Origin of the sequence: Acidilobus saccharovorans 345-15 (assembly GCF_000144915.1) — an archaeon.
In the GTDB taxonomy this organism is placed as follows: Archaea; Thermoproteota; Thermoprotei_A; order Sulfolobales; family Acidilobaceae; genus Acidilobus; species Acidilobus saccharovorans.
In genome coordinates this window covers 283,625-398,967 of the sequence record NC_014374.1, presented here as the reverse complement: position 1 = coordinate 398,967, position 115,343 = coordinate 283,625, and the positions used below count along the sequence as shown (strand labels likewise).

The 115,343-nt window shown below is 52.9% G+C and carries 109 protein-coding genes and 5 tRNA genes (2 of these 114 running past the window's edge); 63 read left to right on the top strand and 51 right to left on the bottom strand.

Going from position 1 to position 115,343, the window contains the following annotated elements:
• The 3 genes from dcd to proS all read left to right on the top strand — a co-directional run.
• Positions 1-248: the 3' end of a dCTP deaminase gene (gene dcd / locus ASAC_RS02040; RefSeq protein ID WP_013266313.1), read on the top strand. The gene continues 304 nt to the left of window position 1, outside the view; 248 of the gene's 552 nt are visible here — the last part of the coding sequence; its start codon lies off the left edge, out of view; the stop codon is at positions 246-248.
• Positions 249-354: 106 nt separating this feature from the next.
• Positions 355-765 carry an ATP synthase subunit c family protein gene (locus ASAC_RS02035; RefSeq protein WP_013266312.1) on the top strand — a complete coding sequence of 137 codons (411 nt, stop codon included), beginning with the start codon at positions 355-357 and terminating at the stop codon, positions 763-765.
• 62 nt (positions 766-827) lie between these two features.
• Positions 828-2,276, top strand: a complete 1,449-nt coding sequence (proS, locus tag ASAC_RS02030) for a proline--tRNA ligase (protein WP_013266311.1) — start codon at positions 828-830, stop codon at positions 2,274-2,276.
• A 156-nt stretch (positions 2,277-2,432) separates the two neighbouring features.
• Here proS and ASAC_RS02025 read toward each other — a convergent pair whose 3' ends face one another.
• Entirely contained in the window at positions 2,433-3,104 is a 672-nt protein-coding gene (locus ASAC_RS02025; protein ID WP_013266310.1) for a protein-L-isoaspartate(D-aspartate) O-methyltransferase, read from the bottom strand.
• Positions 3,105-3,186: 82 nt separating this feature from the next.
• On the opposite strand from ASAC_RS02025, the gene ASAC_RS02020 reads away from it, so the two are divergent.
• Together ASAC_RS02020 and ASAC_RS02015 are read left to right on the top strand one after the other, a co-directional pair.
• Complete coding sequence (locus tag ASAC_RS02020) at positions 3,187-3,654, top strand: DUF371 domain-containing protein (protein WP_013266309.1); 468 nt, start codon at positions 3,187-3,189, stop codon at positions 3,652-3,654.
• A gap of 85 nt (positions 3,655-3,739) precedes the next feature.
• The gene (locus ASAC_RS02015; RefSeq protein ID WP_048812735.1) at positions 3,740-5,953 is read left to right on the top strand and encodes an elongation factor EF-2; all 2,214 of its coding nucleotides are present in this window, start codon (positions 3,740-3,742) and stop codon (positions 5,951-5,953) included.
• Between the two features lie 64 nt (positions 5,954-6,017).
• Here ASAC_RS02015 and ASAC_RS02010 read toward each other — a convergent pair whose 3' ends face one another.
• The gene (locus tag ASAC_RS02010; RefSeq protein WP_013266307.1) at positions 6,018-6,725 is read right to left on the bottom strand and encodes a hypothetical protein; all 708 of its coding nucleotides are present in this window, start codon (positions 6,723-6,725) and stop codon (positions 6,018-6,020) included.
• Positions 6,726-6,799: 74 nt separating this feature from the next.
• Here ASAC_RS02010 and ASAC_RS02005 point away from each other — a divergent pair, with 74 nt between their 5' ends.
• Entirely contained in the window at positions 6,800-7,732 is a 933-nt protein-coding gene (locus tag ASAC_RS02005; RefSeq protein ID WP_013266306.1) for a polyprenyl synthetase family protein, read from the top strand.
• An 8-nt stretch (positions 7,733-7,740) separates the two neighbouring features.
• Here ASAC_RS02005 and ASAC_RS02000 read toward each other — a convergent pair whose 3' ends face one another.
• The 3 genes from ASAC_RS02000 to ASAC_RS01990 are packed head-to-tail and all read right to left on the bottom strand — an operon-like array spanning position 7,741 to position 9,892.
• Positions 7,741-8,499 carry an ERCC4 domain-containing protein gene (locus ASAC_RS02000; protein ID WP_013266305.1) on the bottom strand — a complete coding sequence of 253 codons (759 nt, stop codon included), beginning with the start codon at positions 8,497-8,499 and terminating at the stop codon, positions 7,741-7,743.
• Positions 8,486-9,502, bottom strand: a complete 1,017-nt coding sequence (locus ASAC_RS01995) for a DHH family phosphoesterase (RefSeq protein WP_013266304.1) — start codon at positions 9,500-9,502, stop codon at positions 8,486-8,488. The genes ASAC_RS02000 and ASAC_RS01995 overlap by 14 nt, the downstream gene beginning before the upstream one ends.
• Positions 9,503-9,505: 3 nt before the next feature.
• Positions 9,506-9,892 (bottom strand): prefoldin subunit beta, encoded by a 387-nt coding sequence (locus ASAC_RS01990; protein ID WP_048812734.1) that lies wholly within the window; start codon positions 9,890-9,892, stop codon positions 9,506-9,508.
• A gap of 139 nt (positions 9,893-10,031) precedes the next feature.
• On the opposite strand from ASAC_RS01990, the gene ASAC_RS01985 reads away from it, so the two are divergent.
• The 11 genes from ASAC_RS01985 to nuoN are packed head-to-tail and all read left to right on the top strand — an operon-like array spanning position 10,032 to position 20,363.
• Positions 10,032-10,433, top strand: coding sequence for an NADH dehydrogenase subunit 3 (locus tag ASAC_RS01985; protein WP_083774001.1), 402 nt, complete (start codon positions 10,032-10,034; stop codon positions 10,431-10,433).
• A 2-nt stretch (positions 10,434-10,435) separates the two neighbouring features.
• Positions 10,436-11,053, top strand: a complete 618-nt coding sequence (locus ASAC_RS01980) for an NADH-quinone oxidoreductase subunit B (protein ID WP_048812733.1) — start codon at positions 10,436-10,438, stop codon at positions 11,051-11,053.
• Positions 11,040-11,555, top strand: coding sequence for an NADH-quinone oxidoreductase subunit C (locus tag ASAC_RS01975; RefSeq protein ID WP_013266300.1), 516 nt, complete (start codon positions 11,040-11,042; stop codon positions 11,553-11,555). The genes ASAC_RS01980 and ASAC_RS01975 overlap by 14 nt, the downstream gene beginning before the upstream one ends.
• 3 nt (positions 11,556-11,558) lie before the next feature.
• Positions 11,559-12,809, top strand: coding sequence for an NADH-quinone oxidoreductase subunit D (locus tag ASAC_RS01970; RefSeq protein WP_048812732.1), 1,251 nt, complete (start codon positions 11,559-11,561; stop codon positions 12,807-12,809).
• A 6-nt stretch (positions 12,810-12,815) separates the two neighbouring features.
• Complete coding sequence (nuoH, locus tag ASAC_RS01965) at positions 12,816-13,874, top strand: NADH-quinone oxidoreductase subunit NuoH (RefSeq protein WP_013266298.1); 1,059 nt, start codon at positions 12,816-12,818, stop codon at positions 13,872-13,874.
• Between the two features lie 11 nt (positions 13,875-13,885).
• Positions 13,886-14,476 carry an NADH-quinone oxidoreductase subunit NuoI gene (gene nuoI / locus ASAC_RS01960; RefSeq protein ID WP_013266297.1) on the top strand — a complete coding sequence of 197 codons (591 nt, stop codon included), beginning with the start codon at positions 13,886-13,888 and terminating at the stop codon, positions 14,474-14,476.
• Positions 14,473-14,970, top strand: coding sequence for an NADH-quinone oxidoreductase subunit J family protein (locus ASAC_RS01955; RefSeq protein ID WP_013266296.1), 498 nt, complete (start codon positions 14,473-14,475; stop codon positions 14,968-14,970). The genes nuoI and ASAC_RS01955 overlap by 4 nt, the downstream gene beginning before the upstream one ends.
• Positions 14,967-15,281, top strand: a complete 315-nt coding sequence (locus ASAC_RS01950) for an NADH-quinone oxidoreductase subunit K (protein ID WP_013266295.1) — start codon at positions 14,967-14,969, stop codon at positions 15,279-15,281. The genes ASAC_RS01955 and ASAC_RS01950 overlap by 4 nt, the downstream gene beginning before the upstream one ends.
• Before the next feature lie 7 nt (positions 15,282-15,288).
• Positions 15,289-16,857 carry a complex I subunit 4 family protein gene (locus tag ASAC_RS01945; RefSeq protein ID WP_013266294.1) on the top strand — a complete coding sequence of 523 codons (1,569 nt, stop codon included), beginning with the start codon at positions 15,289-15,291 and terminating at the stop codon, positions 16,855-16,857.
• Complete coding sequence (locus tag ASAC_RS01940) at positions 16,857-18,917, top strand: NADH-quinone oxidoreductase subunit 5 family protein (RefSeq protein ID WP_013266293.1); 2,061 nt, start codon at positions 16,857-16,859, stop codon at positions 18,915-18,917. Before ASAC_RS01945 ends, ASAC_RS01940 begins: the two co-directional genes overlap by 1 nt.
• A 6-nt stretch (positions 18,918-18,923) precedes the next feature.
• Positions 18,924-20,363, top strand: coding sequence for an NADH-quinone oxidoreductase subunit NuoN (nuoN, locus tag ASAC_RS01935; protein WP_013266292.1), 1,440 nt, complete (start codon positions 18,924-18,926; stop codon positions 20,361-20,363).
• 73 nt (positions 20,364-20,436) lie between these two features.
• On the opposite strand, the gene ASAC_RS01930 is transcribed toward nuoN, so the two are convergent.
• Positions 20,437-20,544, bottom strand: a tRNA-Met gene (locus ASAC_RS01930).
• Positions 20,545-20,695: 151 nt separating this feature from the next.
• Here ASAC_RS01930 and ASAC_RS01925 point away from each other — a divergent pair.
• The 4 genes from ASAC_RS01925 (at position 20,696) to ASAC_RS07615 (ending at position 23,946) form a co-directional block, all read left to right on the top strand.
• Positions 20,696-20,866, top strand: a complete 171-nt coding sequence (locus ASAC_RS01925) for a CopG family ribbon-helix-helix protein (protein WP_013266291.1) — start codon at positions 20,696-20,698, stop codon at positions 20,864-20,866.
• A 67-nt stretch (positions 20,867-20,933) separates the two neighbouring features.
• The gene (locus tag ASAC_RS01920; RefSeq protein ID WP_013266290.1) at positions 20,934-22,145 is read left to right on the top strand and encodes a substrate-binding domain-containing protein; all 1,212 of its coding nucleotides are present in this window, start codon (positions 20,934-20,936) and stop codon (positions 22,143-22,145) included.
• Between the two features lie 6 nt (positions 22,146-22,151).
• Positions 22,152-22,982 (top strand): ABC transporter permease, encoded by an 831-nt coding sequence (locus ASAC_RS01915; RefSeq protein ID WP_013266289.1) that lies wholly within the window; start codon positions 22,152-22,154, stop codon positions 22,980-22,982.
• Positions 22,936-23,946, top strand: coding sequence for an ABC transporter ATP-binding protein (locus ASAC_RS07615; RefSeq protein WP_013266288.1), 1,011 nt, complete (start codon positions 22,936-22,938; stop codon positions 23,944-23,946). Before ASAC_RS01915 ends, ASAC_RS07615 begins: the two co-directional genes overlap by 47 nt.
• Before the next feature lie 8 nt (positions 23,947-23,954).
• Here the strand turns inward: ASAC_RS07615 and ASAC_RS01905 are convergent.
• From ASAC_RS01905 to ASAC_RS01885, 5 genes are all read right to left on the bottom strand, one after another.
• Positions 23,955-24,043, bottom strand: a tRNA-Cys gene (locus tag ASAC_RS01905).
• A gap of 452 nt (positions 24,044-24,495) precedes the next feature.
• Entirely contained in the window at positions 24,496-26,058 is a 1,563-nt protein-coding gene (locus tag ASAC_RS01900) for a hypothetical protein (RefSeq protein WP_013266287.1), read from the bottom strand.
• Positions 26,059-27,116: 1,058 nt separating this feature from the next.
• Positions 27,117-27,191 (bottom strand) — tRNA-Glu (locus ASAC_RS01895).
• A gap of 29 nt (positions 27,192-27,220) precedes the next feature.
• Complete coding sequence (locus ASAC_RS01890; RefSeq protein WP_048812945.1) at positions 27,221-28,183, bottom strand: NAD-dependent epimerase/dehydratase family protein; 963 nt, start codon at positions 28,181-28,183, stop codon at positions 27,221-27,223.
• 310 nt (positions 28,184-28,493) lie between these two features.
• Positions 28,494-29,717 carry an aminotransferase-like domain-containing protein gene (locus ASAC_RS01885; RefSeq protein WP_238523636.1) on the bottom strand — a complete coding sequence of 408 codons (1,224 nt, stop codon included), beginning with the start codon at positions 29,715-29,717 and terminating at the stop codon, positions 28,494-28,496.
• Positions 29,718-29,892: 175 nt separating this feature from the next.
• Here ASAC_RS01885 and ASAC_RS01880 point away from each other — a divergent pair.
• From ASAC_RS01880 to ASAC_RS01855, 6 genes are all read left to right on the top strand, one after another.
• Positions 29,893-29,997, top strand: a tRNA-Thr gene (locus ASAC_RS01880).
• A 17-nt stretch (positions 29,998-30,014) separates the two neighbouring features.
• Positions 30,015-30,761: an alanyl-tRNA editing protein AlaXM gene (gene alaXM, locus ASAC_RS01875; protein WP_013266284.1), complete on the top strand. Its 747-nt coding sequence runs from the start codon at positions 30,015-30,017 to the stop codon at positions 30,759-30,761.
• Positions 30,745-31,485 carry a hypothetical protein gene (locus tag ASAC_RS01870; RefSeq protein WP_013266283.1) on the top strand — a complete coding sequence of 247 codons (741 nt, stop codon included), beginning with the start codon at positions 30,745-30,747 and terminating at the stop codon, positions 31,483-31,485. The genes alaXM and ASAC_RS01870 overlap by 17 nt, the downstream gene beginning before the upstream one ends.
• Positions 31,486-31,539: 54 nt before the next feature.
• The gene (locus tag ASAC_RS01865) at positions 31,540-33,114 is read left to right on the top strand and encodes a glycogen/starch synthase (protein ID WP_013266282.1); all 1,575 of its coding nucleotides are present in this window, start codon (positions 31,540-31,542) and stop codon (positions 33,112-33,114) included.
• Positions 33,111-34,535, top strand: coding sequence for a glycoside hydrolase family 57 protein (locus ASAC_RS01860; RefSeq protein WP_013266281.1), 1,425 nt, complete (start codon positions 33,111-33,113; stop codon positions 34,533-34,535). Before ASAC_RS01865 ends, ASAC_RS01860 begins: the two co-directional genes overlap by 4 nt.
• Positions 34,536-34,627: 92 nt before the next feature.
• A complete protein-coding gene (locus tag ASAC_RS01855; RefSeq protein ID WP_013266280.1) occupies positions 34,628-35,887 on the top strand; it encodes a nucleotidyltransferase family protein in 1,260 nt (419 codons plus the stop codon).
• A 26-nt stretch (positions 35,888-35,913) separates the two neighbouring features.
• On the opposite strand, the gene ASAC_RS01850 is transcribed toward ASAC_RS01855, so the two are convergent.
• The gene (locus tag ASAC_RS01850) at positions 35,914-36,132 is read right to left on the bottom strand and encodes a hypothetical protein (protein ID WP_013266279.1); all 219 of its coding nucleotides are present in this window, start codon (positions 36,130-36,132) and stop codon (positions 35,914-35,916) included.
• A 47-nt stretch (positions 36,133-36,179) separates the two neighbouring features.
• On the opposite strand from ASAC_RS01850, the gene ASAC_RS01845 reads away from it, so the two are divergent.
• A complete protein-coding gene (locus tag ASAC_RS01845) occupies positions 36,180-37,541 on the top strand; it encodes an acetyl ornithine aminotransferase family protein (protein WP_013266278.1) in 1,362 nt (453 codons plus the stop codon).
• A gap of 179 nt (positions 37,542-37,720) precedes the next feature.
• Here the strand turns inward: ASAC_RS01845 and ASAC_RS01840 are convergent, their stop codons facing one another.
• Entirely contained in the window at positions 37,721-37,990 is a 270-nt protein-coding gene (locus ASAC_RS01840) for a MarR family transcriptional regulator (RefSeq protein WP_048812729.1), read from the bottom strand.
• Positions 37,991-38,061: 71 nt separating this feature from the next.
• Here ASAC_RS01840 and ASAC_RS01835 point away from each other — a divergent pair, with 71 nt between their 5' ends.
• Positions 38,062-38,394 (top strand): hypothetical protein, encoded by a 333-nt coding sequence (locus ASAC_RS01835; protein ID WP_013266276.1) that lies wholly within the window; start codon positions 38,062-38,064, stop codon positions 38,392-38,394.
• A 119-nt stretch (positions 38,395-38,513) separates the two neighbouring features.
• Here the strand turns inward: ASAC_RS01835 and ASAC_RS01830 are convergent.
• Positions 38,514-38,601 (bottom strand) — tRNA-Leu (locus ASAC_RS01830).
• 76 nt (positions 38,602-38,677) lie between these two features.
• Between ASAC_RS01830 and ASAC_RS01825 the strand changes: the two genes are divergently transcribed.
• Positions 38,678-39,022, top strand: coding sequence for a hypothetical protein (locus ASAC_RS01825; RefSeq protein ID WP_048812728.1), 345 nt, complete (start codon positions 38,678-38,680; stop codon positions 39,020-39,022).
• On the opposite strand, the gene ASAC_RS01820 is transcribed toward ASAC_RS01825, so the two are convergent.
• Positions 39,012-39,326 (bottom strand): IclR family transcriptional regulator, encoded by a 315-nt coding sequence (locus tag ASAC_RS01820; RefSeq protein ID WP_148217102.1) that lies wholly within the window; start codon positions 39,324-39,326, stop codon positions 39,012-39,014. The two genes, ASAC_RS01825 and ASAC_RS01820, sit on opposite strands and share 11 nt — an antisense overlap.
• Positions 39,327-39,464: 138 nt before the next feature.
• Between ASAC_RS01820 and ASAC_RS01815 the strand changes: the two genes are divergently transcribed.
• The 3 genes from ASAC_RS01815 (at position 39,465) to gcvPB (ending at position 44,443) form a co-directional block, all read left to right on the top strand.
• Entirely contained in the window at positions 39,465-41,390 is a 1,926-nt protein-coding gene (locus ASAC_RS01815; RefSeq protein ID WP_048812727.1) for a glycoside hydrolase family 15 protein, read from the top strand.
• Positions 41,391-41,486: 96 nt separating this feature from the next.
• Positions 41,487-42,881 carry an aminomethyl-transferring glycine dehydrogenase subunit GcvPA gene (gene gcvPA, locus ASAC_RS01810; protein WP_013266272.1) on the top strand — a complete coding sequence of 465 codons (1,395 nt, stop codon included), beginning with the start codon at positions 41,487-41,489 and terminating at the stop codon, positions 42,879-42,881.
• Positions 42,878-44,443 carry an aminomethyl-transferring glycine dehydrogenase subunit GcvPB gene (gene gcvPB, locus ASAC_RS01805; RefSeq protein WP_013266271.1) on the top strand — a complete coding sequence of 522 codons (1,566 nt, stop codon included), beginning with the start codon at positions 42,878-42,880 and terminating at the stop codon, positions 44,441-44,443. Before gcvPA ends, gcvPB begins: the two co-directional genes overlap by 4 nt.
• Here the strand turns inward: gcvPB and ASAC_RS01800 are convergent.
• Positions 44,435-45,058 (bottom strand): CPBP family intramembrane glutamic endopeptidase, encoded by a 624-nt coding sequence (locus ASAC_RS01800; protein ID WP_148217101.1) that lies wholly within the window; start codon positions 45,056-45,058, stop codon positions 44,435-44,437. The two genes, gcvPB and ASAC_RS01800, sit on opposite strands and share 9 nt — an antisense overlap.
• A 147-nt stretch (positions 45,059-45,205) precedes the next feature.
• On the opposite strand from ASAC_RS01800, the gene ASAC_RS01795 reads away from it, so the two are divergent.
• On the top strand, positions 45,206-47,635 hold the full coding sequence (locus ASAC_RS01795; RefSeq protein ID WP_013266269.1) for a DUF3536 domain-containing protein: 2,430 nt from the start codon (positions 45,206-45,208) through the stop codon (positions 47,633-47,635).
• Between the two features lie 12 nt (positions 47,636-47,647).
• On the opposite strand, the gene ASAC_RS01790 is transcribed toward ASAC_RS01795, so the two are convergent.
• Positions 47,648-48,148: an NUDIX hydrolase gene (locus ASAC_RS01790; protein ID WP_013266268.1), complete on the bottom strand. Its 501-nt coding sequence runs from the start codon at positions 48,146-48,148 to the stop codon at positions 47,648-47,650.
• 94 nt (positions 48,149-48,242) lie between these two features.
• Here ASAC_RS01790 and ASAC_RS01785 point away from each other — a divergent pair, with 94 nt between their 5' ends.
• From ASAC_RS01785 to ASAC_RS01745, 9 genes are all read left to right on the top strand, one after another.
• Positions 48,243-49,232, top strand: coding sequence for a TIGR00269 family protein (locus ASAC_RS01785; protein WP_013266267.1), 990 nt, complete (start codon positions 48,243-48,245; stop codon positions 49,230-49,232).
• A gap of 9 nt (positions 49,233-49,241) precedes the next feature.
• Positions 49,242-50,300 carry a radical SAM protein gene (locus ASAC_RS01780; RefSeq protein WP_013266266.1) on the top strand — a complete coding sequence of 353 codons (1,059 nt, stop codon included), beginning with the start codon at positions 49,242-49,244 and terminating at the stop codon, positions 50,298-50,300.
• 77 nt (positions 50,301-50,377) lie between these two features.
• Positions 50,378-50,650 (top strand): hypothetical protein, encoded by a 273-nt coding sequence (locus ASAC_RS01775; RefSeq protein ID WP_013266265.1) that lies wholly within the window; start codon positions 50,378-50,380, stop codon positions 50,648-50,650.
• A gap of 3 nt (positions 50,651-50,653) precedes the next feature.
• Positions 50,654-53,839, top strand: a complete 3,186-nt coding sequence (ileS, locus tag ASAC_RS01770; RefSeq protein WP_013266264.1) for an isoleucine--tRNA ligase — start codon at positions 50,654-50,656, stop codon at positions 53,837-53,839.
• A complete protein-coding gene (gene cas4 / locus ASAC_RS01765; protein WP_083773998.1) occupies positions 53,836-54,465 on the top strand; it encodes a CRISPR-associated protein Cas4 in 630 nt (209 codons plus the stop codon). Before ileS ends, cas4 begins: the two co-directional genes overlap by 4 nt.
• Positions 54,466-54,514: 49 nt before the next feature.
• Positions 54,515-55,477 carry an AAA family ATPase gene (locus ASAC_RS01760; protein WP_013266262.1) on the top strand — a complete coding sequence of 321 codons (963 nt, stop codon included), beginning with the start codon at positions 54,515-54,517 and terminating at the stop codon, positions 55,475-55,477.
• Positions 55,467-57,032: a VWA domain-containing protein gene (locus ASAC_RS01755; protein ID WP_048812725.1), complete on the top strand. Its 1,566-nt coding sequence runs from the start codon at positions 55,467-55,469 to the stop codon at positions 57,030-57,032. Before ASAC_RS01760 ends, ASAC_RS01755 begins: the two co-directional genes overlap by 11 nt.
• A 35-nt stretch (positions 57,033-57,067) precedes the next feature.
• Positions 57,068-58,981, top strand: a complete 1,914-nt coding sequence (locus ASAC_RS01750) for an arginine--tRNA ligase (RefSeq protein WP_148217100.1) — start codon at positions 57,068-57,070, stop codon at positions 58,979-58,981.
• The gene (locus ASAC_RS01745; RefSeq protein WP_013266259.1) at positions 58,982-59,674 is read left to right on the top strand and encodes a phosphorylase family protein; all 693 of its coding nucleotides are present in this window, start codon (positions 58,982-58,984) and stop codon (positions 59,672-59,674) included.
• Here the strand turns inward: ASAC_RS01745 and ASAC_RS01740 are convergent.
• Complete coding sequence (locus ASAC_RS01740; protein ID WP_158303779.1) at positions 59,667-60,590, bottom strand: DUF2797 domain-containing protein; 924 nt, start codon at positions 60,588-60,590, stop codon at positions 59,667-59,669. The genes ASAC_RS01745 and ASAC_RS01740 overlap by 8 nt on opposite strands.
• Before the next feature lie 117 nt (positions 60,591-60,707).
• On the opposite strand from ASAC_RS01740, the gene pheS reads away from it, so the two are divergent.
• The 5 genes from pheS (at position 60,708) to ASAC_RS01715 (ending at position 68,067) form a co-directional block, all read left to right on the top strand.
• Entirely contained in the window at positions 60,708-62,153 is a 1,446-nt protein-coding gene (gene pheS / locus ASAC_RS01735) for a phenylalanine--tRNA ligase subunit alpha (RefSeq protein ID WP_013266257.1), read from the top strand.
• Positions 62,154-62,157: 4 nt separating this feature from the next.
• Complete coding sequence (gene pheT / locus ASAC_RS01730; protein WP_013266256.1) at positions 62,158-63,834, top strand: phenylalanine--tRNA ligase subunit beta; 1,677 nt, start codon at positions 62,158-62,160, stop codon at positions 63,832-63,834.
• 7 nt (positions 63,835-63,841) lie between these two features.
• Positions 63,842-64,660, top strand: a complete 819-nt coding sequence (locus tag ASAC_RS01725) for a GTP cyclohydrolase I FolE2 (RefSeq protein WP_013266255.1) — start codon at positions 63,842-63,844, stop codon at positions 64,658-64,660.
• 159 nt (positions 64,661-64,819) lie between these two features.
• Complete coding sequence (locus ASAC_RS01720) at positions 64,820-66,673, top strand: glycoside hydrolase family 15 protein (protein ID WP_238523621.1); 1,854 nt, start codon at positions 64,820-64,822, stop codon at positions 66,671-66,673.
• 71 nt (positions 66,674-66,744) lie between these two features.
• A complete protein-coding gene (locus ASAC_RS01715; RefSeq protein ID WP_013266253.1) occupies positions 66,745-68,067 on the top strand; it encodes a trehalose synthase in 1,323 nt (440 codons plus the stop codon).
• Positions 68,068-68,084: 17 nt separating this feature from the next.
• Here ASAC_RS01715 and ASAC_RS01710 read toward each other — a convergent pair whose 3' ends face one another.
• The 4 genes from ASAC_RS01710 to ASAC_RS01695 are packed head-to-tail and all read right to left on the bottom strand — an operon-like array spanning position 68,085 to position 73,426.
• Positions 68,085-69,815, bottom strand: coding sequence for a glutamate--tRNA ligase (locus ASAC_RS01710; RefSeq protein WP_013266252.1), 1,731 nt, complete (start codon positions 69,813-69,815; stop codon positions 68,085-68,087).
• A gap of 2 nt (positions 69,816-69,817) precedes the next feature.
• The gene (locus ASAC_RS01705; RefSeq protein WP_013266251.1) at positions 69,818-70,834 is read right to left on the bottom strand and encodes a polyprenyl synthetase family protein; all 1,017 of its coding nucleotides are present in this window, start codon (positions 70,832-70,834) and stop codon (positions 69,818-69,820) included.
• Positions 70,824-71,957, bottom strand: a complete 1,134-nt coding sequence (gene fni / locus ASAC_RS01700; RefSeq protein WP_013266250.1) for a type 2 isopentenyl-diphosphate Delta-isomerase — start codon at positions 71,955-71,957, stop codon at positions 70,824-70,826. Before fni ends, ASAC_RS01705 begins: the two co-directional genes overlap by 11 nt.
• 59 nt (positions 71,958-72,016) lie before the next feature.
• Entirely contained in the window at positions 72,017-73,426 is a 1,410-nt protein-coding gene (locus ASAC_RS01695; protein WP_013266249.1) for an APC family permease, read from the bottom strand.
• Between the two features lie 281 nt (positions 73,427-73,707).
• Between ASAC_RS01695 and ASAC_RS01690 the strand changes: the two genes are divergently transcribed.
• On the top strand, positions 73,708-73,944 hold the full coding sequence (locus tag ASAC_RS01690) for a hypothetical protein (protein WP_048812723.1): 237 nt from the start codon (positions 73,708-73,710) through the stop codon (positions 73,942-73,944).
• A 7-nt stretch (positions 73,945-73,951) separates the two neighbouring features.
• Here ASAC_RS01690 and ASAC_RS01685 read toward each other — a convergent pair whose 3' ends face one another.
• Positions 73,952-74,386, bottom strand: a complete 435-nt coding sequence (locus ASAC_RS01685) for a hypothetical protein (RefSeq protein WP_013266247.1) — start codon at positions 74,384-74,386, stop codon at positions 73,952-73,954.
• A 94-nt stretch (positions 74,387-74,480) separates the two neighbouring features.
• On the opposite strand from ASAC_RS01685, the gene ASAC_RS01680 reads away from it, so the two are divergent.
• Entirely contained in the window at positions 74,481-75,044 is a 564-nt protein-coding gene (locus ASAC_RS01680; protein WP_013266246.1) for a class I SAM-dependent methyltransferase, read from the top strand.
• A 130-nt stretch (positions 75,045-75,174) separates the two neighbouring features.
• On the opposite strand, the gene ASAC_RS01675 is transcribed toward ASAC_RS01680, so the two are convergent.
• Entirely contained in the window at positions 75,175-76,122 is a 948-nt protein-coding gene (locus tag ASAC_RS01675; RefSeq protein WP_158303778.1) for a molybdopterin-dependent oxidoreductase, read from the bottom strand.
• A 130-nt stretch (positions 76,123-76,252) separates the two neighbouring features.
• Between ASAC_RS01675 and ASAC_RS01670 the strand changes: the two genes are divergently transcribed.
• Positions 76,253-77,902, top strand: a complete 1,650-nt coding sequence (locus tag ASAC_RS01670) for an ATP-binding protein (protein ID WP_013266244.1) — start codon at positions 76,253-76,255, stop codon at positions 77,900-77,902.
• On the opposite strand, the gene ASAC_RS07685 is transcribed toward ASAC_RS01670, so the two are convergent.
• The 4 genes from ASAC_RS07685 to ASAC_RS01655 are packed head-to-tail and all read right to left on the bottom strand — an operon-like array spanning position 77,783 to position 81,423.
• Complete coding sequence (locus ASAC_RS07685) at positions 77,783-78,397, bottom strand: adenylate kinase family protein (RefSeq protein ID WP_083773993.1); 615 nt, start codon at positions 78,395-78,397, stop codon at positions 77,783-77,785. The two genes, ASAC_RS01670 and ASAC_RS07685, sit on opposite strands and share 120 nt — an antisense overlap.
• Complete coding sequence (locus tag ASAC_RS01665; RefSeq protein ID WP_013266243.1) at positions 78,390-79,454, bottom strand: AIR synthase-related protein; 1,065 nt, start codon at positions 79,452-79,454, stop codon at positions 78,390-78,392. Before ASAC_RS01665 ends, ASAC_RS07685 begins: the two co-directional genes overlap by 8 nt.
• On the bottom strand, positions 79,448-80,440 hold the full coding sequence (locus tag ASAC_RS01660; RefSeq protein WP_013266242.1) for a methionine synthase: 993 nt from the start codon (positions 80,438-80,440) through the stop codon (positions 79,448-79,450). The genes ASAC_RS01665 and ASAC_RS01660 overlap by 7 nt, the downstream gene beginning before the upstream one ends.
• A complete protein-coding gene (locus ASAC_RS01655) occupies positions 80,437-81,423 on the bottom strand; it encodes a uroporphyrinogen decarboxylase/cobalamine-independent methonine synthase family protein (protein WP_238523620.1) in 987 nt (328 codons plus the stop codon). The genes ASAC_RS01660 and ASAC_RS01655 overlap by 4 nt, the downstream gene beginning before the upstream one ends.
• A 143-nt stretch (positions 81,424-81,566) precedes the next feature.
• Between ASAC_RS01655 and ASAC_RS01650 the strand changes: the two genes are divergently transcribed.
• Complete coding sequence (locus ASAC_RS01650) at positions 81,567-82,760, top strand: thiolase family protein (RefSeq protein WP_013266240.1); 1,194 nt, start codon at positions 81,567-81,569, stop codon at positions 82,758-82,760.
• Between the two features lie 2 nt (positions 82,761-82,762).
• On the opposite strand, the gene ASAC_RS01645 is transcribed toward ASAC_RS01650, so the two are convergent.
• The 7 genes from ASAC_RS01645 to thsB form a co-directional block, all read right to left on the bottom strand.
• Entirely contained in the window at positions 82,763-83,752 is a 990-nt protein-coding gene (locus ASAC_RS01645) for an acyl-CoA thioesterase (RefSeq protein ID WP_013266239.1), read from the bottom strand.
• A gap of 155 nt (positions 83,753-83,907) precedes the next feature.
• Complete coding sequence (locus tag ASAC_RS01640; RefSeq protein WP_148217099.1) at positions 83,908-84,375, bottom strand: Fur family transcriptional regulator; 468 nt, start codon at positions 84,373-84,375, stop codon at positions 83,908-83,910.
• A 96-nt stretch (positions 84,376-84,471) separates the two neighbouring features.
• Positions 84,472-85,707, bottom strand: coding sequence for an Nre family DNA repair protein (locus tag ASAC_RS01635; RefSeq protein ID WP_013266237.1), 1,236 nt, complete (start codon positions 85,705-85,707; stop codon positions 84,472-84,474).
• 9 nt (positions 85,708-85,716) lie between these two features.
• On the bottom strand, positions 85,717-87,741 hold the full coding sequence (locus ASAC_RS01630; protein ID WP_013266236.1) for a beta-CASP ribonuclease aCPSF1: 2,025 nt from the start codon (positions 87,739-87,741) through the stop codon (positions 85,717-85,719).
• A 42-nt stretch (positions 87,742-87,783) separates the two neighbouring features.
• A complete protein-coding gene (psmB, locus tag ASAC_RS01625) occupies positions 87,784-88,422 on the bottom strand; it encodes an archaeal proteasome endopeptidase complex subunit beta (protein WP_013266235.1) in 639 nt (212 codons plus the stop codon).
• Positions 88,423-88,524: 102 nt separating this feature from the next.
• Positions 88,525-89,586 (bottom strand): NAD(P)-dependent glycerol-1-phosphate dehydrogenase, encoded by a 1,062-nt coding sequence (locus tag ASAC_RS01620; RefSeq protein WP_013266234.1) that lies wholly within the window; start codon positions 89,584-89,586, stop codon positions 88,525-88,527.
• A 192-nt stretch (positions 89,587-89,778) separates the two neighbouring features.
• Positions 89,779-91,461 (bottom strand): thermosome subunit beta, encoded by a 1,683-nt coding sequence (gene thsB, locus ASAC_RS01615; protein ID WP_013266233.1) that lies wholly within the window; start codon positions 91,459-91,461, stop codon positions 89,779-89,781.
• 129 nt (positions 91,462-91,590) lie between these two features.
• Here thsB and ASAC_RS01610 point away from each other — a divergent pair, with 129 nt between their 5' ends.
• The 3 genes from ASAC_RS01610 to arcC are packed head-to-tail and all read left to right on the top strand — an operon-like array spanning position 91,591 to position 93,535.
• Complete coding sequence (locus ASAC_RS01610) at positions 91,591-91,818, top strand: 30S ribosomal protein S17e (RefSeq protein ID WP_013266232.1); 228 nt, start codon at positions 91,591-91,593, stop codon at positions 91,816-91,818.
• A gap of 16 nt (positions 91,819-91,834) precedes the next feature.
• On the top strand, positions 91,835-92,590 hold the full coding sequence (locus tag ASAC_RS01605) for a phosphoribosyltransferase family protein (protein WP_013266231.1): 756 nt from the start codon (positions 91,835-91,837) through the stop codon (positions 92,588-92,590).
• 27 nt (positions 92,591-92,617) lie between these two features.
• Positions 92,618-93,535, top strand: a complete 918-nt coding sequence (arcC, locus tag ASAC_RS01600) for a carbamate kinase (protein ID WP_013266230.1) — start codon at positions 92,618-92,620, stop codon at positions 93,533-93,535.
• On the opposite strand, the gene ASAC_RS01595 is transcribed toward arcC, so the two are convergent.
• Positions 93,532-93,993 carry an acyl-CoA thioesterase gene (locus tag ASAC_RS01595; RefSeq protein WP_013266229.1) on the bottom strand — a complete coding sequence of 154 codons (462 nt, stop codon included), beginning with the start codon at positions 93,991-93,993 and terminating at the stop codon, positions 93,532-93,534. The genes arcC and ASAC_RS01595 overlap by 4 nt on opposite strands.
• A gap of 76 nt (positions 93,994-94,069) precedes the next feature.
• On the opposite strand from ASAC_RS01595, the gene ASAC_RS01590 reads away from it, so the two are divergent.
• Both ASAC_RS01590 and tgtA read left to right on the top strand, forming a co-directional pair.
• On the top strand, positions 94,070-94,519 hold the full coding sequence (locus tag ASAC_RS01590) for an Lsm family RNA-binding protein (protein ID WP_013266228.1): 450 nt from the start codon (positions 94,070-94,072) through the stop codon (positions 94,517-94,519).
• Entirely contained in the window at positions 94,519-96,066 is a 1,548-nt protein-coding gene (tgtA, locus tag ASAC_RS01585) for a tRNA guanosine(15) transglycosylase TgtA (protein WP_013266227.1), read from the top strand. Before ASAC_RS01590 ends, tgtA begins: the two co-directional genes overlap by 1 nt.
• A 1-nt stretch (position 96,067) precedes the next feature.
• Here the strand turns inward: tgtA and ASAC_RS01580 are convergent, their stop codons facing one another.
• On the bottom strand, positions 96,068-96,805 hold the full coding sequence (locus tag ASAC_RS01580) for a proteasome assembly chaperone family protein (protein ID WP_013266226.1): 738 nt from the start codon (positions 96,803-96,805) through the stop codon (positions 96,068-96,070).
• The gene (locus ASAC_RS01575; RefSeq protein ID WP_158303777.1) at positions 96,802-97,227 is read right to left on the bottom strand and encodes a PUA domain-containing protein; all 426 of its coding nucleotides are present in this window, start codon (positions 97,225-97,227) and stop codon (positions 96,802-96,804) included. Before ASAC_RS01575 ends, ASAC_RS01580 begins: the two co-directional genes overlap by 4 nt.
• Positions 97,228-97,344: 117 nt before the next feature.
• Here ASAC_RS01575 and argF point away from each other — a divergent pair, with 117 nt between their 5' ends.
• Both argF and ASAC_RS01565 read left to right on the top strand, forming a co-directional pair.
• Positions 97,345-98,292: an ornithine carbamoyltransferase gene (argF, locus tag ASAC_RS01570; RefSeq protein WP_013266224.1), complete on the top strand. Its 948-nt coding sequence runs from the start codon at positions 97,345-97,347 to the stop codon at positions 98,290-98,292.
• Positions 98,293-98,393: 101 nt separating this feature from the next.
• Positions 98,394-98,768 carry a hypothetical protein gene (locus ASAC_RS01565; RefSeq protein WP_013266223.1) on the top strand — a complete coding sequence of 125 codons (375 nt, stop codon included), beginning with the start codon at positions 98,394-98,396 and terminating at the stop codon, positions 98,766-98,768.
• Here ASAC_RS01565 and ASAC_RS01560 read toward each other — a convergent pair.
• From ASAC_RS01560 to ASAC_RS01540, 5 genes are all read right to left on the bottom strand, one after another.
• On the bottom strand, positions 98,747-100,723 hold the full coding sequence (locus ASAC_RS01560) for a hypothetical protein (RefSeq protein WP_013266222.1): 1,977 nt from the start codon (positions 100,721-100,723) through the stop codon (positions 98,747-98,749). The genes ASAC_RS01565 and ASAC_RS01560 overlap by 22 nt on opposite strands.
• Positions 100,724-100,760: 37 nt before the next feature.
• Positions 100,761-101,171, bottom strand: coding sequence for a hypothetical protein (locus tag ASAC_RS01555; RefSeq protein ID WP_013266221.1), 411 nt, complete (start codon positions 101,169-101,171; stop codon positions 100,761-100,763).
• Between the two features lie 104 nt (positions 101,172-101,275).
• Positions 101,276-102,175: a type II secretion system F family protein gene (locus tag ASAC_RS01550; protein WP_148217096.1), complete on the bottom strand. Its 900-nt coding sequence runs from the start codon at positions 102,173-102,175 to the stop codon at positions 101,276-101,278.
• Between the two features lie 10 nt (positions 102,176-102,185).
• Entirely contained in the window at positions 102,186-103,061 is an 876-nt protein-coding gene (locus ASAC_RS01545) for a type II secretion system F family protein (RefSeq protein ID WP_148217095.1), read from the bottom strand.
• On the bottom strand, positions 103,045-104,589 hold the full coding sequence (locus ASAC_RS01540; RefSeq protein ID WP_013266218.1) for a type II/IV secretion system ATPase subunit: 1,545 nt from the start codon (positions 104,587-104,589) through the stop codon (positions 103,045-103,047). The genes ASAC_RS01545 and ASAC_RS01540 overlap by 17 nt, the downstream gene beginning before the upstream one ends.
• 217 nt (positions 104,590-104,806) lie before the next feature.
• On the opposite strand from ASAC_RS01540, the gene ASAC_RS01535 reads away from it, so the two are divergent.
• The 4 genes from ASAC_RS01535 to ASAC_RS01520 all read left to right on the top strand — a co-directional run bounded on the left by ASAC_RS01535 (position 104,807) and on the right by ASAC_RS01520 (position 107,973).
• The gene (locus ASAC_RS01535; protein ID WP_013266217.1) at positions 104,807-105,100 is read left to right on the top strand and encodes a hypothetical protein; all 294 of its coding nucleotides are present in this window, start codon (positions 104,807-104,809) and stop codon (positions 105,098-105,100) included.
• Positions 105,069-105,680 (top strand): helix-turn-helix domain-containing protein, encoded by a 612-nt coding sequence (locus ASAC_RS01530; RefSeq protein ID WP_013266216.1) that lies wholly within the window; start codon positions 105,069-105,071, stop codon positions 105,678-105,680. Before ASAC_RS01535 ends, ASAC_RS01530 begins: the two co-directional genes overlap by 32 nt.
• Positions 105,681-105,807: 127 nt before the next feature.
• Positions 105,808-106,533 (top strand): replication initiator protein WhiP, encoded by a 726-nt coding sequence (locus ASAC_RS01525; protein ID WP_148217094.1) that lies wholly within the window; start codon positions 105,808-105,810, stop codon positions 106,531-106,533.
• 273 nt (positions 106,534-106,806) lie between these two features.
• Entirely contained in the window at positions 106,807-107,973 is a 1,167-nt protein-coding gene (locus tag ASAC_RS01520) for a proteasome-activating nucleotidase (protein ID WP_013266214.1), read from the top strand.
• A gap of 3 nt (positions 107,974-107,976) precedes the next feature.
• Here the strand turns inward: ASAC_RS01520 and ASAC_RS01515 are convergent, their stop codons facing one another.
• The 8 genes from ASAC_RS01515 to ASAC_RS01480 all read right to left on the bottom strand — a co-directional run.
• On the bottom strand, positions 107,977-108,975 hold the full coding sequence (locus ASAC_RS01515; RefSeq protein WP_048812721.1) for a DNA cytosine methyltransferase: 999 nt from the start codon (positions 108,973-108,975) through the stop codon (positions 107,977-107,979).
• Positions 108,950-109,534 carry a transcription initiation factor IIE, subunit alpha gene (locus ASAC_RS01510; RefSeq protein WP_013266212.1) on the bottom strand — a complete coding sequence of 195 codons (585 nt, stop codon included), beginning with the start codon at positions 109,532-109,534 and terminating at the stop codon, positions 108,950-108,952. The genes ASAC_RS01515 and ASAC_RS01510 overlap by 26 nt, the downstream gene beginning before the upstream one ends.
• Positions 109,509-110,084 (bottom strand): tRNA (cytidine(56)-2'-O)-methyltransferase, encoded by a 576-nt coding sequence (locus ASAC_RS01505; protein ID WP_148217093.1) that lies wholly within the window; start codon positions 110,082-110,084, stop codon positions 109,509-109,511. Before ASAC_RS01505 ends, ASAC_RS01510 begins: the two co-directional genes overlap by 26 nt.
• Entirely contained in the window at positions 110,002-111,165 is a 1,164-nt protein-coding gene (hflX, locus tag ASAC_RS01500) for a GTPase HflX (protein ID WP_148217092.1), read from the bottom strand. The genes ASAC_RS01505 and hflX overlap by 83 nt, the downstream gene beginning before the upstream one ends.
• The gene (locus ASAC_RS01495; RefSeq protein ID WP_083773992.1) at positions 111,162-111,641 is read right to left on the bottom strand and encodes a multiprotein bridging factor aMBF1; all 480 of its coding nucleotides are present in this window, start codon (positions 111,639-111,641) and stop codon (positions 111,162-111,164) included. The genes hflX and ASAC_RS01495 overlap by 4 nt, the downstream gene beginning before the upstream one ends.
• A gap of 119 nt (positions 111,642-111,760) precedes the next feature.
• Positions 111,761-112,024, bottom strand: coding sequence for a hypothetical protein (locus tag ASAC_RS01490; protein WP_013266208.1), 264 nt, complete (start codon positions 112,022-112,024; stop codon positions 111,761-111,763).
• Positions 112,025-112,149: 125 nt separating this feature from the next.
• Complete coding sequence (locus ASAC_RS01485) at positions 112,150-113,076, bottom strand: malate dehydrogenase (RefSeq protein WP_013266207.1); 927 nt, start codon at positions 113,074-113,076, stop codon at positions 112,150-112,152.
• A 72-nt stretch (positions 113,077-113,148) separates the two neighbouring features.
• Positions 113,149-115,343, bottom strand: the 3' portion of a protein-coding gene (locus ASAC_RS01480) for a valine--tRNA ligase (RefSeq protein WP_013266206.1). 271 nt of this gene lie beyond the right edge of the window; only the last 2,195 of its 2,466 coding nucleotides appear in the window; the start codon falls outside the window, past its right edge — the gene reads right to left on this strand; its stop codon occupies positions 113,149-113,151.

The window sequence follows — 115,343 nt, the reverse complement described above, 5'->3', positions numbered from 1 at the left end:
GGAGCACGTGGGCCAGGACGGGCATATACATACCCAGCACCGTCGTTGACGCTGGCTTTGAGGGGCAGCTAACCATAGAGGTCATAGGGAGCGAGTTCCCAGTGAAGCTCTACGTGGGCGACAGGTTCCTGCACCTTGTGCTAGTCAAGATGGAGACCCCCTCGACGAGGCCCTACAGCGGGAGGTACAGGGGGCAGAAGGGGGTCAGGCTCCCGCAGTTCTTTGGGGAAATGCAGGCGAAAACGTGACAGCCCATGTTACTACTCACAGTGGTATACCATGGAAAACTCAGACCTCCCTCAGCTCAGCACTTAAATAGGGCTGCTAAAGTTAAGCCTTTGTTGGTGTCGGCCAATGGTTTCCAGGAAGAGCTACCTAGAGGGCTTAAGCCTAGTGCTCAGGGAGGCCTGGTCAAGGCCTAAGTACAGGGCCGTGTTGATTCTAGTGGCCCTAGTCTCCCTGGCAGCAGCCATAGCAACTGGGCTTGCCGTCTCCCACGCTCAGGCTGCCGCCACTGCCGACCAGGCGTCGCCCTACTACATGTCAGTTGTCGGTAAGGCCATCGGAGCCGGGCTAGCTGTGGGGCTCGCCGGTATCGGAGGCGGCTATGCAGTAGCCGTCGCCGGAGCGTCAGCTATAAGCGCTGTCGCCGAGAAGAGGGAGATATTCGGAACGGCTTTCCTCTTCGTCGTGCTCGGCGAGGGAATTGCAATCTATGGGCTGTTAGTGGCTATAATAGTGGTGTTCGTGCTGCCTACAGCCTAAGCCTGGCCCCTTTATGATTTTTTATAAGTTAGCTCTACCTTTTATGATGCGGCGATTTAGCCATGGTAAAAACCAAGAGGGAGAGATGGCACAACAACTTCTCGGAGTGGTTTGACTGGATACTGGATAGAGCGGAGATCTACGATTATGGCAGGTATCCTGTCAAGGGAATGGGCGTCTGGATGCCCTATGGATTTCAGATAAGGAGAAGGGTGACAGACCTCTTGAGGAAGCTCCTTGATGAGACCGGCCATGAAGAGGTCCTCTTCCCACTCCTTATACCCGACTGGATGTTGGCCAAGGAAAGCGAGCACGTAAAGGGCTTTGAAGATGAGGTCTACTGGGTCACTCACGGAGGCCTTGAGGAGCTGGACCAGAAGCTCGCACTAAGGCCCACGAGTGAGACCCCAATAACTTACTATGAGTCGCTCTGGGTGCAGAGCTACAAGCAGCTTCCAAGGAAGTTCTACCAGATAGTCAGCGTCTTCAGGTATGAGACCAAGGCCACGCGCCCCCTGATAAGGGTAAGAGAAATAAGCATGTTTAAGGAGGCACACACCGTTCATGAGAGCTTCGAGGATGCCGAGAGTCAGGTCAAAGAGGCCATAGACGTTTACAGGAAGTTCTTCGACTCCCTGGGAATACCTTACATAATCTCAAGGAGGCCTGACTGGGATAAGTTCGCCGGCGCCCTTTACACCATAGCTTTCGACACCGTAATGCCTGATGGCAGGACCCTGCAGATAGGCACGGTTCACAACCTAGGCCAGAACTTCACTAAGGCGTTCTCATTTAGAATCCAGACAAGGGACGAAAAGTTCGACTACCCATGGCAGACAAGTTATGGCGTCAGCGACAGGGTCGTGGCCACACTGATAGCCATTCATGGAGATGACATGGGGCTCGTGCTTCCTCCTGACATAGCCCCTACACAGGCCGTCATAATCCCAATCCCTTCCCAATCGGAAGAGGACAGCAGAAAGGTCCTTGAGTACTCGCGCGGCGTGCTTTCAACCTTACTAAGCTCTGGCATAAGGGCCAAGCTTGATGACCGTGAAGACACGACCCCAGGCGACAAGTACTACTACTGGGACGCAAAGGGCGTTCCCGTCAGGGTTGAGATAGGTCCCAGGGAGGCCTCAGGGAACACCGTAACGATAGTCAGGAGGGACACCCTTGAGAAGAGGACCGTGCCCCTCAGCGAGGCTGTAGGGAGCATAAAGAAGACCTTTGATGAAATAAGCGCCTACCTTATCGAGAGGGCTAGGAAGTTCCTGGCAGATCACGTGAGCAGGGTCTCAAGCCTTGACGAGGCCAGGAAGGCTATCAACGAAAAGGGTGGAGTTATAGAGGTGCCCTGGTGTGGCAGCGAAGAGTGCGCAGTTAAAGTAATGAATGAGCTCCAAGTCAAATCCTTAGGAACGCCGTGGCCTTACGAGAGGGCAGAGGGCACGTGCCCCGTGTGCGGAAGGCCTGCTGTGACTTACATGAGATTCTCGAGGCAGTACTGATTTGCTCATGAGAAAATACGTGAAATTTCAGCTGCAGGCCTAAGGGCTCAGCGGGCTCCTTGTCTTCATAGCCTTAGAGGCTCGGAGTCCACCACACACATCATCGCGAGTTATAGCTAGGCACGTAGATCTAAAACGTTTGTTGGCCAGATGGAGCTAATGGTCCCACGCCTCAGCCCCGACCAGGGGGACAAAAAGAACCTCTATGTCGCTCTGTTGAAAGACCTGGCCCTCCCTCTTTCTGACTATGGTAAGCACCTGCTCCTCCTTGCTTCCCACAGGTATAACCATGAGGCCTCCTTCTGCGAGCTGCTCCACGAGCGGCCTTGGGACCTTTGGGGACGCGGCGGTCACTATTATCCTATCGTAGGGCGCCGCCGGTGGATATCCTAGGCTCCCGTCGCCCACGATTACGGTGACCCTTCCTCCGAGGCCTAGGGACTCTATGGTCTCCTTGGCTCTACTTGCAAGCTCTGCTATGCGCTCCACAGTCCACACGTGCCCCCTGTCACCTACAATCATAGCCAGGATCGCCGCCTGGTAGCCTGACCCCGTCCCAACCTCGAGGACCTTCATGCCTTCTGAGACCTCTAAGAGCTCCGTCATGTAGGCTACCATGCTCGGCGCACTTATGGTCTGCCCATAACCTATGGGGAGCGGCCTGTCTTCATAAGCCCGGTCCCTGACCCCCTCAGGCACGAAGAGCTCCCTTGGAACGCTCAGCATGGCCCTCTCGATTGCCTGGCTCTTCAGATACCCCCTTAGCTTAAGATCATCTACAAGCTTCCTTCTGGCCACTTCAAAGGCGTCCTGCTTTAAGCCGGCCAAGATCTACCTTGTATAAATACTTTAGCTGCTGGCCTAATTTGCCTTTATTCCGCAAGGAAGCCTTGCTTGAGTAGGGCCTTCAGTGAGCGAGCTCGCGAGCAGATGGTTTCACTTCAGAGCCAAGGGCCACGTTAATGTAACCGCCAGGCACAGAACTACAATAGAGATAACTAAAGAGGAAACCCTAACCCCAAGGGGTGACTGTATAATTGGCGTGTCGTCAGAGGCCAGCGCTTCCAGCCTCCCCGACTGGCTTAGGGATGAGCTGAGGAACCCTAACAATGCAGTGCTTGTCGTCCTATGCTCCAGTGGCCTCTGCGATGCCGTCATAGGTCACGGGGATCCTAGGATAACGGCCTCTAACAACATGAAGATTATAATAAGAAAGAGTGATTACGTTGAAGGCTCGACAATCATGGTGAGGAGCAACAAGGCAGCCGCAGACCTTAATAGGGAGCTAATTTCACGACTTGCGCATGGTGATGATCTGCACGTATACATAACTTATTTGCCCCTCATTACGAGTAACTCCCACAAAAATAACATCTAACCAAAGGCCATCTTTTAGTCTAAGAATTGTTTTTAACCCTCAAATGTGACCGTAACTTGCGATTGGCTACTAGGTGGAATAATCCATGGGCGCTCGAGTTAAAATGGTCTCAGAGATCGAGAAGATAATGAGCAACATAGAGCAGGTAAGAAACATAGGCGTCATAGCGCATGTAGACCATGGTAAAACCACTACTAGCGACGCCCTGCTAGCAGGCGCCGGAATCATATCTGAGAGAGTTGCCGGCGAGGCGCTGGCCCTGGACTACCTTAACGTGGAGAAGGAGAGGCAGATGACAGTAAAGGCCGCCAACGCAAGTCTATACCACGAGTATAACGGCAAGGGATACGTGATTAACCTAATTGACACCCCAGGCCACATAGACTTCACAGGAATGGTCACAAGGAGCCTGAGGGTGCTTGATGGAGCTATTGTAGTTGTTGACGCTGCGGAGGGCGTCATGACCCAGACAGAGACCGTTCTAAGGCAGGCCCTGGAGGAGAGGGTTAGGCCCGTACTCTACATAAACAAGATAGACAGGCTCATAAAGGAGCTGAGGCTGACCTCCTCCCAGCTGCAGGACAGGCTCGTGGAGATAATAAAGGACGTCAACAACCTCATAGACATGTACGCTGAGCCGGAGTTCAAGGACAAGTGGAAGCTGAACCCGGCGGCCGGGAACGTAGCCTTTGGAAGCGCTAAGGACCAGTGGGGCATAACTGTGCCGATAGCCTCCAAGAAGGGTATAAACTTCCAGCAGATCATAGACGCTTACTCAAGCGATGATAAGGACAAGATAGCAGCGCTTACTAAGAAGGCTCCGCTGCACGAGGCCCTGCTGGACATGGTCGTCAAGTTCGTCCCCAACCCGAAGGAGGCGCAGAAGTATAGGATTCCAAAGATATGGAAGGGAGATCTCAACAGCGACCTTGGAAAGGCCATGCTAGAGGCTGACCCCAACGGGCCCGTCGTGTTCTATGTAAATGCCATTCATGTTGAGAAGGCAGGCCTAGTGGCCACGGGCAGGGTGTTCTCAGGCACCCTTGAGCCAGGCAAGGAGCTCTACGTGGTGTCCCAGGACGTCACAGGCAGGGTGCTGCAGGTAAGCCTTTACATGGGCCCCTTCAGGGAGCTGACGCAGAGGGTCACGGCTGGCAACATAGCTGCCATAATGGGCATAGATAACCTTAGAGCTGGAGAGACGCTTGTTGAGAGCCAGTACAAGTCGCAGGGCGCCCCGTTCGAGCAGCTACACTACATAGCCGAGCCTGTAGTGACCATAGCAATAGAGCCGGCCAAGGTACAGGACCTGCCTAAGCTTGTGGACTCTCTGAGAAAGCTTACCATAGAGGACCCGAACCTGGTAGCTAAGATCAATGAGGAGACTGGCGAGTACCTCCTCTCAGGAATGGGGCAGCTCCACCTAGAGATAGCGCTCTGGATGCTGAAGGAGATTTACGGCCTAGAGGTCAAGGCCAGCCAGCCAATAATAGTTTACAGGGAGTCCGTGAGGGAGAAGAGCCAGGTCTTCGAGGGCAAGAGCCCCAACAAACACAACAGGTTCTACCTGAGCGTTGAGCCGCTAAACGACGAGACCATAGACCTCATACACAGGGGTGCCGTGAGGGAGGATCAGGATTCGAGGGACAGGGCCAAGATACTCAAGGAACAGGCCGGCTGGGACTACGACGAGGCCAGGAGAATCTGGGCCATAGATGAAAACATCAATGTCTTCGTAGACATGACGTCAGGAGTGCAGTACCTCAAGGATGTCAAGGATACCATAATTGGCGGCTTCAGAATAGCAGTAAAGGAGGGTCCACTGGCGGCTGAGCCCGTCAGAGGTATCAAGGTAGTACTTCACGATGCTGAAGTACACGAGGACCCGGTGCACAGGGGGCCTGGCCAGATATACCCAGCCGTGAGGAACGCCATATGGGCTGGCATACTTACCTCGAGGCCAACGCTGCTGGAGCCTATACAGAAGCTTGACATAAGAATACCGATGGAGTACCTCAGCGCAGTAACCACGATAATAGTCAAGAAGCGTGGAAAGATAATCGACGTGGAGAACACGCCGAGCGGCACCAGGGTGCTCGCTGAGATACCAATAGCTGAGAGCTTTGACCTGGCAGCAGAGCTGAGAGGGTCCACTGCAGGAAAGGCCCTGTGGGGCACGGAGTTCAGCAGATGGGCCCCTGTGCCTGACAGCATGCTTGACGACCTAATAAGGAAGATAAGGGAGAGGAAGGGACTCCCACAAAAGCTACCAAGCCTCTCAGACCTGCTAGGGCCTTAACCTCCTCCTCACCTTACGTTTTGCACTATTCCCGTTTTACTGCCTGTAAGCTTGGGAGGCAATGTTATATTATACTTATCCGCGTGAACCTTAACGACCTGAGGTTTTCAATTCTGCCCTCCTTAACGCCTATAACGTCGTCCTCCTCCAGAAGTCCAAGCCTATACATTATCGCGGCGCACCTGTCGCTGGTCACAGCGCCCATTATGAGGCCCCTGTCCATCATCAGGTCAAGGCCGCTCTCGAGGTCCTTCCTTGACAGGCCGCAGTGACCTGCGGGATGCGTGTGCACCACCGCCGGTGACTGCCTGAGCCCAGGCAGAGAGACCCTGAACCTCTCGCCCTCAAAGACGAAGGCCCTGCCATCTGCTGTATAGACAATGATGTATTCAGTGCCGTCCCTGTCCGTCCTTGAAGCCAGAGGCGAATAGAGCGGGAAGTAGTCCAACCTAACGAGTTCCCGTGGCAACTCTTCATAGAGCTGCCGCAGCGGTAAAAGGCCGCCTTGGCTAGCATCTGTGGCCTTGATTGAAATTTTTGCACCTCTGAAGTCAAGTTCTTGAGGCTCCACCCAGTCAGCATTTATGTAGAGCTCGAGGCTGCCCCTGCTGAGGCCCTCCCTTATTGACGTTACATCAAGTATTTTTGATGACACCTTAGCGTCAAGAAGGCTCCCCTCTGCGGTGTAATAGCCTTCCACTAAGTCGAGGACGAGAGCGGCCACTCCAAGCAGCAGTGAGCCGTCAGTTACGGTTTCCCACTGCTCCTTCATTGACCATGCCAAGCGATATATAGAAGTATAAGTTATAAAGTTACGTAGTAAACCTGACTCGCGGAGGCCTAGCAGTGAAGCAAGAGTATTCTGAAGAGGAGTTCAGGGCTATCCTAAGCAAGTGGGAGAGCACAAGAACTATGATAGAGCCTGAGCTAAACTCTATTGTGTCAAGGCTTGAGATGGCCGGGCTCGAGGGCCTTGCTTCATATATAGTTAAGGGAGGCAAGATGTTTAGAGGCTTCATGACAATGCTGTTTGCAGAGGCCGCTGGAGGTAATCTTGACAGAGCGAAGGATGCCGCGATTGCAGTAGAGCTAGTTCAAGGGGCCAGCCTTGCGCTTGATGATATTATAGATAAGGACGCCGAAAGAAGGGGAGGCCCCTCCGCTTGGGTACTTTACGGGATTGGCAAGAGCGCCATGGCTTCCCTTTTACTAGTGCCCACCGCGCTAAAATTAGTCGAGCAGTACGGTCCCTTGGCGTTGAGTTATAGCATCACCGCATGGGAATCCATGGTCAGAGGTGAAATCATGGACGCTTACTCCTCCCTCAACTTAGAGCCTGTAGAGTATCTGCAGCTTGCATCGCTTAAGACCGGCAGCCTCTTCTCGCTAGCCTCAACCTTAGGTGTTATAGCAGCCAACCATGAAGAGTACGCCGAGAGGGCCTGGAATTACGGCAACATTGTTGGCACCGCCTATCAGCTAGCTGATGACATAACGGACTTCGCTAACTATGCGAGAGGGGCCAAGGATAAGCTAGACCCCAGCGAGAGGCTCTTCCTAAGGTGGGCTGAGACTGAACTGAAGGCCCGCGGAGAGGATGAGGTTATAGAGAAGGGAGTTGAGTACCTCAACGACATTCTTAAGAGGTCAATCAGCTCCTTGAGCTTCCTGCCGCCAGGGCCAGCAACTAAGATGATAGCCGAGCTGCCATGGTTTATGGCATCTAAGATGCTAGAATCGGCCAACCTCTCGCTAAGTAAGTTTGACCAGCAGCCGTAATTTCTAGCTTACTTGTCATTGTCGGAAGAGCTATTAGCGCCTGCGGGGTTTCCGTAGAATTTGTCCAGGGTGGTGACCCTTCTCTCGCCCTTAAAGGGCGCCTTAAGGAGCTCCTTTATCCTGGCAGCCTTGGACTCGCCGACGCCCTCAACAGATGCCAGCTCCGCCAGGCTGGCGTTAAAAAACGACTCCAGCGATCCGAACTTCTCAAGTATCCTCTCGGCAGTCTTAGCCCCTATGCCTGGAAATGACTCAACTATATAGAGCTGCCACTCCCTCAGCGACTGCGCTGATGGTTTCTTATTTATAATGACTGGCCTTGAACCTCTGCCCTTAGTGAGGTACTTGGAGGCCAGCGACGCCAGGTACTCGGCCGTCTGCCTAGCAGAGCCGCTCCAGAGGAGCTTAACGTTATAGCTTGCCACAAGCGTTGCGAGGGCCCCTATTAGTTGCCTCTCCTTGTCGCTCCAGTACCGCAGCTCCCTGGAGAAGTCACCCTCTATTATATAGAAAACCTCCTCATAATCGTTCCTCATCCTTGAGGCCTGGTCGAAGAGCCTCCCGTCAAACAGCGACGAGACGAAGTCCTTGGCGTTCTTCCTCTCAACGACTATGTCGGGCGGTATTATGTAATCCCCTTCAGGAAGCTGCTTCCTTATTACAAGGACTCCCAGGGATTCCAGCAGCGACGGAACCCCTGAGGCCTCCTCCCTCACGTCAGCATAAACCCTAGTCCTTTTGGTGGCGCTTCCTTCAACCACTGGCATCACCGCAGCGCTGCCTCACAAAGTTAACCGCGAGGCCTAGCACCTTATCAATAGTAGTCTGGTTTGGGGACTTTAACCTGAGAGCCGCGGCCCCATCATGGCCTCCTCCCTCGCCGCCTAACCTCTCAGCTATGAAGGCCGCCAGTTCAGACGCCCTAATGTTGAGCTTAAGGGCGCGCCTCGAGACCCGCAGCGACACTCTCTCATCATTAATTACAGCCGCAACGTCGGCGCCCAGGGATATCATAGACCTAGCTACCTCGGCCTCGAAGGAGCCTACGTGGGTCACCGCCACAGCCAACTGGCCGCAGACAACGCTAACCGCCGCCCTCGAAAGGCCCTTAAGCCTTGCGGCCCTTTTGTCTATAGGCTCGTCATTGCTCTGCCTCAAGAAGCTAACAGCAAAGGCGTAGTCCGCGCCCATCTCCATTAACTTAACTATGTACCTGAAAGTGCTTATTGACGCCCTCTCCAGGAACGAGGTCTCCTCAAGTATTGCCGTAAGTAAGAGGGTGGCCTCGGTTGGCTTTAGCTTAAGGATCCCAGGAGCGGCAAGCGAAAGGACCACCTCTACGCACGACGGAGCGCTCTCGTCACTTATTAGAAGGGTGGCCATCGTGTGCAGGCTCCCCGGGCTGTGGTGGTCTATTACGACTAACTTTGCCCCTCTCAGGGCATCACCGTTAACTCCGAGCTGTGATATATTGCTGGCGTCCACTGTTATAAGCACTCCCGCCTGCTGGTTGTCTAGGCTGTCGCACAGGGGTATGTCAAGCGAAAGTGAAGTTAGCAGCTCCCTGGACTGCTTGCTCAGACCCTGAGGCGAGTAGAGGCAGCAGCTACTGGAGACCCCCTCCAGGAGCCTGCACACCAGAAGAGCGGAGGCGACGGCGTCAAGGTCAGCGTTGCCGTGCATTAGTACCTTGACGCCGGAGCCCTTAACTAACTTAGTGAGCTCCTCATAAAGCTCCTGTGAACCTGGGCTGCCAGGCCCTGCGCGCAAGGACTAAGAGCCCCCTGCGGGGCCTGCGGCTCCGCCGCCTCCTACAGCCCCCTGCAGCAGACGCTGTAGCTCTCCGGCCACCTTGTCAAGTTCGTCTTTCACTAGGTTCTCCTGGTTCTTAAGCGCCTTAATCTTAAGCTCCAGGTTCTCCTTGCGGTCCTGCAGCTCCTTGAGCAGGTCGCCCTTTGTCGACTTAACAAGGACGAAGCCTGCCATCTTATAGACCTCCGCGCTGTCCGAGAGCCCGTTGAGGGTCTCTATTACCTTCTCTATCTCGCTTAGGGACGACTCGGCGGCGAGCCTCTGCTGAACTATCGCGTTGTAGGTGTCCCTAAGCTGAAGGTACTTGTTATATTTGACCTCGGCCTCTGGAGGCACTCTCTCTACCACTTCGCGCACCTAGCAAAAACTCCTCACTAAGGTTATTATGCTCTACTCGTGAGCTTCATGACTTTAGCTGTCAAAGCCGTTAAGGCAAGCAAGGGATTTATATTTGGTCATTAATTAACAGATTTGGTGAGTTAGGGAATTGTCTATAGCCTACAGTCCCTTAGTGCTCGCCGCCAATTCATTCATAATAGTGCCAACAATAATTCTAGCCGTGCTGGTTGGCACGATACTTCTCCTCCGCATGCTGCTTAGGCCCGCCGGCTACATAGAGTCCAAGGAGCCCTACAAGTACAGGCTTTTCGAGTCCTCCAACCCGCCGAGGGGGGTTGGCAAGTCCAGGCTTTCCTACCAGTACTTCGGTTACCTTATAATGTTCCTCGCCGTAGAGCCAGCGGTCGTGCTGTTAACGTTCCTAGCGTCTGCCCCCTCAGAGTATAGTCGGGACCTTCTCCTGCTCTACCTTGTAATGGTGGCCGTTTTTGCCCCTCTGTTGGCATATGGCGCATATGTGTCTAGGAGGATAGAGGAGTGGAGGGATTAGAGATGGCTCAGGTGCAGGAGAGGGCGAAGGAGGGTAAGGCTTATATAGGTAACCTTGAGGTAGCAGCTCAGCTGGCTAAGGAGAGCCTCATCAAGGGGACCATAGCTAAGGTCGTCGACTGGGCCACGGCTTTCAGCCTGTGGCCTGTTCACCTGATGACCAGCTGCTGCGGCTGTGAAATAGGAGCTGCCTGGGGCCCCAGGTTTGACAACGAGAGGTACGGCTCGCTTCCATGGGTTAGCCCAAGGCAGACTAACCTGATAATAATTGAGGGCACTGTGACAAAGAAGATGGCGTGTACCGTCAGGATAACGTGGGAGCAGATGCCTTTCCCCAAGTTTGTCATAGCCATGGGCGCCTGCTCACTTGATGGCGGCATCTTCTACAACAGCTATAATATAGTTAGGCCATGGCAGGTGGTCCCTGTGGACATCTATATACCAGGGTGCCCGCCAAGGCCCGAGGCCGTTGCCAGATCCATAGTAGAGCTTCAGAAGATCATAAGAAGCCGCGGCGTCGCCTCAAAGTGGGTCGTTGAGGGGGTTAGGAAGGACCTGAAGTACATCCTGCCTAAGGAGGACCTCTGTGGGTGGAGGGGTGAGGGCGGTGGTTACAGCTGAGGAGCTTCAAAAGAGCATCCTTGAGGCTCTGAAGGATTATAAGCCGCAGGTCGAGCCGTCCAAAGGCTATATAGATGTAGTTGTCCCCGTTGAGCACCTGGTTGACGCCGCCAGGAAGCTGAAGGACATGGGTTTTGACCACGTGATATCGGTTGGTGCTGTTGACTATCTAACCAAGAAACAGCTTAAGATCATGTACCACCTGACCAGTTACCTTAACGAGGACCTCTCCAGGTTCATGGTGTCTCTTTCAACCTACGTGAGCAGGGATAACCCTCACTGTCCAAGCCTCACGCCAGTGTGGCTGAGCGCTGAATTCCATGAGAGGGAGGAGTATGAGATGTTTGGGATAACCTTTGACGGCCACCCAGACCTTAGGCTGCTCCTTCTGACGCCCGTGGTGGCGGCGCTTAAGCCCTTGCGTAAGGACTTCATAGTGAAGGAGGAAAGTGACAACATAGAAGCTGACTATGAAGGTTTTAAGGCAACTAAGTGGTGGTAAGCCATGTCCGCGCAGGATTCAAGCAGCGGCGTACCGCACCTGCCTGGCATGGAGGTAAGGCCGGTCGAGAGGAACGTCTACGAGGTTCAGATAGGACCGGCCCACCCAGGCTCAGGCCACATGAGGATAATAGTGGAGCTCGACGGCGACGTGATGGTAAGGGTTGACCCAGACATAGGCTTCGTTCACAGAACCATGGAGAAGCTGGCCGAGGGCAGGGACTGGATAAAGAACATACCGCTCTTCGAGAGGATGGCAATACTGGACGCATGTAATATAACCCTGCCCTACGTTGAGGCCGTTGAGAAGCTCCTCGACATAGAACCGCCCGAGAGGGCTAAGTACCTCAGGACTCTCCTCTGTGAAATAAACAGGATAGCAAGCCACCTCTACGGCATGGGAATTTTTGGCGTCTTCCTTGGGCACTCGACGCTCTACATGTGGGCCTTCGGCGACAGGGAGGTCTTTGTACAGCTCGCCGAGGACCTCACGGGCGCAAGGCTAACTCACAGCTACCCAGTCTTCGGCGGTGTAAGGAGGGACATGCCAGATGACTTCCCTGAGAACGCAAGGAAAGCCGTCAGGTATATGAGGAACAGACTAAACGAGTACGCCAAGATATTCCTGAACAACCCAAACATAAGGAAGAGACTAGAGGGCGTTGGAGTGATCTCCAAGACCAGGGCGGCGGAGCTTGGCATAGCAGGGCCCAATGCTAGGGCCAGCGGCATCAAGTATGACGTAAGGCTTGTCGAGCCCTACGAGGCCTACCCAGAGCTTGACTTTGAGATACCCGTGTTTGAGGAGGGGGACTCGCTCGCCAGGGCCTGGATGAGAGTCGAGGAAATAAGGCAGAGCCTCAACATAATAGAGCAGGCCGTGGACTGGCTGGAGAAGCACCCAAGGGAGGGCTTCATGCACGACAAGTTCTGGAAGGCTGCGCCTAAGCTCTATAAGGACGTATACGAGGGCAACATACCGTACGCCGGCAAGTACAGGGTCAAGTTGATGCCTCTGTTTGCAACGCTCAAGGTCCCTGCCGGTAAGGCTGCGGCCAGGGTTGAGGCCGGAAGGGGCGAGATGTTCTACTACGTTGAGAGCGACGGGAAGGACGTTCCGTACAGAGTAAGGGTGGTGTCACCTTCGTTCAGAAATGTGATAGCGTTCAAGTATGTTATGCCTGGGCACAGGCTCATGGACTTGCCTACAATATATGGTAGTTTTGATTACTTCCCACCTGAGTGGGACAGGTGATGGAACATGATAACGGCCACTAGAGTGCTCTATGATATAGGTTGGGGGATCCTGCACTACATAATTTTCTATCCCCCCGTCTACCAGTTTGTCATAATACCTGGGCTCGTGGCCGCGCTTGTGGTGGTTATATTCATCATATGGTTTGAGCGTAAGGCTGCGGCCAGGGTTCAGATGAGGTACGGACCGCTGGAGATAAGCCCAAGGACAGGAGGGGCCCCGCAGCTGATAGCTGACCTAGTAAGGTACATGATGCAGGAGATCATAGTGCCAAGTGCCGTTGACTTCATGTCATACATACTGGCGCCTAACATGTCTATGATACTTTCGCTTCTGCCTATGGTAGCCGTGCCTATGACCTCAATACCCAGCTACTGGCCCATCCCAATGAGCTACAGCTTACTCATAGCCGTCGCCCTGTCCACCTTGTCCCCTATCTTCGTGGTCATGATGTCGTGGGCCAGCAACAGCAAGTTCTCTGTGCTGGGCGGCCTAAGGGAGTCGTTCATTGTAGTAGCTTATGAGCTCATAGCTGTTATATCACTTCTTTCAGTGGTACCTCTGCTCCACACCTTTGACTTAGTGACCATCGTCGACTATCAGTTCAGCGGACGCTGGCTTGGGCTTCTGAACCCCTTAGCCCTGCTTGACGCCTTCATAGCGGTGCTCATGTCCACCAGCGGCTTCCCCTTCGAGATACCCGACTCCGAGAGCGAACTTGTAGCTGGGCCGTACACGGAGTACTCAGGCCTCCTCTACGGCCTTAACATGGGAGGGGCCTACATAAGGCGCTGGGCCTTCTCAGTCCTGATAGCCCTGGTGTTCCTAGGCGGCTGGGCGCCTTACAGGCCAGAGCCAGGCATAGTACTCGGCTACCTTGTGCCAAGCCTCATAGTGGTTGTTAAGGCCGTTATAATTATGGCCATAATGAGCTTCCTGCGCGCGGTCTACGGAAGGTACAGGCTTGACCAGGCGCTGAGCCTGGCCTGGGAGGTGCTCATACCCATAGCAATAGCGGCCTTTGGCCTGAGCGTGTTTGAGGCGTTTATTGGGGTGCACCCATGAGGTGATAAGTCATGCCCGCAAGACCGTCGCTTAAGAGGGTTCCGAGGGCCACGTTCCTGGGCAGAGCCATAGCTGGAAACCTGGGGGCACTGATAGTAGGAGTTAAGTACTTCATAGACCCCAACAGGATAACTTTGCTCTACCCCCACGAGTACATTAAACTGAGGCAAGGCTACAGGGGCTACATAGTCCTCATATTTGACAAGTGCATAAGCTGCGCCTCCTGCGCCAGGATATGCCCGGCAAGGGCCATGAAAATGGTGACCATGGAGGTCAAGGACAAAAAGCTAAACAGAGCGATGAAGAAGAAGTATCCTGTAATTAACTACAACCGCTGCATATTCTGCGGCTACTGCGTTGACGTGTGCCCGACTGAGGCACTATACCACGTGCCATACCATGATCTTGTCTACCTTAACATGCAGGACATGATACTCAACGTGGAGGAGTTCCAGAAGGAGCCAGAGTTCGTAACAGCTAAGGAGGGAGTCCCCGTCACCTACGTGTTTGACGAGAAGAGGGGGCTCGTCAAAGTAAGCGTTGAAGAAAGTTCAAATCAGGGAAGTTCAAGCCAGCCAGCAGGGGGAGGTGGAAGCTCGTGAGCGGAGAGTCCATAGACCTGCCGTTATACGCCATAGTGCTCTCGATAATGGCCATAGCGTCAGCCATGCTTGTGGTAAGGCTTAAGGACCTGGTCTATGCCAGCATAACGCTTGCCATACTGGGCTCCTTTACGGCCGCCCTGCTTGCAGTTGCCGGGTTTGGCCTGGTCAGCGCTTACCTGGTCCTTGTGTATGTGGGGGCCGCTGTCATGTTTATAGTCATATCTATAAGCATGATAGGACCCCAGGGGCAGGAGTCCTTTGACTCCTTCAGGGGGCTTACGGTGGCCGCCGCGCTGGCAACATTTATAATAACAGTGGTTGTTATATCTGAGCTTTACAGGCTGTTTACGGTCCCTCCCTCACTGTCAGCGTCAGCGGCGGCCGCCGGGGCCCTTAGGGAGTACTTGCCCGTCCTGGCCCTCATATTCATAGGGCAGGCGGCCACGGTTGTTGAGGCGATTTCTATAGCTAAGAGGGGTGGTAGGAAGTGATCCTTGTAGACTCGTTTGTAGGAGCTACGCTCTTCGTGACCTCAGCCATTATAATGGCGATTGGGGCCTACGGCCTGACCGCGTCAAATAATCTGCTGAGGCAGCTGCTGTCAGTTGAGGTCATATTCAATGGGCTGCTGCTCCTTGTCATACCCTTGCTCTCGGGCTTCGCGGCCCTTGCAGCTTACTTTGGCATAATAGTTATTTCTGTGGTCTCTGTGGAGGTGGTGGTAGTGGTCTCCATACTCATAGCTTTTCTGAGGCAGTACAGGTCGCTTTCATCCAGCGACCTAGAGGAGTCGGAGGTGTGAGCGCCATATGATACTTCCGTACCCGTTGCTCTGGATAACCGTTATCCTGCCCGTGCTGCTTGGCATCATAGCCTGGCCTCTCAGGAGCAGATCAGGGCTTCATGCGCTGTTCTACCTGTCGGCCGCCTCCCTCATCATCCCCCTCCTCATTATCGTCTACGGCTACGCCTCAGGGGCTCTGGAGACGGGGAGTCTGGTGGACCCACTTTACTTCAACTTAACCAGGTACTCAGTAGGCACTATAGCCCTTGGTATAGACGGGTTATCAGCGCCCGTGATCATAGGGCTCTCCATAGTGACCTCCTTCGTGGCGATCTACAGCATAAAGTACATGGAGACCAGGATAAGCGAGATGGAGGAGTCGGGCGAGAGGCCCCCAAGCCTTGGCACCTACCTGCTGCTCTACAACATCTTCGCGGCCACCATGCTGGGCCTTGCGTACTCAACCAACCTGGTGGAGTTCTACGTGTTCCTTGAGGGCAGCCTGATATCATCGTTCCTGCTCATAGCCTTCTATGGCTACGGTGACAGGAGGAGGATCTCACTGCTATACTTCGTCTGGACCCACATAGGTGCCGTGGTCTTCCTGACTGGAGTCCTCTACCTGGGTTACCTCACTCACAGCTTCGACTACTTGACCTTATTGAACGGGCAGCTGGTTTCCGTGGGCTCGGTTGAGTACATAGGCTCGGCGGCGACGCTGATAGCCGCGCTGCTGCTCTTCGGCCTCTTCGTTAAGATGGCCGTCTTCGGGGTTCACATGTGGCTCCCCTACGCGCACGCTGAGGCGCCAACGCCCATCTCCGCCCTTCTGTCGCCTAACCTCATAGGCCTTGCAGGCTACGCGATAGCGAGGTTCGTCATACCTCTCTTCCCGACCCAGATGGAGAGCTGGCGCGACTTCCTGCTGGGCCTTGCGTTCACAACAATAATATACGCGGGCCTTGTGTCGCTCAGGCAGACCGACTTCAAGAGGTTCCTGGCATACTCGAGCATAAGCCAGATGGGCTACATGCTCCTGGGGCTTGCAACCCTTAACGAGTATGGCATTATGGGCGCCATGCTGATCTACCTATCGCATGCCATAGGCAAGGCCCTGCTCTTCATGTCAGCCGGAGTCTTCATAACCGAGGCCCACGGGCTCAGGGACATAACTAAGATGGGCGGCCTCGCGAGGAGGTACCCACTAGTGGCAGCCCTGGCCCTTTTTGGCTTCATGAACTTAGCTGGGCTGCCGCCTAGCATTGGCATGTGGAGCGAGATATTTGTAGTGCTCGGGGTCGTCAAGTCATTACTGTTCATAAACCTGGCCACTATGTTCGGGCTGAGCCTTTTACTCATAGTTGCACTGACGATAACGGCCGCGTACTCCTTTATAACCATGAGGAGAGTTTTCTATGGCCAGCCAAGGTCAAAGGTTGAGGCCAGGGAGCGCGTTGACGGCTTCAAGCTAGCCATGCTGGCCGTGGCGGTATTTGGAGTTGTTTTCTTCTTAGCTATAAACCCGCTCACGACAGGCCTTAGCGCCGCAATATCCCACGTGGTTCTCCTCTCGGGATTTGGAGGTGGTCCATAATGACGGTGGTTCACGCGTACTGGCTAACCTGGTCATGGACCTGGCTTGCCCCGTTCACTGGGGCCGGCCTACTTGCCCTGCTCTGGCTGGCAGGGGTGAGGAGGGAGCAGGTCTATAGCATAATAAGCGTGCTCAGCGTGCTTGCCAGCGCCTTGGTTTCAACAGCTGCGCTCTACTACGTGCTAGCAGACCACGAGGTCATATACGCCACTAGCGCCTGGTACTGGGATTCTTTGCTGAGGGTCCACGTTGGCGTCTACTTGGACGGGCTCAGCGCTATAATGGCCACTGTAGTTTCGTGGCTCAGCTTCCTAATAGACCTCTACAGCGTCGAGTACATGAAGGGTGACTGGGGAGTTCAGCGCTACTTCTTCTTCATATCATTCTTCGTGGGCAGCATGATGCTTGTAGTGACCGCAAGCAACTTGATACTTATGTTCGTTGGGTGGGAGGGCACAGGACTTGCGAGCTACGCGCTCATAGGCCACTGGTACACCGACGAGGAAGAGTATTGGGTTGGTGTCCCCAGGAGCACCGCCCTAGGAAAGCCCATGTACTTCGAGCCAAGCACGAGTGGCGTCAGGGCAATACTGTTCACCAGGGTAGGCGACGTAGGCTTCATCATAGGTATGACTGGCCTCTTCGCGCTGGTGGGGTCGATGAGCATACCAGCTATTGCCAGCTCCGCCGGCAGCTGGATGGCGTTCCTAGCGTCAAGGGGGCTCCTGGCCATATTCCTCTTCGTGTTCACGCTGGGCGCCCTCTCCAAGAGCGCCCAGTTCCCCTTCTTCGAATGGCTTGTGACAGCTATGACCGGTCCAACCCCCGTTTCAGCGCTGATACACGCAGCCACCATGGTTAAGGTCGGAGTTTACTACATGCTCAGGTTCGCTCCCATATTCTTCGTTGGAGCCCTGGTGGCGGCGTCCCTTGGGGCTCCCGCCGCCGTTGCCCAAGTACATGAGTACTTCCTGCTGGTGGCATCCTTGGCGGCGGTGACGCTGTTCATGATGGCCACTATGGCCATAGTTAACCACGAGTTTAAGCTCATACTGGCCTTCTCAACCGCGGAGTACCTGGGCTACATGATACTCGCGGTGGCCGCGGGCGGCCTTGCAGTGGTGACAGGCAACTATGCGGCCATGGCCTACGCCGAGATGGCAGGGCTTGCAATGCTGATAGCGCACGCCGTGTTTAAGGCCGCGCTCTTCCTGGTGGCCGGCTACGCGCTCCACGCCTCGGAGAGCAGGTTCATAGATGACATGGGCAACTTCTGGAGATACATGAAGGCCACAGGCATCTCGACGTGGCTCGCAGGGCTCAGCCTGGCCGCGGTGCCCCCGTTCCTGGGCTTCTTCGCAAAGGAACTTGTCCTAGGCGCCGTCGAGAGGACCGCCGTCTACTCCCTCTATGCCTTAGCTGTAATAGCGGTGGTCTTCACAGCGGCCTACATAACAAGGCTTATAGTCAGGGTGTTCCACCTGCCGCCGCTTAATAAGGAGGCTGAAGGCAAGCACTACCACGAGGCACCTGCACTAATGCTGATACCCTACGCAATACTGGGCCTTGCCTCAATAGTACTGGGCGCCGCGTGGTTCTACGTGGGTTACTGGGTTGCCAGCGGCGTCGGGGAGACCCTTGACATAAGGGTGACCCCGCCGTTCATGCCGTCCATAGACCTTACGACAATAGTCATAACTGCCGTAGTGATAATAGATATCTTGGGCGTCGCGCTGCTCTACATGAGGCGTCACAGCCTGGTGTATCTGTTGCAGAAGAGCGACGCGCTCAAGGCTATACACTCCTTCCTCTTCAACAGGTGGTACGTGAACTCGGCGATATACTACCTGTTCCTTGACTCCTTCGCGGGCCTCTCGTGGCTGCTCAACGTAGTCAACAGGGGCATAGACCTCTTCTACCATTATGTGCTCCCTAAGGCCGGCGAGCTGGCCTCAAGGGGTCTCAGGGGCCTCCTGAGGGGCAGAACTGATTACATATTGACGCTTTACCTCTTCATGATGGTGATTATAGGCATACTGATGTTCATGGCATGGAGGTGAGAAAGTATGTGGGAGATAGGCACTATTAAGTTCCTGCTCTACGTCACTCTGGCCGCCTCCCTGCTGGCACCCTTAACGTCGCCGTCGGGCCGCAGGGACAACGTTGCCCCGCTGGTAATGGCAGCCATAGGCGTGGGCTCATTTGCGGTGGCCATGGGAATATCGTTCTACGCGGCCTCTCTGGGCAGGCCGCTTAGCTTCTATCATGGGCTGGTTGTGCAGGACTCCTTCACGTCCCTGATGCTTCTAGGCGCCTCGCTGGCCTCAGCGATATTCCTGCTGGCCGTGGGCACAGATGGGCTAGGGTGGAGCAGCAGCCCATCGCTATACAGCCTAGTGCCCATGACTCTCTTCGGCGCATTCTTCCTAGCTGGGGCGACTAACGCCCTGGTAATACTGGCCTCGTGGCTGCTGGTCTCGGTGATCAGCTACATAATAATAGCAGCCCCGGACTCTAAGAACGCCAAGGCGGCTGGCGTAAGGTACATCTTCGTAGGCATGGTAGCGACCCTTGCTTTAGTCGGCTCCTTGGCATTCATCTCCGTGTCAAGCGGCGCTTACACGTTCTCGATAACTCCAGTCAGCGGCCTCTCCACGGACGCCAGGGGGCTCATGGCCCTCGCGGTGCTCCTGCTTCTGGCGGCCCTTGGATTCAAGGTTGGCCTCTTCCCATTCCACTGGTGGCTGCCGAGCGTCTACGGCAGGGGCGACGGAAGGACCGTCTCGTTCGTGGCTGCCGTCGTGAAGCTGAGCTTCCTTGCAATCCTGACCAGGGTCCTGGTTATAATAGCTTCGGGCGGGCAGCTGCACACCATCATTGCAATAACCCTCGCCGCGCTGGCGGTCGCAACCATGACGTACGGTAATTTCGCCGCCCTAACCACCAGGGACCTACAGGTGATACTTGCATACAGCTCTATGGCACAGGTAGGCTACATCTTCGCCGCAATAGCAGCAGCCTCCTACTTCGCTGGCGTAGGCAACGAGTACATGCTGCGGCTCTCTCTGTTCGCGGTGGCCCTCCAGTCAATAGCTTATGCCGTGGCTAAGGCTCCGCTGTTCGCCTTTGCCGGCGAGGTGGGAGGAAGCCTTGACTCCCTGAGGGGCCTCATGAAGTCAAGCCCGCTGAGCGCGGTCACGGCCTCAGTGCTACTCTACAGCCTTCTTGGGGTTCCACCGCTGCTGGGCTTCTGGGGCAAGCTCTACATGTTCCTTGCAGCCGTGGGGTTCAGCGTCTGGCTGGCCCTGGCGGCGCTGATAAACAGCGGCGTGAGCTCCGTCTACTATATAATAGCCTCGAGGGAGATGCTCCGCAAGGATTATGAGGCTACGCCAAAGCCAAGGGCCAGGTACGCCGTTGCGCTGCTGATAGCCTCCCTGCTGATAGTTCTGCTAGGCCTCGTGGCTCCGCTGACCTTTAGGGGTATAATTTCAATATACATTTGAAGCCGCTTTGTTTTGGACCCACGCTTTTAGCAACGCGCAGGATTTTACTCTCCTGGTTTTTAATAAGGAAAGATGGTGCCGCCGCCGGGGTTTGAACCCGGGACCTCCGGATTTCCCCAGCCCCGACCTCGGCGCGAGGGCCGTATGAGTCCGGCGCTCCAACCTGCTGAGCTACGGCGGCACCTGTATCGCTATTTGATGAGGCTCTTTTTAAAGCTTAGTACCCTGGCAGTTTCGTAAAAAGACATACGTTTCCGCCGCAGGGCGTGAATAGTGGACTTAGCGACCTGGATTTTAATGGAGAAGCGCGGAACAGGCTTCAGGGGCCTTAAATGCCTGCGGACAGGTCTCTAAGAATAATAACGTTTAAGCTCGACGTTGACACGCTAATGAAGCTTGACAAGCTGGCGGTGGCTGAAAAGAGATACAGAAGTGAAATAATTAGGGAGGCCATAGAGGCCTACCTGTCCTCAAAGGTTTCAAGCAGGCCATCAGTATATTAATACAGTTATATCAGCTAAGAAGAGTTTTATATCGCCTATTTCCCCTTTACCCCTTTGGTGCAGCAGCGTGAGCTCTAAAGGAGCATCGTTATGGATATACCTCGTTGTTGGCCTCGTAATAGGGCTCGTCGTTGGCGCTGGAGCCGGGTACGTGGCCGCGCCCCATAGGACTGTGACGGTTACAGCGCCTGCGACAACCTCTACATATACTACAACCACTACAACTACCTATACCACCACAGCCCCCGTCTCTACTTCTCCCTTCACCGTCGGCGCAGCAGGCACCCTGAAGTTTAGCTTTGGCCAGCTCCTATCGATGCTGAATCAGTACAACCCGTCAATAACTGAAGGCCAGCCGCTCTTTGCGGGTAGCGGCGAGGTTGCGCAGAAGGAGGCCACGACCCAAGTGTTCAGCTTAGTGGCCAGCGCCGACACCACCACTATACCAAGCGTGCTCTTCCCCAAGTACGCCAACTACGAGATAGCCTTCGGCGTGACGCAGATGGTAATAATTGTCGACCTGGAGACGCCCGCGGGCAAGGAGGTCTACGCCCTCTGGAAGCAGGCCCAGACGGAGCAGCCCTTCAGTGCGCAGTGGAACCAGACCTGGGAGAAGATATTTGACATAATAGCGGTAAACTCGAGCACGGTAGTTGGCGTCTCGAACCCGTTCACTGACCCAAGCGGCTACCAGGCCCAGTGCGTGCTCAAGCTGGCCGGCCTCGCCTTCATGCACAACGCCTCCTACTACTGGGGCGCGGTCTATAACAACCCGTCTAAGTACCAGATGAGGAACACTGAGATAGACCTCCTCACGCTGATGTACGCTAACAACTCGGTTCAGTTTGTGCTGTCAGCATACACATCAAACGCCATACCGCAGACCGAGGCTTACCAGCAGAAGGGCTTCAACATGACGTACATAACTCTCCCGCCTTTCATAAACCTCGGCAACCTGAGCTACGTTAACTTCTATCACCAGGTGAACATCACCTGGACCGAGCTCGGCGTGACTAAGACCTTCGCCTGCAACCCGGTGGTCTACACAGCTACCATACCTTACTCAGCCCCGAACCCGCAGGCCGCCGTTGACTTCCTGCTGCTAATATTCAGCCCAGCTGGCCAGAAGGTGCTCGAGAGCTACGGCATCAACCCAATAGTGCCCGGCGTGGTCTACGGCAACTACTCGGCCGTGCCTGCGCCGCTGAAGCCATTCACAGTACCTCTGTCCAACGCGTCATACCTTAGCAGTATATTCCCGTCCTCCAGCTCATCGTGAGGGGCCTTGGCCAGGCTCAGGCTGAACCTCTTCATAGTACTTTTTGTTATCATAGGGGGCCTCCTCCTGCTCTTCTTCTCATACCCAATAGCCGTGCTGCTGTTAGTCGGCAGCAGCGGGCTTGAGGAAGCGCTTAGGGTGAGGAGCTTTGAGCTCGCCCTGCTGGTCACCATAATAACGTCAACTATAGCTGCTGTTGCCTCCGTCATCTTTGGGGTTCCCCTGGCATACATCATGAGTCGCTATAACTTCAGGGGCAAGAGCCTTGTCGAGTCACTCATAGACCTACCCATAGCAATACCCCACATAATAGTTGGCGTCATGATAGTCCTTGCATTCTCCTGGTACGTGGGGCTTGGCCCCATATTTCACAGGCTTCACATCAACGTCGTCGACACTATACTGGGCGCGGCCATGGCCGTCACGTACGTCTCGGCGACGTACTCTGTGCGGGTGGTGGAGTCAGCCATAAGTATGCTTGACCCGGAGCTTGAGCTCACCGCGATGAGCCTGGGGGCCTCCAGGGCAAGGACTTTCATCAGCGTAGTGCTGCCCAAGATCAAGAGGTCCATAGCAGGAGGCGCCCTAACTTCATGGGCCAGGGCCGCCTCCGAGGCAGGCGCGCTTTTCATAGTAGCATACGAGGTTTACCTTGGTAAGTCCCTTGTTTACCCGGCCCCTGTGGCCATTTATGAGGCCTACGTGGGCATTGGAATAATAGAGGCAGCTAAGTTCTCCGCAGCCATGCTAGTGGTGGTTTTGGGCATATTTGTGCTCGCAAGGATACTCCTTGAGGCAAGGAGGGGGTCCAGGGCTGGCCTCGGCGCTCAGGCTTGAGGGCCTAGTAGCTAGGGTGGGCAACTTCACGCTCGGCCCTATTAACTTGGAGCTCGAGAGGGGCGAAGTCGCCCTAATCTTCGGCCCCAACGGCGCCGGCAAGACGACGCTGCTGAAGACAGTTCTCGGCTTCTACAGGCCTGTCAAGGGTAAAGTCATAATAAACGGCGCCGATTCCACTTACATGCCCATAAACAGGAGAAACATAGGCTACGTGCCCCAGAGCCTCGCCCTCTTCGACAACATGAGCGTCAGGGACAACGTGGAGTTCGGCCTTAAGGTAAGGGGAGTGCCAGGGAGGGAGAGGGAGAGGCTGGTCAAGGAGATGGCCGAGAGGCTCCGCATAAGTGAGCTCCTCGACAGGAGGGTCACAGAGCTCTCAGGAGGGCAGATGCAGAGGGTCGCCATAGCAAGGGCTGTCATAGCCAGGCCGACGCTCCTGCTCCTCGACGAGCCCGCCTCCAACCTGGACCCGACATCGGTTGAGGAGCTCATAGACACAATACGTTACGTGACGAAGGAGTTCGGGATAACCACCATTATTGTAAGCCACTCCATAAGCAAGCTCCTTAGGGTGGCATCAAGGCTTCTCTTCATGAGCGGCGGGAAGCTTGTCGACCTGGGCGACGTGGAGACCGCTGTTAGGAACCCAGTTAAGGCCGAGGCGGCAGTTTACCTGGGCTATGATAACATAATACCGTGCAACGCCGTTGATCCACGGCCGTGCGATGACGGCAAAGCGATGGCTGCCAGGTACAACTTCGTGCTTATTGGAGATCCAGAGTGCGACGGCATCACCTTAGATGGCATTGTTGAGCAGCTGTATGTTGGGCTTGACGGCGTCCGCAGGGCCGTGGCCAGGGTGGGCGGCCTCAGGGTGGTAGGGCTCGCTGGAGACCACGTCAGGCTAGGGGAAGCTAAGATATGCATAAGACGTGAGGGCCTGGCGGTAGTGGACCTTTAGCCTCTGAGTGGAGCCGGGGCCGGGATTCGAACCCGGGAGTTAACGGGTCTCCGCAGCCACTGCAGCCCGCCGCCTTGGACCGCTCGGCCACCCCGGCTCCAGTAGACCTTGTGCTTGGTGGGGTTAAGTGCGTTTGCCCCTTTAGGGCGCCTTAAAGCAAAGTTTGCATCGCTAAACAAGTTAAGAGCTTTAACACAAACCAGATCACAGTAGCGTTGACCATAGGGTTCTAACAGACTTTGGCACAAAATTCCTCTAATCCTAAATCAAGCCCCACGGGCCTCTAGGCTTTACATCTGCCTAGAGGACTTAGGGCTCCAGGTGCAGTGACCGGGATTTGAACCTAGGTCGCGGCTCGAAATAATACTAGATAATGTTTTAGTGGAACTTTGATAGAGAGCATTTAGCGTTGCGCGTTTAAGTAGAAAAGATAAGTAGAACAGAACAACAGTAGTGGAATGTATAAAATGCTTCAGAGAGTTAAACTAGCCAGTTTACTCTAGAGAGATTAAAAGACATCCACCACAACATTGATTAAAAAAGCGACATTTAGGATAAAAATATAGCGAAATTTAAGTCATAGCTATAATCAACAGGTTTTATCTTACACTTAGCTCTGCATTTTTTACTTGACTGATCCTTGGTATCTGACAAAGCTAAATCCTTAGGATCTATTATTTTATCTTTAATACTAAGTGTGGCCCTTAGCATTATAAGTAAATTAACGGACACTGATTTCCCTTCCCTAATTAAAAATATAATAGAATGCGGCGGTTTGAGAGCATCATTCGTTTCGGATATTCTCAACAATTTTTGTAATTTATATATACTATTAATGTATGGAATGTATGGAGATGGCAGTGGAATGTATGGAGGAGCTGACATCTCTATTTCACCTATATCATATGGTATTAAATCCTTGTTTTCGTTGTTTTTAGTTTCATTGTAATTGTTATCTTTATTTCCAGAATCGTTGCACAAGTCATTAAATGGGGATTCCTTTCTCATTCCAGCCTCTTCTGCTAGGCGGCAAACAAACTCAGTAAATTCTCTTTTGTCCATCATCATTAATGATTTAGCGCCTAGGGCTTCCTTTGCTAAAGATAAAAATGACATGATATCTTCTTCGATTTTTAAGCGCTTTTCATCAACATCTTCTTTTTCATTTTTACTTTGAGGCCTACCAAGGTAGCTTTTATTCAGTACTTTCTCATCTATTATGTATATCAAAGATGCGGTGGTTGTTTCTTGTGAATTAGTAGTATTATCGCCACTATCAGAAAGGGAATTAAATACTGTGTACATGTTTAAGGGAACACCGACGTAAGTAAGTAACAAATGCAATACCCTGTTATATCTATTTTTGATTTTTATATATCTAGAATTTATTATCTGTTCAAGTAATAATGATGAAATATACGATACTATAATTTCTTCGTATCTGCTCTGGTATTCTTTTTCTCTACTGGCAATTATCTTATTCCTTACAAATAGCGAGTAAGCAGTGATACCTACTAGTATAATTAGTACACGTATGTCCACATTGGAAAAAATGCCCTGATGTAGGTTATTAATTAAGATAAAGACGATCGGTAGGAGCAAAGCGTATGCTAAATTGCCAAAGACGGCCGGCAGGAGCAAAGTATATGCTAAATTAGCGTCAATCCTTGCAAGGATGGAGCATGATTTTCTTCTTTTTACTTCTTCCTTATATTCCTTGAAAAAGTCCCCCCTGACAAAGTATTCATTTAATAAATCGTCGAGTTTGCCTATATTATTAGGATCCTTAAGGACATTAAGGGCATTAAAGAACCCTTCCCTGAATTCTTCTTTATTCATCTCCTTGTTCATACTCTTCAGAAATACATTAATGAATGAATCTATACACTCCCTCATAACGATGTCTGCCGAAATGACTATTAACAAAAGAGAAGTAACAATTAATATATCTAGAGCCCAGAGGTTATGTAGAAATTGTGGAGAAAAGAGGCTGATGCCGTAAGCAATAAAATATGCAACCGCCAGCTGAACTATAAGAGATAATAGCGCGTTTCGCTTACTCTCTTTAATCATGGTTAATCTGATTATTGTCAGTAACGTTGAAAAGTCCATGTCTTTCACCCAAGAATCTCATCCTCTCCTTTTAGGCGATATCTCCAAAATTTTTATCTCCTCCATATTTTGCCACCTAGGTAAATTAATCCCTCTTATATAGCCGTGCCAGATAAACAAGAGGTCTCCCTTGGGATCAAAGATAAGGAGAATTCATCCAGCTATTTAGAGTTAGAAAAAGGGTACTTTAGCTCAGCCCGCAGCGATTTATAGATACCTGGTATCATTCCCTAAGGCCTTCTCTACGAGTACTTTGGTCTAGGAGACGTAGTAGTCGAATGGGAAGCAATGGATCTGGCGTCAGCAACGCAGAGTATCGACGCTGCAAGAAAGAGGCTATGGGTTAGGGTACGGGTTCTTTTGCAATTAAGAGACTCTAAGAAGTTAGAGAACTTCAGACATCGATAGGGGGTCAGGCTAAATTACCCAAGTTTTGGTATGAATCGCCTATTTCGGGGAAGATGGTAACGAACTGAGAGAAACCCAAATTAGATAAGGGGTGTAGCAAGAGGTAGGCTCTTCGATGTTGCTGAGCAGCGTTTCGAAATTTCTTTACGTCTTCTTCACTTATACTATGCATGTGCCAATGGCAGTCCTTAGGGAATCCCCATGCACTGGCAAAGTGACGTTAAGAGGAAATTACGAAAGCCGTGTACTTCATAGCGTTAATGATAACGCTTAGCATAGTCTTGGGGCCCCATCTGCTGTTTTAACTCGCAGGGTGCATCGCTTAGTTCATCTAAACCGAGCATTTTCGCAATTAGCTGAATTATCCGATCCAGGTCTTCTTCACTTTCTCTGTAAAGTATCCGTATGGAGCACTCCTACTCACTCTTATCTTGACTTTTGTACAACATAGCTCAATTCATATTTCTCAACCACTTTCTCTAGAATCCGAATCTTTGCTCGCTGTCGAGCTTATTTTATGTCAATATTTGCCACGATCTCACGCATTCTTTATTAAGTCGCGAGAGTGCTGCAAATATCCTTCGTTACCATGAATTCCTTATTTATCTAGGGAACATAGCCCCCTTCCAATTTAAAGGTAAAGGAAAAAGTGCCGCGGCCGGGATTTGAACCCGGGTCACGGGCTCGAAAGGCCCGCATACTGGGCCGGACTATACTACCGCGGCACCTGGCTCAGGTTTAGCCGCAGGGAAAATTAAGCTTTGAACCCGCTCAGGACCTCCGTAACCGCCCTCCTTACGACGTCCCTGCTGCTCCCCACCTGGGGGGACCAGCCCCAGCTTACGGCTTTCTCTATGGACAGCTGCATTACCTTTACATCGCCCCTCCACCCTCTTCCCCCGTCGACCCCTCCGGTAGTGTATATCTGTGGGCTTAGGCCCATGGTCTCAGCCACTATTTTAGCTATCTCAAGCACGGATATCCTGTCCGGGGTGCCTATGTTAAAGGCCTCATACCTTACCCCCTTCTCCAGGGCCTTCATGAAGAGCTGGTACATGGCCCTCACCGTGTCGCTGACGTGCACGTAGCTCTTGCTCTGGCTGCCGTCGCCCAGGACCTCAAGCCGCGTGGGGTCCCTCCTGAGCTTGTTTATGAAGTCATATATGACGCCGTGGGTAGACCTTGGGCCCACGACGTTGGCCAGCCTGTACGACACCGCGGTCCAGTCGAAGGTAAACGCGTAGCCACTTATCAGCCCCTCTGAGGCCAGCTTGGAGCCTCCGTACACGCTTATCGGGTAGCAGGGGCCGTAGTCCTCAGGCGTAGGTATAACCCTTGCCTCCCCGTAGACCGTGGAGGACGAGGCAAACGCTATGGCCTTCACGCCGTTAGCCCTCATGCCCTCAAGCACGTTATAGGTCATTTGGACGTTCTGAAGATATATGGACTCGGGGCTCTGCGACCCTATTCTGACCTCCGGGTTAGCTGCCAGGTGCACCACCGCGTCAGCGCCCTTGGTGACCTCCCTGGCCACCTCAGGGCTCGTCAGGTCGGCCCTAATGAACCTGAGATGGGGGCTTCCCATCACGTCCTTGAGGAACTCGAGCCTGCCGGTGCTCAGGTTATCAACAACCGTGACGTCGTGACCTTCCTCTATCAGCAGCTCCACCAGGTGAGAGCCTATGAAGCCCGCACCCCCAGTTACCAGGAACTTCACGCTCACTGCACCCTCTACTCAAGTTCACCCGCAGACTTTACGGTCAGCCCTGCGCGGGCTCTTCATCCTGATGTCAGCCCTTTCGAGCCTCTTCACGCCAGGGTATACCTAGGGCGCACTATAATAATAAAATTGTTGCGTTCAAAGGCTAGGCCGCAAGCTGTTAGTGGCCGGAGATAGCATCCGCGGAAGAGTCTATTACTTGAAGGCCCCGTTGAAGATAAGAGCCTTTCCCTAAACTTAGTGTGCTAGGGCCGTGAGGAGATGGTTTACCTGATGAAAAATGATGAAGGTCTGGAGCTCCGAGCCCTCAGGAGGCAACCTTGCCCTTAGCCTTTAGGTAGTCTACAGCTGTGTTGGCTATGATCCTTATGCCCTCCCTCAGCTTGTCAGGCGGCAGGTAGCTGAAGTTTATCCTCATTGCATTCGCGCCACTGCCGTCGCTGAAGAAGCTCCTGCCTGGCACGTATGCGACGCCCCTGTCTATGGCCATCTGTAACATGTCTGATGTGTCAACGCCCTCTGGCAGGTATATGAAGGCGAAGAGCCCTCCCCTTGGCCTGAACCAGTGGCTGCCGTCTGGCATGTACTCCTCCAGGGCCTCTATCATCACGTCCCTCTTCTCCCTGTATGACTTTCTGGCCTTCTCTATAGTCCTGTCAACCACGCCCTCCTTTATTGCGTAGAGTGCTATGTACTGGGAAAGTGTGGACGAGTGAAGGTCGACCATCTGTTTCGCCAGCTCGACCGCCCTGACGAGCTGCCTGTCGGCTATCATGTACCCAAGCCTCAGCCCTGGAGCCAGGATTTTGCTGAATGTGCCAAGATATATCACGCGGCCCTCGTCATCCATAGTCTTAAGGTGCGTGAAATTCACGTCATCGTCAAACACGAAGAAGCTGTAGGGGTCGTCCTCTATTACCAGCAGGTCGTACTTGCTGGCGATTTCCATCAGCTCCTTTCTCCTGTCGTCGCTCATTATGACGCCTGTTGGGTTGTGGCACGTGGCTACAGTGTATATCATCTTGACGTTAATGCCCTTCTCCTTAGCCTTCTTGATGCTGTCCTCGAGCAGGTCCGTCCGCATGCCGTTCTCGTCTAGCGGTATAGATATGAAGTTGGCCCCGTAGTATCTGAACACGTTGAGCGCCGCCAGGTAAGTGGGGCTCTCAACTATGATGCCATCGCCTGGGTTTATCAGCGTCATTGCAAGCAGGTATATCGCCTCCTGGCTTCCCGTTGTCACAGCAACCCTGTCGTTGTCAGTAACTTTGACGCCCTTGCCTCTCACGAAGTCTGCAACGGCCTCCCTGAACGGCATAACGCCCAGGGTGGGTGAGTATTGAAGGGCGCTGTCCCCGAGCTCCTCTATGACCCTTGACGCTATGGCAGCGAGCTCTTCCTTCGGAAAGACCTCAGGGCCCGGCAGCCCTCCGGCAAGGCTCAGCACTTTCTTGTTCTCCGTCAGTGCCAGAATTTCTCTTATCTCGGACGGCCTCAGGGACTTCACTCCGCTTGAGAATTTACTTGCCACATCAATCAAACTGCTCGGCCTATTTGTTAAAAGATGTCAGAAGCTTTAAAGCACTATGTATTTTACGTTTGGAGCTTTATAAAACCGACTAGGTACACATGGTGGGATACATAGCTTAATCAGTTGCAGTAGAAGCGAAGCATTAATAACGGCCCACCCTATGGCTAACTGGCGGGCCGCCGTAGCTCAGCCGGTAGAGCGCCGGCCTCGTATGGGCTCTGGCCAAGGCCGAGGTCGAGAGAGCCGGTGGTCGCGGGTTCAAGTCCCGCCGGCGGCTCCACGCCTGGGGTGTAGTTAATGGTAAGGCTGCTTTACCAAGAGGACTCATACGTGAAAGAGTTCGAGGCCACGGTGACCAGGGTTGATCAAAATAAGATATATCTAGACGCTACGGCCTTTCACCCAGGGCCCTCTGGAGGCCTTGATGCTGACACGGGCCTCCTGGTGCTGCCCTCAGGCTCAACAGTAAGGGTAGTGAACGTTATCGAAGACGGTGATGATGTAGCTCACATAACAGAGGCTCCGGTTCAGCTATCCCCTGGGGATAAAGTAAAGGGCGTTCTGGACTGGGAGAGAAGGTACTCCATGATGAGGCTCCACACGGCGAGCCACGTCCTGGCCGCGGTGCTCTATAATAAATATGGAGCCAAGATAACCGGAGGGCACATTAAGCCTGATGAAGCGCAGGACGACTTTGACCTGAGCGGCGTGGAGAACTGGAGACAGGCTATACTGACCGCTGTAGACGAGGCAAATAATGTGCTCAGCAGGTGCATTGACGTCAAGGTCTACTGGCTTGAGCGCGACAGGGCACTTCAAATTCCCGGCATAGTAAAGCTTGCCGGAAGGCTGCCCCCGGCAGTTGACAAGCTTAGAATAGTTGAGATACCGGGAGTTGACATACAGGCCGACGGAGCCCCCCACGTCAAGAACACCTGCGAAGTGGGTCACATAGAGGTCGTTAGCGTGGAGAACAGGGGCAAGACTAGAAAGAGGGTCTACTACCGCCTCTCACAGGTGCCCGCTGGTGCTCGGACAGCCTGATGCAGACTCGCTGGTCAAGGAGTGCGGCAGCTTAAAGCGCTGGATCCTTGACACTGATGGCATACCCACGTCACTGAAGCTGGCAATAGATGATCAGGAGGCATTTAAGGATGAGTTGCCCAGGTTGGCTGCGACTTCCCGGCACCTTATAGATGTTCTTATAAACAAGTACAGGGCTGAGGTCGAGATACCCAGGAACGTAGATCCCGTGTCGGAGTTCAAGGTAACGGCGTGGCCTGACCTAGTTAACGAGGAACTGGGCCTCGTGGGCCTTGTGCTCTACTCCTGGTTTCCGTTTTCCATATACAGGGGTGACAACAAGGCCGAGTACGAGCCCATAGAGCTGGTCTTCGCTAGAAACAACGATAACGACTATAGGCTGCTCTTTGCCTACGCAAGGGTTCACTATGACCTGTGCGAGTATAACCTGGCAGGCTTAAGTAAGGTTACCATACGCTTCCTGTACCATGGGCACACCCCATTCATTGATGGGCTCGGCTATATCAGACTTAAGTGCCCTAAGGTCAAGAGCAGCGCAAGGCGCGTAGGAAGGAAGTACTGGGACCGAATATGGTTAGGCACGGCGCTGACCTTTGAAAAAATTGTTAAAGGGACAAGGATGCCCCTGAGCCTGCTTCTTAAGCTCGGTACGCTAACTATAATGCAGTGCCCAAACCACTCAACAGCTAACCCCTTTAGGTCCCCTATAACCATCAGAATTTAATCCACGCAGCCCCTGGATTATAAAACGGGTTTAAGCTTGCCTCCAAGAGCTTTAGTGGCGCCTCGTTCAATAAAGAGGGCCTGGATCCTGACGTTTGAGCTATCACCACTGGTTAAGGTCGGCGGCCTTGGGGAGGCGGTCTTCAGGTACGCGAAGTATTTGAGCAAGAAGGGCGTAGAGGTAACGGTCCTCATGCCCTCGCATGGGAGGCACCTGGACCTCGGCATTAGAACCAAGTACAACTTAAGGCCATTGGACTTTGCAGTATGCGGGAGCAGGAAGGGGCTTGACGGCAACAGCTATAACTACTGCCTTGGCGCTGAGGAGGCCCTCATGGAGGGCTTCAGGGTTGTCATGTTTAAAGGGCTTGACTACTCAACCGGCGTGATATTTGACTCGTGGAACCCTTATGCGTATGTCGAGGAGAAGGCAGCCCTCATGGCTAGGGCCGTGAAGGCCTTCTCGTGGATCGAGGTTCAGCCTGACATTATACATGTCAATGACTGGCACACGGTGCTGGCAGGAATATCGTTGCGCGACGAACTTGAGAAGAGGGGCTACGCTGTGCCAGTACTTTACACTATACACCTCAGCGGCTCCCCAAGCTTTCCATGGCACTACGCCTCGCCAGAGTGGTCAGGGCTTGACGATGAACCGCACCTGGTGTGGAGGGTGTACAGGCACGAGCCTGTCAGCAACAGGGCCGTGTGGGACTCCGTAGGCGGCAACGTAGAGGCCTTTGGTGTCATAGAGGCTGACGCCGTACAGACCGTAAGCTACAGCTACTTAAATGAGGAGCTTAAGAAGAGGTACGGCGATTGGATAGGGGGCAAATCATGCGTTGCATACAACAGCACGGAATGGAGCGTTAAGGAGGTCGAGAGATGGATAGAGAGCAACTATGGCAACGTTGACCATCAAGTTCTCTTCGAACTAATAGACAAGTACGTGAGACCTGGCTCATGGCTTGATAAAATGGACGAGAGCCTGGCGGTCTTCATAGTTGCGGGCAGACTGACGTCCCAGAAAGGCATAGACATAGCAATAAGGGCCCTGGATTACGCTCCCTCCGCCTCGCTGGTAGTGTTGGGAGTGCCCGTGGGCGATTATGGCTATGAACAGTATATCAAGAGGTTGGCTGAGGAGCGCAGGGGAAGAGTACTCATATCATCAAATAGGGTGCCAGATTACGCGTATAAGGCAATAATAAGGCTTGCAGCGGCCACCCTAGTGCCCTCGCGCTGGGAACCCTTCGGGCTGGTGGCCGTCGAGTCCCTAGCAGTGGGGACTCCAGTCATAGCGTCAGCGGTGGGAGGACTCAAGGAGATAGTTGTTGACCTGAGGTCCGGCAGAGGCGACGGGCTGCTAACCAGGCCTGAGGACCCCTACGAGCTGGGCCTAGCTATGGAGTCGTTGTCCCATATTATGTGGGACCACGATTTGGATCGCGTGCCCATAGAGCAGCTTAGGTCCATGGCAAAGAGGAACCCCACGCTTGAAAATGACATCAGGGAGTTCGCCATAAGTGACGTAGACAAGAGGTTCCGGCCCGAGTCCACAGCAGAGCAGCTGCTGCAATGTTATGAGAAGGCCAGGCAGATGGCCTACTACAGGGCGATATCATCATGACTTCCCACATAGCGCTGTTCTTCGAGCTGCACCAGCCTCTTCGACTCAAGAGGCTGTCACTCTACAGCCCGAGCAACCTGCCCACCAGCTTTAGCGATGTCATAGACGTCATGGGCAACTCAGAAATATTATCGCGCGTCGTCTCAAGGACCTACTTGGCCGCGACCAAGATTCTGTATGAAGCCTCACAAAAAGTGAAGGACTTCAAGATGACCATGAGTATAAGTGGCATTCTGTTAGAACAGCTCAAGAAAGAGCACGAAGAGGTTATAGATCTCCTTAGAAAGCTCGTTGACAAAGGCCTCCTTGAGCTTGCCGCCCAGACGTATTACCACTCCCTGGCATGGTTTGTCGACAGGGCAGAGTTCGAAGACCAAGTTAAGGCCCAAGTCGAGCTCGTCAGGGAGACCTTTGGCGTAAACCCATCAATAGCTGAAAACACGGAGTTCATATATAATAATGACATAGGCTGTGAGCTTCAAAGGCTTGGATTTAAGGGCGTCATCACTGAAGGGGTCGACTGGCTGCTCGGATGGAGATCGCCCAACTATGTCTACAAGAACCCGCTCTGTGGCGTGAAGCTTCTGCTTAGAAATTATAGGCTAAGCGATGACATAGGCTTTAGGTTCAGTAATAGGCAGTGGAGCGAGTACCCACTGACCGCGGATAAGTACGCCTCGTGGGTTGCCAGCACGCCAGGCGACCTGGTGGTCATCGCCCTTGATTATGAGACCTTTGGGGAGCATCACTGGCCCGAGAGCGGCATTCACGAATTCCTAAGGTGGCTCCCCGTGGAGCTTTCGAAGCGTGGCGTCACGTTCCTCAAGGCCTCCGAGGCGTTAAACCTCGAGCCCAGGGATTACCTTGATGTGCCCCCTTGGTCTACCATAAGCTGGGCCGATGAAAGGGACCTGAGCGCGTGGTTAGGAAATGGCATGCAGAGGAAGGCCTTTGACGTGCTAAGAAGGTATTATTACTTTGCTCGTGCCCTGGGCGGCACTTACCTGCGCTCATGGAGGCTCCTCTCAGTCAGCGACAACCTTTACTACATGGCAACGAAGCCTGGAGGGGAGGGGGAGGTTCACAGATACTTTAGTTACCTTGGAGACCCCTATGACTCCTTCCTGACCTACAGCTACGCGCTCGAACTCCTGGGGCTCATGATAAGGAATGGACTCAAGGAGAACCCATGCGCAGCCATTAAGGTAAAGCTGCCTGACGACCTCTGCTTCAGGTTTTACAATTCCGGCGGGGCTGAGGTGGCCAAGGCATGCAGCGTCCCAGACCTAGCCACAGCCCTTAGCACTTTGCCCAAGGAAGTCGTAAGTAAAGCGGTAAGCGCGAGTTACCTGAACAGATGGTCCCAGGAAATCTTTGGCCTAAACCTAGACGCCCTTCTAGGCCTTATCAGAAGGTGCTGATCCCACTATCATGGTATTAATGCGCTCTTTGTTGTTTCATGAAATGAAACGTGACGAACCCTTATAAGTACTAAAAGGCTAAGAAATAGTTGGTGGGCAGGATACCAGAGGTAAAGAAAGCCGCTATACCAATTGGGGGCCTGGGGACAAGGCTTTATCCATTTACTGTCGATACCTCGAAGCCTATGGTCAGGTTCCTTAACAGGTTCGTAATAGACTTCATACTCGACGAGCTCGCGCTTCAGGGCGTCGGAGAGGTGTTCCTTGGAGTTAGCGGCTTTTACAACTACAGGGACGTCTATGACCACCTTGGAGAGAGGTTCTCGGTAAGGTCCCCAGACGGTAAGAGACTGGTGCTTAAGCTCAGGTATCAGCCTAACGTAACAAGCGTAGGCAACGCGCACTCGATCTCAATACTGGCAGACTACTACGATATAAACGATGACGTGTTAGTCGTCCAAGGAGACACCGTAGTGAGCCTTAACGTCGGCGATCTAGCTAAGTTCCACGAGTCTAACGGGGCTTTTATGACCATAGCCCTCAAGAGGGTTGATGACAGGGAGTCGCTGAGACAGCTGGGGCTAGCAAAGCTAAAGGACGACTGGTCGATAGAGTCCTTCGTTGAGAAACCCGCAGATCCTGAGAAGGCGCCATCGAATTTAGCTAACACAGGCATATACCTTTTGTCTCACGACATGGTCAAGTTCCTCAGGTCTGACGAGTTCGCGTCACTTGTAAAACAGGGCAGGGGAGACTTTGGAAGGGATATAATACCCTATCTTATAGCTAAGGGCTATAAAGTCGTAGGATACCCCCTAAACGGCTACTGGTTTGACATAGGCACCATAGAGAACTTCGTGAAGGCCTCGTTCTACCTTCTCGAGTCGCTGCCACCGGAGAGGCTTGGCGTGGCTACGGTTTACCACGACACCATATATATGATGGGCTTCAGTTCAAGGTCTAAGAAGGATCACCTAGACCTGGTGGAGAGGTCGGCCCAAAAGAGGATAGACCTTAGCGGGCGTGTACTTATAGGAAGGCACGTGACGGTGGAGGACGGGGCCTCTATTACGGACTCTATTATAGATAATTACGTTATAGTTAAGTCCGGCGCCAGGGTAACTAAGTCCATAGTCATGGACAGAAGCATAATAGGCGACAACTCTACAGTGGAATCTAGCATAGTGGGAAGGCATGTAGCAATGGGAAGCAACGTGAAGATTATCAACAGCTATATAGGTAACGACGTAATTATAGGCGACAATGCAGTGATAATAGACTCACAGATATGGCCCCACAGGTCAATAGAATCTAACGCAGAGATCAGCAACAGAAGGGGGCCGCCATCATGAGGTCCTTCTTTGACTTAATTCTTGGCCTACGATGTCTTGTCTCCCTGCTTCGCCTCAACCCTATTTAGCTTTATGAACTCCGCGGCGCCGCTATGCTCCAAAATGCCTGCTGCCTTGGAAGCTGCCTCCTCTAACGTGTCAGCAGCTACATTTACAATTAAATTTGTGCCTTTTACTTTTAACCTGTACCTATGTTCTCCTTCTAGAAAATACTCCTCTACAAGCTCGAACTCGTATTTCGGCAACGTTTTCTCACCTTTAATAGATAAACCTCTGGCGCTATTAACTCTTGGTGTTCGGGTTGTCAGAGGCGCCGCTGATAAGGGTTGAGCCCCCTGGCCCTGTGGCCAGAGGCATCATAGAGAGGGACTCGAAGGCCCTTGTACAGTCATACGTTAGGTGGGTTCCACTTGTTGTTAAGGAGGGTCACGGCGCTGTAGTTGAAGATGTCGACGGAAATAAGTACATAGACCTTAACGCCGGCATTGCAGTCATGAATGTGGGCCACAGCCATCCAAAGGTGGTTCAGGCTATAAAGGAGCAGGCTGAGAAGCTTCAGCACTACTCGCTCACAGACTTTTATTACGAGAGCGCGGTAACGGCCGCTGAGAAGCTGCTAACTGTATCGCCGGTGAACAATGGAAGGGTATTCTTCACCAACAGCGGCACCGAGAGCATAGAGGGCTCGCTCAAGTTCGCCAGGTACTTCTTCGGAGGCTCAAGGCAGTACTTCATAGCGTTCCTGGGCGCCTTCCATGGAAGGACCATGGGCTCGCTCTCGCTCACCGCAAGCAAGGCCCACTACAGGAAGGGCTTCGGCCCGCTGATGCCCGGAGTCATACACGTGCCCTACCCATACCCGTACCGCTGCGTCTTCAGAACTGATGATCCCAAGGAGTGCGGCGAGGCGGTCCTTGGCTACATAGAGGACTGGATATTCGCAAAGCTCGTGGACCCCACGGAGGTCGCCGGAATAGTTGTTGAGCCCATACAGGGAGAGGGAGGCTACGTAGTGCCCCCTGACAACTTCCTCCCAGGGCTCAGGAGAATAGCTGACAAGTACGGAATACTCCTTATAGATGATGAGGTCCAGGCAGGCATGGGAAGAAGCGGCAAGTGGTTCGCGATAGAGCACTGGGGCGTCAAGCCAGACATAATGGCACTAGCCAAGGCTATAGGCGGAGGCCTGCCGCTAGGAGCTGTGGTAGCCCGCGGTGACGTGGCGGCGACCCTCACCAAAGGAAGCCATGCAAACACTTTCGGAGGTAACCCCATCGCCACGGCCGCCATGAGCGCCGTAATTGACGTGATTAAAGAGGAAAACCTGCTGGACCACGCCACAAAGCTTGGCAACGAAGTTATCAAGTACTTCAACGACCTCAAGGACGAGCTCGAGATAATCGGGGATGTCAGAGGCAAAGGGCTCATGATAGGCGTGGAGCTGGTCAGGAACAGGCGCACCAAGGAGCCTGCCACCAAGGAGCTTGCCAACGTTATAGAGAAATCGTTCAAGCGCGGCGTGGTAGTAATAGGCTCCGGCCTGTCAACCATAAGGATAGCCCCGCCGCTAGTCATAAGTGACGAGCTTATGATGAGGGCAGTAGAGATCATAGCGGATGTGCTGAGGGAGGAGAACAGAAACCTCACTGCGTAGCCTTCTTAACCTTCACATCTTACCCTTTTCTAGGATGTAGTTTGGCGGAAGCAGAAGAGGAGAAACTCAAGAGATCTATACTTTCGGTGCTTGGCGATCAAGGCTTGACGTTTGAGGAGATAGCGCAGCGGCTTGCATGGAATGGAGATAGAAGGCCTTTGAGAAAGGCTTTGGCTGAGCTAGTAAGGGATGGGCGGGTCCTCAGGGTACCTGACTATCAACGTAGACGCATGACATTCGTCGCCAGAAGGCAGTGAGCCCCTCAACACCCTGTAGGCTCTGTTAGAGTACCTTGCTACATACCCCTTGCTCTCTAAGGCCCTCAGTATCCTTCCCGCAGTTTTAGTGGAGATGCCCATGGCTTCGCTTAAATCCTTTGGAGTCACGTAGTTTTTGCCAAGCGACCTGATAATGCCTGCCACAAAGTCCACGCTTATGCTTACCTTCAAGTACTTCACCAGTATACTAGAAGCCTTTTATATAGGGGAGGGGGCCTGCGACAGTAGAGGTGCAAGCGAAAGTGAGCAAAGGGGCTCAGTTCACCTACTACAAAGCGCTGCTTGAGCTGCTCGGGCTAAGGGAGCTTGACGTCTACAGGTATTCGAGGAAAGGCCAAGTGAGCGACGTGATAAGAGTTCTTGAGCCTGCCTCTCACAAAGTCGTAAACGTGGACCTAGGCACCGCCAGGGAGTCGTTGAGCTACGAGGAGTTTTTGAACAGGGTAAAGGAGTCTCTGGAGAGGAACGGCATTAAGATTAGTGACAGGGTTTGGTCCTCTGCCATTTACAAGGTGAAGAGCTTAGAGTCCAAGGTTCAAGCGAAGGCTCAACCTCCGGGCGAGCCGGCCAAGTGAAGCTGGCCTCCTTTAATTGCGTCTTCACTTTCACGCGGCATCATTTCATAGTCCCTAGGGAAGCTCCTTATAATATCAAGGGAAGCCCTGAAGTCCCTAGTTATGTGAGGCTCGTACTATGGTGCGGGGGGTGGGCTTCGAACCCACGCAGGCCTACGCCAACGGGTTCTAAGCCCGTCCCCTTTGGCCAGGCTCGGGCACCCCCGCACAAATTCAGTCTTATACTTGAATGTTTAAAATCCTTATCCTCTTAACTTGAGACGGTGACTTTGGCACGGAGGAAGTGCCCAAGACCTTTACTGTCGAGGTTGACTCACTTTCGGACATAGCGAGACTTGCGACGAGCATGGCCTCCTATGCCATAGTCATGCCTATATATAGGTATTTTGAATCCGGCCTCGTCTACTACTTCATACAGACCACGTACCGAGACTACTACAAATACTATGGCATACCAATTATATACTACTTCTGTTCAAAGCCTACAGAGGATGAGCAGAGGTACAAGTACGTCCTTCTGAAGGTCGACGAGAGCGGCGAGAAGGTAGAGCTAAGCGACAGGAGCAGGCCAGGGTGGGCGGCGATACCAATAATAAACCTCAAGTCTAAGCCTCCGTTTATGCCGTAGCAGCCTCCTTCCCCTGCTGCGACTCATTGGCAGGCTGCTGGGCTAACAGAAGGTCCTCCATAGCAGCCGCGGCTGTGCCCGCCTTTTCCGCCCTCTCAAGGAACTGCTGCCCCACCAGGCTTATCTTATAAATTTTATAGCTGCCCTTTATGTAAAGTGGCTCCAACAGACCCATGCTGCTTAGACATGAAACCATCGCGAGCGCTTTATACTTTGGCATGTTAAGCTGCTGCGACACGTCGCCAGGCGAGAGTGGGCCCTTTTCTTTGAACAATTCCAAGAGGTCAATGACCGGGTCGCTCACTCAGATCCCTAAAGTGTGCTAAACCTAAGCGCCTTTTTAGGGAGCTAGCCCTGGGCTCGGAAGCTCAGAGTCTACTGAAACTTACGCTGTACATTAGAGTTAAAATTCCCTGGGTTGGCAAGAGGCCAGGAGCTAACCTTGCTGGCGAGGGGCCTAGGGCTTTTCCTAATAGGACTCTTGGCCGTTACCCTGGCGGTTCCAGCCACGCGCGCGATAGGACCTGGACCCTCCACTGTAAACCTCTCACCGTCCTTCCTTCTGTTGAGCAATTGGGTAAACACGAGCTTCCTCGTCTTTACAGGCATACCGATCCCTAACGCCTCTGTTAATGGGCTTTCAAATTATGAACCCACCGTGGCCAACTTTTACGTAGGCCCCCTGGGCCTTTTACCCATAACAATGAAATTTGAGACCGGATTCTCCGCGAGGGCGTTTCTAGGCGTTAATAACAGCATTATAATATACAATAACTATGGCGAGCTGCAGCTGCTGGCTCCGCCCTACAGCAACCTGCTTCTAGCATTAGTTAGCTCTAAAGCCCCCTTCACGGTTTATGTTAACTTCTCGACAGAGTCCAGCGTAAGTTTAAACGGAGACATTGCCAGAATTTTCATGCATAGATATAACTTCTATGTAGAGCTCTGCAGCAACGATAGCCTGTCCGCACTTCACGATATCAACTACACATTAATTTCCGTTAATGTAAGTAAGGGGACTAGTTATATAGGGCTTTCGCTGAACTCATCGTGTAGTAGCAACGTAAAGGAAATCATAAACTACAATGAACTGAAGGTTAACTCGTGGCTCTTTAGGTCTAAGAGGCCTGTGGGATTAAACTCTAACTCGCTAGCAAGGGAATATTACATTTCGTTGTTGATATTAAAGGATGACCAGAACCCCTACCTGGGCACGTTTGCTGCTTCGCCGAGCCCGCTCTACCTTTATAGTTGGGTCAGGGATTCCTCCTTTGCTGCCATGGCGCTGCAGGAGTCCGGGCACCTGGATAGCGCCCTTAAGTATTGGCTGTGGCTACTTAATGCGACCCAGTACAAGAGCGGCGTCTGGTTTACTCGCTACGACTTTTATAACGGCGAGCCTGACCAGTCCTTTGGCATACCTGAACTTGACAGCGTAGGCATAGTTGAAGTTGGCATTTACCAGTACTTCCTATTAACGCACAACATAACGTTCTTAGAGACCATGTTGCCTCTCATAAATAGGAGCGTGGACGCGCAGCTTTCGTGGATCCTTAACTCAAAGTTCCACTTAGTTCCTGAGGACCTCAGCGTGTGGGAGGATCGCCTTGGATACCACTTCTGGACCCAGGCATTTAACCTCATAGGACTCCTGGACTCGGCTCATCTGCTTTCGTACCTAGGATACAATGTTAGCAGAATATACTATGCCGCGTCGCTGCTCAACGAGAGCATATATGAGTACTTCTGGAACGGTTCAGCGTTCTATTCAGACCTGAGCCCGGTAGTGCTCTACACTCCAAGCGGCTCTAAAACTGCGCTTAACCCGCAGCCGCCCTTAATCAGCTCCTCGGCCCTGCTTCCACTTTCATTTAACGTAACTTTATGGCCCCAGGATGTCGTAAGGGAGAACGTGCATACTATCCTGGAGGGCCTGTGGAATGGGAAGGTAGGAGGGCTGGCTAGGTTCTATGGTGACGATTATCACTACAACGAAGACCTCTTTGACAGCAGCGGTCCTATGCCTCCCTGGATAATCACAACTCTCTTCCTTGGCCTTTACTACTCTGATACAGGCAACTACACTGCGGCCCTCAGCTTAATGACGTGGGCTTACGACCATTCTCAGAACGGGCTGCTGCCTGAGGCCATAGACCCTAACACTGGGCTTCCCCTGCCTACAACCTCGCCACTTACCTGGTCATCTGCTATGTACATAATCTTGGCCCTTAGCATTAAGCCAAAGGCCGCCAATAACAATATAATCTATTATGCGGTGTCCGCAATAGCCCTTGCAGCGGTATTGCTGGTAGCTTACCTGCTTCAAAGGGCGTCAGCCCGCAGGATAAGATCCCTCGAGGTTACCTGAAGGAATCTTTGAACCCTTTATAACTTGAGGTCCCTCAAAAAGAAACCTTATTTCAAGTTTAAAAATGACCAGAGCTCCTTTGCATAGGGCTAGGGCATGAGCTATCCATGGATACCTAACTCCTCAGATAGTATTATCAAAGAGATGTTATCAACCGTAGGCGCTAAAAGCTTGGATGACCTATACTCCGACATCCCCAGGGAACTCCTAATAGATGAAAGTAAATGGAACTCCATGCCTATAGGCGCTGGCAGGCCCCTGAGCGAGGTGGAGGTCTCAAGAATTATTGATAAGCTCCTCGACAGAAACGCTAAGTTAAGGGTTCCTCCCTTCGCTGGGGGAGGGCTAAGGCCACACTACGTCCCTCCAGTAGTTAAGGATATAGTAACTCGCGGCGAGTTCCTGACAGCTTACACGCCTTACCAGGCAGAGATAAGCCAGGGACTGCTTCAGGCCCTCTTTGAGTACCAGAGCCTCATGGCTGACCTGCTTGAAATGGACGTCGTTAACTCAAGCATGTATGACTGGGCCAGCGCCCTTGGAGAGGCAGCCCTGATGGCAGTAAGAGTTAAGGGAGCGAAGCGCGTGCTGGTGCCTGACGTGATTAATCCATTTCACCTCTCTACTCTTAAGGCATATACGTGGCCTCAGGGGATAGAGATAGACTTTTACTCCACAGACAAAGAAACCGGCTACGCTGACGTCGAGGATCTCAAGACAAAGCTGGGCAAGGGAAAGGCATCAGCTGTTTACTTAGAGTTTCCCTACACCTTCACTGGAGTTGTTGACATGAACGCCAAAGAAGTCTCTGGGATAGCTCACGACAGTGATTCCCTTTTCATAGTAGGCGTGGACCCCTTGGCACTAGGAATATATAAGTCCCCTGGTGAGCTGAATGCCGACATAGCAGTCGGCGAAGGCCAGCCGCTTGGCCTAGGCCTTTATGCGGGCGGCTCAACGCTTGGCATAATGGCTGTCAGATGGGATGGCTCCCTAATAAAACAGATGCCGGGCAGAATAATAGGGCTGACCACGTCAAAGGATGGAAACTCGAGAGCCTTCACCATGATACTTCAGACCAGGGAGCAGCACATAAGGAGGTCCAAGGCCACCAGCAACATAACTACTAACGCAGCGCTCAACGCCATAGCAGCCGCTGTGTACATGTCGCTCCTGGGCCCCAAGGGAATTAAGGAGCTTGCCGAGGCCATAAGGTACAGAGCGCATTATGCAGCCCTCGTTGTTTCAAGGCATGGCTTTAAGCTGCCACTGAAGGGCGAGTTCTTTGCTGACTTCATAATAGAGGCCCCTGAGCCTTACTATAATCTCTGGCGCCTCCTGTTGGACAAAGGGATAATGGCTGGCATCCCGCTCTCAAGCCATGTTACATGGGCCAAAGATAGCTGGGGCCTCCTCAGCTTTAGTGAGGTGCACTCCAAGGAAGACATAGACCTCTTAGCCAATTTACTTGGCGAGGTGGTCAGAAAGTGAGCTACAGGCAGTCTGCGTGGAGTGAGCCGTTAATTTATGAACTTGACAGGGGCAGAAGGGGCCTGCTCTTCTCAAGCCTTGTAGAAGAATTCAAGAAATTAGTTGGAGACGCCCCAATACCCCAGGAGGTCGCCAGGGAGAAGGAGCCTGAGCTGCCAGAGGTCAGCGAGGTTGAAGTTGTGAGGCACTTCACCAGGCTCTCTGAGATGTCATACGGCGTTGATAACGGCCCTGTCCCCCTGGGAAGCTGCACAATGAAGTATAACCCGCGCATAGGGCTCAAGTACGCGTTTGATGAAAGGCTTGAGATGGTACACCCCCTTATGCCTGAGGAGAAGATCCAAGGCCTACTCCGGCTCCTATACGAGCTGCAGGAGTGGCTAAAGGCCATAACTGGTATGGACGTGTGCACTCTCTCCCCAGCTGCAGGGGCTCAGGGCGAGTTCACAGGCATCCTCATAATAAAGGGCTACCACGTGGCCAAAGGCCAGGCCGACGTCAAAAATGAGATCATAATTCCTGACTCAGCGCATGGCACGAACCCAGCCAGCGCAGCCATGGGTGGCTTCAAGGTGGTAGAGATACCCACGGCTGACGACGGAAACCTAGACTATGAGGCGTTTAGATCAGCGCTGGGACCCCAGACGGCAGGCCTCATGTTAACTAACCCGTCAACCCTTGGACTCTTTGAGCAGAGGATACTCGACGTGGCCAGGGACGTTCACAACGTTGACGGGCTCCTATACTATGATGGCGCCAACTTGAACGGCATAATAGGCCGCGCCAGGCCTGGGGACATGGGCTTTGACATAGCCCACCTGAACCTTCACAAGACGTTCTCGACACCCCACGGAGGTGGAGGGCCAGGCGCTGGGCCCGTGTGTATTAAGGATCGCCCCGTTAGCGGCTCCCTCAGGCTCAGCGACCTCCTGCCAGGGCCGGTCGTGTACTACGACGATGAGAAGCAAATGTACAGGGTTAGGTGGAGAGGGTCAAACAGTCCAGGCTCCATAAGGCCGTTCCTTGGCAACGTGCCCCAGCTGGTCTGGGCCTACACCTACATACTTTCCCTGGGCCCCCAAGGCCTCAGAAGGGCTGGGGAGGTGGCCACGCTGAACACCAACTACTTCGCGGCAAGGGTACTTAAGGAGACCAAGCTGTTCTCGCTGCCCTACGCTTCATCGAGGCCCAGAAAGCATGAGATTGTAATAAGCGCCGAGCCGCTCCTTAACGAGACTGGAGTGACCGCAGAGGACGTAAGTAAGTACCTCCTAGACGCCGGCCTCTACGCGCCAACCATGTATTTCCCGCTCATAGTCAAGGAGGCATTAATGTTCGAATTCACGGAGTCTGAGACTAAGGAAAACATAGACAAGTATGTGGAGAAACTGAAAGAGGTAGAGGAACTAGCGCGGAGCAACCCGGAGAAGCTTAAGTCTACGCCTCTCAACACAAGCGTGGGCCGCGTTGATGTTGTTAAGGCTAACCATCCAAGAAGTGTAACGCCCACCTACAGAGTCCTCAGGGCCAGGGCCAGTGGCAAGGACCTAGTGCTAAGGTAGAGGAAGTCTTATCACTGGTATCACATAAAGTATCACATAAAGCCAGACCACGTGAGCCACCGATGAGGTAACAAGCCCATACCTCTCGGCAGCCCAAGACATTACAATACCAAATACGAAGGCCGCCAGGGGTAGTACAAGGTCCCCAGTCACCAGATGAACTATGCCGTAAAAGAGGGCGGCAAAGGGCCACTCGAGCTTAAGCCTTTTCTCTACAAACACCCTCTGCACGAAGCCTCTCCAGTAAGGCTCCTCTGAAAGGCCTATGAGCGTCAGTGCAAGAAGTGAGAAGGGCTCCCTGGGTACTACGTCATAAATGAAGTAGACGCCCCTTGAAAGGCCAAGATATACGGTGCCTATCCACCCCAGGTAGAAGAGTAGGTAAGCCAGGCCAGCAAATGGAAGTGACATAACCACGTTTTTGGCGGAAAACCTATAGAAGTTCTTTATCGTAGGGAATAACTTCAAGGAGAGGGCTGCCATAGCAACGGTCGAAGCCGCCATGGCATAGAGAAAGCGAGAGGCAAAGACCCTGAACGATAAAAAGAACAGCAGATAAGGAATAGCGAACAGGAACGCAATCTTTAAGTCCTCATCGCCTGGCCCCCTTGCCATTATTATCACTTCGCATTATGTAAGTTCGAAGCCCTTACCTTATGTGTGCGTCCAGTTTAAATTTAGAAGTAAACTATAAACTGTTAGGCAAAGAAGTATAGTAATATGTTTTTAAGTATCTATGTATTAGAGTGCCCCTGAGCGCGAATGGACGCAAACACTATAGAAGACGCTAGTAGAAGTAGATACCTGGCCATCTTTGGGCACTTCTACCAGCCGCCCAGGTTTAACCCGTGGACTGGAGAGATAGACTATGACCCCTCAGTGAAGCCTTATCATGATTGGAATGACCGCATAACCAGAGAGTGCTATGAGAGCAACGCTATGGCCAAGCTAGAGGACGAGCACGGTCTTGTTGAAGATTTTTTCAACAACTATCTCTACCTCACCTTCAGCTTTGGCCCCCTGCTTCTTGACTACTTAGCCAAGAGATACCCTAATGTGCTCAGCAGCATAGTGGAGGCTGACAAGGAGAGCGTAGTTAGCAGGTCAGGCCATGGCAATGCGCTGGCCCAGCCCTACGCCCACATCATAATGCCCTTGGCCAGCAGGGAGTACAGGGAGACCGCCATAGCGTGGGGCATAAAGTACTTTGAGAAGTACTTTGAGCGCGAGCCTGAAGGATTTTGGCTTCCTGAGGCTGCAGTTGACAACCTAACGCTGGAAATCCTAAGTGATTACGGCATAAAGTTCGTCCTCCTGGGTCCAAATCAAGCTAAAGCAGTTGGCACGCCTGGAGGCCCTAAGAAGCCCGTTGACGAGCAAAGCGTTAATACTAAGGTGACTTACAAGGCAGTGCTTCCCTCCGGAAAGGAGATAGGGGTAGTGCTCTACAATAAATGGCTCTCAGGCCTCGTAGCCTTTGGCGACGCGCTTAAGAGCGGCGAGCTCATACTCAGAAAAGCACTTGAAGCGTTCGACCCTAACAGCCAGACGCCTCAGCTAGTCACAATAGCAGTTGATGGAGAGACCTTTGGCCATCATAAGAGAGGAGGCGAGGTGGAACTAGCCAGAGCCTTTTCTCTGGCTCCTAGCTACAGGGTATCACTCACCAACGTATCAGAGTTTTACTCCAAAATATCCCCGCCAGCGTACGAGATTGAGATAGCGGAGAACACGTCATGGAGCTGTCCACACGGCGTTGAACGCTGGAGAAGCAATTGCGGCTGTGGCTCTGATATAAGGCCCGGGTGGACTCAAGCCTGGAGAACCCCGCTCAGGACTGCCGTGGACTTGGCGGCCTCGGAAATTATGAGCTCCTACCTTAAGATCGGCGGTGAAGTGTTCATAGATCCCAAGAAGGCATTGTTGGACTACGGCTTTGTGCTAACGGAAGATTCCTCCTCGGAGGCCGCGGCGGAGTTCCTTAAAGAACACCTCAGGGTCGGCGACGAGAGGTCCAAGAGCTTAGCCCTAAGGCTTCTGGAGATGGTGAGACAGTCGCTCTTGATGCAGTCAAGCGACGCCTGGTTCTTCGAAGATATATATAGGCCTGAGCCCATACAAGCAATGCTTCACATGAGAAGAGCGCTAGAGCTGCTCAGGGAGACATCCGGTAGTGACATAGAGCCTAAAGTACTTGAAGTATTAGATACCGCCAAATCTAACGATCCCTCTGCCGGGACTGGGAAGGATATCTACATGAAGTTCGCCATAGGTGCCACAATGACGCCAGAGAAGATGGCAGCAATGCTTGCCATGAGACTTCTCTTCGAGTCAATGCCCCAGGAGACCGACTTCTACTCCTACAGGGTCATAATAGAGAGGCTCTCGCCGCTCAAGCTAGGAAGGTTTAGGGCTCTAAGTGGCGTTGCAACCCTTATATCCAAAGTAACCTGGACCTACCATCATGTAATGTTTGCTGCCATATATTATGGGTGGTACGACGTTTTCGGTGGTGCTAAGACCATATCGTCCATGCAGGAGTACGAGAAAGTTGAGAAGGACATTTCAAACATGTTCTCTAAGGGCATGATGCCCGATCTCGTGAGTTACCTTAGCTCCGTGTTCGGCGATGGCTTCATAGACCTTCAGAGATCCCTTAAGGATGAGCAGAGAATACTGCTCAACCATGTAATGGAGAGCGCTACTGTCGACCTCTCACACCAATTCGACGTCCTTTACGATAATTACATGCCACTCATGCAATATGTGAGGATGCTTGGCATGGATTACCCAAGGGTCTTTGAACACCTAGTTGAGTATTTTGTCGAGAAGTCCATATTACAGCTCTTAACAGAAAGCCCCCTCAACGCATCAATAATAATGGAACTCAGCAGGTGGGCAGCCAACAGCAGCCTGAAAGTTAATCACGAAGTGCCCAGAGCGTACACATTTAGAATGCTGAATTTATTGAAGACCCTTCAAGAAGACCCCTTAAACGAGCAGGCCATGAACGACCTTAGCCTACTGCTCTCCTCATACAAAACACTAGGTCTTAGTGAGGACTACCTGCACCCAGTGCAGGCAGAGTTTGTCAAGCTCAGAAATAAGGTGCTCCGCTCAATTAAGCTGCCCCAACAAGTTAATGACTTGTATAAAGTCATAGCTTTAAATCTTAAGGTAAAGTATCCGTAGCCCCCGTATACTTTAATAACTTTCATTAACCCATGACGTTTCCTTAAGCTTCTCGAGTATCCTAAGCGTCAGGCCCCAAAGAACCAGATCATTACCAAGGAGTATTCCGCGCACCGTCCCTCTCCTTCTGTGCTCGACCAGGCCGGGCTCCTTTAGATCATTTATGTTGACCCAGAAGACGGCATCAACCTCTGGGTCCCTTGGCCTTGGATCCACGGGGCCGTTAAGCTCAGCCACTATGGCCTCTGTATAGATCTTAGGCTCAGAAAGGGTGCTGAAAGTTCCTAGCCTGCCGTGAATCCTTACTAAGCGTGGATGAACCCAGGCCTCCTCCCAGGCCTCCCTCAAGGCCGCCTGCTCAGGGGTCTCCCCTTTCCTTATAAGCCCGCCTGGGAGAGCCACGTCACATGCAAATCTCGACTTTAACGAGCAGTTCTTCCTCTCAAGCAGGACGTGCCGGGGCGAGCCCCAGAGCAGGACTAACACCGCGGCAGAAGGCCTCTGGCTAGACATTGCTCCCCAGAACAAGGTTCAACCGCTGCTTATCCACTTTATTGAAAAACACGTATAATAGGTCCAAAGTAATAGCTAAGCCTCAGGAAGAGGCTTGCCACCCCTCTGCAGCAGGTGCGGCCTAAGGCAGGCCGAGGTTTATCAGCCCCAGAGCGGCGAGTCCCTTTGCCGCGAATGTTTCTTTGAAGACATCACAGCCAGGGTTAAGCGAGAGGTAGAAAGATGGAACATGATAGAGCCTGGAGACGTCATTCTTCTAGCTCTCAGCGGCGGCAAGGATGGCTACACGCTGCTTGACGTAATGAGCAGGATCTACAAGAGCGATAGGCTTATAGGCCTTAACATTATCGAGGGCATTCACGGTTACAACAAGGAGGAGGACGCCCGATATCTGGTGATGACTGCCAAGGAGTTCGGCATTGACGTAATAGTGACTTCAATAAAGGAGTACACGGGCCTTAGCGTCGACGAAATCATGTATAAAGCCAAGGAGCGCTCGACCCGCGTCAGCGCCTGCACTTACTGCGGCATAGCCAGGAGAAGGATTATGAACTACTACGCGAGGGAGCTTGGCGCCAACAAGCTTGCCACCGCACATAACCTCGACGATGAGAGCCAGACCGCCGTGATAAACATACTTAGGGGGGACTTTGAGAGCCTGCTGAGACAGCACCCCCTGGCAGAGCTGGTCAGGGACCCTATGTTGGTCAGAAGGATAAAGCCCCTCCGTAAAATTTATGAGTGGGAGACGGCCACCTTCACCTTCCTCAAAGGATACCACATACAGGAGACGGAGTGCCCTTACATATACCAGCTCCCAACCCTTAGAGCCAAGGTCAGAAGGGAGCTCTATAGGTACGAGAGCGAGCACCCAGGAGCGCTCCTCCGCTTTATTGAAAGCCTTGATAGAATGCTCGAGCCCATAGCTGCCGGCATTAAGCCAAGAAGCGACCTAGGTAGGTGCGTCAGGTGTGGCGAGCCCACGCCAAGCGGAAAGGCCCTCTGCAAGCTGTGTGAGCTACTTGAAGGCATAGGGGTTGCCAGCCCGCTTTACTCCGTCAGGAGGCTAAGAGTCCGCGTTTAGGTGGGCCCCTTGTACGATTGCGCCTATGACATAAGAGAGGGACCCAAGGTTTACAATAGGGCGCTTTACAAGATTTACAGGAACTTCCCCCTGATGGGGCACATAGCCTTCGGCGTAATTGAGAGGGGGTCTAACGTTATACAGGTAAGGCCCTCCACCCTCTGCTTTCATAACTGCATATTCTGCAGCGTCGACGCTGGCCCCGGCTCAAAGCACAGAAGGGCCGAATACGTGGTTTACGATGTTGAGTGGCTAGCTAAGTGGGCTGGCGAGGTGGCTAGGGCTAAGGGCGGTGACGTAGAGGCGCTCATAGATGGCGTCGGCGAGCCGCTCACCAACCCGCGGATAATAGAGCTTGTAAAACTTCTAAAACAGGAGAAGGGCATAAAGAGGGTCGCCATTGAGACTCACGGTGGTTCCCTCTCAGTAGAGCTGGGTAAGAGGCTCTACGAGGCGGGCCTCGATAGAATTAACTTAAGCATTGACGCGGTCGACCCTGAGCTTGCCAGAAGAATGGCTGGGGCCTCATGGTATAATGTTGAGAGCGTAATTCAGACGGTGAGAAAGCTTGTCGAGGAGACAAAACTTGATATAGTGCTCACGCCTGTGATTGTACCCGGACTTAATGACAAAGAGCTGCCACGCATAATTAACTTAGCTAGAGAGCTTAAGCTTGGCGTTAGGAGCGGCTGGCCCACCGGTGTCTTGGCTCAAAAGTACGAGGAACATAAGTACGGCAGAAGGCCTCCAGGAGTTAAGCCGTGGGGCTGGGGCAAGTTCTATGCCTACCTTAAAGACCTTGAAGCTAAGACCGGCTATAAGCTAATACCTTCGCCTGCGGAGCTTGGCTTTAGTCAGGCCCCTAGGATAGATAAGCCCTATAGGAAGGGTGACAAAGTCACGCTGATGGTAGCTTCCGAGGGATGGCTTAAGAACGAAATGCTCGGGGTTGACCCTGAGTGTTCCAGGGTCTTTTCAATAGTTGGCGTTAGGGCCCCCATCGGCTCAAAGGTAAGGGTAAAAGTTATTGAAGATGAGAACAACATTTACATAGCTAGGCCCGAGTAAGCAAAGTCCTTTAAGGCTATTTGGCCTCTTAAAAAGCCTAAATAGCCTTCAAGGCACCAGCGGTATAGGTGCAACTAATGCCTGATAGAGAAGGCTCAGCAGTGCACAAGAAGCTCTACAGGATCTATTACACGACCTATTATGACTCTGAACACGAGGAGGTCAAGAGAAAGCTTAAGGAGAAGTATGGGGTGGAACCCGCAGATATAAAGTCCTCAGTGCTGCCAGAGTTTAGGTTCCTGGAGCTGCCGATAGCTAAAGGGGGCCTTGAAAAAGAGATAAGCGAGCTGGTCTCCTCAATCATAGGCTCTAAGTACGTTAAGGTAGACTGGATAGATACTGGGGTGTGAAGCTTGAAGGTCTCAGGCCTTCTAGCATCTGACAATAGGCCCCAGCACGAGATAGAGAGCTGGGTTTTCAGTTTCTGGGACAAGAATAATATATATCATAAGATGAAGTCGTCTAGAGGCAACAAAGGAAAGCTTTACTTCTTGGACGGCCCCCCCTACGCCAGCGCCTCCTCAATACACCTTGGCACAGCGTGGAATAAGGTGCTTAAGGACGCGTTGCTTAGATATTACAGGATGTTAGGCTATGACGTGTGGGATAAGCCAGGCTATGACACTCACGGCCTGCCTATAGAGATCTTAGTCGAGAAGATGTACAATATAAAGAACAAGAAAGAAATAGAGACTTCCGTTGGCATAGAAAGGTTTGTAAACACGTGCCTTGACGTAGTAGAGAATAACATAAAGGGCATGACAGAGAACTTCAAGCAACTCGGAGTCTTCATGGACTGGGAGAACCCCTATGTCACTTACTCCGATGATTATATAGAGTCCGGCTGGTACCTGTTCAAGGTAGCACATGACAAAGGCCTGCTCTATAGAAGCCAGAGAGTGCTGCACTGGTGTCCTAGGTGTGAGACCACTTTAGCAGATTATGAGGTCTCGGAATACACCGAGCTAGAGGACCCCTCCATCTACGTGAAGTTCAGGGTAAAGGGTAGCGACAACCTTTACCTCCTCATCTGGACCACAACGCCCTGGACGCTGCCAGCTAACGCCTTTGTTATGGCTCACCCTGACATGGAGTACGCAGAGGTTGAAGCCAACGGGGAGAGGTACGTCATACTTAGCAGCAGGGTGGAAGCAGTGATGGGAGAGGCCGGTGTAACTAACTACAGGGTCGTCAGAACATTCAAGGGGTCTGAGCTTGAAGGCCTTGAATACGCACATCCACTTGAGGACATAGTTCCAGCTCAGTCCGTCCTGAAAAAGTATCACAGGGTCGTAATGGCGCCGGAGGCCGTTGTTGCCACCGAGGGAACGGGCCTAGTGCACTCGGCCCCAGGTCATGGCGACATAGACTTTGAAGTCGGCTCCAAGCTTGGGGTGCCGCCCATAAGTGTAGTCGATAACCAGGGCAGGTTGACTGAGGACGCCGGAAAGTACAAGGGCCTTTACTTCAGAACGGAGGCCAACGAAGCTATAATTAATGACCTGAGGAGCAGAGGGGCGTTGTTCCACATAGGTAAGGTAAGGCACAGGTACCCTATATGCTGGAGATGTAAGACCCCCCTAGTACTCAAGACCACAGAGCAGTGGTTCATAGGCGTCAGTAAGCTAAGGCAGGAGCTGCTTAGGCAGCTCGATAACGTTGAGTGGGTGCCCTCGTGGGCCAAGAGCAGGATAGCCTCGCTAGTCACCAATATAGAGGACTGGGTGGTTAGCAGGCAGAGGTACTGGGGCATACCACTACCCATATGGGTCTGCAACAACTGCGGTCACGTGGAGGTCGTAGGAAGCGTTGACGACGTAGTCAGGCTTGGCGGCCGTCGCCCCGAGCACCTGCACAGGCCATGGATTGACGAGATCACCCTGAGGTGCCCCAAGTGCGGCGGTGTCATGACCAGGGTGCCTGACGTCGCTGACGTCTGGTTTGACAGCGGCATAGCATTCTATGCTAGCCTGGGCTTCCCCAGGAACAAGGAGGCTTTCAACCGCCTTATGCCTGTCGACCTTGTGCTCGAAGGCCATGACCAACTGAGGGGCTGGTTCTTTAGCCTCCTGCGCTCGGGGGTGATAGGGTTTGGCAGCGCACCTTACAGGAGGGTGCTAGTTCATGGGTTTGTCCTGGATGAACAGGGCAGGGAAATGCACAAGTCCCTCGGTAACTACGTCGCTGTTGAGGATATCCTGAAGAAGTACCCACGCGACGTTCTTAGGCTCTACTTACTGCGTAACACCACATGGGAGGACCTCAGGTTCTCATGGCATAACATAGACGTAACGGCCAGGGACTTCACCATAATGAGGAACGTGTACGCTTTTGCCTCAATGTATATGAGCTTAGACGGCTTTGACCCAAAGGCTGTTACCTTGGACTCCGTAAGGGATCACCTTGAAGTCGAGGATCGCTGGCTGCTATCAAGGCTTAACAGCTACCTCGACGAGTACAGGAAGCGCCTTGATAAACTTGAGGTTCACGAGGCAGCCCGCATAGTAAGGGACTTCATAGTTGAGGACATTAGCAGATGGTACTTAAGGCTCATAAGGAGGAGGGTGTGGGAGGAGAGCGACACGCCCTCAAAGAGGGCCGCATATGCAACGCTCTACGCGGCGCTCAAGACGTGGATCCTCATGGCAGCTCCAATAATGCCCTTCCTGAGCGAGTACCTCTATCAGAACTTCATTAGGCCAGCCGAGCCTGATATGCCAGAGAGCGTTCACATGACCCGGCTACCTGAGCCTGACTTCTCGCTTATAAACAAGGACCTTGAGGACAAAATGGAGATCGTAAGGAAGATAACTGAGTACGCACTATCGGCCAGAATGAAGGGAGGCATTAAGCTAAGAAGACCGCTTAAGACGCTATACATATCACCTTCGTCACAGGTCGTGCAGGACGCAGTTAAAGAACTTCAAGGCTTACTAGCTCAGGCCGTCAATGTCAAGGAAGTTAAAGTAGTATCCTCAGAGCTCCTTAACGAGCTAAGAGAGTACAGCCTTGAGCCCGAGTTCAGCACCATGGGGCCTGACTTCAAGAAGTTAACCCCCGCCGTCATAAAGGCCCTGCAGAGTGACGCCATGGCTGCACGTGAGATACTGCAGAAAGGTTTCTATGATATTACCGTTAACGGGCAGACCGTGAGGGTGGAGAGGAGGCACGTGAGGATAACTGCGAAGTACCCAGACTGGCTCCTCGCAGAGGAGACGCCTTACGGCACTATAGCCCTTGACAGGCGCATTTCTGAGCAAGAGGCGCTCGAAGGCACCGTAAGGGAAATAATAAGGAGAGTCCAGTACATGAGAAAGCAGGCGGGCCTCTCTGTGGATGCATACATAGAGCTCTGGATCAATGGCGATGAGGAGCTTCTAGCCGCAACCAAGGTTCTAGAGGATTACGTGAAGTCCGAGACTAGAGCTGCCGCAATACATTATGACTCACCCCCTGAGGGTGTAAAGTCCAGCGAGTGGGAGGTCGATGAGAAACGTCTGAGCCTAGCAATAAGGGAGGTCAAAAGAAACCAACAATAATAAGGCCCAGCGACCTTCATACATTTGGCTATTGTCCAAGGCTTGCATTCTTTGAGCTTTACATGCCCAGGAGGAGAGGCCTTCTTGAGATCCTGAGGCTATTCATAGGAAGGGCCTTCCATGCCATGTTTATGCTTAGAGATAAAGTTAAGGGCTACATAAGTGAACACGACCTTGTCCTAAGTCTAAATGAGAACGTCATGATAGTTGGACGGGCAGACGCTATCAAAGTAGCCGAGGGGAAGGCGCACATCATTGAAAGGAAGAGCTCAAAAGCGCCAAGGAAAGGAGCGTGGGTCAGCGACATTATTCAGGCTGGCGCTTACGGGCTTATGGTTGCCAGAAACTATAGACCTCAAGAAATTACTGTTGAGGTCAGGTATCCAACGGCGTCAAGGGTGTTTAAGTTTGACAGCAGGCTCTCAGCCCTAGTACTTAAAGCCATAGATGACTACCTGTTAGTTAAGAAGAACGGCATACTTCCAGCAGCTAAGAGAGGCCGTCGCTGCAACAGCTGCCCATACAGGGAGGCCTGCTTCCTTCTTGACCTAGAGGGCGAGGAGGCTAAGAACCTGGAGGAGCCGGGCTCCTGGCTTATTGACATCGATACCATAGAGGAGCAGTAAGACAAAAACCCTTTAGCTAGCATAACCAGAGAGGCAGGAGTAACCGAAAATGGAGAGCTATGGCAGTGATAAGGAGGACCCCATAGAGGCTAAGGCTAGGGAAATCTACTCGCAGGTCTCAGAGGCCGCCAGACCTGTGAGGAACCCCGTGGAAGCGGTCAAAGTGCTCGAGGAGAGGTTTAAACTATTGGTAGACCTCAGGATAGTTAAAGTTACTTTCGCAGCGTTCATGATAGGCAGGCCAGTGCTCTTCGAGGGACCCCCGGGCACTGGCAAGACAGAGATTGGAGAGGCCCTCCTAAGGCTGTGGTCTGGCAGGGACCCTTTTGTTTTGCCCGCCTCCCCAGATTACGATGAGTATAAGACCATTGGCGACTTCCATCCCCTCATGGCTATGAGGTATGGCTTCAATGAGAACTCGTTCATCCCGAGGCCTCTGCTCGCGGCCATGATACTAGACGCCGGGGTTCTGATAGACGAGATCAGGAGAAGCAACGAAGATTTCCAAAACATGCTGTTGGACATAATAGATAAGAGGAGAATAGTCGTGCCTGAGCTGAAAAGGGCCTTTAAGGCCAAAGGTCTAGGATTTCAGTTTATCTTTACCAGCAATCCAACCGACGTAGCACAGGGAGAGCTAAGCGATGCCTTCTTGAGGAGGGTTGTCAGGATTAAGTTCACATACCCTGATCCTGAAGACGAGCTTAAAATAATAATGTTACACGTAAACGATAGGCCCCTCGTAAAGGACTCTATGTTGAGGAGGGTGGTCAGCGCGGTTAACGCCCTCAGGAGCTCCAACAGCATGTCACATAAGCCAGGCGTTGACGCATCTATTTCCTGGGTTCGCTTAGCGCAGGCGATTGCAAAGACTGAAGGAAGTGCAAGCGTGCTTCCGAGGCACTTGATTGAGACCGCCGCCGCTGCACTCATAAAGGACCCAGCCGATGAAGACACGGTGTATGCAACCGTCAAGGAATACATCGGTGAAGGAGTCACCTATGAGGACTGAGGATTTAATAAACCTTGTGCGTAAGTTGGCGATGTTCCTCAGATCTCAAGGCAAAGGTGTTAGTATAAGTGAGGAGCTTACCGCCATATACCTGGCAGAGGCGTACTTTAACCTTAGCGACCGCGCTGATTATGATGATATAATGACGATAATTCTGGCAGCGCTCGCTAAAGATGATGAGTCAGAGGCCCTGATAAAGGAATACCTATCTGGGTTGCCAGCATGGCACGATAACTTCGACAACAACCTTAGGAAGAGGGGATGCAAAGACCATAACCCGAAACCGTATTATGATGTTATCAATGAAGTACAATATGTGCATGGAATTCCTAAGAACCCACGCAAGCTAAAGTACGTTGCAAACATGTTGGCCAAGCTGGGCGAACTGCGAGATCCTCGCGTTGTTGCTAAAATTCTGGAGCAGAGGCCCTCCATAGCGTTAAGCGTTGGCAAAGAAAGAAGCCTGGCAGCCGTCAGGTATATGAACTCGGAAAAAGCGGCGGAAGTTGTAAGAAAGCTCATTGCAAATGCGGACAGTTACGAGGAAGCCCTAAGCGTAGCTAAGGCCGTAGATCCCAGACTCCTCTGGAGGGTCGAAATTAAAGGCTTCATAAAGGGGTCCTCGCTTGAGGCCTTAGTTAAGGCTTCCCTCTCGTTAAGGCACGCCGCAGCTTCCTTAAGTGATCGGGAGCCACGTTACCTTCAGCTTGCAATGGAGGAAAGCAAATATGCGGAAGCTGCTCTTAGCAAAGTTAATGAGGGGGAACTCAGCGAGACTGCCAGAAGCCTTCTAAACGAGGCTAAAGCTATAATAGGGGTGGCTCAGGGAGGCCCAAGTTCCTTAGCTAACTTGCCGCCGGAGGTCTTAATCCCGGTAGTTCAGGATCTCTATATTAATACTGAAGATGCGAAGGAAAGAAGAGCTCTTGAACGCCTTTTAGAGCTTTCACTCGCCAGAACAGCGACGGGTCTACACCAGGGCAAGAGAACAACTTATAACACCGCTGGCGGACGGCTTGACTTGAGAAGGTCCGAGCTAAAGTACATAAGAATGGCCAGTAACTTTATGACCTATAGAACTCGCGAGAAGGTAAAGAGCTTCTCGCTCTTACTGGACATAAGCGGCTCCATGAGGCCATACTCTTCTATGGCGCTAGCGGCTGCCGCTTTGGCCACGGACAGCATAGATTTACTGGTGCTCTTTAATGATACAGTGAAGCCTGTAAAGGGGCCCCTGAAGAGGCAGACCATGATAAGGCTGTTGGCGTCGCTCAGGTTCGATGGGTATACCAACGTTTCCCAGGCCTTGAGGGCCTCTGAAACCGCTAAGAGAGTTGTCATGATATCTGACCTAAGGCAAACCGTCAGGGACTTGGAGCCCTCTGAAACAATCTGCAGCTTCATCAGCAGGGGCCGTAGGTTAGCCCTTCTTGCGCCTCCGTCGGCCAGTTTAGCTGAGATCTCAAAGATACAGGGCTGCGGCGCGACTGTAGTAACGGTGAGCGGACAGAGTGACGTCATAAGGGCCTTTTCGGAGATTCTCAGGAAAGTTTAAGTCGACGTCTCACTGCTTGGCGCTAGGGCTGAAGCTTGCTAGACCCTGTGACCAGGGCTATCGTCAGCTCTTCGGAAATTCTCTCAGATATGCTGGGCGTTGACCAGCTGGTCGCCTTTAGGGACCTGATGGAACCTGTAAAGGAGGAGTACGGGGACTCTTCATTTCCATCTATAAGGTACTCCAAGGACCCTGATGAAGTAGCCAAGATATTGGCAAGTAGGCTTGCATCAGACTATAACATTCACTATGTCGACGTGAAGAACTTAAAGGGGTTCACTAACTTAACCTTCAGGTGCGGGGACCTTGTCAAAGCGGTAGTAGAGTGGGCTAAGAATGGCGAGGAGCTAGAGGTCCCTAAGACCTCTAGGCCCCTCAAGATAGTGGTTGAGCACACCAGCGCCAACCCCATACATCCCCTTCATATAGGGCACACGAGGAACGCCTGCATAGGGGACTCGCTTGCAAGGCTTCTCAAGTCAAGAGGGCATAGCGTTGTGACAAGGTTTTACATAGATGACGTTGGCCGGCAGGTGTCCATAGCAGCCCTTGGAGTTAAGCTGCTGGGCATAGACGTGCTAAAAGAGTCGCAGAGGCTCTCAATAAAGCCCGACTCCCTGGTCGGCTGGATTTATGCCGTGACCAGCACCACAATAGACCTTCTAAACGCGAAAAAAGCTGGAAACAGCGAAGAGGCGGAAAAGCTAGCGTCAACCCTCGCTAGGCTAAAGTCGCAGGACCCAGGGAACTTCTTTGACAAGCTTTACACCGCGCTGTCCTCGCTTGAGAACCCTGATGCAGCTGTGGCTGACCTTAATAATAGGTACGAGAAGGGGCTTGAGCCTGAGAAGACATTGATTAGATCCATGGTTCAGGCGGTCCTCGAAGGCTTCAAGCAAAGCCTTGAGATTCTCGGCGTGAGCTTTGACTTCTGGGACTGGGAGAGTGACCTGGTCTGGAGCGGGCTCGTGGGCAGGCTTGTTGAAGAAGCCAAGGGAAGCAGGTACTTCATTAAGTACAAGGACGCTGACGCAATAGACGTACCTCAGATAATAAGTGAAGAGATTCAACATGACAAGGAGGCCCTCAGCTCTATAAGGCTTCCCAAAGGGTTCTCCCTGCCGCCTCTCATTCTGCTCAGGAGCGATGGCACTACGCTTTATACCACAAGGGACCTGGCCTACAGTATCCTTAAGTTCTCTCAGGCCAACGCGGATAAGGTAATTAACGTCATAGGTGCTGACCAGAGGCTTCCACAGCTACAGCTAAGGGTAGCGCTTTACGGCCTCGGCCACAGGAGGGAGGCGTTAAACCTAATTCATTATGACTATGAAATAGTCAGGCTCACCACCGGCAGCATGCATGGAAGGAGAGGCGAGTATGTCACGCTGGATTCCCTTCTCACGGAGCTCTCCACCCGGGCGTTGAAGGAGGTCACCGAGAGAAACCCATCTATGTCAAAGGAGGAAGCCATGGTTATAGCCAGGAGTATAAGCGTTGGAGCCATCAGGTACTTCATGGTTCACATGAGCGCGTCAAAGCCCCTTACCTTCAGTGTTGATAAGGCTATGAACCTTAGGGAGAGCAGCGGCCCGTACCTTCAATATACATACGTGAGGGCCGTCAATATACTCGAAAAGCACGGGAAGGTGGATCTTAACTCCGTGGACCCAGACAAGTGCACGGAGCCTCGGAGGAGGCTCCTTGTAAAGGCATTGAAGACTCCGCTAGTGATAGCTAAGGCAGCAGATGATCTCGCCCCAGAGGATCTGGTATCGCATCTGGCTGACCTGGCGGATAGCTTCAACACGTGGTATGAACAGGACTCCGTGATCAGGGAGCCTGATGTTGGGGCAAAGGAGCTAAAGGCCTTAATAGTGGACATCGTCAGACAGTCCCTAGGCATTGGTATGAGCGTGCTGGGCATACCAACGCTGAGGAGGATGTAAATGCCCTACCACATAAAGGCTGAAAGAGTTCCTGAGGGCGTTCTGATAACAGGGGACCCGCTGAGAGCCGACAGGTTTGCATCATTGCTTGAAAGGCCACGCCTTATAAATGACAACAGAGGGCTCAGGACTTACGTGGGTTTCTACAAGGACAAGGAGGTCGCCATAGCAGCTCACGGAATGGGAGGTCCCAGCGTTGCCATTGTAGTTGAGGAGCTAATAAGTATAGGGGCTAAGAGAATTATAAGGGTAGGAACTGCAGGCGCCATCTCCCCAGAGCTAAGGCCTGGAGACGTACTTGTCGCTGACGCGGCGTCCTCAACATATGGCGGCGCTGGCCTAGGGCTTTACTTTGGATCTATATGTCCACCATCATCTCCTGACCTGGAGCTCACCTACAGGCTGCTGCAGGAGCTATCTAAGTTGGGCGTAAAGGCCACCAAGGGGGCCGTGTTCTCAAGCGACTCCTTTTACGCTGAATCCAATGTGCTAGGGTTGCTTAAATCCCTTGGATTTAAGGCCGTCGAAATGGAGTGCGCCACGGTAACCGCCCTGTCACGAATAAGAGGTGTCAGCGCCGCCTGCGCCCTCGTGATAAGTAACTCGGCCGGCTCCCTGCAGAGCGACCAGGCGTTGGTGGACAAGGGCCTCATGAGCGCCGCTGCTGCATCCCTAGAGGTCCTCATCAGGTAGAGCCAAGGTCCACTATCAAAGAGTTCTTGTGCATTAGCTGCGATGACTTAACAGCCACGAGGGAGCCTCCGCTGTCCTTAAACATTATGAACCCTCCCCAAGAGGCCCATGGAATTAACGATTTGTCTACAAGCGACTCAGCATCAACAACCCTCGGCCTCATGGATATGAAGTCCTGTGAGACTATGGAAAATAACTTGTTGTCCCACTGAACTCCCAGAAGCTTGGAGGCTTTCGATGCCGCCTCGCTGAGCCTCAGCGACGCAAAGTAGTGGTCCTGAGCATTGAGCAACTTATGGCGCCAGCTCTCGACAGCTATGCCGCTGCTCGATATACGCATCTCAGCTTTCCTTGCTGCTAAGAGACTATCAACTTCCATAATAACCGTAGCTACGACGTGAGGCTGCTCTGCTATCCTCTCTAATAGCCTGAATTTCCTCGTCGCGCCTACCTTAGGTTTATCGCCTCCATAGTCCAACATATAAACTACGTACTCGCCCTTTACCACGCTATCTATATACTTACAGGCTTCAAGCGCCTTCTCAGACCTTGAATCAAGGCACAGGGTGTAAATTGCCCTTTCCGACCTCCTGTGCTTTGAACAGAAGCCCTCGGCCGCGACCGGACAATATAACCTCTTGAGAGGGTCATCAGCTTCATCTAGGGGGCCGTTGTGCCACTGACAATACGACTGCCACGGCTCCTGGGCTATCTTGAGCTCTGATGTATATTTAAAGACGTCAGAGTAGCCCTCAGGTTGCACTAAGAGATAGTCCAAGGACGCAGGATACGTGACTATATCTACGCTTTCCTGCGACGTTACGAACAGGAAACCCTTTGGAGGCTCAACCTTCCTTAGCGCGGGTTCGCCTATTCTCTGCTTTACAAGCCTTAGAATGGCTCTGGTAGCCCCCACGGTAATCATCGAGATATGAAGTCAACCTGACGGAGGATATTAAGTTTACCTGGGCTTCTCGTCCTCCGAGACAAACATTTAATTGTTCAACCTTAAGTCAATCACAGGAGGCTAACCATGGCTGCTGAGCAGCTGAGCCCTGGCGAGCTAGAGCTTCTCAAAAAGCTCGCAAGTCTTGGTGAGCCGCTGGACCTTGAGAAATCGGAGGAGCTTATAGGCATGCCTACTAGCAGCGCTGCGAGTTTAGCAAGTCTTCTCGAGGCTAAGGGGCTTGTCAAGGTCGATAGAAGAACTGTCACCAGGATACTTTTGACGGAGAGGGGCGAAGAGGCCCTGAGGAACGGATTACCTGAAGAGAGGCTTCTCGAGCTGTTAGAGGCCAACAATGGCTCTGTGGCAGTCGATTTAGCTAGAAGCTCCCTTGGGAACGACTTCAACATAGCCATCGGGGTAGCCATTAAGGCTGGCTATGTAAAGATAGCTAATGGCATGATAACTCTCGTAGACCACGAAGGTTTCAAGGCGAGCGTAGTCAACCTAAAGGGGGGCCTTAGGAGCATAAAGGAGGGAGGGCTTGTAAGCGAGAAAATAGTCGACGTCCTGAAGGGCAGAGGTCTTGTAAAAGTTGAGCAAAAAAACCTGGTAAGTATAAGGCTGTTACCTCAAGGGCTCTCGCTGGCAACCGCTAAGCCAAGCATAGCAAAGTTATCTCATGAACTTATAGCCACAGGCAAATGGAGAGAATACACATTAAGGCCCTACGACGTTAGCGCAGAACCACCATTAAGGATGCCTGCAAGAAAACACTTCTTTGCTGAGTTCATAGAGGAGCTTAAAGATCTCATGAAGGAGATGGGCTTCGTCGAAGTGAGCGGCCCCCTCGTGGAGTTGGAGCTATTCAACTTCGACGCGCTCTTTCAGCCCCAGGACCACCCAGCCAGGGAGATGCACGACACTTTCTGGCCTGACCTACCACCGGCTGACCTAAGCGATTATGCTGACATAGTTGCCAGGGTTAAGTATGAGCACGAACATGGCTGGGGATATCAGTGGGATGGAAGCGTAGCCTCAAGGAGAATTCTGAGAAGTCAGACCACCGCGGTAACCATAAGGGTTCTCGCCTCCAGGCCCAGACCTCCCATCAGGTTCTTCACGATAGATAAAGTCTTCAGAGCTGATCCCGTGGATGCCACCCATCTATCAGACTTCCATCAGCTGGATGGAATTATGGGCTGGAAAGACTTCACGTTTAGGGACCTGCTTGGGTTCCTAAGCGAGTTCGGCAAAAGGCTTGGCCTGGAGCTTAAGTTTAAGCCTGCCTACTTCCCATTCACGGAGCCCAGCGTAGAGGGTTATGCAAGGATAGGAAGCAGCATGGTTGAGGTCTTCGGCGCGGGTCTCTTCAGGCCAGAGGTTCTAAGAATTGCTGGCGTTGATTACCAGGTGGGCGCCTGGGGCATGGGCGTTGAGAGGCTGGCCCTGGCCCGCTTTGGACTTCATGACGTTAGAGACCTCTACTCTAAAGACTACGACTTTCTGAGATCATTTAAAGTTGAGGTGTGAAGCCATGGTAACGCTCAGGTTTAGGCCTGAGAGGCTGGTGGAGACCACAGGCCTGGACCTTGACATAGTTGAGGAGGCGCTTTTCAGGTTAAAGTGCGAGACCGAGCTTAATGATAACTATCTCTCGGTTGAGATAAACCCGGACAGGCCAGACATGTTTATCTCTGAAGGCATAGCAAGGGCCGTCAGAGGCATAGAGTCCATAGAACTTGGCTGGACGCCCTTAGATGGGAAGCTCAGGGACAGCGGCCTGGAGCTCGTCAATGAGATGCCAGAGACTAGGCCTTACATAGCTGCTGCCGTGGTATATAATGTGAACGTCGATTCGGAGTCCTTCCTTGAGGAGCTCGTTCAGTTCCAAGAGAAACTCCATGACACTGTAGGAAGGAGAAGAAGGAAGGTAGCAATAGGGTTCCACGACCTGGCTAAGGTTAAGTCCAAGAGGCTCAGGTACAGCATGATACCGCTCAAGAGCAGCATGGTACCCCTTGGTGGAAGCGAAACCATGTCGATAGCTGAAGTTCTGAGGAGCACGGAGCAGGGGGTAAAATATGGCAACATAAGTCTAGCTGAGGGCCTCCACCCGGCATTTACAGAAGATGGTGGGGCTGTGCTCTCTCTGCCCCCCGTGATAAATTCTGAGCTCACCAGGGTTGAGGTCGGCACCAGGGATCTTCTAATCGACGTCACTGGAACGGACCTTGCCTCCGTGCTTAAGGTGCTGGACATCATAACGCTTAACTTAGCCGAGAGGAGAGGAACTTACATAGGTTTCGTCAGGGTAGTTCCAAGGACAGGAGAGCCTTTACACACGCCAGTACTTAAGAGCAGGGAGCTGAGCCTTGATATAAACTACGTAAACAGGGTCCTGGGGACGGACCTAACAGTCGATGAGGTTACACTTTCGCTGCTCAAGATGAGGCACAGCGCCTCGCCTGAGAACGGCCATGTAAAAGTTACAATTCCTCCGTTCCGTTATGACATAATATCTGAGATAGATCTCGTGGAAGACATTGCCATGGCGTTAGGCTATGACTCCCCCAAGCTTTTACCAAGCAAGTACATGAACGACGCTAGAGGATCGTTGTTAGACCACACCCTGCTCTCAAGGGCGGCACGCGACATAATGGCAGGGCTTGGCTTCACCGAGGTAATGAGCTATATATTGACCAGCTCCTCCTTACTGAGGCTCTTTGATATGATCAGCGACACTGTAGAGCTCAAAAATCCTGTACAGGAGGAGCTAGATGCCTTAAGGCCCTCTCTCGTGCCCCAGCTACTTCAGCTCATGTTCTTCAACGTCAGCAAGACCAAGCCTGTTAATATCTTCGAGATAGGCAAGACCGTTAAAAAGATCGGCTCTGAAGCAGTAGAAGACTTAAAGCTGGCTGCCGCTACCATGGACGACTCAGTAAGCTATGAGGACATTCAAGCCGTTGCTTACGCATTTATAAGATCCTTTGGCCTCAAGCCCAGCGCTAAACCTCTCACAGCTAGCTGGCTTCTCGCAGGCAGGTCCGCGTCACTCCTAGCTAATGGCCACGAGATTGGAGTTATTGGCGAGATAAACCCTGTTATACTAGATAAGCTCAACGTAACGTACCCAGTGGCCGTTTTTGAACTCTCGTTAACAGAGCTCCTAAAGGTGATAAGGGCTGGAGCTGCAGGACAGAAGCCCTGACTACCCTGTGCCAGTTAAGAGGATAGGTTTCAGAGGCGTCCTGAAGAGAATCCTAATAAAGTCGCCCCAGGGGATGTTCGCCTTTGACGCGAAGATTAATGTATACGTGGATATTTCATCTGACAGAAAGGGGGCCCACCTGTCCCGCAACGTTGACGCCATGCAAATATTGGACTCCTTCCCCCAGGAGTCGTGGAGCCTTGAAGGCCTTGCAGAGAGCATTCATGACCAGCTTCTGAATCTTCACAGTTACAGCGATAGCGCCGGCGTTGAGCTATATACAACTTATTGGGCGAGGGCCGTCTTTGAGGATATAGAGTCCCTGGAGCCAGTTAGAGTTAAAGTTGCTGTGACAGGAGGAAGATATAAAAAGACCTTCCTGACCAGCGTCTCTGTAAAAGGCTTCACCGTATGTCCCAGCGCGCAGAGAACTATAGCTGACATGTTTAACTATAGCTCCACGGCGCCCAGCCATAGCCAAAAAGTGATGCTTAAAGGCTCCATAATATCCCACAAGCTTCACATAATTAGCGTTGATGATATTGCATCAGCCCTCTGGGCCTCGCTCTCGGCGCCGGCCTTTACGTTACTTAAGAGGCCTCAGGAGGCAAAACTTGTCTTTGGAGCCCACAGAAACCCAAGATTTGCTGAGGACGCTGTTAGGGAGGCCGTGAGGAGACTCAGATGTCTAGTCGGCGAAAGCCTTCCTAAGGATACGGTGCTCAGAGCAGAGATCTATAGCCTGGAGAGCATACATCCGCATAACGTTTTCGCTGTTGCGGAGGGAAAAGTGGAAGAGCTACCTAAGATGGGCTGCGGCGTTTAAAGTTACGCTAAGGGGCTCTCATTATTGATGTTGTGCGGCGCGGGATAAACTGCTTCGTGCCTTTACATATGTGCACATTTAAATTAAGAGTCTAAAAAGAGTCTAAAGTAAATAGTAAATATCAAGTGGGGCACTATTCCCTGTTAGCGGTGAACATAGGTGGCAAGACTTGCGATGGTCAGCAACGGAACTATTGCGGCGCTCTACGACGGCAACTTCTACATAAGGAGCATCTATTATCCCATGCTTGACCAGCACCATAACCACTCAGTAAACGGCGCCTTTAAGATAGGTCTATGGAAGGATGGCCAGATGCTATGGCTCGAAAACGTGGACAAGTCCATTGAAATGGACAACCTGATAGCCAGGGCTATTTTCAGATTGAGCGACGCTACAGTGGAGCTTACTTCGTTGGCCTCCCAAACAAGGCCAGCAATAATAACTAAGGTTAGCATAAAGGGTGAGGGCCTCTTTAGGTTCATACAGTACAACGACTTCAGGCTCAACAACAGTGAACTTGGTGACACGGCGCTCTACGACCCCCGACTCGATGCCGTGATCCACTACAAGGGAAGTACCTGGTTCGCGGTTACCTCATCACATAAACTCTATGAGTATACCACGGGGAGGAGAGACCAAGGAGCTGTGCTTGGAGACTGCCAGGACGGTGTTCTGAACAAAAACCCGATAGCTCAGGGCTCCGTTGACAGCGCTGTCTCCATAGCTGCCAAGGAGTTCTACCTTTACATAGTTGCTGGAAGAAGCTATAATGACCTCGTGGAATCTTTGAAGGACCTAAGGGCAAGTCCTGGTGAGCACTTTGAGCGCGACAGCAGGTACTGGAGCGTTCTTACAGAGCCCGTCAAGAATGTAAAACTCTTGAAGCAGAGCGTTGCCGTGCTCATTGGCCACATGGGTAATAATGGTGAAGTGCCTGCCTCGCTGGACACCAGCATCCTCAAGTTTAACCTTGACACTTATGCATATACATGGCCAAGGGATGCAGTTCATGTAGCCATAGCCCTTGACTCTATGGGCTACTGGTCCTTCACTAGGAGGTTTTACGAGAAGCTGTTTACAGAGCTGATGACTCCTGAAGGCTATCTTTACCAGAAGTATAACGCTGACGGCACTTTTGGAAGTACGTGGCACCCGTGGACCTCTGAGACTGAAATTAGTAAGAACATACAGGAGGACGAGACCGCCCTGGCAGTCTACGGTTTCTGGTACCATATAGTGACCTCTAATGATTACTTCCTGCTACGGGAAGTCTATGAGAATTTGGAAAAGGCCACGGAGTTCATGGCAAGTTTCATTAATGGGAAGCTGTCCTTGCCTTTGATGAGCTACGACCTCTGGGAGGAGAGACTTGGGGTTCACGCATATACGGTCGCCGCTGTCTATGCTGCCATGAAGAGCGCTGCAGACATCGCGAGGAGGCTTGGAGTGTGGAGCAAGGAGGACAAGTGGAGACGCCTAGCTAAGGCCATCCAAAACGGCTTCAGGGAACACATGTTTAACAGGGATGGAGGCCATTTCTACAGGATGATAGTAATAGATAAGGACAGGGTTGTCAGCGTTGATAAGACTGTAGATTCCTCAATCCTGGCAGCCGGCCTCCTTGGCCTTGTGGAGCCTTCAGATCCCATGTTTGAGAGCACCGTAAAGGTTGTGAGAGATAAATTGTGGGTTAGCAGGGTAGGAGGCCTTGCAAGGTATGAAAACGACTACTACCAAAGAATCACTGGTGACTATACGGGCATACCTGGCAACCCATGGATAATAACTACCATGTGGCTGGCGCAGAGCTATATATTGCAGAGTGACTTCGACTCTGCAAAGCAATTAATGACGTGGGTTGAGGGGGTAGCCTCCCCCACTGGGATGCTGCCGGAGCAGGTCAGCCCCTTCGATTCGGCGCCGCTCTCAGTAATGCCGCTGGCGTGGAGCCACGCTGAATACATTAAGACTTACTTCATGTTAGGCGGCAAAAGCCTGCTGCCGCCAGGCTAATTGCCATGCACAAGCGCTTATCTTGCTTTAATAAGCGCGCTATCTTTTAATAGAGATAGGTGTCTAACTTAGTGACAGAGTGCAGTTCGTCAATACTTAAATGGTATACATCAAGGCCCTGGATGCTCAGCTGCGACAGCGTAGCCTACTACTGTGAGCCTATAGAGGGAGGCCTCGCCCTCACAGTTGAGGGGTGCGGTGAGAAGGCCTTTGCCCCTATTTCCATGCTGCCTGATGGTTCACTCCTGGAACTGGACTCCTCAGCCACATGGCTTAACTCTATATTGAGCTCTTCTACCGCCGCGTTCCAATCAAGCTGCCGTGGGCTCAGGAAGATAAGGGAGCTAAAAATCGTAAGTTCGGGGCTCAGATCCATAAGCTACGAGGCCGTAGATGAAGGCGGTGAAAGGTTACTGATAAAGGCCTTAAGGCGCCTTGAAAGCGACAACATAGAACACCTGGTACTCAGGTACTTAACGTTTGTAAATTATAAGTGGGTCCCCAAATTCATATGCAACTTAACTTATGAGAGTTCACCCTACATTATTATCACTAGCTTTATTGACGGATTTCCAGCAGCTACGACCTATGTCAATGATGCCTCCAACAGGTCTACCGCTAACGTGAATTCCATAGGGCCTAAGATAGGGTTGGCGATCTCGGAGCTTCATAACGTCATGATGACATGCAGCGAAAGCTGGTGCAGGCCAGAGCCCATAACGGACGCTGACATCAGGAGGTGGCTTGAAAGGATCAGCTGGAGGTCTTCATGGCTGAGAGATAAGGGCTCCCGCATGCTTCCATACAGCGACAGGCCCCTGGTTTACGAGGCCGCCGACTCCTTGGAGGAGCTAGTAAGTTCCCTGGAGCCACTTGCAGAGAAGCTCCTTGGAAGAACCAAGCTGAGGATCCACGGTGACCTTCACCTCTACCAAATAGTAGAGTCTCAGAAGGGGGACATATACATAACGGACTTTGAGGGGGAACCGTACAAGATGCCTGCAAGTAAGCTCGAAAAGGAACCTGCGGTAAGGGACCTAGCCGCCCTGGCGAGGAGCATTGACTATGCTGCAATGATGGGCGAGCAGCTGAGGACCGGCGCCTCCCTTCTTCAGGTCTCGTCGTGGCCTCCAGAGGAGCTTCTCAGATGGGAGAAGGAGGCCTTCAGAAGCATCTTGGAATCATACGTGAGGAACGCCGAGAGCAAGGGGCTTAGCAACCTCCTGGACGGCCTCTCATCGCTTTTCTTTTGGCTTGTTGAAAGGGCTAGCTATGAGTCCGTTTATGAAATCATCGCACGCACCGGATACCATTATGTGCCCCTGAACGCTATAATAAGGTACAAGGAGGGCTTCGACGAACTGGCGAAATATGTTAAGGAGTTCTCTTCATAGCAATAAGGCCTGTCACGCTACGTATGGGTCAATATGGCTACCAAGGGGTTGACGGAGTCTATTATGACGAAGCCGTAACGTATGAACTGCAGCCTGGATCCCTTGCCGTAGTTGTTTATGTAACCTTCAGCTAGTCCGTCATGCTTTATTAAGTTCAGACCATCAGGCTCCAGCACCGTCAGCCGGACAGAGCTAGCCTCAGGCACCCACTGAATTATCGGGTAACCTCCCTTTCTGGCCTCTTCAAGGCTATCATTCTTAAACTCAAGTAAACCATCATTGGCGTTCACTGCATAGTTTCCTAAGCCGGCTAGCCTTACCATGGGGGCCTTAGCGTCCTCGCTTGGAACATAGATGTAGTCCCCATCGCATACCTTTATCTCGCGAACCGCCTGCGGCCTATTGGGATGTAAAGGTATCTTTGCCACGTAACAGTCAGGCTGACTTAACCTCATCCTGATGCCGCGGCCACCTGTAAGCTCCACGAACATCAGCCTGTCAGCTATGGGATCAAGCCTCTTCCTGTTAACCGCGGCTAAGTTCGCCCAGCTAAGCTTGGCATCACCTGGCCTTACACCGACGTCAAGGATTACATCCCTTATAGACTCGGGCAATATGCCGCGCCTACGAAGCCCGGCTATCGTGCCAAACCTTGGATCATCAAGACCCATGAACTCGCCAGGTCTGTCGCTCATTATCTTCTTTATGTAGCTCTTGCTCATTATAAAGCCTTCGAGCTTCAGCCTTCCAAAGTGTATGTAGGTGGGCTCAGGCCACTTGAAGCACTTGTAGACGTAACCCTGTTTCAATGTGTTAAGCTGGTGCTCCTTGCCCCTGAGCACGTGCGTTATGCCCATCAAGTGGTCATCAACGCTGACTGCAAAGTTATAGGTGGGCCACACTATGTACTTGTCTCCAGTCAGTGGGTGAGGATGGGCGTCAGTATCAATGATCCTGAAGGCTACCCAATCCCTGAGGCTGGGGTTTGGATCGTTGACGTTCGTCTTAAATCTTACTACAGCCTCCCCCTCCTTATAGTGTCCTGAGAGCATCCTGTCGAACTGCTCTAGCTGCCACTCCGGTGGCTTGTCCCTGTACTCTGGCGGCTTGCCCTCAGATATCAGCTTCTTGCTCTCCTCGCCCCCTAAGTCCACATAGGCGCAGCCCTTTGAGAGGGCCTCCTTCATAGTCGAATAGAATATCTCCATGCGAAGGCTCTGTATGTACTCCTCATCCCATCTAACCCCAAGCCACCTGAGGTCCTCCCTAATCATCTCATAGGCCTCTTTCATAGGCGTCTTGGTCCTAGGGTCTGTATCTTCAAACCTTAGCACCATCTTACCCTTGTACATTCTCGCGTACTCGTAGCTCAATATCGCGGGCCTAGCGTTACCTATGTGAATTGCGAAGTCCGGGTTAGGGGCAAACCTGGTGACAACCTTACCCTCCTGAGCGTTAGGAAGCGGAGGTAGGACCTTCTGCTCGGGCTTCGGCTTTTTCTGACCTTCCTCCACGGCTTCACCGAATTCCCTTGCCAGAGTGTCACGCTGTTCCTCGGCACTCATGGAGTTAACCTTATCCACCATCTCCTTTACTATGGGCGCCAGCTCCCTGGCCCTCTGCCTGAGCTCCGGGTGCTCGGCTATGAGCGTCGACATTACGCTGTTTATCATTGCTTTGCCTCCATGTTGCACTGCATTACGTAATGTAACCCTGTAGATTAGAGACCTTAGCTCGTCCAAGCTCATGTTTACTTCTCCCTCTGAGCACTAAATACTGCAAGATCTCTTAAGGCTCTATAGGCCTTTTCGTCCACTATGAGCCCCGAGGCCTTCAGCATATCGAGCTTTTCTACAGCAAGCCGAGAGTAGCTGTTGGCGAGGCCCTGTGCGTAGTCGAGGGCTCCTGTGCTCTTTATAGCTTCAGCTGCCTCCTTAAGCTTCTCCTCTGAGCTATCTCCATTGAAGATATCAATTAGGAGCTCCTTGACCTTTTCATTACTTGAGGCTGCCTTCAGTGCCAATATGGTTTTCTTACCCCGCCGGAGATCGCTATAAACGGGTTTGCCAGTTTTGGAGGGGTCCCCAAACACTCCAAGTATATCGTCCCTTATCTGGAACGCTAGGCCAACGAGCCTCCCATACTCCCCCATGGTCTCTATTACCTCATCCTTGGCCTTTGCAGCTATGGCGCCTAACTTTGCTGACGCCTCCACCAGCGCCCCTGTCTTAAGGTATATCATCCTTAGATAGTCTTCTGCGTCCACATTCCAGCTCCTCTCGAAGAGCATGTCATAACCTTGGCCTTCAGCTACCTTGCGGGAAGCCTCGGTTAGGGCCTGCACTGCCTTAATTACGTACTCCTCGTCAAGGCCTTTCTCAAGGCTTCTTAGAATTGATGCAAAGGATAGTGAAAACATAAGGTCACCAGCGGTAATTGCCAGTGGAACTCCATAAACCTTGTGGACTGTGGGCACCCCTCTCCTGAAGTCGTCATTGTCCATAATGTCGTCATGCACTAAGGTGAAGTTGTGGAAAATCTCCACGGCTGAGGCGAGAGGAATAGCGCGCGCCTCAGCGTCAACGCCACCTAAAGCTCTGGCCGTGGCGAGAACCACCAGTGGCCTTAGCCTCTTTCCGCCAGCCTTTATTAAGTGAAGCGACGCATTGTAAAGCTCCTCAGGGGCGCCCTTTACTACGTCATATATGTCTGAGTTCACCAATGGGACGTACTTCTCCACGAGCTCATTCATATCATCAAATGTCATTGTCCCGTCTCCTCCAAAGAAGTGTCATAGCTCTGCTATTTAAGTAACTACCAATGTTTATGCCTCTTGATTCCAGCTCGTCCTTGAGCCGACCCCATATGGTAATGCCAGCGAGCCAGAGGTCCTGGGGCCTCTTACTGCCGCTCATTAACATTGCCGCCTTCAACTGATAAAGTATCTGTGAAACATACCTCTCTAGTCCTTCACGACCTGCTGAGAGCGCCCTGAGGGCAGGGGCCGCGAAGCCACCTACGTCAGCGCCTAGAGCTATAGCTTTGGCCACGTCGTGACCATCCCTGAGCCCTCCACTTCCAATTATATATGCATCCGGGGCCGCATTCCTGGCCTCCACTATTGCAATAGCCGTGGGGTTGCCCCATAGGTCTGCTATGCTAGCTGGGTCCCTGAGCGGCGCCCCATGCTTAGCTTTAGACCTGAGGGCTTCTATCTTAATCCAGTTGGTGCCTCCTAACCCCGCCACGTCGAAGCACTTAACGCCGACTGAACGCAGCGCACTAATATCTTCAGCGCTGAGGCCTGTGCCCACCTCCTTAACTATCACGGGCACCGGCATTTCCTCCACGAGCTCTGCTACCTTCTCAAGCACGCCGCTAAACTTGGTGTCACCCTCGTCCTGGAACAGTTCCTGTCCAATATTGAGGTGTATCGCTATGGCGTCGGCCCTTATCATCTCCACGGCCTTTAAGGCCTCCTTCACCCCGTATCCTTTGGCCAGCTGCGCTCCGCCGAGGTTAGCAACTATGAAGGCGTGCGGAGCCCTCTCCCTTACCACGGAGAACGTGTGAATCATAGAGGAGTCCTCTATAGCCGCTCTTTGACTTCCAACACCCATGGCTATTCCAAACTTCTCAGCCACTTCTGCTATGGCAGCGTTTATGGGCTCTACGTCAGGGTGACCTCCCGTCATGCCGGTTATTATTAAAGGTGCGCCCAGCTCGCGGCCACAAAGTTTAACTGAGAGATCAATGTCCTCTAAGTTAGCCTCAGGAAGTGACCTGTGAACTATCCTTACATACTCAAGCAGCGTGGTTTCCTGAGGCTCCACGCCACCCTTCCTTACGATGTCTATGTGCTCAAGCTTACGGGCGCTCGTAAATGTCATTCAGCAGCTCACTCGTACAGACTTGTAAAGAAGGGACTTAAAATAAGGGCCTGCCTGACCTAGCCCTGCGGCAGCTCGGAACTTCTTATGCTTTTAAGCTCGTCCAGAACTTCAGCATATATGAACCCTATTATTATCCACACTATAAATATATCGACCTCTAGCTGAAGGTTCTTTGACATAAAGCTCAACGTCATGGCCCATAAACTTATGATACTGGCGCTGAATCCTATTAAAATGTCTGTGAACTTTCTGAATATCCAGTTAAACGATTTAAGCGAATTGAACGTCATGGCTCTGCGAAGCCCTCTGAAGCCTTCAAGAATATACGAGAAGTTGGCAGAAACGTGCACAAACAAGTTAGCGAGACCGGCCAGGCTGCCATATACTAGGAATAACGCGAAGGGCCTCTCGTAGAGCGCCAGCGCCGGAAAAGTCACCATGCCATAGATTATTACTGTCGCTATCACTGCATTAAACGGATGGTCACCCCTTATAACGGCTAAGCCCCTGTGTAGCATGCCATTCTTCGCCATGGCATAAAGAGTCCTTGACGTGGCTGCCATAAATGATAAGGGCGCTAGAACGCCATCATTAAATGCAGCAAAGACTAGCGGTATTGCATAAAGATCCCCGTAAAACTTACGCATAAAGTCTATAACTGGTATCCTTGCCGTCAATATGAAGTTTATTTGGCCAGTTGCCAGGGAGGCGTCTAAGAGCGAGTAAATTACCATGCTGGCAAGGAGCCCACCCACTATGACTACAATTATTGCAGCTTTGCCTATGTACTCTTTCCTTATGGCCTCCCCGCCCAGCGGAGTTATGGAGCCATACCCCGTGGGTATGCCTATTGCAAAGAGCATACCGGCTGCCAAAAGCGACGATGATGGTATTGACTTTAATGAGAACGGGTTGTAAAACCTGAAGCCTGCTATTGTGAGGTTAACTAAACTTATGTAGATCAACGCAGCCAGCTCTATTATTGAAGCTATTTCGGCGTATTTTGCTGAGGGCCTGATGCCCAAGACTAGGAACGTCGCTGCTGGAATGTATATTATGATGGCTGCCAAAAAGGGGTCCAAGTGAATTGCATATCTTAGGACATAGGCAGCCCCTAGGAAGTAGGCAGAGCCGTAGATAACAGAGTACATTATGTAGAGCCAGCCCGTTTCAAGGCCCAGCCTTCGCGTTAGGCTGTAAAACGCATATATATAATAGCCCCCGGCCTCGCCATACCTCTTTGAGAGGCCATAAACGACTGCAGCATTTAACAATACCAGAAGCGTTCCTATTATTATCACTACTGGGGCAAAAACTCCTGTGTAGGAGACCACTCCTGTGGCGTAAGTTAGCAAGGAAAGCAGCGCTGCCTGCCCTCCAAAGGATAGAAACACTAAGTCGAGCAGGCCTAGCTTTCTGCTCAGCTGCCCGCCCGTCGTAGCTGTTGTCCTCTCCGAGGTAGTCATTGATTGACTACCTTCTCATTTAAATAACCTCATGCCACTTAAAAGGCTTACTGGGGTGCTTAGGTTTCGCTGAGTGCAGGGAACTCTATGAACAGCTGATCGAGACCAGGGAGAGGATAAAAGACCTGAGAAGTCAACTTGAAAGCCTTCTGAGCGACCTCAGGCTAGTAATCGCCTCTCAGAACGACCTTATATCCTGTTTAAAGCTTCACTCCCCGACCTACTTCTCATGGCTTGAGCTTAAACCTGAAGAGGCGGAGCCTGGAGCCCCCCAGGACGAAGTGCTTGAGGTTCCCCCCGATGACTGCAACAGGGTTCGTCAGTTACTTGTGAGGGAGAAGTCGCTTGAGTCATCATTAACGTTTAAGCTAGCCGAGGCCAACATTTCCATAAGAAACGAAGTTATTAGACTCGCGGGCCTGGCGGCTCTCTGCAGGCATTTTGAGCCCGAATTGTCCGAAAAGATAAGCAATGAAGTGCTTAACCCTCTCCTCTCAAAGTATCTTTCAATAGAGTGAAACAGCCTTATGAAGCCTCCATTTTTCTGTTCCTAGCCTTGTGCAGTTTTCTCGCTATGTATACTATAACTTCAAGGAGCACTAAAAGCTGCACGAAGTCTATATTCACGGAGAACTTGCCCAGGTCGTTAACAAGAAGCACTACCAGGGGATAAATTACTACTTTAGCGTGCAGAACCGCTATATCGAATACCAGCGACCCAATGTCGGCTCCGACCATGTAGGCAAGGAATGGAAACCTGTATCTTGGGTAAAACGCCAGTAAAAGAAGATACAGGAGCAGTGAAACTACTATGGACGAGTCTGAGAAGGCCCTTGCAGCAACCAAACCTACCATGTAACCTATGAGCAGCGAAATTATAGAGAGCACGCCTAGCATAGCTATTTCAAGTTTTCTTATGAATTCGTGCTGGAGCTCTGACCCTGCATCGGTGTTGCTCATTGCTGACCCCTAGCTGCTGGCACGTGATGTCACACGAACCGAAACGGATCTAAACTTTTTTAGTTCCTCTTACCTCTTTACTCGGTAAACCGATATGAACAGGCATGACTTGTTCAGAAGGCACTTAATGTCGCCCGTGGACGTCTCGCTTTTAGAGCCCCTTAGGTTGCAGCCTGGCATGACGGTGGTGGACCTGGGCTCAGGGCCTGGGAGGTTCACAATACCTGTGGCTAAGATCGTAGCCCCTGGAAAGGTCTATGCGGTAGACATAGATAAGGAGTCCCTTCGTATCGTTGCCGAAAAAGCCTCAGAAGAAGGACTCTCTAACGTTGAAGTTGTAGAAGCTGACGCGACTCAAGGAGTTGGGTTGCCTGATAACGTGGCAGACGTAGTGATAATGGCTAACGTGTTGCACGATTTCATCCATGAAGGGGTTTCACAGGCCGTGCTGAGAACGGCTGTACGCCTACTAAAGCGTGGAGGAAGGCTTGCGGTCTACGAGTTTAAAAAGGGGTCGCTCTCCTTCGGGCCCCCGCAGTGGCTCAGGGTGGACCCTGAGAAAGTTATTGAAGAGTTAAGGGCCGCAGGCCTAGCCTCAATCGATGTAATTCAGAACGTTAACGAGACTCATTACTTAGTTATCGGAGTTAAGCCCTGAGCCAAGCCGTAAAGGCGCCCTGTTTAAATTCAGGACAGAGTTTTGCAAAAGGTATAATGCTATGGCCTCTGTGAGAGTGGCCTATAGTAAGGCTGCGCACGCATCAAGGTTCTAGCGCCAAACGGAGCAACTACCAACAAAGGTCGACCAACGATGGATTCCTTAGTTTAAACCTCTCATTATGGGACACCAACCCCCTCTCGTGATAAGCCAATGCCTCCCAGTAGCCATCCTCGTAGTCCCTCAAAAGCTCGATCATTGAGACCCACTTAGTTCCCTTCCAGCCGTATAGAAGTGGACTGAAGATCCTTGCAGGACCCCCGTTCTCATCAGGCAGGGCCTTACCATCCATGCCCACTACGAGCGCTGCGCTCTCGACCGCTACATCAATTGGCATTACAGAGGTGTAGCCGGAATGGCTCCATGAGTAGACCCACTTAGCGCCTTCCAAGCTATCGAGCTTCCTGAAAAGGTCTCTCAGTGGAACCCCAAGATACCTCCGGCCTTTAACGCTCCAGCCTGTGACGCAGTGGAAGTCCTCAGGTCCCAGGTCCCTGGCCTCGCTCATTATGTCAGCGAGCCCCAGCTCTACAGAGCTGCCGTCAGGCCCCACTAAGACCAGCTTCCAGGAGCCCCTCTCAATCCTTGGGATCTCCCCCTCGGCTGAGTAGATTACAAACTTAGGTATGGCCACCTGGCCAGGGGGCAGCTCGGCAGCCGTGCACTCCTTAGAAGTCATTACTTGGCTCAGGACTTCGCCCTCCTTAACCTCACCTCTCTTAAGCAGCTCCCCCTCGGGCGGCATTAAGGCAAGGCCGTTTGTGAAGAGGACGCCGGTCAGATTTATGAAAAGTGACTTCCTGACAACGACTCTGAGCTGGCCTACCTCGCTTGCCCCGCTGATCAACTTGAACACGTATAGATCGTAGGACCTTCCTATCAGTTCATGGCCAGAGTAGATGGCGTTCAAGTCAACAGAGCCCGTCAGTTCAATGACCTTCCTTAGCCCAGCCGTAGCCTCACCCTTGACATCATCTAGCGACGCCAGCTTGTCCGTTGAGGAGCACTCAAAGGCCACTGGCATACCTATTTTTGCAAGCCTCCGATTAAGGTAAGCTCTGCACCCTAAGATGTTAGGTACGGCCGTCATATCTCCCTTCCGGAGCAGAGGGGCCCAGAATTTAAGGCAGAGATACTTACGGATAGCCATGGAGATCAAGAAACTAATAGACGGCGTGCCCAGGAGATACAGGCCGTTAGCCTCAATACCAAGCGCTGCGATCATAGCCAAACTGCTGCTGGACGCTGGGGTCCTCAGGATACCAACGGGCCTTGCAATTGATGCCGCAGGCGCTGCCTTGCTCTCGTCCGTGGCTGGCGTTTCAATAGCGATAAGGAGGCATAACAGGAAAGCGCCATCTAACAACATGAGTTTCAGGATAATAGAGGTCGTGACCACGGGTACCGCTGAAGAGAGGGCTCAGGCCTCCCAGCTGTTGGCCTCCATAGTGAAGGAGAGGGCTAAGGCCGGCAGAGCTAGATACATGGTAATTTCAATGCTTCAGGGAGGCTACAGCAGGACCCTCATAGGCGTCATGAACCCAAACCCCTCAGAAGTTAGCATTGAGGCTGAGATCTTGAAGACCCTCATATCAATGAACGTTAAGGGCGCCAGGCTTAGCGAGCTGGAAGAGGTGCCGGAGTCCCTAGTGAAGGGCCTTGAAGCTCTCGAGCCTACCGGTAAGGGCGAGCCGGTCATAGTAGAGCCCTCCAGGGGCTCCCTCCCGTTAATGCCTTCGGAGGGGCAAACGACAGGGCTTAGACTTGGAGTTGCCTACGAGGGCGCCTACCCGAAGCCTGTGCAGCTCACCGTGGATGATATAAAGGGTCACGTGGCTATTTTCGGCTCAACGGGCACGGGCAAAACCACGACCTTGACTACAATACTTGAAGGTCTCAGCAGCATTGGAATTAATTTCGTGGCTTTTGACTGGGCTGGCGAGATAAATAGGCTAGTCAATGACAGCTTGGAGAGATGGAGCCCCCTCAAGGATGGGGGCATTAACCCGTTTACTGACAAAGGGCTCCGGTCGTCCCCAGAGCTCCTGCTGGACGTGCTTAGCAGCGCCATGAATCTGACCCAGCCTCAGAGCTACATAGTTATGAGGGTCTTCAACGATGGCATACCAAGGAGCTTCGGCGAACTTCAGGAGGCCATAGAGGCATACCCTGAGGAGGCCAGGTGGGACAGGGAAGTCAAGAGGGGGCTGTTAAGGAAAGTCGCCATAGTTGCCAGCGCTAAGTTCTCCGGCATCTTTAACGGCTCTGTGGACCTCGAGGAGCTGGAGGAAAGCCCAAGGATAGTGCTGCTTGACGAGATAGAGAGCTACACCGTCAGAAGGGCCTACTCCCTAATAATGCTTGCAGCCATGTTCTCCCACAGGAACAGGACTAAGCCCGTGGTGGCTGCGATAGACGAGGCCCATAACCTCTTCAGCGACGATAATGACCTCCTGGGCCACATAATGGCTGAGTCTAGAAAGTACGGGCTCTACATAGCCCTGGCAACTCAGAGCCCCTCGGCGGTGCCTAACGACGTGTTACTGAACGCCAACACTAAGATAGTTCACGCCCTTAGGAGCCTCAGGGATAAGGAGGTGGTAGTTCAGAGCATGAACTTATCCCATGACATGATTAACCTCCTTGATAAGCTGCAGCCTGGAGAGGCCATAGTTCAGTCACCCACCATTGTAAACCCCATTCTCGTAAAGGTCCAGCTCAGAGCCCCACTGAGGGACGGCGTTAGCAACGGCCGGGTCGGAGAGCCAGTCAATGTTAATGCCAGTCCTCCACTCTGAAACGCCGGATATGACGCTGGAGAGCACGGACTGAGGGCTCATACCTGTCGTGTCAACCTCTATAGTCATATCGCTGTAGTCCATAAGCTCATCGGCCACGGAGCCCAGCGCCTCGGCCATCACGTTCTCAAGAATCTTGCGGCGAGGCCAACCCCTTGACAGGAGCCTCTCGAACAGCACAAGCGGGTTTAGCCTGAGAAGAACAACGAATGGAACTAGCTCGTTAAAATTTGCGAAGTCTAAGAAGAGGGACGGGTAGTGAGTCGGCACAATAGTGCAGGGGCCCAACTTATTCAGTATAGAGTTTACAAGGCGCTCTTCATCAATTATGAGCGTTCCAGGCCTCTCTGGGTCCGGCCTCCCCAGGCCCTCTTTTACAGCCACCTGTGACGGCTCAACTACATTACATCCCAGCTCCTCCGAGAGCAGGCTAGAGAGGGTTGACTTGCCAACGCCTGGCGTCCCAGCAACTATTATTACGAACTGCTCAGTCATTAGGCTCCCTCCCTCTAGACCATAACTTGGCAACCTCGTCCTCCGGCGGCGACGAATACACCTGCTCTGAGCCTTTTCCTTTGACAATTAACTTGGGGGTCCTAGAGCTTCCTCCCACCACGCCTATAACTGATGATTTAACACCCAGGTCCCTGAGGAGCTCAAGAACCCTCTCTTTGTTCTCGGGCCTTACCGTGGCTATGAAGGAGCCGCTTCCCATGGACTTAAGCGGGTCCATTTTAAGCGCAGTAAATATCTTCCTTGTTATGTCCTCCACCACAACGCTATCACTATATATTGTTATGTCGTGACCAGAGGCCTTAGCAACCTCGTAAGTGGCGCCTATGAGACCTCCCTCAGTTATGTCGTGCATAGATGTGACTAGCCTCCTCTCTGCCAGGGGAAGGGCGTAGTTCATTATGCTTGCCCTTGAGATCAGCGAGGATGCCTCACTAATTTCGCTCTCACTAAGGCCAGCGCCAAGGAGGAGGTCCTTGAAGTCGTTAGCTATTATAGCGGTAGCCTCCATGGCTGTTGGGTTAACCTGTATAACTATATCTCCTTCCTTAGCGCCTGCGGTTGTTACTATGTAGTCGTGCCTGCCGCATCCCATCACGGTGGCTATTACTATGGCGTGTTTCAAGCCTGGAGACGCCTCGGTATGGCCGCCTACTATCTCTATCCCCAGCCGCCTGGCCTCTGAGGAGAGCTCGCTCACGACGGCGCTGAGCGAGGAGAGCAAAGAGCCTACAGGCATTAGCACGTCAACTAACATCCACTGAGGCCTTACTCCCCTCACAGCTATGTCGTTAGATGCCACATCAACTGCCAGGGAGCCCACGCTGAAGTGGGACTCCGTTATAGGGTCGCTGTGAACTGCCATGACGCAGCTCCCCAAGTCTATTAAGGCCGCGTCCTCCCCTATGGCCGGGCCCATGAGAGTCGACGCCCAGGTTAATCCTCTTACCCTTGAGAGCACTATCTGCTCAAGAATCTCTTGGGGCAGCTTGCCGGTCCAGCCACCCTCATAAAGTCTTATGCTGTAGTCATCTACCATTCGCTCCTGGCCTCCGAGGCGGCCTTAACCATGTTGACTAGCTTGGCCTTTGCGACCTCGCGAGGCAATGGCTTGAGACCGCAGTCCGGGTTTATGTAAACCTTCTCAGGGGGTAGCACGTCAAGCTTCATTAGCTTCTCTATGGCTTCCTTCACCTCCTTCACCGTCTCAACCTGCATGCTGTGAACGTCTACCACGCCGTAACCAAGTTCTTTGTTGTAGCCGTACTCCTTCAAGTAGGGCAGCAGCCTGAAGTTGCTGTTCTTGAACTCAAGAGCGAACTGGTCGACAGGATAATCCAGTATATAGGGCAGAATTCTTTCAAGCCTACCGTAACATATGTGAACTACCCTCTTAGCCTCTATGCCGGAGAAGACGTAGCGCAGCGCTTCCCCCGCCAGCTCAGCCTCCTCCCTCCAGGGCCTTGTTGAAAGCGCAGGCTCGTCCACCTGTATGTACTTGGCGCCTGCCCTAACAGCGTCAAGGACCTCCTCCCTTATCACCTTGGCTAATGCCATAATAAGCTCACTCCTGTCTTTGTAGTAGACGTTGAAGCTCCACTCCATCATGGTATAGGGTCCGGTTATTATGAACTTCACGGGCCTCCCGCCGCTTATTGATGAGGTGTAAAGCCAGTCCTCTATTGCAAGCGGCGAGGTCCTTATGAGGGGCCCCTTAATTATAGGCTTCCTGAAGTACATGTTATCGTAAATCCTTACCCACTCGCCCTCCTCATAGCCCTGCACCCGCTGCGCGAAGTAAACTACCATGTCTTCACGTGACTGCTCACCGTCACTGACTATGTCTATCCCGGCCTCTAAATAGTCCTTTACAACCTCTGCTATGGGACCTCTTATGAGCCTGTGGAACTCCTCCTCGGAAATCTCACCGCGGTCCCTTCTCTTTATCAGCTCGCTGGCCTCTGGAAGCTTTGGGTAACTGCCTATCACCGTGGTTGGGAACTTTGAAGGCACTTGATAGCTCACTGTGACATCACCTCTCCAAGCCTTTCAGTTATGGTAGAGAGTAGGTAAGCCTTTCTGAGGCTATATGTATACGGTATCACATCAAACCAAGTAGTGGTTGTGAGGCCTATCTCCTCATCACCTGCTTCCTTGGAAACCTGGAGCGCCCAGTCCTTAATTTTATTAAAGTCGTCACTCTCTATTCTCCTGGCGTCTATGACTCCTAGAATTGGTTTATGGCCCCCAAGGCCCTTCTTTGCTATAAGCGACAGCGCCCTGGTGGGCGCATCAGCTACGTCTATGGAAATATATGTTGCCTTTATGTTCAGAAGAGCCTCGTAGACGTCCTCCCTGGCCACGTCAAAGTATAGCGATACAACTGTAGGTACCTTGAGCCTAGATACAATGCTATTTATGAGCTCGACGCCTAATATTGCATCATCCCTAGAGAGCTCCTGGTCAGTCATATAGGGCTCGTCTATTTGTATGAGCGCGGCCCCCGCTTCCTCCGCAGCCTGCGCTTCCATTGCAAGCGCCGACGCTATGCTCTCTGCCAAGTCTTCTTTGCTTAGCTCGCTTGCATTCTTGGACATCAGGAGGAACGTCAGAGGACCTGGTATAACGGCCTTGAGCGGGCTAGGCTCTGCTATGTTGCTGAAGGCTCTTATCCGCGGGGGCCATACAAAATGATCAGGGTCTGGCCTATCAGTGAACACTGGCACCCTGTAGAAGAAGTTATTATCAAAGTACCTTAGGAGGCCGCTCACCGCGACGTTTCTCCATGCATTAACGAATGGCCTGAATATGTCATGCCAGTCAACCATTCCGTCGACCACATACCTGAAGCCCAGGGCCTCCTGAACGCCTATCACTGCTGCCTCCTCCGCGGTCACGTTCCACTCTATGCTAACCTGTGAGCCTGCACCCCTTTCCATGTCCCTTAACGCATGCCTTGCCTCCCTCGTGCGAGGAAAACCCCCAAGCACCATAGACCATAGCTTCAATAATTGACACCCGCTCTCCCAGTGTTAGTGGCTCTTTTAAGCTTGAGCCGCATAGCCGAAGGCCTTGCGTGGTCCTTGACCTTATTAATGCCTCAAGAAAAGTCATTATAAGCCTCTAAGTTCTGTCAGAGCTGGGACGCAATATGCCCAAACTTAAGCAGAACGTTTACATAGTAGACGGCGTTAGAACGCCTGTCGGCAAGTTTGGAGGCGCTTACAAGGACATACCGGCTGTTGATCTGGCATCATTCACGCTTAAGGAGGTCCTTGAAAGGGCTGGTCTCAAGCCGTCAGACCTTGACATGTTAATTTATGGGCACGTGATAAGGGCTGGCACTGGTATGGACTCAGCTAGGCAGGTAGCAATAAAGAGTGGGGTGCCTTATCACATAGACTCAATGACCGTTGACATGGTATGCGCAAGCGGCATGGCGGCTATAATAACAGCTGCCAACTATATAGCGTCGGGCTCTTATAACGTAATTGCCGCGGGTGGCATGGAATCTATGAGTATGGCCCCCTTTATAATTCAGTCATCCGCAAGGTGGGGAATGAAACACCTCATAGGTAGGGAGTGGCAGATCTTAGACGCTATGGTATACGATGGCCTCTGGGACGTGCTTCTTAATAAGGTCATGGGCGAGGAGGCTGACATGACGGCGGCCGAGTATAACGCCCCAAGGGATGAGCTAGATAGAATATCATATGAAAGCCATGAGCGTGCGGCTAAGGCGTGGGATGGCAACCTGATGAAGGACTTCGTGGTACCCTATGAAAAGAATGGAAAGGTAGTATTAGATCATGACGAGGGGATAAGGAGGGACACCAGCATAGAGAAGCTCAAGTCGCTGCCCTACGCCTTCACCAGCAGAGGACCTCACACCGCGGGCTCCAGCAGCCAGCTCAGCGATGGGGCTGCAACTCTTCTCATAGCGAGCGAGGAGGCCGTTAAGTCGCTTGGTCTTAAGCCCATAGCGCGCATAGTAGGCTTTGCCTACCACGGCGTTGAGACCTGGAGGTTCCCCGCGGCGCCCGTGGGGGCTGTGAAGAAGCTGCTTGATGACGTCGGGTGGACTATTGATATGGTTGACTATTGGGAAAACAATGAGGCCTTCGCAGTGAACAGCTATATAATGCACAAGGAGCTGGGGATACCCTATGACCGCATGAACGTCCATGGAGGCGCCATAGCAGTCGGCCATCCGTTAGGTATGAGTGGCGCAAGGATAACCCTGGAGCTGATTAACGTCCTGAGGAGGCACGGAGGCAAGAGAGGGGTAGCGTCAATATGTCATGGACTTGGAGGGGCAGCCTCCATAGCCATAGAGTTAGTCTAAGGCTAGGGCGCCAGCCCCTTCTGTGCCAGAAGCTCTCTGACTTTCTCTGCGTTATCCCTGAAGGCCTGAAGGCCTTCAAGCCTCAGGCTCCTCCTCTCCTCAGCCTCTGCCATAAGCTTCTTCTGCCAGTCCTCCGTCGGTGTAAAGGGTTCCACGGGCTCGCTCCTGCCAGTGGGGCCTACATGGACTAGCGTAAAGTAGCTCGTCGTCGTGTGGCGCTCCTCGCCAGTTATCTCATCCCGCTTGATTACCTTAGCCATCACCTCCATGCTTGACTTGCCCACATAAGTCAGCGTGCTATAGGCCACTATAGTCTCCCCCAGGAGTATCGGAGTGTAGAAGTCGGTGCTGTCCACAGAGGCTGTCACCACTGGCCCGCGAGCGTACCTTGTTGCCACTAAGGCGGTTACCTCATCAAGGAGTCTCATTAGCCTCCCAGCGAAGAGGGTGTTTATCTGCATAACGTCCTCAGGCATCACAACCTTATTAGTTACCACCGTATACTTGTCGAGGAGGCCCCTGGGAGGGGACGTGTCAAAGACCCTCTGCCTTCTATCTTTTATCCTCTCCTCCCTGGCCTTCCTTCTCTTGATAGCGTCCTCGTAGAGGGCCTCTTCCTCTGGGGTTCTAGGCTCTATGCAGACCCCCACGGGGACGGGCCTCAGGTCCCTTCCCACGGCCACATAGGTCATGTGGGCTAGCGTCGTTAGCCTCTTCTCGTTCATTATTGGATTCTCGGCCTCTACCAAGAGGCTGAGGTCAATGCTGCTGTTGCCAACGTAGTCAACCCATGCCGTTATTATGGCGTTCTCGCCGACAAGCACGGGTGAGAGGAAGTAGAGGCTTTCAAGACTTGCCAGCAGCGTCGGCCTCCTGGCTATCCTGGTTGCCTCCATACTCGAGACCTGAACCATCCAGTCCTCCATGATGCCTCCAAATAACATCCCCAGGGGGTTAGCATGCATAGGCAGCGCTTGAAACACGGATGTCATGACAGTCTGCAATGGCGACAGTGTTCTTTCGCAGCTCGCTCGGGCCACCTAAACCACCACCTTAGAGTGCTAGAGTTTATTTAAAAAGGTAGCACTGCTCCTTTGACACGCGAGCTAGAACGGGTTCGCGTTCGCCTAACGAACCTTCAGCTGAGCTAAATAAGGTTGGAGATGCTGTCTCCTGGCCCTCTGTCTTCCTTCTTTTCTCCGCTGCAGTAGGCCTCAACCACTATCTTCTTAACGTTGAGCCCCTTTGACTTCAAGGAATCCATGACCGTGGATGCTACGTCACCATCAACGTCAAAGATTTTGTCAGAGTCCAGGCAGTACACGTTTATGTGAGGTATAGGCTGATCTATCCTCAGTTTATCATTTACAATGAATGTATCCACGATGCCCATGCTCTCCAGCATCTTTATGGTATTATAGACCGTGGAAATGCCCACACGGGGAAGCTCCTCCTGCGCGGCGTCGAAGAGCTCCTTAAGCGAGGCGTGCTCCTTGACCTTTGATAATATAAGTTTTGTCAGGAGGACTCTCTGCGGAGTTATCCTCTTGTCCTCAGAGCTTATTTTTTCCAGCACCTCCTGTAGCTTTGATTTTACCCACTCGTCCTCTGCCATAGCTAGCACTCTGGAACCCTTTTGTGTTGAAAAGTTTTTATACTTAACTTCATATTAATACTGTCACTCGCTGAGTTAAGTTACAGCCGGCCTTAGCTACCTTAGGAAGTCTGTCAACCTTCTCTGCCTCGCCCTAAAGCCCAACAGGGAGCTCTGGGCCAAAACGTCCTGAGGGCTCGCCCTGAGCCAGCTAGCTGCGTACTCGGCAGCCGCCTGCACGCTATCGAATACCTTCGACTCGCTCGACATGGCCCTCCTGACGGTCTCGCGTATGTGCCAGTTGCCCACTGGGGCATAGTATGTAGGCAGGATTTCCCTTAAAATTACAACGTCGGCTTTCTTTGCTGAGCTTCTCAGGCCCTCAAGCACCGCCAAACGGGCCGCGGAGAAGCCGCCGTCCATGGCTGATGCCCTTCCAAGCGGGTCCTCCTCTACTCGCTCCACTATTGGCCTCTCGGCCTGCTGTGTCCAGAGGCCCCTCGGATGCCACACCTCTATCCACTCGAAGGTGCCCTCGCCAGGCATAAGGATTACTAAGAAACGGTTCCCTAAGTACTCCGCTTCCCTTGCCTCAACGCTGTCAACGCTTCTAAAGTCCCTCACCTCTCTCCTTAACCTTCTTGAAATTATATCGTCAACTGCAGTTATTGCCCACCTTGTTGGAACCAGCTTTCTGGCCCTGAGCCTTCCAAGAAATCCAAGGCTTAGCATGTCCTGTATCTTATAGACGTCGACACCTGCCTGGTAGAGTTCCCATATTATATCTTCAGCTTTGGCATCGTCCCAGATCGCCTCCTCGGCCTTTCTCTGAAGCTTGGGAGCCCCACTCACAATAACCTTCTCGGCTGGGGCCCTGGGCCCCATGGGTTTTGTCATGCCGTCAAACTTGAGCTGCGGAAGCGGCAGTGACTTCAGGAGTACGTCACTCTCCACGGGCCTCTCCGAGAGCGACGCAAGCCCTAGCTCTGTCTCGTACAACCTCCAAGGTTCATTGACGTCAAGCCTTACATAGGCGGATACCATCTCCCCCCTGAGCTTCACTATATTACCGAGGGTCTCCCTCCTCTCCGCCCATAGCTTAGGCGCATCATAGTACGCCGCCTCATCTGATGACTTACCTGGGGGCACCATGTAGTAAAACGAGACCTTAGGGTATCCATACTCGCCGACCAGCACGCTTGGAGGCGTGGAGCCCACCACGTCCTTTCCATTTATCCTCTGCACGGCGTTTACCTGGACTCTGAACCTCTCCAGTATGGGGCACCTTGGCAGGCCGCAGAGTAGCTTGTAGCCCTTGCACCTGGCGCACAGCTCAGGGGGTATGGAGGGCAAATCGCTCCCTCAACTGTAAAGTAGGGCGTTGTGCAGTTTTGAGGATCTGGGGTATACCCTTATGGTCTCGAGGTTCTCGGGCACCACCACCTCTGGGGATGCATCAAAGCCTAGCTTGTCCCACCTACCCTTAATTGTTGAGGCCAGCGCGGAAAGCCCAGCAGGCTCGCCATGGTTAAGTATTATGGTCCTGGGCTTTGGCGCGAGCCTCCTCAGGAAAGCCAGCAGCTCACTCCTGTTGGCGTGGCCTGAGAAGCCCTCTATTCTTGCGACCTCGAGGTTCACCTTGTACGTCTTAAGCCTGTTCTCGTCCTCTAACTGTACTTCCCGCTCACCTTCAACTATTCTCCTGCCAAGCGTCCCAGCCGCCTGATAGCTCACGAAGACTAGCGAGTTCTTCTGATCGCCCGCTAATGCCTTAAAGTACTCAAGTATGGGACCTCCTGTCATCATTCCACTTGTTGAAATTATTATCGCTGGTCCCTGGCTGTATATGGCTTCATCCCTCTTGCTCTGGTCGTTCACGAACACCATCTGTGGTCCAATGAACGGGTTCGCTCCTTCGTTGAGTATCTGGTCCCTTATCTCCTTCGAGAGGAGCTCCGGGTAAGCCGTATAAATTGCAGTGACCTCGTAGATTAGGCCATCTATGTAGATGGGCATCTCAGGTATTTTCTTCTCCTGCATAGCCTTGTTGAGGAGGACCATCATGTCCTGCGACCTTCCCACTGCCATGACTGGCAACAGCACCTTACCTCCCCTCTTATAGGTTCTGTTGATCAGATCCATCAGCTGCTGCTCAGCTTCTTCGCGGGTGGGCGTCTCCGTGGCTCCGTAGGTGCTCTCCATTATTAGCGTCTCGATGCGGTGGAACTCCGTGTTGGCAGGGGGCTGGAGTCTCAGGGCTTTGTTATCCCTTACGCTGTAGTACTTGAGGTCTCCTGTGTAAAGTATGTTGTAAAGGCCCTGACCTATGTGTATGTGCACCAGGGCAGAGCCCAGTATGTGGCCGGCATCGCTGAAGGTGAGCTTTGCGTCAGGCGAAAGGTCGGTGACGACATCGTAGTTTACTGTTATAGTGTGATTAAGCATAGTAATCAGGTCCTTCTGGGTGTAGGGGGGCTCCTTGCCCTCCCTTATGTAGAGGTTTATGAAGTCCTGCAACATGAGGGTGGCTATGTCGCGCGTGGCAGGAGTCATGTATATGGGCCCACGGTAACCGTACTTGTAGAGCATGGGGGCCAGGCCCACGTGATCCATGTGAGCGTGCGATATGACTACAGCATCCAGCTCGTCAAGCCTCAGCTCAGGGGCGTCAAACATGGGGTATGCGTCAGGGCCAAAGCCGCTCTGGGCGAAGCCAACATCAAGTAAAATCTTGCTCTCCGAGGTATCTATCAGTATACAGGACCTACCGACCTCCCCGAAGCTTCCAAGGCCAGTAATTCTCACGTAACGGGGCCCTGAGATCATGTCCCTGTAGATCCTCTCCCCTATCTCCCTGAGCGCGTGCCTCCTCTCGCCTGATGCCATCAGGTAAAGAGTGTTGAGCGACGCCAGCGTCTTGCTGACCAGGGGCGGCTTCCTCTGCACCTCAAGCCTCCATCCTGTGGCCGCTAGAACCTGGTTCCTGAACGTCTTGCCCTTCCCTATCAGCTTTCCGGGTTTGTCAGTTAGCACCCTCACCTCTCCAAGGACTTCATCAAACTGTATGTCGCTCGGGTCTATGGTAACGTCCTGAGGGGCGTTCTCAAGTATGTACTTTATCGTGGCCTCCCTGGTCGCCCTGGCCTTTGGGTCGCTCCTAACCACTATCCTCTTCCTGAGGAGCTTGGCGAGCTCCTTTACTTTCTCCTCGCCCTCCAGCATCCATTTGGGGTTCTTAACGTAGATCGCTATCTCTGGGCCCTCAAACTCTATCTTGGCTATCTCAGCGCTGCCGAGGTTCTTGTATATCTCCTCGACTATTCGTCTCCGCAGCTCAAGCCCTGATATCAGGCGCCTCTCTTCGCCTGGTTGAGACTGGCTCTCCAAAGCTGCACCACCGCAGGAACGGTCTACAGTTCCTACAAAAGATTAGCGTGGTTGAAAAGGTATAAACTTTTCCTGATAGGTAGAGCGCCCTATTATCGTGACGTCTATCCCATCGCCCGTGGCCGAGTCCCTAAGTATGGCGGACCTTATGGCCTCAGCGGCTAGGTTTACAGCGTCGTCCAATGATATGCCCTCCTTGTAGCCCCTCTCCAGGACCCCGAGGGCCACGGGGGAGCCTGACCCCGTAGATGTGACCTTCTCCTCTGTGACCCCTCCGTAAGGGTCTATGGCGTAGAGGTGTGGAGCAGTGTCGTATCCACCAACTATCAACTGAACCAGGTATGGGAAGTACTTGCTCGACGAGAGTATATTGGCCAGAAGGGTTGCCATGCCGTAGACGCTCAGCCTCTTGCCCCTGTCAAGCTCATAGTACCTGGCCTCCTCCCTTACGGCATCGGCCAAGGCCTGCGCATCTGCCACGAGGCCTGATATGGTCATTGCGGCGTAGTCCGTAAGCTTAACTATCTTCTTAACTGTGCGGCTTGCTATCAGGGTCCCAGCGGTGGCCCTCTTATCCGCGGCAAGAACTACATAGTCGCCCGCTATCAGGCCTACGGTCGTTGTCCCATGCCAACCCCTGCCGTATCTGTTTAGTGCGTCATAACTGAACACTTTCTTCACCAGCGGTTTACTGCACGGCAGATTTTTAAAGATGCATCCGCGGGCCTCGCCACAGTTTGATCGAAGGTTTCGGAGAGGTTCAGTTTGCCGAGTTTTATATCTTCAGTCCCCATTGATAACTTTAGTCTTAGTAGCCAACTCCTCTGCTGCATCCCTTGTTAAGCCCTTCTCACCCAGTATGGTGTACCTCTCAGGCCTTATCGATGCAGCCTTTACCAAGGCCTCTATAACCTCATCATCTGTGACTCCCAGCTCCCTGGCATTAACTGGGGCCCCTGCCTCCTTCAGCAGCCTCCTTATGCGAACCCAGTCCTTACCGTAAAGGTATGACATAAGTATCGTTCCCACGCCCACTGCTTCACCATGAAGGGGCGGCCTCTTGCTTATCATCTCGAGCGCGTGGGCAAACAGGTGCTCAGACCCGCTGGCAGGCCTGCTGCTCCCAGCTATGCACATGGCCACTCCGCTGCTCACCAGGGCCTCCACGAGGGCCCTTATGCCATCCTTGCTGCCAAGCCCTATCTTCCTGGCATAGGCCCCTACGTGTCTCGCGCTCATAAGCGCTAAGCTGGCCGCGTAGGCCCCATAGTACTCGCCCCTGAGGTTATGGGCGAGCCTCCAGTCGAGCACCGCGGTATATTTACCTATCAGGTCGCCGAAGCCCGCAGAGGCGAGCCTCTTTGGTGCAGATGATATAACGTCTATGTCCAATAGCAGAAGCCTCGGCGGTTTGGCCAACTTTGAATACGGCCTTTCAAACCCCCTCAGCGTGGCAAAGGGGCTTGTTATACCGTCATGGCTAGGCGCTGTGGGCACGCTGACGAACTCCTTGCCTGACTCCGCGGCCGCGTACTTAGCCAGGTCTATGCTTCTCCCGCCCCCTAAGCCTAGGAGCACGTCCGCTCGATCCCTCTTGGCCTCCTCCGCAACCCTGTTTGCCTCATCTACGGTAGCGGGTCCTGCTATAGTATACGTCACACTAAAACCGTTATCCTCAAGGATCTGCTTAACATCGTTATACAGCGAGTTTATTATGTGAGGCCCAGTGACCACAAACACCAGCGAGCCGCTGGGGAACATGTCCCTAAAATGCCCTCCAAGGCTCTTCAGCGCGCCCTCTCCAACTACGATCCTCTTTGGCAGTTCTATTATGTGCTGTTCCATCCGAATCTCCAATGCGCTCTGTAGGCCTAACAATAAAAGGCAGCTATAAGGCAGCGTAACCTCCCAGAAGATTCACCAAGAAGAGCCTGACAACATTTAAAAAGGGCAGCAACGAGCTCTTGGAAAGTTTCTTTGATCAAAAGAAGAAAACGAAGAAAACCTAGGCCACATCTACTCAGGTGGCGCCGTTATTCAGTCGCTTAAGCTCGAGGTGCTTGAAGTACTTGACGAAGACTCCTCCTCCTCGCCGCCCTCCTTCTTGCCTGAGCTTGGCCCGGTTGAGCTCTTCTTCGCGGCCACCATGTCGTCAATCCTCAGTATCAGCGTCGCGGCCTCTGTTCCAGCCTTGTACGCGTTTACCTTGACCCTGAGCGGCTCCACCACACCATTGGCCCACATGTCAACTATGTTGCCAGTGTTCAGGTCTATGCCGTACCACTTCTTTGAGGGGTCGGAGTGGGCGCTCCTAAGCTTCATGAGTATGTCTATCGGATCATAGCCAGCGTTGGTGGCCAACGTCTGTGGCAGCGCCTCAAGCGCCTTCACGAAGGCCTCAACGGCTAGCTGCATCTTGCCTGGAACGCCCTTCGACCACTCCCTCAGGGCCTTAGCGACTTCGGCCTCCACGGCGCCTCCGCCTGCAACCACCTTGCCGTCCATTATAGCGTCGGCCACGGCGCTCAGCGCGTCGTGTATGGCCCTCTCGGCCTCGTCCACCATCCTCTCAAAGCCGGCGCGTATCAGTATGGTCACGCTCCTGGGGTTCTTGGCGCCCTCTATGAAGACCATCTTGTCCTCTCCTACCTTCCTCTCCTCGACTAGGTCAGCGTAGCCCAGGTCCTCAGGCTTGAGGTCGTCCAAGTTTGTCACTATCTTGGCGCCTGTTGCCCTGGCTATCTTCTCTATGTCGCTCCTCTTAACCCTCCTCACGGCAAGTATCCCCTTCTTCGCCAGGAAGTGCTGGGCCACGTCGTCAATTCCCTTCTGGGTTATCACCACGTTGGCGCCGGTGGCGGCTATCTTCTCCACCTTGTCCTGCAGTATCTTCTCCTGCTTGTCGAGCAGCCTCTTTATGGCGTCGGGCGACGATATGCTAATCTCCATGTCTATCTCAGGCTTCTGTATCTCAAGCGGGGCGTCAAGCACGGCTATCTTAGCGTGCTCGACCCTCTTTGGCATGTCGGGGTGAACGACCTCCTTGTCTATTACTATGCCGTTCACCAGCTGGGTGTCTGTAAGGGCGCCGCCGTGCTTCTTGACTATCTGCACGTTGTTTATGTCGACGTACCAGCTGTCACCCCTCTTCTCAGCTACAGCCCTAGCGGCGTCGACAACTATCTTGGCAAAGTACTCCCTGGCCTCGCCAACAGCCTTGCTGTTGAGGCTGGTCATGGCGACCTTCATTAGCTTGTCAGTGTCGTCTATCGAAACTGGTTCGGCTATGCTGTTGAGGACCTCTATGGCCTTGTCAACGGCGCTCTTGTAGCCCTGTATTATTATAGTTGGGTGTATGTTCCTGTCTATGAGGTCCTCAGCCTGCCTGAGCAGCTCCCCAGCGAATATTACTGAGGTCTTAGTTCCGTCGCCGGCCTCCTCGTCCTGGCCCTTGGCGGCCTGGACCAGCATCTTGCCGGCGGGGTGCTGTATGTCCATCTTGTCAAGTATTGTGGCCCCGTCGTTGGTTATAGTTACGTCGCCGAGGCTGTCAACGAGCATCTTGTCCATGCCCTTAGGGCCATACGTGGTCTTGAGGATCTCCGATACTGCGATGGCTGCCATCATGTTGTTGCGAAGGGCCTCCCTACCAGCAGTTCTCTGAGTGCCCTCCTTGAGTATGATCACTGGAACTCCCATGGTTTCAAGCTGTGAGGCCATAGATTATTCACCCGCCTTAATGTTCCTTGAATTTATGTTAGAGTGCTTCTATAAAAGCTTTTCTGAGACGTCAGGGTTGTCTTCCTAATGCTTTTAATGTCTGACCCCACAGGGGCTCCTGGTGGTAAGATGGGTAAGGTTAGGACGACGCTGGTCAAGAGGACTGCCAGGGAGCTCCTGGCGAAGTACCCTAACCTGTTCACTGAAAGCTTTGAAAACAACAAGAAAGTGGTGTCGCAGCTGACCTATTGGTCCTCAAAGAAGCTCAGGAACCAGGTCGCCGGGTACATAACTAGCCTGGTAAGAATTAACAAGGAGAGGCAGAAGCGCCTGAGCGAGGAGACTAAGACCAGCTGAGAGGGCCTGAGCCCCCTTGCCAACTACTAGGGTAAAGCTCCTGGCAGCCCTAAGGGACCTGGCTGGAGGGGCTCAAGAAGTTCTGGTTGAGGGGAGCAGCTGGACCGATGTCCTCAAGAAGTTGCTGTCACAGTATCCGGGACTTAGCTCCGTGCTCTCCCAGGACGGGACCCCCAGGCCTGGGTTTCTGGTCTTCGTGGACGGCGTTGATAGCAGGCTCCTTGACAGAAGCCGCCAAGCTAAAGAAATAGTCGTGCTCCCGGTAAATCATGGAGGGGACGATAGGTTTCAGTGGATAACGTGGAGCCAGATAGACGAAGCCGTGGAGAGAATAGCTGAGAAAATAAACAGCTCCGGCTTCAGGCCCGACGCCATAGTGTGCATAATGAGGGGCGGCCTAATACCTGGGAGGCTGCTGGCCGATAGGCTGGGGGTCGAAGACATAGGCACCCTGGAGGTGAAGCTCTACATATCACCAGGGCAGAGGGGCGAGAGGCCCTTCCTGAGGCAGCCGCTCACGCTTCCAATAAAGGACAAGAAGGTCCTTTTAGTTGATGACGTGAGCGACTCGGGGCTTACGCTCCAGTTCTCCGTGCAAGCGCTATCGCTCTACATGCCAACTGAGATAAGGACGGCGGCCCTTTACATAAAGCCCTGGACCAAACTAGTTCCTGACTACTATGCTGATCAGGTCAGTAAATGGATAGTATTTCCGTGGGAAGTAAGTGAATTTAAGAGGGAAGTTAACGGCCAAGAAAGTTCAAATACCTAAGGAATTCATGACTTAACGGCGTTCGCTGTGCGCATAGTAATAGCTCTGGGCGGTAACGCCATACTTAGAAAGGGTGAAAAGGGAAGCCCTGAGGAACAGTGGAGCAATGTTAGGAGGACGGCCTCGCTTATAGCAAAGACCTTCCAGCAGGATGAAATAATAATAACACATGGAAATGGGCCGCAGGTGGGCTACCTGCTTGAAGTTATGAACATGGCTAAGGGTTATCCCTCCCAGAGCATGGATCTAGCTGACGCTATGACCCAGGGGTGGCTGGGCTTCATGCTTCAGATGGCCCTAGAGGAGGCCTTCCAGGGCAGGCGGAGGGCTGTTGCTATAATAACGAGGACCCTCGTGGACGCGAATGACCCTTCGTTCAAGAATCCGACGAAGTTTGTCGGCGCTTACTTCAGCGAGGCCGAAGCTAAGAGGCTCTCGTCCGAATACGGCTGGACGTTCAAGCAGGACCCAAGGGGAGGTTACAGGAGGGTAGTGCCGAGCCCAGAGCCTCTGGACATACTGGAGTCGGACTTAATAGAAGAGCTGGCCAGGGAAGGTATGGTTGTTATATCAGCGGGAGGGGGAGGCATACCCGTTATGAGGACGCCGGAGGGCCTAAGGCCTGTCGAGGCCGTCGTAGACAAGGACCTTGCGAGTTCCCTGCTCGCGGTCAAGCTCAAGGCCGACCTCTTCATAATCCTAACCGACGTCAGAGGCGTTGCCATAGGTTTTGGGAAGCCCAACGAGCGTTGGCTTGACGAGGTCTCCGCTGATGAGCTTGAGGAGTACTACAGGAAGGGGGAGTTCCCTCCGGGCTCCATGGGGCCGAAAGTCTTAGCCGCGCTGAGGTTCGTTAGGTCCACTAAAAAGATCGCTATGATAGGAAGCCTTGACGAGCTCCCTGAAGTGGTCAGGGGCTCGTCAGGCACAAGGATAAGGCCCTAGCCCGTCGCTTTTATGCTATCGTTAACCTCATCGCGCAGTCTGGCGCCCGCGGCAAGCAGCTTCTCCTTCAGTTCGCGCGGAAGCTCCACGGACCCCCTCAGGTTCTCATCGTAGGCTACCGTAACTATAGTGCATTTAGCCGCCAGCCTGTTCGTGGTCTCATTATAGATCTCGTACTCGTACGTGAGGCTGCTCCTGCCTATTATAATGCCAGTTATGTCCACCCTGTAGGAGTCCCCAGGGCCCAGGGGGCTCTTGTAGTCGCACTTAGCGCTGACCCTTGGCATTATTAGCCTTTTACCAGGATGGCTGTCCTGGGTAAAGCCGAGCCTTGCCAAGAACTCCTCTTCAGTCCTTTCGCAAACCCTGAAATAGTTGGAGAAGTGCATCCAGCACGCAGCATCGGTCTCACTCCAGTAAACCCTATAGGAGGCTGAAAATATGGGCCTGGAAGCCATGTGAACCGCCTAGCATTAGCGCCTAAATACTGTTTTTATTCCCTTATCCGCGGCTCTAAAGCTAGGTGTAGGCGCTATGTCAATAGCCACGGAGCCTGCGCGGAGGTTCACGGCGAAGCTCAACAGCCTCATAGACCACGTCGTCATCGTTACAACTAGCGACGGCAAGACCTACACAGGCAAGTTGACGGGCTTTGACCCCTCAACGCTCTCCGTTGTAATAGAGGAGGCCAAGGACTCCTCCGGCAATCAGTGGCCTATCATAATAATAAGTGGAAGTCGCCTGGCCGAAATAAAGGTCGGGGAGTCTGAGGTGTTTAACGCCAAGGAGTTCATGGAGTTCCTGCTCAGGTTCGGCAACATTGACAGGTCGCAGGTCAAAGTGTATGAGGACGCTAACGTGGTTGAGGTCAGCAGGACCATAAGGGTCTCAAAGAACGGCGTGGAGGGCTCGGGTCCCCTGGCGCAGAAGGTCAACACGCTCTTCAGGGAGTACCTGAGGACGAAGGGGGTTGTAATCAGCTGATGCCTAACGTATTTAGGATTAAAGACTTCGAGCTGGCGGGCAGGATAGGGGTCCTTGAGACAGCCTCGGGACGCGTTGAGACGCCAGCTTTTTTTCCAGTGGTGGACCCACTGCGCCAGGAGATTGACCTACAGGAGATCAAGGAGGCGGGCTTTAATCAGGTTATAACTAACGCCTACCTGCTTTACAGGAGGTTTGGCGACAAAGCCAGGGAGATGGGAGTTCACCGTATTCTCGGCTTCGACGGCGTTATAATGACCGACTCAGGAGCCTATCAAATGCTGGAGTATGGATCTATAGACATCGACCAGAGGACCGTTGTATCGTTCGAGAAGGACATAAAGAGCGACATCGCCGTAATCCTAGACCATCCCACGGGCGACGTCAGCAGAAGGCTGGCGGAGCAGAGCGTCATAAACACTTTGAACAACGCCAGGGAAGCTATATCCTATCTTGACCTTGAGACCTCCAAGACTATATGGGTCCTCCCAATACAGGGAGGCAAGTACCTTGACCTAGTTGCCAAGAGCGCCAGCGAGTCAGCGGACTTGCCCTACCCCATGTATGGAATAGGGAGCCCCACCGTCTTTATGGAAAAGTACAACTATAAAGTGGTTGTAGACATGATAGGCGCTGCCAAGAGGTTCCTCAGGCCCGAGAGGCCCGTGCACCTCTTTGGGGCAGGTCACCCGCTGATGTTCCCTTTCGCGGTGGCCCTTGGCGTTGATACCTTCGACTCGGCCTCATACATGCTGTACGCGAGGGACGACAGGTACATAACGGACTACGGCACCGTAAAGCTTCAGGAGCTGGAGTACTTCCCGTGTTCATGTCCCGTGTGCAGGAAGTACACGCCAAAGGACCTGCTTGAGATGCCCCCTGAACAAAGGAGGAAGCTTCTTGCGATACACAACCTCTACGCGATAAAGAGGTCCATAGAGAGGGTTAAGCAGAGCATAAGGGAGGGGAGGCTCTGGGAGCTCTTAGTTGAGGTTTCTCACTATCGCCCGGAGATGCGGGAAGCGCTAAGGGCCATAAGCAAGTACTACAGGTACATGGAGTCGTTCACGCCGACCAGCAAGGGCGGCCTCCGCGGGGCCAGGCTGTTCTCCATAGAGAGCACGTGGAACCCAAGGATCATAAGGTTAAGGACGTGGGTGCTGCTCCGCTACAGGCCTCCCTTTAACCTGGTCAGGCTGGCCCCACTGCTCAGCAGGAGCGGCATGTGCCAGCAGTCCAAGGCTGACGGGCTCTCCCTGGTATACTACATCCCATATCTTGGCGCTGTGCCTGAGGAGATCTGCGGCGCCTACCCAACGGCCCAGTTCAGCTACGGCGAGCCCGTGCCTGATGACGTTATCAGGGACCTGGTTAATTTCCTCCGAGCGCTCGTGATAAGGCTCAAGAGGGAGGGCCACGACATCATAATTGAGGCTACACCGAAGAAGCGCTGGAGCCTAGAGATTGGGCAGGAGATGCAGAGGATGGGCCTGAAGGTCTTATGGGCAAGGGATTTAAAGGGGGAACCGAAGGCTCGGAATAGCTGAGTCACATGAATATGTTTGTGCCTCCCTGCTTTCCCTCCCTCTCCTGGGAGAGTATGTCTGAGATCTTCTCCAGCTCCTCCTTCTGCTTCTCCGCGAGCTTCTCAAGCTCGTCCATGGGAACCTTGATGCCCAGCAGCTCGTTAACTATAACTCTCATACCTACAAGCGCCGCGTCGTAGTCCACGGTGTCCACCGCAGAGTAGGGCAATACCATAACCGTTGGAACTCCGTAGTGCTCAAGGTATATGTGGAGCAGCGCCAATGGGCCAACCACGCCCAGGCCCTCCTCCATCAGCGGCGCCTGAAGTTTTGGACCCTCGTAGAGCCTGTTGTGAAGCCACCTGTAGCCGTACTTTTCCTCTGGCGGCTCATAGTCGCGGCTGAGGCCTCCGACCAATATTGCATACTTTACGCCGACCTGTGAGGCCCAGAGGGCCACCTCGCTGCAATAGGCGTTCTGGTCTACGGGCTCGGGGACCGCCCTGTTGACCAGGGCCAAAACTCCGTTGCCCGCGTAGAGCTCAAATGGGAACCCTATGCCGTCGTCCTCCATAATTATCATAGATGGAAGCCTTGGAGTTAGCACGTAGCCTACCTTACTGAGGGACAGCGCTGAGGCCAAATATCGCGGCACCACGTAGCCGATCCTGCCGAAACCTGGGAAGCCTGCTACTAGCACGGAGCCCCTGAGCGACTCAGGGGACTGCCTCATAACTATTGATATGCCTTTCGTCCTCAATCCTCCACACCCCTCCTAAACCTCACGACCTCCTGCGGACCCAACTGGCGCATGAGGAAGCCTGGGGCCTTTGCCTTGCCGACGCCGAGCAGGCTATCATTAACATCAACTATGAGAACCTCGTCACCGGGTCTTATTAACTTATCGGCGTCCAAGACGCTGTTGCCTGTGACCTCACCCTCAAGGGCGGACCCGCTGCTCACAATGACCCTAAACCTTGGAGGCTCCGTCGCGCGTTTTATAATCTTGCCTGCCTCAGGAGATATGCTGAACGTGAAGTCCCTTGGCCTTAAGGTCATTAACCTGACCCCATTGTAATAAACGTACCTTATTTTACCTCTCCTAAGCTCCACCTGAAGCGGAAGTGATGTTATGGCCGCCGCTACCTCCTCGTTAAACTGCAGCGCGAGCAGGTAACTCACCTGCCTCAGCTCCCACCCAGTGGCAGGTCTTGGAGGCAAAGGCCCCTTCCCGAACCAGGGCGCAGGTTGTCCGCAAGCTTTTAAACTGACATGATGTAAGAGACCTGGGTCTCAAACATGACATCCCCACATGAGCTTAAGGGTAAGGACTTCCTGTGCCTCACTGACTACTCGACAGAGCAGATAAACTTCCTGCTTGACCTCTCGAGGCAGATGAAGGAGCGCTTCTACGCCGGCGAGAGGATGCTAGACACCCTCCGCGGGAGGAGCGTAGCCATGATATTTGAGAAGCCCTCCACAAGGACTAGGGTCAGCCTCGAGGTGGCAGCATACCAGCTCGGTGCCCTGCCCATAATGCTCAGCTCCAGTGAGCTCCAGCTGGGCCGCGGCGAGAGCATACCCGACACCGCCAGGACTCTTTCAAGGTTTGTAGATGCCATAGCGGCCAGGGTGAGGAACCACAGGGACCTCGAGGTCCTGGCACAGTATGCCACTGTGCCCGTGATAAACGCCTTAAGCGACCTGTCTCACCCGCTCCAGGCGTTGGCTGACTACCTTACAATCTATGAGAAGAAGGGCAAGTTCAGCGGCCTCAAGCTGGCGTTTGTGGGAGACGGAAGCGACAACATGTTACACAGCCTCATGGTTGTCGGGGCTAAGCTTGGGGTCAGCATATACGTGGCCTCGCCTGCCTCCCTAAAGCCAAACGAGTCCATACTGGCGGCCGCCATGAAGGACGCCGAGATCACTGGTGCCGAGATAAAGTTCACTGAAAAGCCCGAGGAGGCTGTGGACGGCGCTGACATAGTGTACACTGACGTGTGGGTCAGCATGGGACAGGAGAGCATGGCTGAGGCCAAGAGGAAGCTGCTGGCCCCTTACCAGGTCAATGCAAAGCTCATGGAAAGGGCCTCGAGCCGGGCCATATTCATGCACTGCCTGCCGGCCCACCGCGGCGAGGAGGTAACCGACGACGTGATTGATGGCCCCTGGTCTGTGGTCTGGGATGAGGCTGAGAACAGGCTCCACACGGAGAAAGCCGTGCTGGCGGCCCTTATACCTTAACCTTACTCCCTTCCCTTGCTCCCTTCTTAAGAGGTTTTAGGCCTCCGCTGAGCTCCTACCCCTTTAACCTTACAGCTGGTTAACGTGTAAGGGGTATAGCTTTGAGCTACGAGGTGCTCGGGGGCATCATCGACGTGCTGATATCACACATAAACAGCCTCGAGAGGAGTGAGAAGAGGATTAAGGACACGGAGAGCCCTTCGGCCATCGCAAGCATCATGCTGTACAAGTCGTGGAAGGCCTCCCTGCTAAAGATAACAGCGAAGGCCAAGGAGACCTACGAGGAGGCCAAGAGGGGCAACAAGCTGGCGGCCTCTATAGACAGCTGCGCCCTCGCCGACATGGTTAATAACGTGCTAATAAGTTCTAACCCTGAGGACCCCGTCTTCATGGAGCTGAGGCCCGTGCTCACGTACCTGAAGGACATAGCCCTGGCCTCCTGCAGCCCTGACCTTCAGCCGACTATCCAGCCCTGAACCACTGACTGAGGGCCCAAGAGCAGGTCCGGCGCCAGAGGGGCCCTCACGTAGGGGTAGGAGCCCCCGCTTGGGAACACGGGCGAGTACCACGCTATGTTTGACGACATAGAAATAGAGGGAACGAAAACTGCAAAGTACGTGTCTGCTCCTATGTCCTGGTAGTAGAGCACTACCACCCTGTAGTCGCCCATGGAGCTAACCGTGGCGTTAAGAGGGACCTCAAAGGTTACTGGGCTCCGCCAATCCGCCTGCCCATAGTCAGTGGCCCAGACCGGGAGCAGAACGCTGCTGACCCCAGGCCAGCTGCCCAGCCAGTCAGTGAAGAGCCCTCCGCCTGGGGCATTCCTTATAACTATCGCTGTGCCATCGTCTGTAGTTGTGGCAACTGTTAGACCGGGACCTCTTACATCTGCCCAGCCTACTGATTTCACCAGCCACGATATTTGTTGCTGCGACTCATAGAGCCCATAGGGCCATGGCTGTCCACCCTCAAATCCGTCCTGAAAGTTGAACTCTACGTCATAGCCCTCCATTAGGTATCCCTGCCAATCGTAGACGGGCTCGTTAGCTGGTATGGACACCGAGGGCTCGCCATAAGATATAAACGTACCGTTTATTACATCGGTAGTGAAGGAACCAGGTCTATAACTTCTCTCCGCCCTAGCGTTGGAGACTTCAACAAAAGTTATTGTTGCGTTTGTTGGCGAATAGTAAAGTAATGACTGGTCTAGGCTTCCACTGTAAAGGACGCAGTATGAGTAGTTGCTCGCGAAGGTGCTTATCGCGTTAAACAAAGGCAAGCTGTATATGAAGTGTGCAAGGCCAACGTAGCTGAACCCTACCATGCTGTAGGCATAGCCGTACCTTGAGTTACAATAATGAGATACTGCAGCTCCTATGCCCTCTTCCACTATGCCTCCTCCAGAGCCATAGAGAGTGCCGTTCTCATCAACATATATCTGATATAGAAGGCCCTCCTGCATCACATATGCAATATTGTCGGTACTGAGGTTTTGAGTATAATAGCTGTTAACTCCCCAGTTCACAGTCCCCAGCGTGGAGCCGTTCAGGAACAGCATATAAATTGTCAGGTTGCTATATGGTAATATCTGCCTGTCAAGCCTTACCCATACCTCCGCCTCCGTCGAATTATAAAGCTCTATCCAGCCGTTCAGCGGGTCCCAGCCAGTGCCGTTCCAGATTGCGAAAAGCACGTTGGCAAGCGGCACCAGGCCGCTGCCGTCCCTAACGCTTATACTGCTATATTTCACTATTTCACTGTTCAGGTTTATAGTAAGGTTGACCGTGAGGTCCTTGGGGGTGGCCTCGCCGGTGGGGTTATAAAGTATTATGGGAGTCAGGTTAACTATGGTGTAAACCTTAGGTATGGCTATCTTCTCACTGGGGCTGACCACGGAAATGAGGGTGGATACTACCTTAGTGCCTATCAGCTGCTGCACCGAAGTACTGTTGTACGGATTAACGCTCACCTGAGTTGCAGGGGTCACGTATGAGGTTACAGAAATGGCTGCCATGGAGTCGCCGCTCTGAAGTAGTATAACCATGTTGCGCTGCGTAACTTCCAGCCTACTGTTAAGTTTCACTATTATGGTTAGCCACTGCGCGGGGCCGGCGGAGGCTGGAAGGCCGTATATTATGCCATAGGGGCCTATCACGGTCACGTTAGCCAAGCCGCCAGATGATGAAACTAGGAGGGGCGACTCGTTTACAAGCCTCAGGGATAACCCATCAACCTGGTAGGAGTATGGGAACTGGGAGTAAAGCTTAAGCTCGACGTAGGTGCCGTTGAAGTACACTAGGTAGGCCTTGACATCCTCCTGCAGCTCCTGGGACAGCTGCAGGTATTGACTTCTCTCCACGGCATAGCTTGTCCTCAGCCTGTACTGCTCCATCACGTATATCATTGCTGCTATTGACGCCAGGACTGCCAAAGCTATTATAAGTCCTCCAACTATGGCTGCCTGGGACTTACGGCCCCGCGTAGACGCTCACCTCGCCCGAACCTGTTACAAACGTGACCAGGCCAGGCCCCGACCACCTGCACGAGACGTAACCCATGGAGGCCGCCGGCAGGTCCGCGGGCAGCTTATAGGAAACGCCGCCGACAGTGACATTGCAGCTTGCCGGGCTGGAGTTGACCAGCACGTTAAGAAGCCTCACGCCATAGGGGCCTGTGCTGAAGGTCGCATATACGTGGTCTCCTGCAGACCAGGCGGACATGGGTACCAGGTACTGGAGGTAATCATAGCCGTTTCCAACAGACCTCTCGTACTGCGTCAGGGTAACGTAGTAGTAGCTCAGAAAGGCGCCTCCCACTGCAAGTACGACAAGTATTAACATCAGCTCAGCCGCTACGTCACTTATGCCTCTGGCGGTCAACGTTTGTCACTTTTATCATTATATATTCGACACTTTTATTTTTAAGCAGCCTGTGAATAAACTCAAACAAGTCGCAGCCTTCGCCAAAGATTATACGCCAAAGATTATAGTAAGGCTATAAGAGTGGCCGCCCCAGGACCGTGCATAATCACAAGAGTAGCAGCTAGCGTGGCCGACCCTATGGCCAACAGCTGCATGAAGTTGCCCACTACCTTGGGCGGGTAGTCGTCTATAGCCTTTGCCATAACGTAAGCTGAGGCCAGGGAGAGCACTATCAGTGCGTAGTAAAGGAACCCCACTATCGCAACCAAAGTCGTGGCGCTTAGCTGGGAAGCGCCAAGCGTCACTGGGGCCTGTGACAAGGACCTAGCTATGGAGACCCCTATACCGCTGGCAGCGCCGTAGACGGCCACGCCCATGTAAACTATCATTGAATACGACCTCAGCCTGTTGAAGAGCGAGAACTCCATCCTGTCCAGCTCTGCAGCATACTTACTGACAACCTCCAGCACGTCCCTGGCCCTGCCCCCGCTCCTCTCCGCAACCACTATTGACGAGAGCAGGAGCCTGACCTCCCTCGGAACCTTTGAGAAGACCTTTCTGAAGGAGCTCTCCGCGTCGCCCGTGGCCCGGTAAAGCGCGCTGAAGGCGCTTATGTAGTCCCTGAGGGGCCTCTCGCTCAGCGAGGCGGCGGCCTCGAGCGCCTCTGCCATGGACTCACTTGAGGCCGCGATGCTTGGAAACACCTGCAGAAACACCCTGCTCTGCAGCTTCAGCCTCTTGTCAACGCTCTGCCTCCGGCTTAACACTATGGCTGCGGGAAGCAGGGGCCCAAATATTATTATGTCCGTGGCTATTATTGACGTCACTCCCAGGGGCACCGGTATTCCATCGAAGAACCTGTAGGTGACGTGCCTTATTATAAGGAACACCAAGACGTACTCGTCGAGCGCTATGGCCACCGCGAGCGTCGCGTAGAACAGCTTTGACTTAGATAGCTTCAACCTTATCACCCTAAAGCTTTATTTTGGAAACCTGATCATCTATCAGCACTACTGTTACGGCCGAGATTATCGGCATGAGGATGAATATAGCCAGGACTACCAACGAAGTGAACGAGACCCCGTGTATGGGGTAGACCGAGAAGAGTATCCCCATTATCGTTACGAGGATGGGCATTATCATGCCAGCTGAGAGGAACATCTCCAGCAGGGAGCCCACGGAGGCCGCCACCTTGTCAACAAGGCTGTAGTAGTAGTTAGTGTAAGTCTCGAGCTGATAGCTGACTATCGAGAGCAGGTCGGAGCCCGTGCTCACCCCCTTAGCGAGGGACTCAGCCAACGTCTTCAGGCTGTTGGACGGCGTTATCTTAGAGAGCTCGTTTAGGATAACCACCGGGTCCTGGGAGAGGGACGTCATTAACTTTATGTAGTTTATCTCAACCTTGAACTCCTTGAGCTCGTCCTCGTACTTTGCCAGGCCCGCCAGCGCCTCTGAAAGGTTCTGGCCGCCCGCCAGGAGGGAGGCCAGGGTTGAGGCGAAGACGTGAAACTTCGCCTCTAGGTAGTCAGCCCTTGACGTGTAGCTGAACGTGGGGACCCCTATCGACAGGGCTATTGAGAGCAAGAGCCCAGAGGCCGCGGCTAAGGCCAGCGACAGGTACTCCACAAGGGCGCCCGGCGAGAGCCTCTCGAGAACTACGAAGGCCAGAAAAGGAAGAGCCACTGTCATAAGTGCCATCAGCGGCAGGGCTACCTTCCTGCAGTAGCTGTCCAGGTCCTTTGCAATACCGGAGCCTATTATTATGTACTCTATGTTAGGGCTTAACCTTAGTAGCGCCCTGCAGAGGGGGAACTTCATGGAGGGCCCCGGCCTAAGCCGGCGGCTCAAAGCGCTTCACCTCCTTCAGCGCGGTCTTATAAACGTTCTCTGGGTCGCGCTCGTAAAGTCTTGTGATAGTGTGAAGCAGCGTCACGTCGGCATTCTTCTCCGCCAGCCACTCGAGGACGGTGGCCCTGCGTATGACGTCTTCGTAGGCTTCGTCGTAGGTTATTAGCCTCAGCTCGGCCACCGTGCTCAACAGATCTATCCTTTCCTTGGTGAGCCTCCAGACGTCCTTCTCTGGATCCCATACAACTATCTCGCCTAACCTAATGCTGTCTGTAGAAGGGTCGTAGCCTCTGGACTCGTGGACCCTGGTCACCCTCCTTGACACCTGGCCCCCTCTTTCCACCCTCAGTATGTTGACGAACACTTTAGCTGTGGAAACGAGGCTGGCTGGGACGTTCATAGGCGGCGAGGTGAGCCTCTTGACAAGCACGTCCGCCGACTCCGCGTGGACCGTTGTGAGCCCTCCGTGGCCCGTGGCGAGGGCCTGGAAGAACGCGTAGGCCTCCCTGGACCTTATCTCGCCCACTATTATGACGTCTGGCCTCTGCCTGAGGGCCGCCTCCACCTGGCTCTGCAGCGTGACGTTCTCGACCCTTGGGTCTGTTGATGGCCTTGATACCATGCCTCCCCAGTTTTCATGGAAAGGCAGGAAGACCTCAGGCGTGTCCTCAACCGTGACTATCTTGTACTCGGTGGGCACCAACATCGTGACAGCGTTGAGCAGGGTGGTCTTTCCGCTTCCTGTAGGACCGTAAAACACCACCCCCTGCTTACTTGACACAGCTATCCATAGGAGCGCCGCCACCAGCGGATCCAGGGTCTTGAGCCTGAGGAGCTCAACTATCGTGAAGGGCTCGGCCCTGAACTTCCTAATTGTGAACTGGGATCCATGACGTGAGACCACGTCGAGGACTATGTTAACCCTATACCCCTCACGCTTCAGGACGCCCTCAACTATGGGGGTTGCTATTGAGGGCTCCTTGCCGCTCCTCACGCCCAGCTTTGCCACAAGGGAGTTAAGCTCCTGGGCGGACTGCATCACAACGTTCGTGGTCAGCCACTCGTACCTTGTGTGGTAGACAAACACCGGTATCCCGATGCCATTACATGAAATGTCCTCTATGTAAGGGTCCCTCATGAGGGGCTCTATAGGGCCGTACCCTACCAGGTCCCTGGCCACGTGATAAGTAACTGCTGTCACGGCCTCGTCAAGGCTTCCCCTAGCCTTAAGCTGTCCCCTTACTATACTTTTTACTACCTCATAGGCGTAAGGCCTCAGAATGTTAAAGGCCTTCTCGACGCTCCCAGAGGCGTTAAGCGCTTCAAGCAGCGTTAAGTTCCTTGATATAACTGATAGCAGCTCGCTGTAAGCCTTACGCCTTACCTCTGTGTTAAGGGGAGGTTCCGCTACTTCGTAATATCTTCGGCCCTCCGTATCCTCATATATGCTGACCTCTACCTTGGGCATTCCTATAACTGCGTACTTCTCTAGCAGTTTGACGCCTTCCAGGGCCGCCTTCTCAGGCATTAATGGAGGGCCGTTATTAGCGATAAGCTGTCTGAAGCTCTTATTGATTACTCGCCTTGGTCTAAGGCAGCAAAAGTGCAGTCGCCAGGGCAAGTATTAGCTATGTCCATGGGCTGAGCGCCACCCATGAGATCCTTGCCCTTAATACTCGCTGAGCGGCCTGGAGGCAGGCATATTAGCTAATATAGTTTAAGCGCCAACAAAAACGCGAGCAGACATGAACGGCGGCAGGGACAGAGCTATAAAGGAGGCGCTGCTGAGCCAGCTGAAGGGCAAGGTGCCCTTAGACGACGTCATTGAATGGCTCTGGGACGATTTCGGCCTTAAGGCAAAAAGGAGCTGGGATGACGTTGGAAAGGTTATAACCTCAAGCAACGAAATACTTCCACAGGACGTGGCTGTCTTCATGATAGAGGAGGGCGTGACCCCCGATGAAGGCGCCTGGAGCGTCCTACCAGCTCCAAAGGGTCTGCGAGGCAGTGGCAACATTAAAGCGAATAACGGCAGCTGAAAGGGGAGGGAAACCGGGGTTCGGCCCCTGGCACGTCCTTGAGGCGCTGAGGAAGATCTCCAAGTACGAGCTCGGGAGGATAGCGCTGAGCCGAGAGCTCGGTCTCACCGAGGCCTCCACGAAGACCCTCCTGAGGAGGCTAGTTGATGAGGGCCTAGTGATAAAGGATGACAAGGGCAGCAGGACCTCCGAGAAGGGCCTGCAGCTTCTCTCGTCGATAGGCGACGTCCTCTCGCCCACCAGGTGCTCAGTTAAGGGCGTTGAAAGGCTAGAGGATTGCCTGACCCTCACCATAGACTCAGAGCCCCCCAGGGATCTAACCAAAATCTACGAGATCAGGGATTACGTGGTCTCCGAGGGCTGCCGGCTGGCGGTAGTCGGATACCTGGACCCGCCCCAGCTAGGGTTCCCCGGCCTCCCTTCAGAGCTGGAGAGCGCCCTGAGGGAGTCCGTGGCTAACGTGTGCGGGCTCAGCGAGGGCAGGAGGGGCACAATAATAATAGTGCCCTCAAGCTGCGGACCAGCCCTGGTTGGGGCTGCCACCGACCTGCTGGCCCAGGAGTGTGGCCTATCATTATAACTAGCGAGAAAGGCTCCCGCGCAAACTCTTAGCTCCTGTAAACTCCCCAGTTTACACATGGACGCCCTAGTATTACTTGGCCTTTCACGTGGAAACCTCCATGAAGGTAAATGTTCACCGAGGCGCTATGAAGAAGGATGTTGAGAGAGAGCAGCCGCTGGAAGCGTTAAAGGAGAGGGGTGGGCCCAGGAGTAAGCTCGTCGACGCTATACTGGTGCTGCTCCTCGCAAGGCCAATGAAGGCAGCCGAGATAGCGGAGGTCTTAAGGAGGGAGCCCAAGTACATCTCAAGCTACCTCTCATACTGGAAGTCTAGGGGTTATGTTGACTATGACCTGGGCCTCTGGTACCTCACTCCTAAGGGCGAGGACTACGCCAGGCAGGTCGCAGAGGCCCAGCGAGACGAGCAATTTAATGAGTTTGTGGCCCTGGCCCAGAGGCTCATGTCTACAGTTAGTCAGACAAGAAACTACAAGAGAGGAGGTCAGCAGGGCAGCGAGGGCAGCGAGGTCCAGTCATTCATTGCTGGGCTAACCAATAAAACGGACAAGAAACTACAAGAGAGCAGGGTCTCCGACGCTGCGTGCGTCCTTCAGGAGCTTAAGGATAAGGTGTCTGACGAGGAGAGTGAAGTGGTCATGGAACTCCTGACTCATTACTCCAAGTATGGCGTGACCTACATGTACTTGGATCAGCTGGCCGAGAAGCTAAAGGCTGACTATGAGTGGCTTCTCAGAAAGGTCAGGGACCTGCAGAGCAAAGGCATTGTATATATCTACACGGATCCACGCCTTGGCATTAGGGTTGGATTTTCCAAGAACGTCAAGGAGACGCTTAGCCGCTGCCAGCACTAATCACTACTATACAGCGCCTATATTATTGCCCTCAGGGGTCGTCCTGCGCGCTCCGACGGAAAGTTCCTTAATAATACCGTTTGTATAAAGGACAGAGTAATACGCCCTTAAGGTGGGTCCGCCCTCTTGTGACCTGGATTCTTGCCCTGTAGTAGTAGCTCATGCCGCGTGTAAACTGGGGAGTTTACAAAGGACCGGGCGAGATGAGCAGTGGAACTAGGGTAAGCTCCTTAAAAACTTATGAGGAAGATTATGAGTGCGGGGTAGTGGATCTTGTCACTTAGTGAGTCAGGCAAGAACACCAGGGAGAAGCCAGATGACGACGAGCTGTCCCTGCTGAGGGAGAAGGTCAGATACTTAACACAGCTTAACATGAACCTTGAGAAGGACCTGGAGTTCTATAAACAGGAGCTTAACAAGCTGTTAGAGCCGCCATACATAGAGGCCATGGTTCTGGAGGTGTTGTCCGATGGAAGGGCGGTAGTCAAGAGCTCCACGGGGCCTAACCTCGTGGTCAGGATAGCGTCCAACGTCGATATAGACAAGCTTAGGCCCGGCGCCTCGGTGGCCCTTAACAACAAGGGATCTACAATAGTGGAGGTGCTCCCCTCCATTCATGATCCCCTTGTTGAGGCCATGGAGATAGAGGAGAGGCCCTCGATCACGTTCAAGGACGTGGGCGGTCTAGAGGAACAGATAAGGGAAATATATGAGGTAGTTGGGCTGCCTCTCATAAAACCACAGCTCTTCGATGAAATAGGGGTGGAGCCTCCCAAGGGGGTCCTGCTGTACGGGCCTCCGGGCACGGGCAAGACGCTGGTGGCCAGGGCCCTGGCGGGCGAGGTCAAGGCTACGTTTATAAGGGTAGTGGCGAGCCAGTTCGTCAACAAGTTCATAGGCGAGGGCGCAAGGATAGTGAGGGAGGTCTTCAGGCTGGCCAAGGAGAAGAAGCCGTCTATTATATTCATCGACGAGATAGACGCCATAGGTTCAAGGAGGGTTGACATGGGCACCAGCGGTGACAGGGAGGTTCAGAGGACCATGCTTCAGCTGCTTGCGGAGATGGACGGCTTCGACCCGCTGGAGGGCGTCAAGGTGGTGGCCGCCACTAACAGAATCGACCTACTTGACCCAGCCCTTCTGAGGCCGGGCAGGTTTGACAGGATAATAGAGATACCGCTCCCTGACAAGAAGGGCCGGCTTGAGATACTCAAGATACACACCAGGAACATGAAGCTCAAGGACGTGGACCTCGAGGAGATAGCCTCAATGACGGAGGGGTTCTCAGGCGCCGAGCTAAAGGCGGTCGCCACGGAGGCCGGATTCTTTGCCATCAGGGATGGCAAGAACTACGTGTCCCAGGAGCACTTCATAAAGGCCGTCGACAAGGTCCGTAACAGGATGGAGAAGAGGAAGCAGATATTCGGAACCCATATATGAAGGTCAGCCATCACGCCCAAAGCCCCTACCCTCATTATCTAACAGCGTGAGCAGGAACTCAGCTATATTCTTGGCAAGGGGGACGGGGACGGCCTCGCCGACCATGTTATATTGTGAGTCCCTGCCCCCTAGGAACAGGTGGTAGTCAGGAAAGCCCATGAGCCTGGCCTGCTCCCTAACCGTAAGCAGCCTGTCCTCGTAGGGGTGAATGAAGCGGGAGGATCCCATCACAGTGGGGGCTGGCCTCTTGGGGTTAAGCCTTATGAAGTTGCGAAACCTCCTTGAGTCGGCGCCCTCGAAAGTTATCATGGCCCTGCCCCATCCTATCCTAGACACCTTCCTCTCCAGCCTCCTGCTCAGGGGCTGGGGGTAATCATGGTTTGGAGGCCAGGGGCTCCCGGGCTCGGGAAGGCCCTTGAGCGCTTCCTCCACAGTTATAGGCCTGGACTCCCTGAGCTTAAGCTGCACGTTTGAGACGAAGGCCCTAACCCTCTCGTTGGGGGCGCCGTACTTCTCTGACCTGATGATGTTGAAGTAAACTTCGTCATAGCCGCTGCGCCTAAGCTCATCCTCTATTACCTTCCTTATGGGCCCCTCCGCCACCCCGCTAACGTTTTCTATGACGAAGTATTTTGGCTTCAGCTCACCTATCAGCCTTATCGCGTGAAGGTAGAGCTGACCTATCGGGTCTGAGAGTATTCTGTCTACAGGGTCCTGCATCCTCCTCCTGTTAGTGGGCGTGAAGGGCTCGCAGGGCGGGCTCGCTATGACTACATCAACGTCGCCCCTTCCGTAGCCGCTCACGTCCTTTATTGTGGGCTCGCTCACGTCCTTTATGTCGTCTGCTATCAGGTACGTCTCTGGAAAGTTTGCCTTGTAGGTCTTAGCTACCGGTGGGTCGTTCTCCACTGCGGCCACAACGTTAAAGCCGGCCAGCTCAAAGCCCCTCGAGAAGCCTCCAGCGCCTGAAAATAGGTCAATGGCCAAATATCTGCCTCTCATCCCTTTTGATCTCCTCCTCAAGCCTGGATATGCGGTTCTCGAGGACCCTGATGTAGCTGCTGTTGTCCTCAGGAACTAACATCGTACCGCACTTCTGGCACGTGAACTGATATTCGTAGGCGTAGTCGAAGGTGTACCTGGTGCCGTCCTTGGGGCACACGTAAAACTCGTTGCTTCTCTCGTACTCGAGCCTCATCTTAAGCTTCTCAAGTACCTGCTTCTTGCGCCTCAGCAGTGCAAGGTCCGCGTCCCTGGAGTCGAGGTACCAATAATACCTTGTGGCCCCCGTGTCAGGGTGCTTGCCGCGCCTGTAGGAGGCTATTCTCAGGTCATAAAATATCCTGAAGACCTTCCTGACGTCGGCCTGCTTGTAGCCCTTCATCTGTTCAACTTCTTCATCGCTTATCCCCTTTTCAGGATCCACCGTGAGCAGAAGGTCGAAGAGGTCGTCTGCCATGGCCTCATCAATACCTGACTTGACCGCTAACATCCTTATCAGCTGCCTTAGTCCCTCCAGGCTCTTATCGTCTTCATTATTTCCGTTGCCCTCTCCACTCAACCCTTTTCCCTCTTCTCGTGGGAATTATGGACGCCTTGGCGTCCGTATAGTAAGTATAGAGCTCCCTACCTTTAAATAGCCTATCTAAAAACAGAGCCAATGCTGCCACCTCGCTGTGGGGCTGCCAGCCAATAGCTATGTTGTAGTCAGCGTTCATGTAATAGAACGCCTCCACCTTCTGAGAACCGACAACTATCAACTTAGGCTTCGGCGAGGAGGAAAGTTTTCCAATGGCGTCGTCGACAGGCATCCCATACATTGTCAGGTGAACCACCTCACCTCCGTTAGCCTTCCAGGACTTAACATACTCGTGGCCGTTAACTCCACACTCGTAATGAATTGCGCCTCCCCACATGTTTGAGGCCTTTGTCAAGGAGTTGTACACCGAATCGTCACAGACACCTTCAAGGACAAAACCGTTTGCGCCAAAGGCCCTGGCCACTAAGGCCACGTGGGTGGTTACCCTCTTATCTCGCGTCGGCCTGTGGCCTAGCCTCAGCACGTACACCTTGCCGTAAGGTTTCGCTAGGTCCTCCAGCCCCTCTGGCACTCTCCGACACCTTCTCTAGAAGCGCTTCCAGGTTCAACTTCTTAACCGCTGAGACCTCCACTAAGTCCGCCTTAATGCCCATATGCGATAAGAGCTCGCGCACCAGGGACTCTTTCTTGTTTAGATCGTCACGCGCCACTAAGTCTATTTTGTTCATGGCAAGTATTATGGGCTTGTTTATGGCGTTAAGTTTGCTTAGGAGCGAGACCCCGGCCGCAACCTTTTCCCTGATGGCGCTCACGTCCTCCGAGGAGTCAACGACAAATATCAGAACGTCAGCTAGCGAGGCCTCCTGGAGCGTCGAGTAAAAGGATTCGATTATTTCAGCGGGCACGTCCCTTACAAAGCCGACGGTGTCTATCAGCATGATCTTGGTGTTGTTGAAGTTAACCATCTTGTGTTTAGCGAAGAGCGTAGTGAAGTACTCAGGCCCCGTGGGCTGCCTCTCGCCGGTTATGGCGTTAAATATAGAGGTCTTACCGGCAGAGGCGTAGCCCACTATCGACGCCAGGACCACGCCGCTGTCCTTCCTGGCCTGTTCCTGTGTCTTAACTCTGCGCCTCAGCTCGTCCAGTTCCCTCCTTATTCTAGCTATCCTAGTTATTACGTGCTTCTCGTAGGCTTCGAAGGCATATCTTCCGGGGCCTAAGAAGTCGACCTGCTCCCCGGCCTTAGCCCTCCTTATGTACTCCCTTATGAGGGGCAGCTCATGCTTAAGCCTGGCCATTTCTATCTGCAGCTTCGACTCCTTAGAGCCAGCGTGAAGGGCGAATATCTCGAGTATTATAAGGACCCTGTCAAGGACCTTGAGCTTCGACTCCTTCTCGAGCTTATAGAGCGACGAGGGCTCAAGGTTGCCATAGTATATTATTACCTCGGCGTTTGCCCTATGAGCCCTCTCGCTAATTCTCCTGGCGGCCTCGTCGCTGAGCCTCCTACCAGGCCTGGACCTCTTAATTATATCAACAACCTCATAGTTGGCGCTCTCAGCTATAGCAAGGGCCTCTTCTAAGTGGTCCAGATACTCCCTTGAAATCACTAAGACGGCCTTTCGTTTGTTGGACGCTTCAACGTCATTCAAGAGTTCTTGTCCCTCCTAACCACGGCGACGTCCCCGAAGGTGAGATGATCCTCAGGCGGCTCTTCCCCCTCTTCCTCGCTCTCAACAGGTTGAAGCAGCTTTATGTTCAGAACGGCTTCTATCTTCTTTGCTAAGTCCACGGTAGGCTTATACTTGCCGCTCTCTATCTTCTTTACCATGGCCTCACTTATTTTAAGTTTCTGGGCTAAGGCTGCCTGGGTCCACCCTTTGGATTCCCTCGCAGCCCTTATCAGCTCCGGGTAATTATCTACGACCTCTAGGGCCACTTCGTTAGCTGTTCTCTTCGGCCGAGGCCTTACCTCTCTGGGCCTAGAGGTTACAGGCACTGCCCGGCCGCTTTTGGTTAACTTCACGAAGCACTCATCACAGACAAGCATTTCAGCGCCATCCATTAGTATCCTGTGCCCCTTCCCAACTATCGGCTTTCCGCAGACCTCACAATATAGTTCAGGCAAGATCTCTCCCCGCTCGCTTTTTATAGTGTGTGCTGTGTGAACTTTAAATACCGAATTTCAGCCACGACATAGCCAGAGGCAGCGCCCTAACGTCGTTGGCGAATCCAGATCAATTAACCTCAAGAGGTGGCAGCGCTAGCTTCGTTGTCCTGGGAAAGCGAAGCCTTAACTCCAACCTTCCTGAAGGGGCAGTCCTTGAATAGGGTCTCACACTTATGTACGTTGGACCTCGTAATATAGCTCTCTAACACCTTGCAGTACGCTATGTACGAGCCTCCAACCTCATACGACTCAAAGAACTCGCAGCCAGAGGAAGGCTTATAGTTAAGCTGGTAGATGTTAATGTAAAATACTTTCTTAGGCAGCTGCTCCCCTGAGGCCATTATTTCCCGTGAACTCTCTGTAGCGTTTTCAAGCCTTAAAAGGGCTCAAGCCCCGTCGAGCCTTTAGGGAATGTCATTAAAGTTAAAATAACTTTTAAAAAGTTTAAACAAAGGCTTCAGCGTCTTTACCTATATTCGGGAGGCAACGCATTGAGCAGGTCTCTTACTGCATTTACGCTAGCGTCCAGGCCCTTCCTCTCTTCGTCGGTCAGTGGCAGCTCTAATATCTTTTCAATGCCGTTGCGTCCAAGGACCGCTGGGACCTCAGCTATGACATCCTTATAGCCGTACTCTCCGTTCAGGTAGGCGCTGACTATGTACACCTTCCTCTGGTCCTTCTTTATGGCCTCAGCCATGAGGGCTAGGCCTGCCGCTGGAGCCCAGTTGCTGCTGTAGCCCCTTAGCTTTATTATCTCGGCTCCCGCCTCTACGGTCTGCTTCACTATCTCGTCAATGTCCTTCTGGCTCAGGAGCGAGCTGAGAGGCGCGCCTCCTACACTTGAAAGCCTTGGCGCTGGGAACATGTGCTCTCCATGCATGCCGAGGACCACTGGCTGTATGGAGGCCGGCGATATGTTTAGCTTGACGGAGGCGTAGTAGGCAAGCCTTGGTGAGTCCAGCAGGCCGCTGAAGCCTATCACCCTCTCCCTTGGGAACCCAAGCTTCTTGTACATAACATAGGTCATGGCATCGGACGGGTTGGTTAGGACAAGGACTTTAGAGTTAGGCGCGTACTCCTTAATTTGTTCAGCTATCTGCTTCATTACATCTGCGTTGACCCTGAGCAGGTCCTCCCTTGTCTGACCCGCCTTCCTTGGGAAGCCGGCGGTGACTATCACTATGTCTGAGCCGCTCATGTCCTTATAGTCGTTGGACCCATAGGCCCTCCTTGAGATGCCTAGGACCGCGGCCATGTGGTTAAGGTCCAGCGCCTCTCCCTGCGGCGCGTTGGGCTTTATATCTATTAGCATGACATCGTCAAGGTCCCTGAGAAGCACCATAGCTCCTGTTGTAACCCCTACCCTTCCAGCGCCGCCTACAACAGTTATCATACCTAGTCACTCGTGCTGTAAGCTGAGGACTCGGACTAAAACTCTAACAGCGGAAGCATTCATAATTTGTTATTATATTGAAAGGTCAGCGCCCGTAGAAGGTAAGGGAGCTAGATAAATTCCAGGGCCTATGTTAGTCCACTCGGGCAGAGGCCTCTCATATGTTACAAACTTAGCCTTATGGAAGAGCTTTAAGTCATCTAAGTAAGGCGACAGCCTGGCCGGTACGGCCACCGCGTAGTCCTTTATGGGATCCGTCAGCCTAAGCCCGCTTGCCTTCTTGTAGGCCCACACCGAGCTGTTGACATTCATAATCTGTCTGGCGTCCTCAGCCAGTTCGTTAAGGTTTGGCGCTTCTATAAGTTTCTCGGGCAGGCGCTCAGCATGCACGCTTCTTCCGTAGAGCTGCCTGTAAATGTAGTCGGTCACAAAGGGCATTATAGGTGATAGCAGCACTAGGGCTGCCCTAAAGATCCTGTGCAGCGTGTACCAGGCCGAGGCCCTGTCCTCGTAGGGGTAGCCCTCTGAGTACGCCCTGTCCTTAACTAGCTCAACGTAGTGAGCCGCAAAGACGTTCCATGAGAGCTCGTAAAGTTGTACCGCAGGTTCATAGACGTCGAGGTCCTCGTATCCCTTGACTGCCGCATCCAAATACTGCTGGGCCAGGGCCAGGAACGCCCTGTCTATGGGCCTGAGGCTACTAACCTCCTGGGACTCTGGGAAGGCAGAAATGAACCTCGCCAGGTTCCAGAGCTTTGTGGCGAAGTTCCTGCCGGTTATGACCTTCTTCTCATCATACCTGTAGTCATAGCCTAGCTTGGCCGATGAGGCGGCCCAGAAGCGGAACGCGTCGGCTCCGTACTTACTTATAATGGGGTCAGGGTCTATTACGTTGCCTAAGCTCTTGTGCATAGGCCTTCCCTTAGGGTCAAGGCCCATGCCAGTTATCCTAATCCACCTGAACGCGGGCTTTCCGGTCAGCTGGTAAACCCTCAGCAGCGAGTAATAGAGCCACGTCCTTATGATGTCCTCGCCCTGGGGCCTCAGCACGTTTGGGGAGGCCTTCTTGAAGAACTCCGGGTCCTCGAGCCACTTGGTCACGTAAAGCATTGAAATGCTCGAGTCGAACCACGTGTCAAAGACGCGGGTCTCCCCCTTGAGGTACTCCTTGGGCGCCCCGCACGCAGGGCACCTGTCCCATGGGGGCTCCTCCTCCCAGGGCCTGTAGTATCTGCCTGGCTCTGGGACCAGGAGGGACCCGCACTTCGTGCACCTCCAGAGCGGTATCTCGGTGCCGTAGTATCTGTCCCTTGATATGGGCCAGTCCATAGCTATGGAGTCAAGCCACTCAAGCAGCTTCCTCCTGTGAAACTCGGGCCTCACATCGAGCTTGCTTACGAGCTCCTTCATCTGCTCCCTCAGGTCAAGCTGTCTCAGGAAGAGCTCTGTCCTGTTTATTATTTGCAGTGGTGTCTTACACCTCCAGCACACGGGCACTGTGTGCTTAACTTTGACCTTCTTAACTAGCAGTCCTCTCTTTTCAAGCTCCTCAACGACCTTCCTGCGGGCCTCCTCGACCTTTAGGCCCGCCAGGAACCCTGCCTCCTCTGTCATGCGGCCGTCCTGATCTATGATGACCTTAGGCTTGAGGTTCAGCTCCCTGAAGAGCCTCACGTCATCTTCATCGCCGTAGCTGCAGACCATCTCAAGCCCTGTGCCGAAGTTCATGTCAACGCTCGGGTGCTCTACAATGGAGACCTCGTTTCCAAATATAGGCGCTACTGCTCTCTTACCTGCGAGGCCCTTGTACCTGTTGTCCTGAGGGTTATAGGCTAAGGCTGCACAGGCAGGGAGCAGCTCAGGCCTAGTAGTGGCCACCACAAGATCTTGGCCTGAGTCAGCGAGGCGGTATTTAATGAAGTAGATAAAGTCCTCCCTCTCTTCATACTCTATCTCGGCCTCTGCCAGCGTTGTGCCGCAGCGGGGGCACCACCTCACAGGCCTCTCAGCCTCGTATATCATGCCCCTCTTGAACAGGTCTATGAACGTCCTCTGGGTCATGGTCCTGTACTTAGGGCTGTCAGTGCCATCGCGCCAGTAGTCGAAGGAGCAGCCAAGCCTTGTCCACACGTTAACGAGGTCCTTCTCAGCCTTGTCCAGGAACTCCCTGCAGAGCTCCAGGAACTTCCTCCTGCCTTCAGGCGTCGCGGCCATTTCCTTAGCATTGATATTATATGTTTTCTCCACCTGGACCTCCACAGGTAGCC

Bases quoted from the DNA above. Each gene is read 5' to 3' on its own strand.
- ASAC_RS01790 (WP_013266268.1), bottom strand. From the start codon at position 48,148: ATGTCTAGCCAGAGGCCTTCTGCCGCGGTGTTAGTCCTGCTCTGGGGC.
- ASAC_RS01925 (WP_013266291.1), top strand. From the start codon at position 20,696: ATGCCTGCGGACAGGTCTCTAAGAATAATAACGTTTAAGCTCGACGTT.
- ASAC_RS01670 (WP_013266244.1), top strand. From the start codon at position 76,253: ATGGAGATCAAGAAACTAATAGACGGCGTGCCCAGGAGATACAGGCCG.
- ASAC_RS01490 (WP_013266208.1), bottom strand. From the start codon at position 112,024: ATGGCCTCAGGGGAGCAGCTGCCTAAGAAAGTATTTTACATTAACATC.
- ASAC_RS02000 (WP_013266305.1), bottom strand. From the start codon at position 8,499: ATGCCAGTGGTTGAAGGAAGCGCCACCAAAAGGACTAGGGTTTATGCT.
- ASAC_RS01650 (WP_013266240.1), top strand. From the start codon at position 81,567: ATGCCCAAACTTAAGCAGAACGTTTACATAGTAGACGGCGTTAGAACG.
- ASAC_RS01980 (WP_048812733.1), top strand. From the start codon at position 10,436: ATGGCTCAGGTGCAGGAGAGGGCGAAGGAGGGTAAGGCTTATATAGGT.
- ASAC_RS01695 (WP_013266249.1), bottom strand. From the start codon at position 73,426: ATGACTACCTCGGAGAGGACAACAGCTACGACGGGCGGGCAGCTGAGC.
- ASAC_RS01745 (WP_013266259.1), top strand. From the start codon at position 58,982: ATGCCCTACCACATAAAGGCTGAAAGAGTTCCTGAGGGCGTTCTGATA.
- gcvPA (WP_013266272.1), top strand. From the start codon at position 41,487: ATGAGCTATCCATGGATACCTAACTCCTCAGATAGTATTATCAAAGAG.
- ASAC_RS01595 (WP_013266229.1), bottom strand. From the start codon at position 93,993: ATGGCTTCCAGGCCCATATTTTCAGCCTCCTATAGGGTTTACTGGAGT.
- ASAC_RS01685 (WP_013266247.1), bottom strand. From the start codon at position 74,386: ATGAGCAACACCGATGCAGGGTCAGAGCTCCAGCACGAATTCATAAGA.
- ASAC_RS01640 (WP_148217099.1), bottom strand. From the start codon at position 84,375: ATGGCAGAGGACGAGTGGGTAAAATCAAAGCTACAGGAGGTGCTGGAA.
- ASAC_RS01665 (WP_013266243.1), bottom strand. From the start codon at position 79,454: ATGGTAGATGACTACAGCATAAGACTTTATGAGGGTGGCTGGACCGGC.
- ASAC_RS01485 (WP_013266207.1), bottom strand. From the start codon at position 113,076: ATGATAACTGTTGTAGGCGGCGCTGGAAGGGTAGGGGTTACAACAGGA.
- ASAC_RS01610 (WP_013266232.1), top strand. From the start codon at position 91,591: ATGGGTAAGGTTAGGACGACGCTGGTCAAGAGGACTGCCAGGGAGCTC.
- fni (WP_013266250.1), bottom strand. From the start codon at position 71,957: ATGACATTTACGAGCGCCCGTAAGCTTGAGCACATAGACATCGTAAGG.
- ASAC_RS01800 (WP_148217101.1), bottom strand. From the start codon at position 45,058: ATGGCAAGGGGGCCAGGCGATGAGGACTTAAAGATTGCGTTCCTGTTC.
- ASAC_RS01515 (WP_048812721.1), bottom strand. From the start codon at position 108,975: ATGAGAGGCAGATATTTGGCCATTGACCTATTTTCAGGCGCTGGAGGC.
- ASAC_RS01710 (WP_013266252.1), bottom strand. From the start codon at position 69,815: ATGAGCTTGGACGAGCTAAGGTCTCTAATCTACAGGGTTACATTACGT.
- pheS (WP_013266257.1), top strand. From the start codon at position 60,708: ATGGCTGCTGAGCAGCTGAGCCCTGGCGAGCTAGAGCTTCTCAAAAAG.
- ASAC_RS01535 (WP_013266217.1), top strand. From the start codon at position 104,807: ATGAACGGCGGCAGGGACAGAGCTATAAAGGAGGCGCTGCTGAGCCAG.
- ASAC_RS01775 (WP_013266265.1), top strand. From the start codon at position 50,378: ATGCCTGATAGAGAAGGCTCAGCAGTGCACAAGAAGCTCTACAGGATC.
- nuoN (WP_013266292.1), top strand. From the start codon at position 18,924: ATGTGGGAGATAGGCACTATTAAGTTCCTGCTCTACGTCACTCTGGCC.
- ASAC_RS01760 (WP_013266262.1), top strand. From the start codon at position 54,515: ATGGAGAGCTATGGCAGTGATAAGGAGGACCCCATAGAGGCTAAGGCT.
- alaXM (WP_013266284.1), top strand. From the start codon at position 30,015: ATGGTAAGGCTGCTTTACCAAGAGGACTCATACGTGAAAGAGTTCGAG.
- ASAC_RS01900 (WP_013266287.1), bottom strand. From the start codon at position 26,058: ATGGACTTTTCAACGTTACTGACAATAATCAGATTAACCATGATTAAA.
- ASAC_RS01945 (WP_013266294.1), top strand. From the start codon at position 15,289: ATGATACTTCCGTACCCGTTGCTCTGGATAACCGTTATCCTGCCCGTG.
- ASAC_RS01525 (WP_148217094.1), top strand. From the start codon at position 105,808: ATGAAGAAGGATGTTGAGAGAGAGCAGCCGCTGGAAGCGTTAAAGGAG.
- thsB (WP_013266233.1), bottom strand. From the start codon at position 91,461: ATGGCCTCACAGCTTGAAACCATGGGAGTTCCAGTGATCATACTCAAG.
- nuoH (WP_013266298.1), top strand. From the start codon at position 12,816: ATGATAACGGCCACTAGAGTGCTCTATGATATAGGTTGGGGGATCCTG.
- ASAC_RS01645 (WP_013266239.1), bottom strand. From the start codon at position 83,752: ATGACATCCGTGTTTCAAGCGCTGCCTATGCATGCTAACCCCCTGGGG.
- nuoI (WP_013266297.1), top strand. From the start codon at position 13,886: ATGCCCGCAAGACCGTCGCTTAAGAGGGTTCCGAGGGCCACGTTCCTG.
- ASAC_RS02010 (WP_013266307.1), bottom strand. From the start codon at position 6,725: ATGAAGGAGCAGTGGGAAACCGTAACTGACGGCTCACTGCTGCTTGGA.
- ASAC_RS01620 (WP_013266234.1), bottom strand. From the start codon at position 89,586: ATGGAACAGCACATAATAGAACTGCCAAAGAGGATCGTAGTTGGAGAG.
- ASAC_RS07685 (WP_083773993.1), bottom strand. From the start codon at position 78,397: ATGACTGAGCAGTTCGTAATAATAGTTGCTGGGACGCCAGGCGTTGGC.
- ASAC_RS01590 (WP_013266228.1), top strand. From the start codon at position 94,070: ATGTCAATAGCCACGGAGCCTGCGCGGAGGTTCACGGCGAAGCTCAAC.
- ASAC_RS01540 (WP_013266218.1), bottom strand. From the start codon at position 104,589: ATGCCTGAGAAGGCGGCCCTGGAAGGCGTCAAACTGCTAGAGAAGTAC.
- argF (WP_013266224.1), top strand. From the start codon at position 97,345: ATGACATCCCCACATGAGCTTAAGGGTAAGGACTTCCTGTGCCTCACT.
- proS (WP_013266311.1), top strand. From the start codon at position 828: ATGGTAAAAACCAAGAGGGAGAGATGGCACAACAACTTCTCGGAGTGG.
- pheT (WP_013266256.1), top strand. From the start codon at position 62,158: ATGGTAACGCTCAGGTTTAGGCCTGAGAGGCTGGTGGAGACCACAGGC.
- ASAC_RS01970 (WP_048812732.1), top strand. From the start codon at position 11,559: ATGTCCGCGCAGGATTCAAGCAGCGGCGTACCGCACCTGCCTGGCATG.
- ASAC_RS02015 (WP_048812735.1), top strand. From the start codon at position 3,740: ATGGGCGCTCGAGTTAAAATGGTCTCAGAGATCGAGAAGATAATGAGC.
- ASAC_RS01940 (WP_013266293.1), top strand. From the start codon at position 16,857: ATGACGGTGGTTCACGCGTACTGGCTAACCTGGTCATGGACCTGGCTT.
- ASAC_RS01755 (WP_048812725.1), top strand. From the start codon at position 55,467: ATGAGGACTGAGGATTTAATAAACCTTGTGCGTAAGTTGGCGATGTTC.
- ASAC_RS02035 (WP_013266312.1), top strand. From the start codon at position 355: ATGGTTTCCAGGAAGAGCTACCTAGAGGGCTTAAGCCTAGTGCTCAGG.
- ASAC_RS01705 (WP_013266251.1), bottom strand. From the start codon at position 70,834: ATGACATTTGATGATATGAATGAGCTCGTGGAGAAGTACGTCCCATTG.
- ASAC_RS01795 (WP_013266269.1), top strand. From the start codon at position 45,206: ATGGACGCAAACACTATAGAAGACGCTAGTAGAAGTAGATACCTGGCC.
- ASAC_RS01860 (WP_013266281.1), top strand. From the start codon at position 33,111: ATGACTTCCCACATAGCGCTGTTCTTCGAGCTGCACCAGCCTCTTCGA.
- tgtA (WP_013266227.1), top strand. From the start codon at position 94,519: ATGCCTAACGTATTTAGGATTAAAGACTTCGAGCTGGCGGGCAGGATA.
- ASAC_RS01680 (WP_013266246.1), top strand. From the start codon at position 74,481: ATGAACAGGCATGACTTGTTCAGAAGGCACTTAATGTCGCCCGTGGAC.